The sequence below is a fragment of the Streptomyces sp. NPDC041124 genome (assembly GCF_055592385.1).
The window spans coordinates 106,850-220,719 of record NZ_JBVIYR010000009.1 but is presented as its reverse complement, the minus strand read 5'-3'; the positions used below and the strand labels follow the sequence as shown (position 1 = coordinate 220,719).

Genomic DNA, 113,870 nt, shown 5'->3' with positions numbered 1-113,870 from the left:
GCCGACCTCCTCGCCGTCCTTCGTGACGACGTCGAGGTCGATCAGCTGGTGGTCGTAGTACTCGTCGTCGCCCTCGGGCCGCTCGTCGGGGTCCACGTCCGCGATCAGCAGGGTGTTGCGCAGCGCTTCGGCGCCGGTGCGGTCGCGCACGCCCTCGAAGCGCAGCAGGAGGCGGCCGCTGTGCACGCGGCCGGTCTCGATGGTGAGCGGTCCCACGGAGGCCGGATCCGTGGTCAGGACGGCACCGGGGCCGAGCCTCAGCTCCGGTTCGTCGGTGCGGACCTCGACGGTGACCTCGCCCTTGATGCCGTGGGCACGGCCGATGCGAGCGACTACCAGCTGCACTGTGCTTGATCTCCTGTCATACGACTGCGGGCCGGGGACGGCCCAGTGGCCTTCCCCGGCCCGAGCCGGTGCTGCTTCGGCGTCAGCGGACGTGGTCCACGTCGACGAGGTCGACACGGACACCGCGGCCGCCGATGGCGCCCACGACGGTACGCAGAGCGCGCGCGGTGCGGCCGTTGCGGCCGATCACCTTGCCGAGGTCGTCCGGGTGGACCCGGACCTCGAGCACACGCCCGCGACGCAGGTCGCGCGAGGCGACCTGCACATCGTCAGGGTTGTCGACGATGCCCTTCACGAGGTGCTCGAGAGCCTCCTCGAGCATGCTCAGGCCTCGGTCGACGCGGACTCGGCGGCAGCCTCGTCCTTCTTCTCAGCCTTCTTCTTCTGGGTGATCGCCTCACCCTTGCCCTCGTCCTCGCCGCCGATCGCCTCGAACGTCGGACGGGCGGGCTTCTCGGCCTGCTGGAGCAGCGGAGCCGGGGCGGGCTCGCCCTTGAACTTCTGCCAGTCGCCGGTCTTCTTCAGGATGGCGAGCACGGGCTCGGTCGGCTGGGCGCCGACACCGAGCCAGTACGCCACGCGCTCACCGTCGACCTCGATCACCGACGGGTTGTACGTCGGGTGGTACTTGCCGATCTCCTCGATGGCCCGGCCGTCACGGCGGGTACGGGAGTCGGCGACGACGATGCGGTAGTGAGGCGAACGGATCTTGCCCAGACGCTTCAGCTTGATCTTGACTGCCACGGGAGTGAATTCTCCTGATTTTGACGTGGTTGGGCACGGCGGAATCTGCCGCGTGGGGTTGCGGTACCCGAGTGCCCGATGGACGCGTCAGCCGGAGGAGAGAGGGATCCTGTGCGACTGTCGAGTACAGCTAGCCATTGTGCCACACCGCGCGGGGCGCGCCCGACCGCGGGGGGACCGCTCACGGGCAGCCGGAGGCACCCGGCGTCGCGGTGACCTTACGGCGGGTGTGCCGTCGCGCCCGCTCGCGCCGGTGGGGCGGCACGGGCGGGAGCGGTGGCGGGAGGGGGATGGACGCGGCAGCGTACGGGCCGGCCCCGGCATCCACGAGATGCCGGGGCCTCAGCTCGCCGCTGCTACTTCCGGAATCCGGAAGGGCTTTCCGCAGCCGCCGCAGACGATGGGGGCCTGGGCCAGGACCGAGGGGACGACGCGGACGTTGCGGCCGCAGTCGCAGACGGCCTTGACGCGCACCCCGCCCCCGGAGGAGCCGTGCCGTGCGGCCGGGCCGCGGAAGCTGCGGGCGGTGTCTGCCGCGGTCGCCGCGGTGTGCGCCTTCAGGGCACGGTGCAGACGCTCCGTCGTCGGACGGTAGCGGCGCTTCGCCTCGGGGGTGAGCGTGACCAGCGAGAAGCCGCTGCTGGGATGCGGCTCCTCGGGGTGGTCCAGGCCCAGCTCCTCGGCGATCGCGAGGAATCTGCGGTTGTGGTAGCGGCCGGCTCGGGATGTGTCGCGCACGCCGCGTGCGGCGGCGACGCCGTGGACTGCCTCGTGCAGCAGTCGCTCGAAGGAGAGCTCGTGACCGCAGGCGGACGACGACTCCCCGATCAGGGACTCGGGCGCGGCAAGATCGGGCAGCTCGGGGTGGTACCGCTGAATGTCGGCCCACGCCTGCGCCAGTTCTGCGGCGAGAACAGGTGGTGTCTGTGTCGTGCTCACGTAATGAGAACGAGCGCGGGTACCTCAGTGTTCCGATTCCGGGGCATCCCAAATAATTTGCACGTACCCGTCAGTTGCCACTGATGCGTCCTGACGAGGGCGGGTGCGCTGATCTGCGGAGAAGCCTCACAGCTCATCTCAAGCTGGTGCGTAGGCTGACGTACGCCCCAGCGCCTGAAGCGCCTGGTGGACTCCGGTACGCGTGGGGTTCCCGGCCGCGCAAGAGGCGTTTCGGCCGCTCTTCGGGCGGCCCGGCGCCCGGCTCACCCGAGGCGCCACGACCGCGACGTTACCCGGTCCCCCACCCGCACCGCGCACCACCCCCGTCCCGGCGCCCACCGGCCCCGCCGACCTCGGCCGGACCCGGTCTTCCCCGGCGCCTTCGCCGTGGCGGGCCGCACGGCCCCGGATGACCGAAGCGTGAATTCTTGCCACTGGCACGAGCGACTACCAAGCCGCCGCCGCATTCCACTGGACGACACGTCGAGGGCGCAGTTTCCTGGCATACGGGGGGTGCGGGCGCACTGCACGGGGGCCAGGGACGGGCACTGCGGCAACTCTCGGCTGATTGGGGCGCTTACCTATGACACCTACGCTCGTGCGGCAGCACCTGCCCCACGCGGGGGCCGCCCCCCGCGTGGACCGGCGCGCACGCGCGCGTGACTGGTCCGAGATCCAGGAGCGGATGCTCGTACCGCTCTACGAGGCGGTCTACGAGCGGCTGGACGTGGGGCCCGCGACCCGGCTCCTCGGCCTCGGCTGCGGCTCCGGGCTGGCCCTGCTCATGGCGGCCTCGCGCGGCGCCGCGGTCGCGGGCGTCGACACCTGCGACGACCGGCTCGCCCTCGCCCGGGAGCGGCTGCTGCCCGACGGCGCGCACGCGGGGGCGGGCGCGCGCGTGGTGCGCGGCTCACCGGCGGACGCCGCCCGCGCGGACGCCCCCGCGTACACCGTGGTGACGGCCTTCGAGCCGATCGGCTCTCTGGCGGGGGACGCGGAACGCCTCGGCGGGCTGCTCGCCGAGGCGGTGCCGCTCGCCGTGCGAGGAGCGGCCGTGGTGCTGTCCGGCTGGGGCCCGCCCGAGCGGTGCGCCACGGCCTCCGTGCTCAGGGTGGCCGGCGAACTCGCGGAGCCGCCGCCCGGTACCGGCGGCCGGCGCCCCACCGACCGTGACGACCTGGAGCGGGTCGCCGAGCGGGCGGGACTGCGCCCCGACGGCTCCGGCCGGGTGGCCTGCCCGTTCGGTTACGCGGACGCGGACAGCGCGGTGCGGGGCCTGAAGTCGACCGGACTCTTCGATCCGGCGATCGCCGCCACGGACCGGCAGCAGGTCGACAAGGAGCTGGCCGAGGCCCTGCACCCGTACCAGCGGCCGGACGGGACCGTGTGGATGCCGAACGTGTTCCGCTACCTCGTCGCACGCGTCCCCTGAGACATGCCGCTGGGGCGCCCCTGCGGAGAGGGACGCCCCAGTGGCCCGGACGAGGTCCTCAGCCCATGAACTTCTTGAACTCGTCGGGCAGCTCGAAGTCCTTGCCGGCCTGCTGCGGCAGACCGAAGGGGCTGCCGCCCTCGGCGGCGGCGGCGCGGCGGGCTGCCTCCTCCTGCTCCTGCTGCTTGCGCTTCATCGGGTTGCCGGAGCGCTGCTTGCCCTTGGCCTGCTTCTGCTTCTTCTTCGTCCGGCCCGGACCGCCGCCCATGCCCGGCATCCCGGGCATCCCCGGCATGCCGCCGCCCTGCGCCATGCGGGACATCATCTTCCGCGCCTCGAAGAACCGCTCGACCAGGTTCTTCACCGCGCTGACCTCGACACCGGAGCCCTTGGCGATACGGGCACGGCGCGAGCCGTTGATGATCGTCGGCTCCTGGCGCTCGGCCGGGGTCATCGACTTGATGATCGCGGCGGTGCGGTCGACGTCCCGCTCGTCGAGGTTGTTGATCTGGTCCTTGATCTGCCCCATGCCGGGGAGCATCCCGAGGAGCTTCGAGATGGAACCCATTTTCCTGACCTGCTCCATCTGGGCCAGGAAGTCGTCCAGGGTGAAGTCCTGGCCCTTCTTGGACGCCAGCTTGGAGGCCATCTTCTCGGCCTCTTCCTGACTGAACGTCTTCTCCGCCTGCTCGATCAGGGTGAGCAGGTCACCCATGTCGAGGATGCGGGAGGCCATCCGGTCCGGGTGGAAGGCGTCGAATTCGTCGAGCTTCTCGCCGTTCGAGGCGAACATGATCGGCTTGCCGGTGACCTGCCGGATCGACAGCGCCGCACCACCGCGCGCGTCACCGTCGAGCTTGGAGAGCACCACGCCGTCGAAGCCGACGCCGTCGCGGAAGGCCTCCGCGGTGTTGACCGCGTCCTGACCGATCATCGCGTCGACGACGAACAGGATCTCGTCGGGGCGGACGGCGTCGCGGATGTCCGCGGCCTGCTGCATCAACTCCTGGTCGATGCCCAGGCGGCCGGCGGTGTCCACGATGACGATGTCGTGGACCTTGGTCCTGGCGAACTCGATGGAGTCCTTGGCGACCTTCACCGGGTCGCCCACCCCGTTGCCCGGCTCGGGCGCGTAGACGGCCACACCCGCGCGCCCGGCGACGACGCTCAGCTGGTTCACCGCGTTCGGGCGCTGGAGGTCGGCGGCGACCAGGACCGGGGAGTGCCCCTGGTCCTTGAGCCACTTGCCGAGCTTGCCCGCGAGGGTGGTCTTACCGGCACCCTGCAGACCGGCCAGCATGATCACGGTGGGGGGCTGCTTGGCGAAGCGCAGCCGGCGGGTCTCGCCGCCGAGGATGGTGACCAGTTCGTCATTGACGATCTTGAGCACCTGCTGCGCCGGATTCAGCGCCTTGGAGACCTCGGCACCGAGCGACCGTTCCTTCACGTTCTTGATGAAGGTTCGGACGACGGGCAGGGCCACGTCCGCTTCCAGGAGGGCGATGCGGATCTCACGCGCCGTGGCGTCGATGTCCGCTTCGCTCAGCCGGCCTTTTCCGCGGAGGTTTTTGAAGGTCGCGCTGAGGCGGTCGGAGAGAGTATCGAACACGGCGGCGTCGGTCCTCAGGGTCGGGGGCGGAACTGGGCTGCCCTCCAGGGTATCCGGCCCGGCAAGCAAATCGTCCCTGCCCGCTGCAGAGAGCGGTCAGGGACGAGATCCCCGCGTCGGCGGGGAGCAGAGAATGCCTAGCAGCTTGCAGATGCTGCCCATCGGACCACCCCCGCGTCGGCGGGGAGCACATCAGGTGAACGCATGACCTGGCCAAAAGGTCACGACCGCAACGTCTCCTCCAGCTTCCGGGCCATCGACGCCGCCTCCTCGCCGGGCAGAGGCGAGCCGTCCGGCAGGGTCACGTAGAAGGCGTCGACCGCGTTCGCCCCCAGCGTGCTCGCGTGCGCGCTCCGCACCCGCACCCCCGCGTCCTCCAGTGCCCGCCCGATGCGGAACAGCAGGCCGGGGGCGTCCTGCGCGCGGACCTCGATGACCGTGGCGTGCCGGGAGGCGGCCGGGGCGACCGTCACGCGCGGCGGGGGCGCGACCACACCCCGGCGCCGGGGATAGGCGGCGTCCCGCTCGGCGAGGCGGGCGGCGACGTCGAGGGTGCCGTCCAGGGCGCGTACGAGGTCGGCGCGGAGCCGGGCGGCCTGGGGCAGGGAGCCGTACTCGGCGGCGACCCGCCAGTCCAGCAGCAGGACGGAGCCGTCGACGCCCGCGGGGAGGTCCAGCGCCCGCAGCTCGGCGGTCCGCACGGTCAGCCGGTGCAGGGCGAGCACACCGGCCACCGCGGGGAGCACGCCCGCCTGGTCGGGTACGGCGATGAGCAGCTCCACGCCCAGCGGTTCGGGGTCTCCGGAGGGTTCGGCGGGCGGCTCGGTCTGGGCCCGCAGGGACAGTACGGGCGCGCCCGTGGCGACCGCCTCGAGCGCGAGACGCTCGTGTTCGGCGGTGGGCGCGGCTGCCGCGGGGTCGTCCGGTACGTCGCCGGAGAGCACGGCGGAGACCCGCTTGACCAGGTCGGTGACGAGCGAGGCGCGCCAGGACGACCACGCGGCCGGCCCGGTGGCGAGGGCGTCCGCCTCGGTGAGGGCGTGCAGCAGTTCGAGGGTGCCCGTGGTGCCGACGGCCCCGGCGACCGCCCGCACGGTGGCCGGGTCGTCCAGGTCGCGCCGGGTGGCCGTCTCGACGAGCAGGAGGTGGTGGCGTACGAGGGTGGCGATCACGGTGACGTCGTGGTGGTCGAAGCCGATGCGGGCGGCCACGTCCTCGGCGATGACCTCGCCGGCCACCGAGTGGTCGCCGGGCCAGCCCTTGCCGATGTCGTGCAGCAGCGCCGCGACCAGCAGCAGGTCGGGCCGGTGCACGCGCCGGGTGAACTCGGAGGCGCGTACGGCCGTCTCGATGAGGTGCCGGTCCACGGTCCACAGGTGGACGGCGTTGCGCTGGGGCCGGCAGCGGACCCGCTCCCAGTCCGGGAGCATCCTGGTGACCAGGCCCTCCGCCTCCAGCGCCTCCCAGACCTGCACGGTGGGCCGGCCGGAGCCGAGCAGGGTCACCAGTTGTTCCCGTGCCTCCGCCGGCCAGGGCGTGGGCAGGGGGCGGGCGCCGGTGGCCATGCGCCGTACGGCGTGCAGGGAGAGCGGCAGTCCGGCCTGGGCGGCGGCGGCCGCCGCGCGCAGGGGGAGCACGGGGTCGCGTTCGGGGCGCGCGGTGCGGGCGAGGACCACCTCGCCGTCCTGTTCCACGACGCCCTCGGCGAGCGGGGAGCGGTCGGTTGCCGGTTTCCCGCCCAGCATGGCGCGCAGCCGTGGCCGTACCGAGCGCGAGCGCAGCACGCGTCCCACTTCTCGCCAGGTGACGTCGGTGGCGTAGGCGATGACCCGCGCGGCCTCGTAGACCTGCCGCAGCAGCGCGTCCGCGTCGAGCATGCCGAGTTCGGCCGCGACCTGGTCCTGCTCCTGGAGGGCGAGGCGGTCGGTGGCGCGGCCGGTGGTCAGGTGCAGGGCGTCCCGTACGTCGAGGAGCCGGCGGCGGGCTTCCGCGAGGCCCTCGCGCGGGGCGTCGGCGAGCCAGGAGGCGGCCACCGCGCGCAGGGCGGTGACGTCACGGAGTCCGCCGCGGGCCTCCTTGAGGTCGGGTTCGAGGAGGTATTGCAGTTCGCCCATGCGTTCGGCGCGTTCCTCGCCCATCTCCCGCAGGGCGGGCAGGCGTTTCGGTGCCTGGTTGCGCCAGTCGGCGAGTACGGAGGTGCGCAGGGCCGTGGTGAGGCCGAGGTCACCGGCGATGTGCCGGGCGTCCAGCAGTCCGAGCTGCACCTTGAGGTCCTCGGCCGCGGTCCTGCGGGCCTCGGCGGGGGTGCGGACGGAGTGGTCGAGGTCGAGGCCCAGGTCCCATACGGGGTACCAGAGGCGGTCGGCGAGCGCGGCGACCGCTTCCGGGGCGCCGCCGTCGTGCAGCAGGAGCAGGTCGAGGTCGCTGCGTGGGGAGAGTTCCGCGCGCCCGTACCCGCCCACGGCGATGAGGGACACACCGCGCGGGGCCCCGTTGCCCGCGGCGAAGAGCCCGCCGAGCCAGGTGTCCGTGAGGTCCGCGAGGGCGGCACGGCGCGGCGGCCCGGACCGCGCCTCCTCGGTGAGGAGGCGCAGCCGGGCCGCCGCGTAGCCGCTGGGTCCCGAGTCGTCCGCCTCGTTGAGCATGTCCTTACCCGTCACCCGGCGACTCCTGTTCCGCTCGTGCGTTGTCAGAGCGCGTCCGGCCCGCGCTCACCGGTGCGTACCCGTACGGCCGTCTCGACCGGGACCGACCAGACCTTGCCGTCACCGATCTTGCCGGTGCGGGCGGCCTTGACCACGACGTCGATCAGCTGTTCGGCGTCGTCGTCCTCGACCAGCACCTCGATGCGGATCTTGGGCACCAGGTCGACGGTGTACTCGGCACCGCGGTAGACCTCGGTGTGGCCGCGCTGGCGGCCGTAGCCGCTGGCCTCGGTGACGGTCAGACCGTGTACGCCGAAGGCCTGCAGGGCCTCCTTGATCTCGTCGAGCCGGTGCGGCTTGACGACGGCGGTGATGAGCTTCATGCGTCCACCTTCTTGCTCTCGGCCGGGGCGGCGGGGGCGGGGGCGGCGGTGCGGGCCGCGCCGCCGCCGGCGCCGCTGAAGTCGTATGCGGTCTCGGCGTGCTCGGCCTGGTCGATGCCGGCCACCTCGTCGTCCTCGGAGACTCGCATGCCGATGGTCTTGTCGAGGAGGAGGGCGAGGAGCGCGGAGACGGCCAGGGAGTAGGCGAGGACACCGGCGACACCGGCGCACTGCTTCCAGAACTGGTCCAGGCCGCCGCCGTAGAAGAGGCCCGCGACGTCGGACTGGCCCTGGCCGGTGGCGAAGAAGCCGACGAGGAGGGAGCCGAGGATGCCGCCGACGAGGTGGACGCCGACCACGTCGAGGGAGTCGTCGTAGCCGAACTTGTACTTCAGTCCGACGGCCATGGCGCACAGCACGCCGGCGATCACGCCGATCGCGATCGCGCCGAGCGGGGAGACGGCGCCGCCCGCCGGGGTGATGGCAACCAGACCGGAGACCGCGCCGGAGGCGGCGCCCAGCGTGGTGAACGCGCCGTGCCGGATCTTCTCGTAGGCGAGCCAGCCGAGGACCGCGGCGCCGGTGGCGACCTGGGTGTTGACGAACATCAGCGCGCCGACGCCGTCGTCGTTGCCGAGCCAGGAGCCGGCGTTGAAGCCGAACCAGCCGAACCACAGCAGGGCCGCGCCGAGCATGACCAGCGGGAGGCTGTGCGGGCGCATCGGGTCCTTCTTGAAGCCGATGCGCTTGCCGATGACGAGGATCACGCCGAGCGCCGCGGCACCGGCGTTGATGTGCACGGCCGTGCCGCCGGCGAAGTCGATCACGCCGAGCTCGAAGGCCCAGCCGCCGGAGCCCCAGACCCAGTGGGCGACCGGGAAGTACACGACGGTGACCCACAGGGCGACGAACAGGGCCCAGGCCGTGAACTTCACGCGGTCCGCGAGGGCGCCGCTGATCAGCGCGGGCGTGAGGACGGCGAACATCAGCTGGAAGACCAGGAAGACGAAGACCGGGATGGTGTAGCCGTCCCAGAGTTCGGTCAGGCCGATGTCGCTCAGGCCGACCCAGTCGGAGTTCCATCCGATGAGGTGCCCGGAGTCGGTGCCGAACGCCATGGAGAAGCCGTACAGCACCCACAGGACGCTGACGATGCCGAGGCTGATGAAGCTCATCATCAGCATGTTGAGGGTGCTCTTGACGCGGACCATGCCTCCGTAGAAGAAGGCCAGGCCGGGAGTCATGAGCATCACCAGGGCGGAACAGATGAGCATGAACCCTGTGTTGGCGGCGGACAGCGTGGGCGCGTCTGCGGCCAGGGTGATGGCTGGTGCCATCGGCGTCTCCTCGTCGTTGGTACGGCCCCGTGCGGGCGAAGCCTTGAGCGGATTGAGGGGTGGGCCGGTTATGCGCCATGAGATTCGCGCAGCACCGTTTCGGTGGACGCCCCTCGCTGTTTCGCCGCCGTGACGAAGGCACCCGACGTGTTACGGGTCGATGAACTGCCGGATCCGGGCAGCGCTGATCGTTATCGTGGCGCAACCTTCGGTGTCCGGCGGTGAGCCGTGGCCGGGGAGAGGGAAATGCCGACCGCGGCCGGCCTCCGAAATGACTGGCATGGGGGAGCCGAGTCGGGCAGTTCGGGAGGGCCGGCCGCGGCCGGGGTCGGTGTTTCCTCGGGTGTCAGACCGCCTCGGCGTTCTCGGGCAGCTCGATCGCGAGCCGCTCGGTGAGTTCGACGACGTCGGCGAGGTCCCCGAAGTCGCGTACGGCGGTGTCGACGGTCTTTCGGATACGAGTGTTGACGCGCTCGGAGCGGACCTTCTTGGCCGCCTTGATGGCCTCGGTGGCGAGAATCGCGCTCTGCTCGGGCTCGCGCTGGAGCAGGTGGACCGTGGCCATGCCGATCAGGTTGAGGGCGTAGGAGCGCTGGTGTTCGCCGCCCTCCTGGCCGAAGAGTTCCACGGCGCGCTTCATCAGCGGTTCGGCGAGCGAGGCGTAGGTGGGGCTGCGGCCGGCGACGTAGGCCAGGTCGCGGTAGGAGTGGGCGTTCTCGGCGTAGAGCTCCGCCTCGGAGAAGAAGCGGATCCAGTCCGGGTCGGGCTCGTCCCACTCGTCGGCCTCGGCGAAGGTGTCCTCGGCCATCCGCACGGCCCGCTTGCAGCGGCCGGGCTGGCCCATGTTGGCGTAGGCGCGGGCCTCCATCGCATACAGCATCGACTGGGTGCGGGGACTGGCGCAGTCGCGACTGCCGTACTGGGCGAGGTGGATCAGTTCCAGGGCGTCCTCGGGGCGGCCGAGGTGGATCATCTGACGGCTCATGCTGGACAGCACGTAGGAGCCGAGCGGCCGGTCGCCTGCCTCCTTGGCCGCGTGCAGGGCGAGGACGAAGTACTTCTGCGCGGTGGGCTGGAGCCCGACGTCGTACGACATCCAGCCGGCCAGTTCGGCGAGTTCGGCGGCGACCTTGAACAGGCGTCGGTTGGCGGCCTCGGGCTGGGGCTCCTGGAGCAGGTCGGTGACCTCGTGCAGCTGTCCCACGACCGCCTTGCGGCGCAGGCCGCCGCCGCACTGGGCGTCCCACTGCCGGAACATCACGGTGGTGGTCTCCAGCAGGTCCAGCTCCGGCTTGGAGAGCCGGCCGCGGGCACGGGCGGCGGAGGGGGTCTGGTCGGGCTCGGTCCGGGGCAGCGGAGTGGGCTGGTTGGGGACGAGCCAGCGCTGCATGGGCTCGATGAGGGACGGGCCCGCGGAGACGGCGAGCGAGCTCCCGAGGAAGCCGCGCCGCGCCAGCATCAGGTCGCTGCGCGAGAACTCGCTGAGCAGGGCCACGGTCTGCGGGCCCGTCCAGGGCAGGTCGACGCCGGTCGCCGAGGGCGCGGGGCGGGTGGTGCGCAGGCCCAGGTCCTCGACGGAGACGACGACACCGAAGCGTTCGGAGAACAGTTCGGACAGGATTCTGGGGATCGGCTCCCGCGGGTTCTCGCCGTCGAGCCAGCGGCGCACCCGCGAGGTGTCGGTGGAGATGTGGTTGGCGCCCAACTGGCGTGCCCTGCGGTTGACTTGGCGGGCCAGCTCGCCCTTGGACCAGCCGCTGCGGACGAACCACGAGGCGAGAAGCTCGTTCGCGCGTTTCTCCGGACTCGCCGCGCTCGTCCCGCCACCGCCATTGCCGCTCACTGGAACGCCCCCATCCCTGAAGACCACTTGTCGCCGAATGCGCCAAGCCCTATCAGAATGCCGGTCACTGGGGCCGCCCGTCCGGCGGTTTGTCACCCCTCGAACGGGAAGCCGAGTTGCCTCCGGCATACCCGCGAGTGCATGTGCCCCAAGAAGCCGTGCACACAACGTAACCCTACGATCACCCGTCTCACCATGGCGGAACCGCAATCGCCACCATTCGCCACCCCTTCGAATGAACTCACCGTCGCCGGCGCACGATTCACTTGACACGGGACAGCCACGAGTGAGTGCAGCGGAGCTCGCGGGGGCGCGCAGCACCCGACGCACCACCCTCGACACCCCGAGGCGCCGCTTGGCCGGCGCGGCGCGCGGGAAGTCGGAAACGGAGAGTCACGGTGTGCGTCCGCTGCGTAACCGTCATACGTCGGACCCGTTGGAGGGGGCATGGGCTTCACGATCGGTATCGGCCGGGGCATTCGCGACATCCGGTCCGGCTCCCGTCGCCGGAGCCGCTCGTCGGACGGCACCGTCGTGGCGGAGTACACGGGGCTGTGGGGCTGGGACGTGGTGCCGGGCGTCCGGGCCGCCGCCGCGGGCGCGTGCTCCTGCGGACGGGCCGGCTGCCGGGCACCGGGCGCGCACCCGCTCGGTCACGCGCCCGTGATCCGCGCCGGAGCTCCGCTGGACGAGGTGACGGCCCTCTGGTCGGAGTTTCCCGGAGCCTCGCTGATGCTGCCCGTGGGGCGGGCGTTCGACGTGATCGAGGTGGCCGGGCCCGTCGGGCGCCACGCGCTGGCCCGGCTGGAGCGCATGGGCCTGCCGGTCGGCCCGGTCGCCGCCACCCCGGACGACCGCGCCCAGTTCTTCGTGGCCCCCGGCGCCGCCGCCGCACTGCCCGAGCTGCTCTACCGCATGGGCTGGGACGACCCGGCCGCCCTGGACCTGCGCGGCCTCGGCGCCGGTACGCACATCACGGCCCCGCCCTCCGACCGGGGTGGCCTCGGCCCGGTGCGCTGGCTGCGCTCCCCCGCCCTGGACTCGGCCTCCCGGCCGCCGGAGGCGCGTCTGCTGCTGGGCACGCTGGCGTACGTGTCCCACCGATCGGGTCTGTAGGTCACATCTGACACGGCGAAGCGCCCGCCCCCGATCGGTTCGGGGCGGGCGCTTCCTCGCGTGTGCCGGCTCCGCCGGCTGCCGGTCCTCCTGGGGTGTCACTCCCCGATGAGGGCGTCCACGAAGGCCTCGGGCTCGAAGGGTGCGAGGTCGTCCGCGCCCTCGCCGAGGCCGATCAGCTTGACCGGCACGCCCAGCTCGCGCTGGACGGCGATCACGATGCCGCCCTTGGCCGTGCCGTCGAGCTTGGTGAGCACGATGCCCGTGATGTCGACGACCTCGGCGAAGACCCGGGCCTGGACCAGACCGTTCTGCCCGGTGGTGGCGTCGAGGACGAGCAGCACCTCGTCCAGCGGGGCCTGCTTCTCCACGACCCGCTTGACCTTGCCGAGCTCGTCCATGAGGCCGGTCTTGGTGTGCAGCCGGCCGGCGGTGTCGATCAGCACCGCGTCGGCGGCCATCTCCTTGCCCTCCTTGACCGCGTCGAACGCGACGGAGGCGGGGTCACCGCCCTCCGGCCCGCGCACGGTGTGGGCGCCGACCCGCTCGCCCCAGGTCTGGAGCTGGTCGGCGGCGGCGGCACGGAAGGTGTCGGCTGCACCGAGCACGACGGTGTTGCCGTCGGCGACCAGGACGCGGGCGAGCTTGCCGGTGGTGGTGGTCTTGCCGGTGCCGTTGACGCCGACGACCATCACGACGCCGGGGCCGCCGGCCGCGTTCTCGGTGTGCACGGTGCGGTCCATCGTGGGACCGACCAGCGTGATCAGCTCCTCGCGGAGCAGTCCACGCAGTTCCCCGGGGGTACGGGTGCCGAGCACCTTCACCCGCTCGCGGAGCCGGTCGACCAGCTCCTGGGTGGGCTGCACACCGACGTCGGCGGTGAGCAGGGTGTCCTCGACCTCCTCCCAGGTGTCCTCGTCCAGGTGCTCGCGGGACAGCAGGGTGAGCAGGCCCTGGCCGAGGGCGTTCTGCGAACGGGAGAGACGGGCGCGCAGCCGGACCAGACGGCCGGCGGTGGGCTCCGGGATCTCGATCTCGGGAGCCTCGGCGGCGGGCGGTTCCTCGATGACGACGGGACCGGCGCCCGCCGGAAGATCAACCTCCTCGATGGTGCGCCGCGGTCCCTCCCGCGGCGTCTCGGCCTCTTCGCCGACGTGCGGCTCGGCCGGAGGGGCGGTGATGTCGGGCGCGGCGGGCGGCGGCGGGGGCAGCGGCTTCTTGCGCCGACTGCCGACGATGAGCCCGCCGAGCGCGCCGAGCACGACCACGGCGATGACTACAGCAAGGATGACGATGTCCATAACGCGTCCAGTATCGGCCATGGGTACCCCGGTCGTGCCGATGCCGACGCGTGCCGGACCGCACGTGCCGCGCGGCGCGGGTGCGGCGCCGCCGCGGCCCGGCCGGCGGGGCGCGGGCAGACCGCCGCCCCGGTCCGCAGGGTGCCGGACCGGGGCGGTGGGCGGGGTGGTGCGGGGAGAGGGGCGGCGGGGACTCGAGCCCTTCTCCCCGGTCCTGGCGGGGCCGTCAGCCCATCTCCTCCAGCGCCTTGCCCTTGGTCTCCTTCACGAACTTCAGCACGAAGGGGATGGAGAGCGCGGCGAAGACCGTGTAGATCACGTAGGTGACGGAGAGGTTCCAGTCGGCCAGCGAGGGGAAGCTCGCGGTGATGGCCCAGTTGGCGATCCACTGCGCGGCGGCCGCGACACCGAGCGCGGCGGCGCGGATGCGGTTGGGGAACATCTCGCCGAGCATGACCCAGACGACCACGCCCCACGACAGGGCGAAGAAGAGGACGAAGACGTGCGCGGCGACCAGGGCGACCCAGCCCTGGGTGGCGGGCAGCTGTCCGTCGACGAGGTCGTAGGAGAAGGCCCAGGCCTCCAGGGCGAGGCCGATCACCATGCCGACGGAGCCGATGATGGCGAGGGGCCTGCGGCCGATGCGGTCGACGAAGATCATCGCGATGACGGTGCCGACGATGTTGATGATCGACGTCGTGAAGGAGTAGAAGAACGAGGCCGTGGGGTCGACGCCGACCGACTGCCACAGCGTGGCCGAGTAGTAGAAGGCGACGTTGATGCCGACGAACTGCTGGAAGACGGACAGGCCGATGCCGATCCAGACGATCGGCTTGAAGAAGAAGCTGCCGCCGAGCAGGTCCTTGAAGCTGGACTTCTCGTCGCGCTGCATCGCCGACTCGATCTCGGTGACGCGGGCGTCCAGGTCGATGTCCTTGCCCTCGACCTCCTCGAGGATCTGCCGGGCGCGCTCGTGCTTGCCGACGGAGATCAGGTAGCGCGGGGACTCGGGGATGGCGAAGGAGAGCAGGCCGTAGAGGACGGCGGGGATCACCATGACGCCGAGCATGACCTGCCAGGCCTCCAGGCCCATCAGCTCACCGCGCTGGTCGCCGTCGGCGGCGTTCAGGATGCCCCAGTTGACCAGCTGGGACACGGCGATGCCGATGACGATCGCGGCCTGCTGGAAGGAGCCGAGCCGGCCGCGGTAGGCGGGCGGGGCGACCTCGGCGATGTAGGCCGGGCCGATGACGGAGGCCATGCCGATGGCGAAGCCGCCGACGACGCGCCAGAAGGCGAGGTCGTACAGGGAGAAGGGCAGCGCGGAGCCGATGGCGCTGACGGTGAAGAGCACCGCGGCGATCTGCATGCACCGGATGCGGCCGATGCGGTCGGCTATGCGGCCGGCGGTCGCGGCGCCGATGGCGCAGCCGATCAGGGCGACGGCGATGACCTGCGCGAGTGCGGCGGAGCCGATGTCGTAGCGGTCGCGGATGGCCTCGACGGCGCCGTTGATCACGGAGCTGTCGTAGCCGAAGAGGAAGCCGCCCATGGCGGCCGCGGCCGCGATGAAGATGACGTGCCCGAGATGTTCGGGGTGAGCCGTCCTGGCTCCTGACTGCTGTGCCTGCGATGTGCTGGTCACGTGTACTCCTCGGGCCACCGGCAACGTCGCCGGATGGGGGTCAGCCCTTCGAGGTCCAGCGGAAGGTACCTGAAGGTAAAAACGACATGGCAGAGACTATGTCTTCACTTCTTGAAGTCAATAGGCGGTCTGCTGTGAGTTTTAAGACGTGCTGAGGTGATGGGTGTTCAGAAATTGAAGACTTGGTGACGCTCTAGCGCAGACGCTGGCTGATGACCTTCGACACGCCGTCGCCCTGCATGGAGACGCCGTAGAGCGCGTCGGCGACCTCCATGGTGCGCTTCTGGTGCGTGATCACGATCAGCTGCGAGGCCTCCTGCAGCTCCTGCATGATCCGGATCAGCCGCTGGAGGTTGGTGTCGTCGAGGGCGGCCTCGACCTCGTCCATGACGTAGAACGGGCTGGGCCGCGCCTTGAAGATCGACACGAGCATCGCCACGGCGGTCAGTGACCGCTCACCGCCCGAGAGCAGTGACAGCCGCTTGACCTTCTTGCCCGGCGGACGCGCCTCGACGTCCACGCCCGTGGTGAGCATGTTGTCGGGGTCGGTCAGCAGCAGACGGCCCTCGCCGCCGGGGAACAGACGGGAGAAGACGCCCTCGAACTCCCGTGCGGTGTCCCGGTAGGCCTCGGTGAAGACCTGCTCGACCCGCTCGTCGACCTCCTTGACGACCTGGAGCAGATCCGCGCGGGTCTTCTTCAGGTCCTCCAGCTGCTCGCTGAGGAACTGGTGGCGTTCCTCCAGCGCCGCGAACTCCTCCAGGGCGAGCGGGTTGACCTTGCCGAGCTGCTGGTAGGCGCGCTCGGCGGCTTTCAGTCGCTTCTCCTGCTCGGCCCGCACGAAGGGGCGGGGCCTGTTGCGCGGGTGCTCCGGGTCCTCCGGCAGCTGCTCGCCCTCGGCGGGGGGCGAGGGCGGCACGAGCTGGTCCGGGCCGTACTCCGCCACCAGCCCCGCCGGCTCGACACCCAGTTCCTCCAGCGCCTTGGTCTCCAACTGCTCCATGCGCAGCCGCTTCTCGGCTCCTAGTACCTCGCCGCGGTGAACTGAATCCGTCAACTTGTCGAGTTCCGCCTTGAGATCGCGCCCCTGGGTGCGGGCGCGGGCCAGTTCCTCCTCGCGGCGGGCCTTCGCCGCCTCGGCGGCGGTGCGCTCGCCCTCGGCGCGGGCGAGGGACACCTCGACGTGGGCGAGGAGCTGGCGGGCGCCCGAGGCGACGGCGCCGGCGACGGCCTCCTCGTGGCGCAGCCGGGCCCGGCGCTGTGCGGCACGCGCGCGTGCGTCGCGCTCCGCGCGGGCGGCACGGTCCAGGGAGTCGGCCCGCCCGGCCAGCCCCTTGACCCGCTCCTCGTGCGTACGGGCCTGGAGGCGGGCCTCCATCTCGGTCTGGCGGGCGTTGGCGCCGTCGGCGGCGAGCCGGTCGCGTACGGAGGTGTCGGGTTCCTCCTCGTACGGCAGCTCCTCGGCGACCTCGAGCCGTTCGGCGAGTTCCTCGACGTCGGCGAGAGCCTTGTCGAGGGCCTCCTGGGCCCGGGCGGCGGCGGCACCGGCGCGTTCGGCCTCACCGGCGGCGCCGCGCGCCTGTCCGGCGAGCCGGCCGAGCTGCTGGGCGACGGAGGACTTCTCCCGGTCGGCGGCCCGGCGCCGCTCGCCGAGCTCCTCGACGAGGGCCGAGCGGTCCCGGCGCCGCCCGGCCGCCGCTTCCTGCGCCTCGGCCAGCTCCTCGCACCGCACGGCCAGCTCCTCCAGCTCGGCGGCGGCCTCGTCGACGGAGGCCTGCACCTCCAGCAGGCTGGGGGCGCCCGCGGAACCGCCGTGGGCGAAGTGGGCGCCGAGGAGGTCGCCCTCGGCGGTGACGGCGGTGAGGTCGGGGCGGGCATGGACGAGTTCCTCGGCGTCCTCGAGGGTCGCCACGACGACGACGCCCTTCAGGAGCCGCCGGACGGCCGGCATGAGGTCGGCGGGTCCGTCGACGAGCCGCTCGGCCGGTTGAGCGGTGGTGGGTTCGTCGTGGCCGGGCGCGTGGTTCTCCGTGTCCTGTGGGGACATGGTCCGCTCGTCGGTGCCGGGTGCCGAGACCAGCAGGGCCGCCCGGCCGGCGTCCTGTTTGCGCAGGAGGCGGATGGCGTCGGCCGCGGCGGACGGTGAGGTCACCGCGAGGGCGTCCGCCGCCGCGCCGAAGGCCGCCGCGAGGGGGACCTCGTGGCCGGGTGTCACCGTGAGTCGTTCCGCCGCGGGGCCCAGCAGTCCCGTGAGGCGGTCCCGGGCGTCCAGCAGGGCGCCGGTGCCGTCCTTGCGGCGCAGGCCGAGGGCGAGTGCCTCGTGGCGGGCCTGGGTCGCGGCGCGCTTGCGTTCCGCCGCGGTGAGGGCCTCGCGGGCGGCGGTGAGGGCGCTCTCCGCCTCGGCGAGGCCGCGTCTGGCGTCCTCGTGCCGTTCGGCGAGTTCCGCGTCGCCCGCGTCGAGGCCGTCGACCTCGGCCCGGAGCGCCTCGTACTCCTCCTGCGCGGCGACGGCCCGCTGCTGGGCCTCGTCCCGCGCTGCGGCCAGCCGCTCGATCTCGGCCTGGGCCGCGCCGGCCCGCGAACGGGCCGCGCCCACCTGTCCCCTGAGCCGGGCGAGGCCTTCACGCCGGTCGGCGATGGCCCGCGCGGCGTCCTTCAGGCGCCTCTCCTCCTGGGCGAGTTCGCGTTCCAGTTCGGCGCGGTGGGCGACCGTGTCCTCGAGTGCGCGTTCGGCCGCCTCCAGGGCTGCCTCCAGTTCGGCCTCCTGCTCGCGGATGCGGGCCGCCTCGCGCTCCATGTCCTCGGGGTCGCGTCCGCGCCGCTCCTCGACCGGTGCGGAGGTCGCGCTCTTCACGCGCGCGTCGGCCAGCGAGATCGTGCCGCGTACCCGCTCGGCGAGCTGGGAGAGCTCGTACCAGGTCTGCTGGGCGTTCTGCAGGCGCGGGCTGAGCCGGCGCACCTCGTCCTCCAGGAGGGCCTCGCGCTGCAGGGCCTTGCGCAGCTCGGTCTCGGCCGCCTCCTTGCGTTGCTTGAGGGCGGCCTCGTCGGCGATCTCCGCCCGCAGCGCCTCGCGCAGCGTCACGAGGTCGTCGGCGAGCAGGCGCAGCCGCGCGTCGCGCAGGTCGGCCTGGATGACGGCGGCGCGCCGTGCGACGGCGGCCTGACGGCCCAGGGGCTTGAGCTGGCGGCGGAGCTCGTCGGTCAGGTCCTGCACGCGTGCGAGATTGGCCTGCATCGCGTCCAGCTTCCGCAGCGCCTTCTCCTTGCGCTTGCGGTGCTTGAGGACGCCGGCCGCCTCCTCGATGAAGGCGCGGCGGCCCATCGGGTCGGCGTGCAGGACGGAGTCGAGCCGGCCCTGGCCGACGATGACGTGCATCTCACGGCCGATGCCGGAGTCGGAGAGCAGTTCCTGGATGTCGAGGAGCCGGCAGGTGTCGCCGTTGATCTGGTACTCGCTGCCGCCGTTGCGGAACATGATCCGCGTGATGGTGACCTCGGCGTACTCGATGGGGAGGGCGCCGTCGGAGTTGTCGATGGTCAGCGACACCTCGGCACGGCCCAGAGGCGGGCGGCCGGTGGTGCCGGCGAAGATGACGTCCTCCATCTTGCCGCCGCGCAGCGACTTGGCGCCCTGCTCGCCCATGACCCAGCTGAGCGCGTCCACGACGTTGGACTTGCCCGAGCCGTTCGGCCCGACGACGCAGGTGATGCCCGGCTCGAACCGGAGCGTGGTCGCGGAGGCGAACGACTTGAAGCCGCGGAGGGTCAGGGCCTTCAGGTGCACGCCGCCGGACTCTACCCGCCGGGCAGGTCTCACTCCATGAACGTGCGGTTTCGCGGGTGAACGCGGAGGGCAGACCAGACGTTGAAGAGGGTGAAAGGATGCGCGGGACAAGGAGCGCCGCGCGCGGGGTGTGCGGGGCGCCGGGTGAGGACGCGGAGACGGGAAAGAAAGAAGGGACGCCGAGGCGTCCCTTGCCATTCTGACTGCTTGGCGGTCGTCACGGGCAGGCCCGACCGCTACTGGTGCTGTTCTCGTTGAGCGATGCAGTGATCAGGTGAGCGCAGGCTCCGCCTGGTGTGCGTCAACGCTCTCCATGATCCTGTCGTGAGAAGCGGCAGCCGTCAGCGCCTCGTTTTCCGCCTGGATCCGTCCGAGCTCGGATTCCAGGTCCTGGACGCGCTGCTGGAGCCGTCGCATCTCGGCGAGGAGTCGCGGGTCGGAGCCGCCGACGTAACCGAGAAGCGCCTTTGCCATGATGGATGGTCCTCCACAATGAGTGACCGACCGATGCGGTGTGGGTCGTGAGGGATTCGCACCCGCGATGCCTGGCATGCCTGGAGTCGTGCTCATCGTGCTGCCGTTCAGCCATGCCAAACAGCTAAGGTGCGCGGGGCTTTCAGCGTCTCACCAAAAAGTTTGAGGGTCAACACGATCACGCCCCGTATGGGCGGACAACCGGGTGCGTACGGCCGGGATGCGGCGGCGTCGCGACTCTCACGGTTCCTCGGGACGTGGCGATCATCTTGGCGGTCCGCGCTCGCCCTGGCAAGCCGTTCTCCGCAATCACCAGGACGTTTCCCTCGGCGGCCGTCCGTCACCGGGGCCGGCCGGGCCCCGGGGGCCCGTCTCCGGCGGTCCGGATCAGCGGACGGCGAAGCCGTCGTAGCCGCCGCGGGGTGTGTCCCAGATCTCGGTGACTCCGTCCACGTGTCCGGGCGTGTCGCCGGCCTGGAGCCACTCCAGCAGCCCTTCGCAGCCTTCACGGGAACCCTCGGCCACGACCTGGACCCTGCCGTCGCCCAGATTGAGAGCAAAACCACTCAGGCCGCCGATCTCCAGGGCCTTGGCCCGGGTGAACCAGCGGAAACCCACACCCTGGACACGTCCCCGCACCCAGGCGACCAGTCGCACATCCTCGCTCATGGCTGCAACCTAACCGGACAAAGTCACACCGGGCACTCCGCCCCCTGGCGCCATGCGGTACCGTCCCCACCCATGAATCTCATATGAAACTCACTCGTTGGTGTGAGTTTTGTGATCATCGAGTTTCGGGCTGGTCGCGAAGACGAGTCGACCGCCGGACGAGGAGGGCCAGGACATGGGACGCCACCGACGCTCCGCCGCCGGCCGCGCCGCCACGGGCCGCGCCACCGGGGTCACCCACCACGACGACCTCCACGACGCGGGCCCGGACTCCCTGACCGACCGGGCCGGCGGCCCGCCCACGATGGGCACGGCGCCGTACCTGAACCCGGAGGCCTACGCCGAGACGTACGCGAGGAGTGAGGCGTACCTCTACGCGACGGACGACGGCGGCGCGTACTCCACCGCCGCCGACTTCACCCGCGGCGGTTTCCCGGGCAGCAGCTTCTCCGCGGGCCAGGATCTGCCCGGTCACGCTGTCGCCGGTGACGGCTTCCGGGACGAGGCCTTCACCGCGGGCGACACCTACGCCGCCCCCGTCGACCGCGGGGTCCGCGACTCCTATGCCTCCCCCCGCGACTCCTTTCCCTCCCCTCGCGGCGTCATGGCCGACGAGCCCGGCCGGCCCGTGAGCGGGAGCCGGCGCCGCAAGAAGAAGGCCGCCGCACCGGTCCGCACCGGCCTGCTCGGCGTTTCCGCCGCGATGGCCATCGGCACGATCGCCGTGGCCACGGGCGCGGTGCCCGGGCTGGAGAACTACAAACTCGGCGGCGACGCCTCCCCCGGCGAGGAAGTGCAGGCCGGGGACGTGGCGACCAGCCTGCCCACCGAGCAGGGCGGCACGTCCGGCAGCGTGGAGTCCCCCGGCCGGGACGCGGGCACCCCCGCCGGCCGTGACGCCGACCGCGCCGCCTCGCCCCAGCCGTCCGTCACGCCCTCCGCACCCGCCGCACCGACGGGCACTGCGGAAGAGGAGGAGAAGCCGCAGGAGGAGCGGAAGCCCACGGCCACCCCGGAGAAGACGGCGGAGAAGGAACCGACCCGCAAGGCCACGCCGGAGCCGGGGAAGAAGACGAACACCCGGGCCCCCTCGTCCGCGGAGACCGCAGCGGGAGCCGAGGTCCTCCGCCTGGTCAACGTGGAGCGCGCCAAGGCCGGCTGCAGCCCCGTCACCGCCTCCGGCGCGCTGACCGATCTGGCCACGGCGTTCAGCGACGACATGGCGCGGCGCGCCTTCTTCGACCACACGGACCCCGACGGCGACACCCCGTGGGACAGGGCCAAGGCCGCCGGCGTCAGCGGCCTCGGCGGCGAGAACATCGCCCGGGGCCAAGCCGACGCGGAGGCCGTGATGCAGGCGTGGATGGACAGCCCCGGCCACAAGGCGAACATACTCAACTGCGACTTCAAGACCCTGGGCGTGGGCGTCCACCTGGGCCCGGGCGGCCCTTGGTGGACGCAGAACTTCGGCTACTGAGACAACCGCGGGTCAGAGTCCCGACCCCGTCTCCCCGGTCCCACTCGACGGCATCCGGTGCGTTACGTCCGCGGGGTGAGGCCGGGGTCAGGGCGGCCCGGGTCTTCACTCAGAGGCTTGACGCCCTCCCCCACCGGCGGTGACGCCCGGCCTCATCCCCAGCCTGGCGGCAGCAGGTTCCAGGAGCCCCGCTCCAGCCACTCGCCGAAGCTCACGGGGCGGGCGTCACCGGTGTGGTCGAGGGACAGCGGGACGATCAGATCGCAGGTGGCCCGTCCGTCCCACCACAGGGTGCCTGCCAGAGGCCCTGTGATCACCAGCAACGTCGCGAAGCCACAACCGTGCTCCTGCGCCACCACGGACCCGGCCGTCTTCTGATCCTCGAACTCCTCGCACTCGGTGTCCCAGGCCGACACGGCCTCGGCGAACGCTTCTTCGTTCGGGTGGTCCTCAGCGAGCGGCTCGCGCCGGCCGAGCTCTTCGTCGGCTTCCGCGTAGGAGTCGGGGTGCGGGAAGGGAACGGGCAACAGGTCGCGCCGAAACGGGTCGTTACCCGCCCACCACCAGCCGCTTTCCGTCCTCTCGAGCTGGGAGACGGCCCCGCCGGCGCTCACCTGCACCAAGTAGCGGCGGTACTCGGGAGGGAAAGCCACTCCGAGCTGGGCTTCGGCTTCGGCCACCTCTGCCTCGGACAGGGGCGGTGGCACAGCGAGGTTCATGAGACCCGAGGCTAGGCGAACACGGCGGCGGAGCCAGTGGGTGATGCGCGCTCCACGTGGTCCCGGGATCTCGTCATGGCGGTCGCCCACGCTCGTGCCGCACGGGACAGGCGCTAACTCATAGTTAGCGCAATCCTTTCGACGGGCGCTGTGGTGACGTAGCCTGGTGGGTATGACGACCACGGAGCCGCGTACGGAGGAGCAGGAGCTCGCCTTCGACGTGTTCGCCAGGGCGTGTCCTTCGCGCGGCACGCTGGAGCATGTGACCGGGCGGTGGGGCGGGCTGACGCTGGGCGCGCTGTACGAGGGCTCGCTGCGGTTCAACGAGCTGCGCCGGCGGGTCGACGGCGTGAGCGAGAAGATGCTGTCCCAGACGTTGCAGGCGCTGGAGCGCGACGGGCTGGTGCACCGTGAGGCCCAGCCCACCAACCCGCCCCGCGTGGACTACGAACTGACCCCGCTGGGCCGCGGGGTGGCGGAGCGTCTGCTGTCCCTGATCCGGTACGTCGAGGACAGCATGGACACCGTGCTGCGGGCCCGCGAGCGCTACGACGAGACGCGCGGCGCCCGCTGACACCTCGGGCAGAAGTAGCTGGACCGGTTCATCCAGGCCCGCCGGCGCATCGGTGTGCCGCAGCGGCGGCAGGGCAGCCCCTCGCGGCCGTAGGCGTCCAGGGAACGGTCGAAGTAGCCGGACTCGCCGTTGACGTTGACGTAGAGGCTGTCGAAGCTGGTGCCGCCCGCGGTGAGGGCCGCGTTCATGACGTCCCGGACGTGCCCCAGGAGGAGCAGGGTGCGCGGGCGGGTGAAGCCGGCCGTCGGGCGTTCGTAGTGGATACGGGCGCGCCACAGCGCCTCGTCGGCGTAGATGTTGCCGACGCCGCTGATCAGGGACTGGTCGAGCAGGGCCCGTTTGATGGTGGTCCGCTTGCGGCGCAGGGCGCGGTGGAAGGCCTCGTCGTCGAACAGCGGGTCGAGGGGGTCACGGGCGATGTGGGCGATGACGTCGGGCAGGCCGTCGGGGGTGTTGTCGTGCAGCGACAGGCCGCCGAAGGTGCGCTGGTCGACGAACCGGAGTTCGGTGTCGAGTGCGTCGGTGAAGCGGACGCGGATGCGCAGGTGCTTCTCGTCCGGGGCCGTGTGCGGCTGGACCAGGAGCTGGCCGCTCATCCCGAGGTGGGCCAGCACCGACTGCCCGGTGTCCTCCAGCGGCAGCCACAGGTACTTGCCGCGCCGGCTGGGGACGCCGATGCGGTGGCCCCCCAGCCGGTCGGCGAAGTCGTCGGCGCCGGCGAGGTGGCGGCGTACCGCCCGCGGGTGCAGCACCTGGGCGTCGGCGACGGTCCGGTGGGCGACCCACCGCTCGAGTCCGCGCCGCACCACCTCGACCTCGGGCAGCTCGGGCATGGTCTCCCTCCAGGAACCGGTGTGCCGGGGCGGGCCCAGCACCGAGCGCCCGCCCCGGGTCGGGGGCGGGCGCTCGGGACGAACTGTTCGTCAGGCGGAGGCCGACGGGGCGTCGGCGCCCGTGCCGGAGGCTTCGGCTTCGGCGGTCCGGACGACCTCCTCGGCCTCGGCCGCCGCTTTGGCGCGCTCGTCCGCCGCGGCCCGGATGGACCGCCACGCGGACTCGGCGGCCTGCTGCTCCGCCTCCTTCTTGCTGCGGCCGGTGCCGGTGCCGTACGAGACGCCTCCGACGCGGGCGGCAGCAGTGAAGGTCTTCTCGTGGTCCGGGCCGGTCTCCGTGACCAGGTACTCGGGGACACCGAGTCCTTCGGTCGCGGTGAGCTCCTGGAGACTGGTCTTCCAGTCCAGGCCGGCACCGAGGTTCGATGACTTCTCGATCAGGGGGTCGAACAGGCGGTGCACCAGCTCCGCCGCCGCGTCCAGGCCCTGGTCGAGATAGACGGCGCCGATCACCGCTTCGAGGGTGTCGGCGAGGATGGATGCCTTGTCCCGGCCTCCCGTGCCCTCTTCACCGCGGCCGAGCCGGATGAAGGAGCCCAGTTCCAGCCCGCGGCCCACTTCCGCCAGCGCACGCGAGTTGACCACCGCGGCCCGCAGTTTGGCCAGCTGGCCTTCGGGCAGATCGGGGTGGGTGCGGTACAGCGTGTCCGTGACGACGAGGCCGAGCACGGAGTCCCCGAGGAACTCCAGCCGCTCGTTCGTCGGCAGGCCGCCGTTCTCGTACGCGTAGGAACGGTGGGTCAGCGCACGCACCAGAAGGGCGGACTCGAGCTGATAGCCGAGCCGCCCTTCCAGAAGCGTGTGGGACGAGGCCTGGTTGTCCGCAGAGTTTTTCTTCGGCGTGGACACAGTGCCTCTCACCAGCCGCTCAGACCTCGAGGACCTGGCGCTTGTTGTAAGTGCCGCAAGACGGGCACGCGATGTGCTGCTGCTTGGGCTCGTGGCAGCGCTCGCACGCAACCAGGGTGGGGACCGCAGCCTTCCACTGCGACCGGCGGTGGCGCGTGTTGCTGCGCGACATCTTCCGCTTCGGAACAGCCACGGCTACTTCTCCTGCTTCTCGTCGACGCCCGGTTCGGCGCCGCTCATCTCGTCCTTCTCGCCGTCCGACATGGTGCCGGCGAGTCCCTGCAAAGCCGCCCAACGGATGTCGACGGCATCATGGTGGTGGTCCGGGTCGTCAGCGAGCCGTGCTCCGCATTCGGAACACAGACCCGGGCAGTCTTCCTGGCACACCGGCTGCATCGGCAGTGCGAGCACCACCGCATCGCGCAGCACCGGCTCGAGGTCGAACAGGCCGTCCTCGAGGAGGAGCCTGTCCTCGTCGTCCTCGGCGTCGTCGCCCGGTTCCGCGATCACACGGCCCCGGTCGTCGGCGTCAGGGTACGAGAACAGCTCCTGGAAGTCCGCTTGGAGCTGCTGCTCCAGCGGCTCCAGACACCTTACGCACTCCCCCTCGGCCTTCGCACGGGCGGTGCCTGTGACGAGCACACCTTCCATGACCGACTCGAGCCGGAGTTCGAGCTCCACCGGGGCGCCTTCCGGCACTCCGATGACCCCTGCGATGCCGAGGTCCTGGGGAGCGTCGACCGTGCGGGTCAGGCGCTGCAGCGCACCAGGCCGCCGTCCCAGCTCGTGCGTGTCGAACACGAGGGGGTTGCGGTGGTCGAGGCGGGCGTTCAGAGCCATTCCTGCTTTCGGTCTTTCGAGCTCAGGGGATCGCTGCCGTACGGACTTCCCGGGCAGCACGGTTCGCGGACGTATACGCAGGCAAGCGCAAGCGCACACGCGACCGAAGAGCCAGGATACTGGACCTTTCGCTCTCGGCCCAATCCGCCCCTACAGGCCCCGCTCGCGCTCGTAGGCGCGCAGCTGCTCCGGCGTGATCATGCTGGTGTCGAAGAGGCTGGTCTCGTCCAGGGCGTACCCCTGCCGGGCCTGCTGGGCGGCCTGGTCGGGGTCGTACCCCTGCGCCTGGTCGGGGTCGTACCCCTGCGCGTCGTAGCCCTGGTAGGCGGCGTAAGGGTCGGCCTGCTGGGCGGGGGCGCCTGTCTCCGGGGCGTAGCCGGAGGAGTACGGGTCCTGCCCGCCGGCGTACTGCTGCTGGTAGCCCGCGTAGGGGTCCGGCTGCTGCTGGATGGGGGCACCTCCCGCCGGAGCGTAGCCGGAGGTGGGGGAGTAGGCGGGCTCCGGCTGAACGTACGGCGGCTGCTGCGGCTGCGGCGGCAGCTGCGGTTCGCGCTGCTGGGACGGCCGGGGCGGCGCGCCCCGGTCGGTGACCGACGCGAGGTCCGCGAGGTAGTCGGCGTCGCTGGAGTGCTGGACGGACGTGAGGTCGTCGGCGAGGGCGCCGAGGTCGTCGGAGGCGATCCGGCCGTGCAGCTTCTGGCGGCCCTTGCCGACCGCGTCCAGGGTCTTGGCGAGGACCGCCTCGAAGGCGCCGAGCTTGACGTCGACGTACTCGTCGGCGGTCCGGCGCAGGGTCTCGGGGTCGTGGCTGCGCTCGGGGGCGTCCTCGTCCTCGTAGCCCTGCTCGTCGAGGCCCGGGCCGGTGCCGAGCAGCTTCTCGCGGCCGCGGCCGACGGAGCCGAGGGTCTTGGTGAGGACGACCTCGAAGTTGGCGAGCTTGGAGTCGACGTAGTCGTCGGCCTCCGCGCGGATCTCCTCGGCCTCCTTGCGGGCCTCGGAGAGGATCCGGTCGGCCTCGGACTGGGAGCGGCGGGCGACCTCGGTGTCGGAGATCAGGGAGCCCCGCTGGGCGTGGGCGCTCTCGATGATGCGCTCGGCCTCCTGGCGGGCCTGCTCGACCATCTGCTCGCGGCCGCCGATCAACTCCTGCGCCTGGGCGAGGGAGTCGGGCAGCGCCGCGCGCACCTCGTCGAGCATCGAGAGCAGTTCGGCCCGGTTGACCACGCACGAGGCCGACATGGGCATCGACCGGGCGCCGGAGACCGCGGCGACGATCTCGTCCAGTTTCTTCTGCACGTCCACCTGTGCTCGCCACTCTCTACAGCTGTGTTGGAGACGGACGGGACGACTGTACGGCCCTGGGGCGCCCGGTGGACACCGGCCGTCCCAAGGCCCACGGCCCGCGCGCCGGGTCAGTCCTTGCGCAGGCGTTCGGTGAGGGCGGTGAGGACCTCCGGCGGCACCAGGTGGGCGACGTCGCCGCCCCAGGCCGCGACCTCCTTGACGAGCGAGGAGGACAGGAAGCTGTAGGTGGGATTGGTGGGGACGAAGAGGGTCTCCACGCCCGAGAGGCCGTTGTTCATCTGGGCCATCTGCAGTTCGTAGTCGAAGTCGCTGACCGCGCGCAGGCCCTTGACGATGGCGGGGATCTCACGCTGCTTGCAGAAGTCGACCAGGAGGCCGTGGAAGGCCTCGACCCGGACGTTGCCGTACTCGGCGGTGACCCGGCGGATCAGGTCGATCCGCTCGTCGATCTCGAACAGGCCTTTCTTGGACTGGTTGATCATCACCGCGACGTAGACCTCGTCGTAGAGCCGGGAGGCCCGGGCGATGATGTCGAGGTGTCCGTTGGTGATCGGGTCGAACGACCCGGGGCATACGGCGCGGCGCACTGTTGATCCCTCGCTCTCCGGTCCGGTCATCGTGCGTCTTCGCACGTAGAGGCGGCGCGACCGTACCAAAACGTTCCCTCGCCGTAGCGACGGGCCCGGACCGCCTCGAAACCGGGCGGCCAGGCGAATTCGCCGCCTCTGGTGCTGCGCTCCACGGTGACGAGGGCGTCGCCGGTGAGCCAGCCTCCCGAGCGGAGTGTGAGCAGGATCTCGCGAAGATCGCCGTCGGAGACGGCGTAGGGCGGGTCGAGGAAGACGAGGTCGTACGGCTCCTGCGGGGGTGCCGTGCGGATGATCTGTTCCGCTTTGCCGGATCTGACCTCGGCACCGGGGAGCCGGAGCGTCTTCACGTTCTCCCGGACCGTGCGGACGGCACGGGCGTCGGCCTCGACCAGCAGGACGTGTCCGGCGCCCCGGGACAGGGCCTCCAGGCCGACGGCGCCGGAACCGGCGTACAGGTCGAGGACGCGTTCACCGTCCAGCGGGCCGCCGAGCAGCGACTGCCAGGTGGAGAAGAGGCCTTCGCGCGCCCGGTCGGAGGTCGGGCGGGTCCCCTGTCCCGGCGGGACGGCCAGGCGGCGTCCGCCGGCCGTGCCGGCGATCACGCGAGTCATGTCCTCGGTCCTTGTCGGTGTGTGCTGGTCGGTGGCCGTTCCCAGTCTGTCAGCCCTTCTCCAGGTACTGCTCCCGTTCCTCGTCCAGCAGCGCGTCCAGGGCGGTGCGCAGGGCGGGCAGGCGGGTCAGCTCCGGGTCGGCGGCGACGACCCGGGTGGCCTCCTCGCGGGCCTCGGCGATGATCTCCTCGTCGTCGATCACGGCGAGCATGCGCAGGCTGGAGCGGGTGCCGGACTGGGCCTGGCCCAGCACGTCGCCCTCGCGGCGCTGTTCCAGGTCGATGCGGGAGAGCTCGAAGCCGTCGAGGGTGGAGGCGACGGCGTTCAGCCGCTGCCGGGCGGCGCTCGCCTCGGGCATCTCGGTGACCAGCAGGCACAGGCCGGGCGCGGAGCCCCGGCCGACGCGGCCGCGCAGCTGGTGGAGCTGGGAGACGCCGAAGCGGTCGGCGTCCATGATCACCATCGCGGTGGCGTTCGGCACGTTGACCCCGACCTCGATGACGGTCGTCGCGACCAGGACGTCGGCGTCGCCCGCGGCGAAGCGGCGCATGACGGCGTCCTTGTCGTCGGGCTGCATGCGTCCGTGCAGGACCTCGACACGGAGCCCGCGCAGGGGTCCCCGCGCCAGCTGCTCCGCGATGTCCAGGACGGCGAGCGGGGGCCGCTTCTCGGCCTCGTCCTCGGCGGACTTCCTCCCTCCGGACTTCTTCGGGTCGTCCGCCTCGTCGCCGATGCGCGGACAGACCACGTACGCCTGGTGGCCCTTGGCCACCTCCTCGCGCACCCGCTCCCAGGCGCGGGCGAGGAAGTGGGGCTTGTCGGCGGCCGGGACGACATGGCTGGCGATCGGTGAACGCCCGGCGGGGAGCTGGTCGAGGACGGAGGTCTCCAGATCGCCGAAGACCGTCATGGCGACCGTGCGTGGAATGGGCGTGGCGGTCATCACGAGCAGGTGCGGCGGCTGCTTGCCCTTGCCGCGCAGGGCGTCGCGCTGTTCCACGCCGAAGCGGTGCTGCTCGTCCACCACGACCAGGCCCAGGTCGTGGAACTGGACCTTGTCCTCGATCAGCGCGTGGGTGCCGATGACGATGCCGGCCTCGCCGGTGGCCAGGTCGAGCAGGGCGTGGCGCCGGGCCGCGGCTCCCATGGACCCCGTGAGCAGCACCACCTTGGTGGCGTCCGCCGCGCCGCCGAGCATCCCTCCTTCGGCCAGATCGCCCATCATCTCGGTGATGGACCGGTGGTGCTGCTGGGCGAGCACCTCGGTGGGCGCGAGCATCGCCGCCTGCCCGCCCGCGTCGACGACGGCGAGCATGGCGCGCAGGGCGACCATGGTCTTCCCGGATCCCACTTCGCCCTGGAGCAGGCGGTGCATGGGGTGTTCGGTGGCGAGGCCGGTGAAGATCTCCGCGGAGACCTTCCGCTGGCCCTCGGTGAGGGTGAAGGGGAGGCGGTCGTCGAAGGCGGCGAGGAGGCCGTCGGGCTTCGGGCGGCGGGCCACGGCGGGCAGTTGCGCGTCGGCGTGGCGGCGGCGGGCGAGGGCGACCTGGAGGACGAAGGCCTCGTCCCACTTGAGGCGGGCGCGGGCGTCCTCGATGTCCGCCTTGGTGTGCGGGCGGTGGATCTTCAGCAGGGCCTCGGGGAGCGGGACCAGCGCGCGGCCGTCACGCAGCGACTCCGGGAGTGGGTCGACGGCCTCCTGGGCGCTGGGCAGGACCGTCTGGAGCGCCTTGCCGATCTTCCAGGACTCCAGCTTGGCGGTGGCCGGGTAGATGGGGATCAGGGAACCGGCCCAGGTCTCGACCGTCTCCTCACTGTCACCGCGGAGCAGTTCGTAGGCCGGGTGGGCGAGTTGGAGGCGGCGGTTGAAGACCGACACCTTTCCGGCGAACATCGCGCGGGTGCCCGGCAGGAGTTCCTTGTGCGGTTTGTGGACTCCGGCGCCGAAGAAGACCAGTTGCAGCCGGCCGCTGCCGTCCGTGATCGTCACCTCCAGGCGCTGGCCCTTGCCGCGGGGGGCCTTGGCGGAGGCGAAGGTGTGCAGCCGGGCGTCGGCGACCTGGGCGACCACGGTGACGTGCTCGTCCATGGGGAGGTCGGCGAGGTGGGTGAGCTGGCCGCGCTCCTCGTACCGGCGGGGGTAGTGGTGGAGAAGGTCGCCGACGGTGTGCAGGCCGAGGTGCTCGGCCATCACCTTGGCGGTGGCGGGGCCGAGCACCTTCTTCAGTGGTTCTTCCAGTGCGGGCACGAGATCCATTGGACACCACGGCACTGACATCGCGGGGACCGCGGACACCGTTTCGGGTCGGGTGCCCGCCGTCGCGCCGACGTTCAGGGCGGACGTCACCGGCGGGGGCGGTGCGTGCTCCCCCGCGCGGCCCGCCGTGCTCCGCGGCGCCCGTCCGGGCCGGGGTTCATTCGACGCCGATGAGCAGGACGGCGCCCTGCCTGCCGCCGTGATAGGTCACCGTGTCGACGGCGAGGTAGCCCTCGCGGACCCGGGACTCCAGGTGGGCGGCGACGGAGTCGGGGGCGTCGTCGCCGAGGACGAGGGTGACCAGTTCTCCGCCGGCCGCGAGCATGCGGTCGAGGACGGCCTCGGCGATGGCGGTGACGTCCTGGCCCATGACGGCGACGTCACCGTCGACCAGCCCGAGGACGTCGCCCGCCTGGCAGATGCCCGCCATGGTCCAGGACTCGTGCTCGGCGACGGTGACCTCCGCGTAGCGGGTCGCGCCGGCCGCCGACGTCATCGACACCACGTCCTCGTCGAAGCGGCGCTCCGGCTCGTGCACCGCGAGCGCCGCGATGCCCTGGACCGCGGAGCGGGTCGGGATCAGGGCCACCCTGATGCCCTCGGCCCTGACCTGCTCGGCCGCCGCGGCCGCGGTGTGGCGCAGGTCCGCGTCGTTGGGCAGCAGCACCACCTCGCGCGCGTGCGCCCGCCGTACGGCCTGGACGAGTTCGCCACTCGCGGGCGGCTCCCCGGGGCGGGCGAGCACGGTGGTCGCGCCCGCCTCGGCGTACAGCCCCGCCAGGCCCTCCCCGGGCACCACGGCGACGACCGCCCGCTGGGCGCGCTCCCCCCGGGCCCGCTCGGCCCCCGTCGTGTGGACGTCCCCGGCGCCGAAGTGGGTGATCCGGATCCGGTACGGCCGCCCGGCCTCGACCCCGGCCTCCACGGCGGCGCCCGCGTCGTCCACGTGGACGTGGACGTTCCACAGCCCGTCCCCGCCGACCACGACGAGCGAGTCGCCCAGTCCGTCGAGCCGCTCCCGCAGGCGCGCGACGGCGTCGTCGTCGGCCTCCAGCAGGTAGATCACCTCGAAGGCGGGTCCCTCGGCCTCCGGCGCCACGGCGCCGTCCGCGCATGCGACGGCGCCGTCGTGAACCGTCGCGCGGGCGTGCGGGGCACGCGGTGCGGCGTGCGGGTCACGCGGTGTCTCGCCGGTGAACGTCGCCACGAGTGCCGCGAGCACCGCCACCAGCCCCCTGCCGCCGGCGTCCACCACCCCCGCGCGGCGCAGGACGGGCAGCCGGTCCGGTGTCTCGGCGAGGGCGGCGAGGGCGGCCTCGTGGGCCGCGCGGGCCACCGCCCCGCAGTCGCCCTCCGCCGCCGCGGCGGCCTCGGCGGCGGCCGCGGCCACGGTGAGCACGGTGCCCTCGACGGGGTGGGCCACCGCCAGACGCGCCGAGTCGGCCGCCTGCCGCAGGGCCCGGCGCAGCCCCCGGCCGTCGGCGTGCCCGAGAGCCTCGTCACCGGCCAGCACCTGGGCCATGCCGCGCAGCAGCTGCGCCAGGATCGTGCCGGAGTTCCCGCGGGCGCCGATCAGCGCCCCGTGCGCCATCGCGCGGAGCGCGTCGGCCAGGGCCGGCCCCGGCCCTCCGGCTCCGCCCGCGCCGCCGGCCTCGTGGCCCTCGAACACCGCCTCCACCGCGGCGGCCGCGGATTCGACGGTGAGATAGAGGTTGGTTCCGGTGTCGCCGTCCGCCACGGGATAGACGTTGATCGCGTCGATCTCCTCCCGGGCCCGTCCCAGCGCGTCGAGCGCGAGACCGCACCAGGTGCGCACCGCGAGAGCATCGAAGAATGTCTGCGGCACCTGCGCCACCTGCGCCTCCCTGAGCTGCCGGCCGTGGCAGGCAGCGTAGTGCGTGGGGCCCCGCCGGCCGGAAGCGGGCCGCGGGCGGGGCCCTGAGCTGCCGTGGTAGTTTCGTTCTACGGGTGCAGCCGTTGTATGCTGCTCCGGTTGCCCGATCTGATCGGGCCTCTCCCCCTGGCAACGCCACTCAGATCCACAGGGCTCCTGGAGTCCTCGATCTCGATCCCGGCATGCCGGGATCAACCGTAAGTGCATCTGAAGTCTTTGGAGTGACCCGTGGCTGCCAACTGCGACGTCTGCGGCAAGGGGCCGGGCTTCGGCAACAACATCTCGCACTCGCACCGCCGTACGTCCCGCCGCTGGAACCCGAACATCCAGCGTGTGCGTACCGTGGTCGGCGGGACGCCGAAGCGCGTGAACGCCTGCACCTCGTGCATCAAGGCCGGCAAGGTCTCGCGCTGACGCTTTCGCTGAGCGCGCGGCCGTAGTCGGTTTCGCCGCAACAGCCGGTCCACCTCCGGGTGGACCGGCTTCTTGCTGTGCCGGTGTCGGACCGGACCGGCAGTAGGGTCTCCCATCGGCAGAGCCGGCCCGCCGATACCGGTCGGCCGGGGGACGAACCGATCCGGGGGAACCATGACGGCAGCGGGCGCACCACCCATCGTCTTCGTGCACGGGACGCGGTTCAGCGCGGGCCAGTGGAGCCCTCAGCTCGCCGCACTGCACGAGGAATTCCCGGTGGCCGCCGTCGATCTGCCGGGGCACGGCGCCCGCTCCGCCGAGCCCTGGAGCCTGGCCGCCGCGACGGAGGTCATCGCTTCCGCGGTGGACTCGCTCCGGTGCGGACCGGCACTGGTCGTCGGACACTCGCTCGGCGGGTACGCCTCACTGGAGTTCGCCCGGCGCCGCCCCGAGCGGTTGCGGGGGCTGGTCCTCGCGGGGGCCAGTGCCTCGACCCGCGGCCCGCGGGCCACGCCGTACCGGTGGGTCGCCGGGCTCGTCCCCCGCCTGCCCGCGGACCGGCTGGCCCGGTGGAACGACCGGTTGCTGCGCCGTCTCTATCCACCCGAGGTGGTGGAGGCGACCATCCGCGCCGGCTACGCCTTCCACACCCTGCCGGCCGCGTGGGGCGAGGTGCTGGGCCGTTTCGACGCGGGAGCGATGCGCCGCGTGGCGGCCCCCGTGCTTCTCCTGAACGGCGAGAAGGACGCCGTCTTCCGGTCCGGTGAGAGGGACTTCGCCCGCGCACACCCGCACGCCCGCGTGGAACTGATCCCGCGGGCGGGACACCTCGCGAACTTCGACGACCCGGACGCCTTCACGGATGCCGTCCGCCGCTTCGCCCGGCAGTTGCCCGAGCACGGCTGACCGCGCCGCGCCGGGCCCGGACCAACCGGAGCGCACGGCACGAACCGCGGCGGCGACGCCTCAGCTCCCCGGATGTCCCGGGCGCAGGTCCCAGGCGTGGTGCACCGGGCCTATGCCGGCACCCAGGGCGAAGCCGGACGCTACCGCACCCGTGACGTACCGCTTGGCCGTCGCCACCGCCTCCGGGACCGGGCGGCCCTTCGCCAGCTCCGAGGCGATCGCCGACGCCAGGGTGCAGCCGGTGCCGTGCGTGTGGCGGTTGTCGTGCCGGGGGGCGCGCAGCCAGTGCTCCCGGGTGCCGTCGGTCAGGAGGTCGACGGCCTCGGCCGAGTCCGGCGCGAGATGCCCTCCCTTGATCACCACCCAGCGCGGCCCGAACTCCAGCACCGCCCGCGCCGCCACCCGCAGATCCTGCTCGGCGGCGACCCGTACGCCCGTGAGCTGCGCCACCTCGTCCAGGTTGGGTGTGGCCACCGTCGCCACCGGGAGCAGCCTGGTCCGTACGGAGTCCAGCGCGGAGGAGGCGAGCAGCGGGTCCCCGTGCTTGGAGACCCCCACCGGGTCGATCACCGCGGGCGCGTCGGTGGCGGCGATCAAGTCGGCGACCGTCTCGACGAGTTCGGCGGAGGACAGCATGCCGGTTTTCACCGCCTGTACGCCGATGTCGTCGACGACGCTGCGGTACTGGGCCCGCACCGCCTCCACCGGCAGTTCCCAGGCGCCCTGCACGCCCAGGGAGTTCTGCGCGGTCACCGCGGTGAGCACGCTCATGCCGTGCACACCGAGCGCGAGCATCGTCTTCAGGTCGGCCTGGATGCCGGCGCCGCCGCCGGAGTCGGAGCCGGCGACGGTGAGGACCCTGGGCGGCGCGCTCATGACTCGATGTCCCCGAAGTGGTCCCAGCCGCCCTGGCTGGTCCAGGGCGCCCCGTCGACCGTCACCTGGGGCAGCGCCGAGGGGTGGAGCACCTCGCCGATGACCTTCCAGCGGGCGGGCAGTTTCACGTCCGGCGGGAAGGTCGCCACGATCGCGTGGTCCTCTCCCCCGGTCAGCACCCACTGCATCGGGTCGACGCCGACGGCCTGGCCGATGTCGTTCATCTGCGAGGGGATGTCGACGGCCCCGGAGCGGATGTCGATGCGCACCTTGCTGGCCTCGGCGATGTGCCCGAGGTCGGCGATCAGCCCGTCGCTCACGTCGCACATGGCGGTGGCGCCGAGCCCGGCGGCGGCCGGTCCCGCGTGGTAGGGCGGCTCGGGGCGCCGGTGCGCCTCGACGAAGGCGCGCGGCGAGCGGAAACCGCGCGAGAGCACCGCGTGTCCGGCCGCGGACCAGCCCAGCCAGCCGGTCACCGCGACGAGGTCGCCGGGCTGCGCTCCGCCCCGGGTGACGGGCTCCTGGTTGCGCAGGTCGCCGAGCGCGGTGATCGACACCATGATCGTGTCCCCGCGTACGACATCGCCGCCGACGACCGCGGCTCCGGCCACCTGGCACTCGTCGCGCAGGCCGTCCATCAGCTCGCTGGGCCAGGTGACCGGCAGTTCCGCGGGGACGACGAGGCCGAGCAGCAGCGCGGTCGGCACGGCACCCATGGCGGCGATGTCGGCCAGGTTCTGCGCGGCGGCCTTGCGGCCGACGTCGTAGGCCGTGGACCAGTCGCGCCGGAAGTGCCGCCCCTCCAGCAGGATGTCGGTGCTGGCGACGACCCTGCGGTCGGGTGCGGAGACCACCGCGGCGTCGTCGCCGGGTCCGACCCGGACCGCCGGGGTGGTGGTGAGACGGGAGGTGAGCTCCCTGATGAGCCCGAACTCGCCGAGCTCACCAACAGTGCCCTTCATTACCCTTGCGCCCCTTCTGTCCCTGTGCGTGCCCGGTCGCGAGTCCCCGGGGGCCTCGCTACGGTCGGTGTGACCGTCAACTTCTGTCGTGCCTGCCTCCCGGCGCGCAAGGCCCGGTTCCCGCAGGTCTCCCCGCGGCGAGCGGCGACGCGATACCGTGGCGTTCCTTTTCCCCACATGATCCTCGTGGCCGCCCTGGAGGTTCCGTGGTACAGGCGTACATCCTGATCCAGACGGAGGTCGGCAAAGCGTCGACCGTCGCCGATCTGATCGGCAAGATCCCTGGAGTCATCCAGGCCGAGGACGTGACCGGACCGTACGACGTGATCGTGCGCGCCCAGGCCGACACCGTCGACGACCTCGGCCGCATGGTGGTTGCCAAAGTCCAGCAAGTGGACGGCATCACGCGCACCCTGACCTGCCCGGTCGTCCATCTGTAGCCCCCGTCTACCCTGGGCCGGTGAACTCCTTCCGTCACCGGCGCACCGTACCGTCCGCCCTGTCCGCACTCGTGGTGCTGATCACCGCCGTGGGCTGCTCCTCGGCGGACGACGGCGCGTCCGCGGCGGTTCCCAGCCCGGACGCGAAGGTCACCGAGCTGTGTCAGAACCTGGACGAGGTCCTGCCGGCGAAGGTGGACGGTGAGAGTCGCGACGATCCCGAACCCGCGTCCGAACTGACCGCGGGATGGGGCGGCGTGGCGATCATACTGCGGTGCGGGGTGGAACGGCCCCCGAAGATGGCCGACCCCGCGGTGGCCAACGGCAGCGACGGCGACGCGGTGCCGGGCGGGGTCGACGGCGTGGACTGGCTCATGGAGAAGCGGGACGACGGTACGTACCGCTTCACCACCGCCAACCGCGAGGCGTACGTCGAGGTCCGGGTGACCGACGGACGGGACAGCACGGGCGTGCTGATCGATCTCGCCCCGAGCGTCAAGGAGGCGATCCCCGAGGGGATCGCCTCCTGAGGCGTGCCGGGGGCCGCTCGGCGCTGCCCGGTGGCGCGGGGCCGCTCAGCGCAGCCCGGTCGACCGGCGCAGCGCGGCCCGCACGAGCCGGTCCACCAGTTCGGGGTAACTCACGCCGGTGGCCTGCCACATCTGCGGGTACATCGAGATCGGCGTGAAACCGGGCATGGTGTTGATCTCGTTGATCACGAACTCGCCGTCCTCGGTGAGGAAGAAGTCCGCGCGGACCAGCCCCTCGCAGGACGCCGCGTCGAACGCCTCGACGGCGAGCCGGCGCACCTCGGCCGTCTCCTCGTCGGTGAGCGGCGCGGGCACGATGCCGGGCGTGGAGTCGATGTACTTGGCCTCGAAGTCGTAGTACGCGTGCGCGTCGGGCGGCGGGATCTCGGCGGGCACCGAGGCGCGCGGACCGTCCTCGAACTCCAGCACCCCGCACTCGATCTCGCGGCCCCGCAGCGCCGCCTCCACCAGGATCTTCGGGTCGTGGCGCTGGGCCTCGGCGATCGCCTCGTCCAGGCCGGAGAGGTCGTCGACCTTGGTGATGCCGATGGACGAACCCGCGCGGGCGGGCTTCACGAACAGCGGCCAGCCGTGCTCCCCGGCGAAGCCGATGATCTTCTTGCGGGCGGCGGACTCGTCCTGCTCCCACTCCCGCGGCCGGATCACCAGGTACGGGCCGACCTTGAGCCCGAACGAGGTGAACACCCGCTTCATGTACTCCTTGTCCTGGCCGACGGCCGAGGCGAGCACGCCCGAGCCGACGTAGGGGACGCCGGAGAGCTCCAGGAGACCCTGCAGGGTGCCGTCCTCGCCGTAGGGGCCGTGCAGCACCGGGAAGACGACGTCGACCTGACCGAGGGCCTTGGGCACCGAGCCCGGCTCGCTGTAGACGACCTCGCGGTCGGCGGGGTCGACGGGGAGCACCACGGCGCCGTCCGTCGAGTCGGCGAGCTGGTCCACGCTGGGCGTCCGGCGGTCGGTGATCGCCATGCGTTCCGGCTCGTCCGCGGTGAGCGCCCAGCGGCCGTCCTGGGTGATGCCGATCGGCAGGACGTCGTACCTGGTCCGGTCGATGGCCTTGAGGACGGCGCCGGCGGTGACCACGGAGATCCCGTGTTCGGAGCTGCGCCCGCCGAACACGACGGCCACACGCGGCTTGCGGGACGGCTGCGGCTCGGGGCTCTGGGGGAGGTTCTCGGTGCTCATATCGCGTTGAGAGTACCCGCTGGCAGAGCCGGGAGTCAGCGCCCGCAACGCCGCGCGTGAGCCGGACGGCGGGGGCTGTCGCTCAGCGTCGTTCGGGCTTCGCGCTGCGCGACATGAGCTCCTTGAGGGCGACCACCGGGGGCTTGCCCTCGTGCACGATGGAGACGACCGTCTCGGTGAGCGGCATGTCGACGCCGTGCCGCCGGGCCAGATCCAGCACCGACTCACAGGACTTGACGCCCTCGGCGGTCTGCTTGGTGACCGCGATGGTCTCCTGCAGCGTGAGCCCCTTGCCGAGGTTGGTGCCGAAGGTGTGGTTGCGGGACAGCGGCGAGGAGCAGGTGGCGACCAGGTCGCCCAGGCCCGCGAGTCCCGAGAAGGTCAGCGGGTCGGCGCCGAGGGCGACACCGAGCCGGGTGGTCTCGGCGAGCCCGCGCGTGATCAGCGATCCCTTGGTGTTGTCGCCGAGTCCCATGCCGTCCGCGATGCCGACGGCCAGCCCGATCACGTTCTTCACCGCGCCGCCCAGCTCGCAGCCGATGACGTCGGTGTTGGTGTACGGCCGGAAGTACGGGGTGTGGCAGGCGGTCTGGAGCCGCCGGGCGACGTCCCCGTCGGTGCAGGCGACCACGGAGGCGGCCGGCATGCGGGCGGCGATCTCGCGGGCCAGGTTGGGGCCGGTGACCACGGCGATGCGCTCGCGGCCGACCTTGGCGACGTCGTCGATCACCTCGCTCATCCGCATCGCGGAGCCGAGTTCGATGCCCTTCATCAGGGACACCAGGACCGTGCGGGGCGCGAGCAGGCCGGCCCACTCGGCGAGGTTGCCGCGCAGCGTCTGCGAGGGGATCGCGAGGACGGTGAAGTCGGCGCCGCGCGCCGCCTCGGCGGCGTCCGCGGTGGCCCGCAGGTTCTCCGGGAGTTCGACACCCGGCAGGTAGTCGGGGTTGGTGCGGGTGGAGTTGACCGCTTCGGCGAGCTCGGGGCGCCTCCCCCACAGCACGACGTCGCATCCCGCGTCGGCGAGGACCATGCCGAAGGCCGTCCCCCATGATCCGGTGCCGAAGACGGCCGCCTTGACCGGCTTGCTCACGTACCCAGCCCTTCCTCCCGCGCGGGGGCCCTGCCGCCGCGCGTCCGCTCCTGCCGCGTCTGCCTGTGTGTCCTGCGGCGCTGTTCGATCCGCTCGCTGCGCGGGTCGTAGGGCGTCCCGGGTGCCTTCTCGCCGCGGATCCGCTCGAGCTGGACGGTGACCGCCGCCATGATGACCTCGGTCGCCTCCTTGAGCAGCTCGGGGGTCATCTCCCGGTCGTAGAAGCGGTCGAGGTCCACCGGTGGCCCGGCCAGCACCCTGCTGGTCTTGCGCGGCAGCAGGCTGGGCTTCCTGGCGTACGGCGGCAGCAGTTCGTTGGCGCCCCACTGGGCGACCGGGATCACGGGGCACTTGGTCTGCAGCGCGACGCGCGCGGCACCGGTCTTGCCCGTCATGGGCCAGCCGTCCGGGTCGCGGGTGAGGGTGCCCTCGGGGTAGAAGGCGACGCATTCGCCTCGCTCCACGGCGTCGATCGCGGCGCGGAAGGCGCTGAGCGCGTCCGAGCTCTCGCGGTAGACGGGGATCTGCCCGGTGCCGCGCATCGCGGCGCCGATGAATCCCTTGTTGAAAAGGCCGCTCTTCGCCAGGAATCGCGGAACACGTCCGGTGTTGTACTGAAAGTGCGCGTAGGCGAAGGGGTCGATGTGCGAATTGTGGTTGACCGCGGTGATAAATCCACCCTCGGCCGGAATGTTCTCCATTCCACGCCAGTCCCGCTTGAGCAGAACCACCAGCGGCGGTTTGCAGAGAACCGCGGCGAAGCGGTACCAGAAGCCGATTCTGCGGCGCGGCACGAGTACACCTTCCTCTTCCGAATGACAGGCCCAGGACCGGTCCGGAGGCCAGGCGGGCCGCACAAGTGTCGCCCCGGCCCGCCGGTCTGTCGAGAACACCGTACGCCCCGACCCTCTTACCTCCCGGGGTGCCGGGTGAGAATGACGGCGACAAGAGAGGGACGTAACACTCGTGCAGTGGACCTTGGTGGTACCCCTGAAGCCGCTGGACCGGGCCAAGAGCAGGCTCTCGGACACCGCGGACGACGGCCTGCGCCCCGGGCTCGCGCTCGCCTTCGCCCAGGACACGGTGGCGGCGGCGCTGGACTGCCCGGCGGTGCGGGACGTGGTGGTCGTCACGAACGACGCCCTGGCCTCCCGCGAGCTGGCGGCGCTGGGGGCCGGGATCGTCGCCGACGAGCCGCGCGACGGTCTGAACGCGGCGCTGGCGCACGCCGCGGCGGTGGTGGTCTCCGCCCGGCGCACGGCCTGCGTGGCGGCCCTCAACGCCGATCTGCCGGCTCTCCGTCCGCCGGAGCTGGCCCGCGTCCTGGACGCGGCGGCCGCATTCCCGCGCGCTTTTCTCGCCGATGCGGCCGCGCTCGGCACGACGTTGCTGGCCGCGGGCCGGGGGCGGGAACTGCGCCCGTCCTTCGGTCCGGCCTCCCGGGCCCGGCACCGGGCGTCCGGGGCGGTGGAACTCTCCCCCGGCCCGGTGGATTCCGTACGGCAGGACGTGGACACCGGGGACGATCTGCGGGCGGCGCTGGCACTGGGTGTGGGCCCCCGCACGGCCGCGGTCGCCGCGCGTCTGCTGACCACCGAGCAGTAGGCTGCCGCCATGCAGGCCACCGCGTACACCTACGACCCCGACAGCCGCAGCGGTCAGGTGCTCCTGGACGACGGCACCCCGGTCCCCTTCGACGCCCCGGCGTTCGACGCGGGAGGTCTGCGGCTGCTGCGTCCCGGGCAGCGGGTGCGGGTCGAGACCCAGGGTGAGGGCGAGGCCCGGCGGATCACGCTGGTGACGCTCCAGACGTTCTGACGCCGGCCGCGGCCGGTCCCGGACACACCGCGGGCCGGACTCCTTCAAGGAGTCCGGCCCGGCGCGTGAGAGCCGCTCGCCCGACGTGTCCGAAGGGGCGGGAGAGACCGCTACTTCTTGCGTGCGGTGGTCTTCTTGGCCGTGGTCTTGCGCGCGGTCGACTTCTTGGCGGGGGCCTTGGTGGCCGTCGCCTTCTTCGCGGGGGCCTTCTTGGCGGTCGTCTTCTTCGCGGCGGCCGTCTTCGCGGTCGCGGCGGTCTTGGCGGGCGCCTTCTTGGCCGTGGTCTTGGCGGGGGCCTTCTTCGCGGTGGTGGTCTTCTTGGCGGCCGTCTTCTTCGCTCCGGCGGCCTTCTTGGCGGTGGTCTTCTTCGCCGCGGCCTTCTTCACGGTCGCCGAAGCGCCGCCGGTCAGGCTGCCCTTGGGCGCCTTCTTGACCGAGACCTCGCCACCCCGCGGCAGCTTCTTCGAACCGCTGACCAGGTCCTTGAATCCCTGGCCCGCGCGGAAGCGCGGGACGGAGGTCTTCTTGACACGAACCCGCTCGCCCGTCTGAGGGTTACGGGCGTAGCGTGCCGGGCGGTCGACCTTCTCGAACGAACCGAAGCCGGTGACCGAGACCCGCTCCCCCGCGACGACCGCGCGGACGATGGCGTCCAGTACGTGGTCGACGGCGTCGGCGGCCTGCTGGCGGCCCCCCACCTTGTCGGCAATCGCTTCTACGAGCTGCGCCTTGTTCACGTCTTCCCCTTCGGAGACATCGCCAGAACGAAAGTGTTCAAGCTTTTTCGCACGTTAGGCAGATATATACCGCAAATCAAACACGAAACGGGCTAATCACCCTTGTGCCGCAACGGACTCGGCTGTCTCGACTGGTTCAGCGTTCCTCTTCGGGGAATCGACCCGCGTCGAGGTCCGCGGTGAACCGTTCCAGACGCCTTGCCGCACCGGCGAGATCGTGCTTGGCCGCGGCCGTAATGGCCAGCAGCTTCCGGGCCAGCGCCATCCGTACGCCCTCCGGGACTTGCAGTGCGCGCACCCTTGCATGCGCTTCTTTGAGCTGGACCGCGACCGCCGTATAGAGCTGGAGTTGGCCGTCGTGTCCCATGCACAGATTGTGCCATCTGGGGCGAGTTGTCGCCTGCCCAGGGGGCAACTGCCGCCTCGGACGGCCGTCCGCGCATACCCCGGGATCACGCACACGTGACACGTGTACCCCGGCAACCTCCTTCATAACGTGGCAAGTTGAACGCTCTCAAGCGGACGCGCGGGGCCGAACGGGTGCAGACACGGCCGTACCCCCGATCGGGCAGATCGGGGGTACGGGTGGGGTGAAGCGGTGGCCGAAAGTCGACCTGCGGGGAGGACTTCGGCCGGGGCGCGGGTCAGGCCGTGAGCGTCCTCGGCTTGAACGACGGGCGCTTCGCCTCGTACGCGGCGATGTCCGCCTCGTTCTGCAGCGTGATGGAGATGTCGTCGAGTCCGTTCAGCAGCCGCCAGCGGGCGTTCTCGTCGAGCTCGAAGGAGGCGGTGACGCCCTCGGCGCGCACTTCGCGGGCCTCGAGGTCGACGGTGATCAGTGCGGTGGGGTCGGCCTCGGTGAGCTCCCACAGCGCGTCCACGGTCTTCTGGTCCAGGACCACCGTGAGCAGTCCGTTCTTCAGCGAGTTGCCGCGGAAGATGTCGGCGAAGCGGGAGGAGATCACGGTTTTGAAGCCGTAGTTCTGCAGTGCCCAGACGGCGTGCTCGCGGGAGGAGCCGGTGCCGAAGTCGGGGCCGGCCACCAGCACGCTGGCGCCCTCGCGCTCGGGGCGGTTGAGCACGAACTCCGGGTCCTTGCGCCAGGCCTCGAACAGCCCGTCCTCGAACCCGTCCCGGGTCACCTTCTTGAGCCAGTGGGCGGGGATGATCTGGTCGGTGTCGACGTTGCCGCGGCGCAGCGGGACGGCCCGGCCGGTGTGGGTGGTGAATGCTTCCATGACTGATCAGACTCCAGCGGGCGTACGGGCGTCGGCGTCGGCGAGGTCGGCCGGGGAGGCCAGGTGGCCGAGGACCGCGGTGGCGGCGGCGACCTGCGGGGACACCAGGTGGGTGCGGCCGCCCTTGCCCTGCCGGCCCTCGAAGTTGCGGTTGGAGGTGGAGGCGGAGCGCTCACCGGGGGCGAGCTGGTCGGGGTTCATGCCCAGGCACATCGAGCAGCCCGCGTGCCGCCACTCGGCGCCCGCCTCCTTGAAGACCACGTCCAGGCCCTCGGACACAGCCTGCAGACCCACCCGCGCGGAGCCCGGCACGACCAGCATCCGTACGCCGTCGGCGACTTTGCGGCCCCTGACGATCTCCGCGACGGCGCGCAGGTCCTCGATGCGGCCGTTGGTGCAGGAACCCACGAAGACGGTGTCCACGTTGATCGAGCGCAGCTCCTGGCCGGCTTCCAACCCCATGTACTCCAGGGCCTTTTCGGCGGCGAGCCGCTCCGAGGCGTCTTCGTACGAAGCGGGGTCGGGGACGGACGCCGAGAGCGGGGCGCCCTGGCCCGGGTTGGTGCCCCAGGTGACGAACGGCGACAGTTCGGAGGCCTCGATGACGACCTCGGCGTCGAACTCGGCGTCGTCGTCGGACCTGAGCGTCTTCCAGTAGGCGACGGCCGCGTCCCAGTCCTCGCCCTTCGGGGCGTGCGGGCGGCCCTCGAGGTAGGCGAACGTGGTCTCGTCGGGGGCGATCATGCCCGCACGGGCGCCGGCCTCGATCGACATGTTGCAGATGGTCATCCGGGCTTCCATCGAGAGCTTCTCGACGGCCTCGCCGCGGTACTCCAGGACGTAGCCCTGGCCGCCGCCGGTGCCGATCTTCGCGATGATCGCCAGGATCAGGTCCTTGGCGGTGACGCCGTCGGGCAGTTCGCCGTTGACCGTGATCGCCATGGTCTTGGGACGGGCCATCGGCAGCGTCTGGGTGGCCAGGACGTGCTCGACCTGGGAGGTGCCGATACCGAAGGCGAGTCCGCCGAAGGCGCCGTGCGTGGAGGTGTGCGAGTCACCGCAGACGACGGTCATGCCGGGCTGGGTCAGACCGAGCTGCGGGCCGACGACGTGGACGACGCCCTGCTCGACGTCACCCAGCGGGTGCAGCCGGACACCGAACTCCGCGCAGTTCTTGCGCAGCGTCTCCAGCTGGACCCGGGAGACCGGGTCGGCGATCGGCTTGTCGATGTCCAGGGTCGGGGTGTTGTGGTCCTCGGTGGCGATGGTGAGGTCGAGGCGGCGCACCGGGCGGCCGTTCTTGCGGAGGCCGTCGAAGGCCTGCGGGCTGGTCACCTCGTGCAGCAGGTGCAGATCGATGAAGAGGAGGTCGGGCTCGCCCTCGGCGCGCCGGACGACGTGGTCGTCCCAGACCTTCTCCGCGAGTGTCCTACCCATCGCTTTCCCTCCGGCCGGCACGTGGTGCGCCGGCCCAACTAGATCGGTGAGGAGACGGCGCCCGCACCCCTGATACCGGGCGTCCGCCGCCAGGCCCGGTGGTCCACGGGCCGCGTTGCTTCCGTGCTTCCAGAGTGGCGGGTTCCACGGAAAATTGAACTTGCGTTTCACAGAGTGAGACGCAAGTATCGTTGCATGGACAACAGTAGCGGCGTCGGCGTTCTGGACAAGGCGGCCCTCGTCCTGAGCGCTCTGGAGTCCGGCCCGGCCACCCTCGCGGGGTTGGTCGGGGCGACCGGACTGGCACGACCCACGGCCCACCGCCTGGCCGTGGCGCTGGAACACCACCGCCTGGTGGCGCGCGACATGCAGGGCCGGTTCATCCTCGGCCCGCGCCTGGCCGAACTGGCCGCGGCGGCGGGCGAGGACCGGCTGCTCGCCACGGCGGGCCCGGTGCTCACCCACCTCCGCGACGTGACCGGCGAGAGCGCGCAGCTCTACCGCCGCCAGGGGGACATGCGCATCTGCGTCGCCGCCGCGGAGCGCCTCTCGGGCCTGAGGGACACGGTGCCGGTCGGTTCCACGCTCACCATGAAGGCCGGTTCCTCGGCGCAGATCCTGATGGCCTGGGAGGAGCCCGAGCGCCTCCACCGCGGACTGCAGGGCGCCCGTTTCACGGCGACGGCCCTGTCGGGCGTACGACGCCGGGGCTGGGCGCAGTCGATCGGTGAGCGCGAGCCGGGTGTGGCGTCGGTCTCGGCGCCGGTGCGCGGGCCGTCGAACCGTGTGGTGGCCGCCGTTTCGGTCTCCGGCCCCATCGAGCGGCTGACCCGCCACCCGGGCCGTATGCACGCCCAGGCCGTCATCGACGCCGCCGGCCGCCTCTCCGAGGCGCTGCGCCGCTCCTGACCGTCCCCCGTCCCCCCGGGAACGGGTCCGCCTCAACGCCGCGGCGGGCCCTGCCCCGGCTTCACCCGCCGTCGTCGACGGCGCCGCCTCTCGTGTCTCCCCTGCGTCCCCCCGCGACGATCAAGTACTACCTGCGGGAAGGGATGTTGCCGCCCGGCCGCCGGGTCAACGCGACCACGGCGTCGGCGCGCCGGTGCGGCATCGAGTGAGCGGGAGCGCGCGAAGGCCCTCCACCGAGGTGGAGGGCCTTCGTCGTGCGTACCCCCGACCGGATTCGAACCGGCGCTACCGCCTTGAGAGGGCGGCGTGCTAGGCCGCTACACAACGGGGGCGTGGATCATGCGTTTCCGCAGATCCTGCTGGTCTACCTGGACTCGAACCAAGACTAACTGAACCAGAATCAGTCGTGCTGCCAATTACACCATAGACCAATGATGGTTTAGACCAGTCAGTACCCCCGACCGGATTCGAACCGGCGCTACCGCCTTGAGAGGGCGGCGTGCTAGGCCGCTACACAACGGGGGCCCTGGCGATCCTGCTTCGAGGACAGCGGGAGCTACCCTGACTGTCCTCGCGGGAAGGATCTGTACCCCCGACCGGATTCGAACCGGCGCTACCGCCTTGAGAGGGCGGCGTGCTAGGCCGCTACACAACGGGGGCTTGCGGATGCGATCCGCGGGTGCAGATGAGCTCTGCGAGCTGGCCTACCTGGACTCGAACCAAGACTAACTGAACCAGAATCAGTCGTGCTGCCAATTACACCATAGGCCACTGGAACGCAAGCCCCTGGAGGCCCTTCGTTCTAGTTCTGCGCTTGAGGGTTCCGGCCTTCCGGCCCGCTCCCCGCGGCGCAGGAAGAACATTACCCGAAGGTCGACGGGGCTCCAAAACGAGTATCGGCGCGCAGCAACGACGGCAGTTCGGCGAGGGAGGCGATACGGCGCGGCCCCTCGGGCGGTTCGAGGGTCGCGTACGCCCCGCCGCGGTCGATCCACACCGACAGCAGCCCGGCGTCGGCCGCTCCCCGGCCGTCGATCTCCGGGTGGTCCCCGACGTACGCCACCTGGGCCGGAACCAGCCTCAGCGCCTCACAGGCGGCGAGGAACGCGCCGGCCTCGGGCTTGGACACGCCCAGCTCGGCGGCGCACAGGATGGTCTCGAAGCGGTCGTGCACGCCGAGCAGGCGCAGCTTGCGGTCCTGGACGTGGAGGCTGGAGTTGGAGAGCACCGCGTGGCGGTGGGTGGCGGCGAGCGCGTCGAGCACGGGCAGCACGTCCGGGAAGAGGCTCCAGGCGGACTCGTAGTGCGTGACGTACCGGCGGAACCAGTCGTCCGCCTCGGTGTCGGTCATCTCACGTCCCAGGAAGGCCCGGGTCCGGTCGCGCCGCTGCGTCTCGAAGTCCACCTCGCCGGCGGCGAACCGCGCCCACTGATGTTCGGTGACCTCCCGCCAGTACCGCAGCGCCTCCTCGGCGGAGGAGTACCCGGCGAGCAGCCCCTCGGCGGCCAGGTGCGCCCGTATCCCCTCGCGGTCGGCGGTGGTGTAGTCGAAGAGTGTGTCGTCGACGTCCCAGACGACGGCTCGGATCGCCATGCCACCGACGGTACCCCGTGCGTCGGCCCGGGGCCCGGGGTCGTCCCCCGGCGGTGCGCGGGAGACGGCGAAGAGGGCGCCCGGAGAGTTCCGGGCGCCCTCTTCACCGACGTCGGCTAGGCGGCGAGCCTCGCCAGGGCCGCGTCGATCCTGGCCAGGGTCTTCTCCTTGCCCAGGACCTCCAGGGACTCGAAGAGCGGCAGGCCGACCGTGCGGCCGGTCACGGCGACGCGGACCGGGGCCTGGGCCTTGCCGAGCTTGAGGCCGTGGGCCTCGCCGGCCGCCAGGACGGCGTCCTTGAGGGACTCCGGGGACGTCCAGTCGGCCGCGTCCAGCTTCTCGCGGGCCGCGCGGAGCAGGGCGTCGCTGCCCTCCTTCATGGCCTTGTTCCAGGACGCCTCGTCGAAGACCGGCTCCGCGAGGAACAGGAAGTCGACGTTGTCCGTGATCTCGGAGAGGACCTTCAGGCGGGTCTGCGCGTGCGGGGCGATCGCCTCCCACTTGGCCTCGTCGAAAGCCTCCGGGGCCCAGGGCGCGAACGGGGCCTTGAGCCAGGGGGCGCAGCGCTCGGTGAAGTCCTTCACGTCGAGCATGCGGATGTGGTCGCCGTTGATCGCCTCGCACTTCTTCAGGTCGAAGCGGGCCGGGTTCGGCTGCACGTCGGCGACGTCGAAGGCGGCCACCATCTCGTCGATGGTGAACACGTCCTGGTCGGCGGAGAGGGACCAGCCGAGCAGGGACAGGTAGTTGAGCAGGCCCTCGGGGAGGAAGCCGCGCTCGCGGTAGAGGTTGAGCGAGGACTGCGGGTCACGCTTGGAGAGCTTCTTGTTGCCCTCGCCCATGACGTACGGCAGGTGGCCGAAGGCGGGGATCTCCTTGGCCACGCCCAGCTCGATCAGCGCCTTGTACAGGGCGATCTGGCGAGGGGTGGAGGAGAGCAGGTCCTCGCCGCGCAGGACGTGGGTGATCTCCATCAGGGCGTCGTCGACCGGGTTGACCAGCGTGTAGAGCGGGGCGCCGTTGGCACGGACGATGCCGTAGTCCGGGACGTTCTCCGGGAGGTAGGTGATCTCACCGCGGACCAGGTCGGTGAAGGTGAGGGCCTCGTCGGGCATCCGGAAGCGGACGATCGGCTCACGGCCCTGCGCCGTGTACTCCTCGGCCTGGGCGTCGGTGAGCTCGCGGCAGTGGCCGTCGTAGCCGGAGGGCTTGCCGGCGGCGCGGGCGGCCTCGCGGCGGCTGTCCAGCTCCTCCTGGGAGCAGTAGCAGCGGTAGGCGTGGCCGGCGTCGAGGAGCTTGCGGGCGACGTCCTTGTAGAGGTCCATGCGCTGCGACTGGCGGTACGGCGCGTGCGGGCCGCCGACCTCGGGGCCCTCGTCCCAGTCGAACCCGAGCCAGCGCATCGAGTCGAGCAGCTGGGTGTAGGACTCCTCGGAGTCGCGGGCCGCGTCGGTGTCCTCGATGCGGAAGACCAGGGTGCCGCCGTGGTGCTTGGCGAACGCCCAGTTGAACAGGGCGGTGCGGACCAGGCCCACGTGGGGGTTACCGGTGGGCGAGGGACAGAAACGGACGCGTACGGGGGAGCCGGGTGCGCTAGCCACGCTTGACAACCTTGTTGGTGAGAGTGCCGATGCCTTCGATGGTGACGGCGACCTCGTCGCCGTCGTGGAGGGGGCCGACCCCAGCCGGGGTGCCCGTGAGGACGACGTCGCCCGGGAGCAGCGTCATGGCCTCGGAGATGTTGACGATCAGGTCCTCGATGGAGTGGATCATCTCGCTGGTGCGGCCGAGCTGCCGCTGGGCGCCGTTGACCGTGAGCTGGACGGTCAGGTCGTTCGCGGCGGTGACGTCCAGTCCCGTCTCCACCCAGGGGCCGAGCGGGCAGGAGGTGTCGAAGCCCTTGGCGCGGGCCCACTGCTTCTCGCGCTTCTGGACGTCGCGCGCGGTGATGTCGTTGGCGCAGGTGTAGCCGAAGATCACGTCCTTGACGCGCTCGCGCGGCACCTCACGGCACATCCGCCCGATGACCACGGCCAGCTCGGCCTCGTGGTGCACCTCCTGGGAGAAGGACGGGTAGCGGATCTCGTCGCCGGGTCCGATCACCGAGGTGGAGGGCTTGAAGAAGGCGAAGGGCGCCTCGGGCACCTCGTTGCCCATCTCCTTGGCGTGATCGGCGTAGTTGCGGCCGAAGGCGACCACCTTGTTGGGGAGCACCGGGGGCAGCAGCCTGACCTTGCTCAGCGGGACCTTGGTGCCGGAGAGCTCGAAGTCCGCGAACGGGATGCCCTTGATGATGTCCAGGACGAGTTCGTCCTGCTTCTCGCCCTCGACAGCGCCGAAGGCGACGTTCCCGTCGATGGAGAATCTGGCGATGCGCACGGGATGCTTGTCCCCTTGACCGGTCGGCTGGAGTCTGACGCTCCAGGCTAACGCGGTGGGGCTCCGGCCTCACGCATGACGAGGGGCGCCCCACCAGTGGTGGGGCGCCCCTCGTCATCGCGTCGGATGCCTTGAGCGTTTCGCGGCCGGCGCGCGTATGGATCCGTGTCAGTTCGCGGCGGCCGCCGCGACCGGGATCTCCATGAGGACGGTGCGCCTGGGGTTGGCAGTCTGGGCCGGGAGTTCGACGGGGTGCTCCAGCTGGAGAGGCGTCTGCAGATCGTCGGCGCCGTCGAGGTGGGCCAGCGTCGTGCGCCGAGGGTTGGCGATCTTGTGGAACATCGTCGTCGTCTTCACTGTTTACTTGACCCTGTCCTGTTCTCGGGCGTCCGGCGGGGTCGGCTGACCCCCGTGCGGACGCGGGTTGTCGGTTCTGCCATCCCTGTAAAGCGTCAGGCTAAACATGCAATTCCCTGCCGACCGGGTCGAGAAGTCACGTTCCGCGTGTGAGTTTGCTCACGGAGTGTAGGACAAACCTCACAATCCGGACTCGCCTCTCGGTCGCCGGAATCGGACATTCGCTCCCTGAAGGCACCATTCCGCTCCTGATCATGGCGACTGGGACACTCGACCCGACCGCGCGGTTCGTCCACCTGCGCCCGTTATCGGCGAGATCACTTTCTACCCCTGGTGACCCGCCCCTCACGCGGCGTCACGTAACCCACCCGTAAGCCCTCGGGCCTTGTTGGAGATCCTGCACTGTGCTGGAATTCCACGGACCGCCGCAGGGATCGAGCCGGCGCACAGGGGGCGCACAGACGCGCCGAGTGGCGGCCGAGAAGGGGGAGCCAGCGCCGGTCACTCACGACCACCACGGGGGCGTATTCAGGGCGCCCCTATGACGCCGACACCGTGCCTCGCCGTTCACGCGGAGGGGTGCCTGGTTCAGAGGTTGCGACGCTAGTGCAGGGACGTTTCAAGAGGGATGGCAGCGCTTCGGCGGAGCCGGAGCCGCAGGGCGGGACTGGCCCCAAGGCCGTCAGCTCCTCGCCCCAGCACGCCCAGAACCAGGGCCCGACCATGCCCGGGACCAACGGCGGCCGCCCCGGTGTCTCCGGGCCGACGGCACCGCCGGCTCCGGCACCGGCCGCCCCCAAGACCTCGACCGGCCCCGGGCCGCGAATAGCGCTGCGCAACTGGCGCATCTCGACCCGTCTGGTGTCGCTGCTCGCCCTTCCGGTGGTCGCCGCCACCTCGCTGGGCGCCCTGCGTATCCAGCAGTCGATGGACGACATCCAGCAGCTCGACAACATGAAGCTGCTGACGGACATGACCCAGCAGGCCACCGAACTGGCCGCCGCGCTCCAGGAGGAGCGCGACCAGTCGGCCGGCCCGCTCGCGCACGGCGGCAAGGGCACGGACTTCGCGGTCAAGGGCCACCGTGAGAAGACCGACCGGGCACGGAACAACTTCCTGGACAGCTCGGAAGCGATCGACGCCGCGAGCAAGGACGGCAACCTCAAGGGCGTCCGGGACAACCTGGTGCAGCTCGCCGGTGAGCTCGGCCAGCTGGAGAAGATCCGCAACACCGCCTTCCAGACGGAGAAGAACTCGACCCAGACCGTCGAGGGCTACCACCGCCTGATCGAGAACCTGATCGAACTCTCGCAGGACATGGCGGAGGCGACCAGCAACCCCGACATGATCCAGCGCACGCGTGCCCTGGCGTCCTTCTCCTCCGCCAAGGAGTACGCGTCGATCCAGCGCGCGGTCCTCGCCGCGGCACTGCCCGCCAGCAACACCAGCAAGGGCGACCTCTCGGAGAACGACCGGCTCTACGCCGACTCGGCGCTGCAGAGCCAGAAGTCCGAGCTGCAGAGCTTCAAGAGCATCTACGGCGAGGCCGCCGCGGCCGAGCTGCTGCTGCCGATCCAAGAGGGCAACACCACGATCAAGGCCACCGACGAGTACGCCGGCCGTGCGCTCGCCTCGGAGTTCGGTCTCGCCTCGGTCGGCGCGCGGTCCTACCGCGACTGGCTGGACGACAGCTCCACCAAGATCCAGCAGATGAAGAACATCGAGCACTCGCTGCTCGAGGAGATGGAACAGAAGGCCCGTGAGCTGCGCAGCGCCACCGAGCGCGACGCGATCATCTCCGGTGTCCTGATCCTCCTCGTGCTCGGTGTGTCGCTGGTCGGCGCCTTCGTCGTGGCGCGCTCCATGATCCGCTCGCTGCGCCGGCTGGAGGAGACCGCGACCAAGGTCGCCCAGGAGCGCCTGCCCGACCTGGTCAAGCAGCTCTCCGAGACCGACCCTCAGGACGTCGACACGTCCGTGGAATCCGTCGGCGTGCACTCCCGGGACGAGATCGGCCGGGTGGCCGCGGCCTTCGACGACGTGCACCGCGAGGCGGTCCGCCTCGCCGCCGAGCAGGCCCTGCTGCGGGGCAACGTCAACGCGATGTTCACCAACCTCTCGCGCCGCTCCCAGGGTCTGATCCAGCGCCAGCTGTCGCTGATCTCCGAACTGGAGTCCCGCGAGGCGGACCCGGACCAGCTGTCCTCGCTGTTCAAGCTCGACCACCTCGCCACCCGCATGCGCCGTAACGGTGAGAACCTCCTCGTCCTCGCGGGTGAGGAGCCCGGCCGCCGCTGGACCCGCCCGGTCCCGCTGGTCGACGTGCTGCGTGCCGCCGCCTCCGAGGTGGAGCAGTACGAGCGCATCGAGCTGTCCTCCGTGCCGACCACCGAAGTGGCCGGCCGGGTCGTCAACGACCTCGTGCACCTGCTCGCCGAGCTGCTGGAGAACGCGACCTCGTTCTCCTCCCCGCAGACCAAGGTCAAGGTCACCGGTCACGCGCTGCCCGACGGCCGGGTGCTGATCGAGATCCACGACACCGGTATCGGTCTGTCGCCGGAGGACCTGGCGGCGATCAACGAGCGGCTCGCCTCGCCGCCCACCGTGGACGTCTCCGTCTCCCGCCGCATGGGTCTGTTCGTGGTCGGCCGGCTGTCCCAGCGTCACGGCATCCGCATCCAGCTCCGCCCGTCCGACTCCGGTGGTACGACCGCGCTGGTCATGCTGCCCGTCGACGTCGCCCAGGGCGGCAAGAAGCCCCAGGGCAAGCCCGGCCAGCCGGGCGCCGGCGGCGGTGGCCCCGCCGCCGCGCAGGCGGCCGCCGGTGCCGCGGCCGCACGGCGTGCCGCCGGTGCGGGCCAGTCCCCCTCCGGTGCCCTCGGCGCCGGGGCGCCCGGTGGCCGGCTCGGTGCCGGCCAGGGCCCGCGGGCCGCACTGCCCGGACGGGACGGCACGGGCCGGCCCGACGGAGCGCGGGGGCCGCAGGGCCAGCCGGGCAACTCCACGCCGTCGCTGTTCGACCGGGGCGCTCCCGGCGGGGCTCCGCAGGGCCGTCCCGCTCCGGCGGGCTTCGGCGGCCAGGCGCCCGGCGCCCCGCAGGGCATGCAGGCCGCCGGCGGACAGCAGGAGCAGGACGCCTTCGGTGGCGGACGGGGTCAGGTGCCGCCGCAGCGCGGCACCGGCAACGCCGAGCGGGGCCGTCGCCCGCAGCTCCCGCCGCGCGGTGGCGCGCGCCCCGAGCTGCCCGGCGGCGACCCGCAGCAGCCGCGGCCCAGCTGGAGCGACGAGAACGCCCAGCCGCCGGTGCCGCGCGCCTCGCTGGACGCCCCCCGCGGTCACGAGGAGCCGGACGTCTCCCACACCTCGGCCATGCCGCGGTTCGACGACCGGCAGGGCCCGGGCGCGACGGCGGAGATCCCCAGGTTCGACGAGCGCCAGAACACCGGTGCTCCCGCCTACGGTTCCGACCCGCAGAACACGGGCCAGTACCCGCAGCCCGGTGCGAACGGCCAGAACACCGGCCAGTACGCCCAGCCGGGTACGAACGGCGGTCAGAACTCCGGCCAGTACGCCCAGCCCGACGCCAACGGTGCGCACCACACCGGCCAGTTCGTCCGCGGTGACATCTTCGGTGCCCCGCAGGGCGGGCAGGACCCCTCCTCGACGGGCCAGTTCCCCGTCCCGCAGGGCTACGACAACGGCTCCACCGGCCAGTACTCCCTCCCGGAGCGCCCGGCCGCGGACCCGGCGGTCACCGGACAGTTCGAGCGTCCGCAGGCCGACGGCACGCACGGCGGCGGCCTCGGAGCCCCGCTCCCCCCGGCCCCGCAGCAGCGGCCGCCGGCCCGCCAGGAGCCCGCGCAGCGGCCCGACGGCGGGCGCGGACCGTCCGACGCCTGGGCGCTGCCGCCGGCGACCGGCCCGGGTGACGGCCGTACCCCGCTGTACGACACGCTCGAGACGAACTGGTTCCGCCAGAGCGGCGGGGCGCAGGAGCAGGGCAACGGTCAGGCTCCGGCGCCCCAGCAGCCGCAGCAGCAGCAGTCCCAGCCCCAGCAGCCGCAGGGCCCCACCGGCCCGCAGCGGTCCACCTCCGCTGCCTGGCCCAGCTCGCCCAACGACGAGCTGGTCCGGCAGGCCGAACGCGTCCGGCAGCCGGCCGCGGGCGGCGTCACCACCTCCGGCCTGCCGCGCCGGGTGCCCAAGGCGAATCTCGTCCCGGGCACGGCTCAGCAGCAATCGCACCAGAGCGGTCCCCAGGTCTCGCGCGCCCCAGATGACGTGCGCGGCCGGCTGACCAATCTCCGTCGGGGTATCGCACAGGGTCGTCAGGCCGGTACCACCCAGACCGGCAGCTTCCCGAACCCCACTCACCAGCAGGAGCGTTAGTTGAGCCCGATGAGCCAGGCGGCACAGAACCTCAACTGGTTGATCACCAACTTCGTGGACAACACCCCCGGGGTGTCCCACACCGTCGTCGTGTCCGCCGACGGTCTCCTCCTGGCGCTCTCCGAGGGCTTCCCGCGCGACCGCGCGGACCAGCTCGCGGCCGTCGCTTCGGGACTGACCTCCCTGACGGCCGGCGCCTCCCGGATCTTCGAAGGCGGCAGCGTCGCCCAGACGGTGGTCGAGATGGAGCGAGGGTTCCTCTTCCTCATGTCCGTCTCCGACGGCTCGTCCCTGGCCGTTCTCGCGCACCCCGAGTGCGACATCGGCCTCGTCGGCTACGAGATGGCGCTCCTGGTCGACCGCGCCGGCGCGGTCCTCACCCCGGACCTGCGCGCCGAACTACAGGGAAGTCTGCTCCACTGATCGGCCCCGGCACCACCCGTCTCACCAAATCACCGTCCGGCCGCCACATTCCCCCCACCGGCCCCGTCAGACGGCTTGACCGACCGACTTGCTGTCCCGCCCGGAGGATTCATGACCCCGCCCACCGCCTCTCATGATCCGTACGCGGAGCCGTACGAGGACGAGGGCGACCAGCCACTGGTCCGTCCCTATGCGATGACCGGTGGCCGGACCAGGCCGCGCTATCAGCTGGCCATCGAGGCACTGATCAGTACGACGGCCGACCCGGCAGCGCTCATGGGGCTCCTCCCGGAGCACCAGCGCATCTGCCACCTGTGCCGTGAGGTGAAGTCGGTCGCCGAGGTCTCGGCACTGCTCAACATGCCCCTGGGTGTCGCCCGGATCCTGGTGGCCGACCTGGCGGAGGCGGGCCTCGTCGCCGTGCACCAGCCGGGCGGCGACGAGACGACCGGCGCCCCGGACGTGACACTGCTCGAAAGGGTGCTCAGTGGACTTCGCAAGCTCTAGCGGCGGGACGGTCTCCGAAAGCCGTTCCACCACATCCGCCAAGATCGTGGTGGCGGGCGGCTTCGGCGTGGGCAAGACCACGTTCGTCGGCGCCGTCTCGGAGATCAACCCGCTGCGTACCGAGGCCGTGATGACCTCCGCCAGCGCGGGCATCGACGACCTCACCCACACCGGAGGCAAGACCACCACCACGGTGGCCATGGACTTCGGCCGTATCACCCTGGACCAGGACCTGATCCTGTACCTCTTCGGTACGCCCGGTCAGGACCGCTTCTGGTTCATGTGGGACGACCTGGTGCGCGGCGCCATCGGCGCGATCGTGCTGTGCGACACCCGGCGGCTGGCGGACTGCTTCCCCGCGGTGGACTACTTCGAGAACAGCGGGCTGCCGTTCGTGGTCGCCCTCAACGGCTTCGACGGCCAGCAGCCGTACACGCCCGACGAGGTGCGGGAGGCGCTGCAGATCGGACCCGACGCCCCGATCATCACGACGGACGCCCGGCACCGCGCGGATGCCAAGGGTGCGCTGATCACGCTGGTCGAGCACGCGCTCATGGCACGTCTCAGGTAGGCCCGGGACAACAGCGGCATACTGCGGTTGTCGTAGATGTACTGATGCCGGCTGTGTCCTTTGACACGGCCGGCCTCGGTGTTCATAACGTTTCGGCAGAGGAATCGGGGGAGGTCGACACGCGACGCGTTCGCGCGGTATCGCTGTGCGCACGAGCGGCTCGTCTTTTGCCGGAGGTCGCTCCGTATGACCGTTTTATCTGGGACTTACATCACTGGCTTTCTCCGCCCTCCCATGTTTGGAAGAGCGCTGGTCGTCATGCTGGAATGCCTGAACTGCCCATTAGTCAAAGACGTACTCCCCAGTAGTCGATGACATACCGGGCTCTGAGACATTGCGGCACGACGAAGGTGCCGACCGCCGGAAGGTTGTTGGTCGAGTGAGGCGAAGCAAGAACAGTCCCGAGCCGACGGCCCGGGGCAACTTCACGCCGCCGTCGCGCACAGCGGCGCCCGCGCCAGGTCCCGAACCCACGGCCGCGCCCACCCCGAGCGGAGGCCGCCTGACCCCGCGCAACTGGCGGGTGGCCACGAGACTGAACGCGATCCTCCTCATACCCGTGCTGGTCGGCCTGGTCATGGGCGGCGTCCAGGTGAAGAGCTCGATAGACACCTGGAACGAGGCCGAGGACGCCGAGAACACCGCCCGGCTGGTGCAGGCCTCCCTCGTCTACGCCAACGCCCTCTACAACGAACGCGACGTCACCGCGGTACCGCTGCTCCAGGGCAAGGGCCAGGACGACCCGGACGTCGTCAAGGCGCGCGCCGCCACCGACAAGGCCGCCGACGCCTTCGACGAGGCCGCCGAGAGCATGCCGTCCAAGCCCGGACTGGAGCGCCGCCTGCGGCTGTTCAAGGAGGGCGAGCCGAAGCTGACCGACCTGCGTGCCGCCGCGTACACCTCCAAGCTCAAGGGCGTGCAGACGGAAGAGGGCTACGTCGAGGTCGCCCACCCGCTGATGGAGTTCGCCAACGAACTCGGCCTCGGCACCGGCAACATCACCAGCTACGGACGTACGGTCTACGCGATCTCCCTGACCAAGGCCGCCCTGTCGCTGGAGCGCGCCATCGGCATGCACCTGCTGGTGAAGCCGGGCCCGACCGAGAGCCAGCTCGCCAGCCAGCGCGTCGCCCTGTCGTCGTACGCCTACCTCGAGGGCATCGCCATCGAGGAGTACAAGGGCGGTGGCACGGAGGCCGACGCGGCCAAGCTGGAGCAGACCTCGCAGCGGATCCAGGCCGAGGGTGCCGCCATGGCCAGGGAGTCCGCGCAGCAGGACCCCGACTACGTCCCGCCGCCCGCCAAGCCGGAGACGATGATCTCCGAGCTCGGCCGTCTGTCCTCCACGGACCCCTCCGCCCGCGCCGAGCTCGCCGAGAAGGGCATCACCCCCGCCAACTGGTGGGCGGTGAACACCCTCAAGTTCGACGGCTACCGCGAGATCGAGTCGGACCTCGCCGACGCCGCGGTGAACGAGGCCTCCCAGATCGCCGACGACGCCCAGCGCGACGCCTTCATCACCGGTGCGGCCGTCGTGGTCGCCCTGCTCGCCGCGTTCATCCTGGCCGGCATGGTGGCCCGCCAGATGAGCCGCTCCATGCGCCAGCTGCGCAACGCCGCCTTCGGCATCGCCGAGCAGCGTCTGCCGATGCTGGTCGACCAGCTCTCCCGGACCGACCCGGGCCGGGTCGACACCAAGGTCGCGCCGATCCCGATCTCCTCCACCGACGAGATCGGCGAGGTCGCCCGCGCCTTCGACCAGGTCCACCGCGAGGCCGTCCGGCTCGCCTCCGAGCAGGCGCTGCTGCGGGGCAACATCAACGCGATCTTCACCAACCTGTCGCGGCGCAACCAGTCGCTGATCGAGGGCCAGCTGACCCTGATCACCGACCTGGAGAACAACGAGGCCGACCCGGACCAGCTGGAGAACCTCTTCCGCCTGGACCACCTGGCCACCCGTATGCGCCGCAACGGCGAGAACCTGCTGGTCCTCGCCGGCGAGGAGCCCGGCCGCCGCTGGGACCAGCCGGTCCCGCTGGTCGACGTGCTGCGCGCCGCCTCCTCCGAGGTGGAGCAGTACGAGCGCATCGAGCTGTCCGGTGTTCCCGAGGCCGAGATCCACGGCCGTGCGGTGACCGACCTCGTGCACCTGCTCGCCGAGCTGCTGGAGAACGCCACGACGTTCTCCTCCCCCCAGACCAAGGTCCGCGTCACCGCGACCCGTCTCCCCGACGGCCGCGTGATGATCGAGATCCACGACAAGGGCATCGGTCTCACCGCCGAGGACTTCGCGGACATCAACCACAAGCTGGCCAACCCGCCGACCGTGGACGCCGCGATCTCGCAGCGCATGGGCCTGTTCGTGGTCGGCCGGCTGTCCGACCGGCACGGCATCCGGGTCCAGCTGCGCCCCTCGGGCGAGCAGGCCGGCACCACCTCGCTGGTCATGCTGCCGGACGCCATCACCCACGGTGGCGGTGGCGAGCAGCAGCCGGCCCACGACGAGTTCACGGTCTCGCAGATCATCCCTGAGCAGCACTTCCAGGGTGAGAACTTCAACCAGCAACAGCAGCAGCCGATGCGCACCGCCGCGGAGCTGGGCTTCGACGACAGCCGTTACGCGGAGGTCCCCGACGACATCCGGGACCTGGACCCCGTCGGCCGCTCGCTGATGCGCGAGGAGCGCCGGGCGGCCCTGGAGTCCCAGTCGCAGCCCGAGCTGACCGCGTCGAACGCCCAGGAGGCCCCCGAGGGGGCCGGCTACCGGGACGAGTTCGCCGGCCCGCAGGGCTATGACGACACCCAGGGCTACGACGGTGACGGCCAGGGCGGCTACGCCCAGAACCAGGGCTTCGACGGTTTCCAGGAACCGCAGCGCGGCGCCGGCTACGGCCAGTACGACAACGGGCAGCAGACGGCGTACGGCGATCAGCAGCAGCAGTCGTACGGCGAGGGCTACTACCCGCAGAACGGCCACCTGCCGCAGAACGACGGCTTCCCGTCCAACGGCGGTTACCAGGACGCCTCCTACGCGGAGCCGGCCCGGGGCGACCACACGGCCGCGGGTGCTCCCGCCTCCGACGGCTTCCCCTCCTTCACGGACCGGCGCCAGGAGGACGACTGGCCGCAGGCGGACGGCTACCACAACGGTCACCCGGCCCAGTACCCTGCTCAGACCCCGGACGCGGAACCCGCGCAGGCCGCTGACGCAACGGAGCAGGACAGCGTAGGCTTCGACCGTCCGGGACCGGCTGCCTCCGGGAACCAGAACCTGACCGACGCCGGGCTTCCCCGCCGCGGATCCACCGCGAGCGGTGCGAACGGCACGGGCGGCGCCCAGCGCGTGAACCAGGAGCCGCCGGCCTCCGCCGCGGAGGGCAACGGCGACAACGACTGGCGTTCGGCGAACGACGAGCGCTGGCAGCAGGCGTCGGCTCTCCGGAAGCCGAAGGCGGGCGGAGTGACATCCTCCGGTCTGCCGCGGCGGGTTCCCAAGGCCAACCTGGTCGAAGGAGCCGCCGAAACCACCCCTCAGGGAGGCCCCCAGGTCTCCCGCGCCCCGGAAGACGTCCGGGGCAGGCTGAGCAACCTGCGTCGCGGTGTCCAACGGGGCCGCAGCGCGGGCAGTGAAACGAACGGCCAGGGCCTCGGTCCTGACAGCACCTACAACCAGGAGCGTTAGTGTGAGCCCGATGAGCCAGGCGGCACAGAACCTGAACTGGTTGATCACCAACTTCGTGGACAACACCCCGGGGGTGTCCCACACGGTGGTGGTCTCCGCCGACGGACTCCTTCTGGCGATGTCCGAAGGCTTTCCCCGCGACCGCGCCGACCAGCTCGCGGCCGTCGCCTCCGGTCTGACGTCTCTGACGGCAGGCGCCTCCCGGATCTTCGAGGGCGGCAGCGTGAACCAGACGGTTGTGGAGATGGAGCGGGGATTCCTGTTCATCATGTCCATCTCCGACGGTTCCTCGCTCGCGGTTCTCGCACATCCGGAGGCGGACATCGGCCTCGTTGGGTACGAGATGGCCCTTCTGGTCGACCGTGCCGGTACGGTCCTCACACCGGACCTTCGTGCGGAACTCCAAGGGAGCCTGCTCAACTAACGGACGAACGGTGCGGTTTGGCGTCCCGGGGCCGTAAGGTTTCGGGACGCGGCTCCACAGTGATGGATGCCAGGCACAGTCGGAGGAGGAGAAAGTGGCAACACCCCCAGGCGGTTCGTCGTCGGGCAACTGGTCGTACGGTCCCGCACAGGGCCAGAACGACGGTGCCCAGAGCGGGTACGGCTACCCTTCCGCCCCGAACCACCGGCAGCCGTACGCGCCGCAGGGCCCCGGCCCTTCGCCGTACGACCAGCCGCAGGCGCCACGCATCCAGCCCGTGCAGCCGCAGCGTCGCACCCAGGAGCCGTCGCCCGCCGGGTCGACGAACAATCCCCTGGTGCGCCCGTACGCGATGACGGGCGGACGCACCAGGCCGCGGTACCAGCTCGCCATCGAGGCGCTGGTGCACACCACCGCGCAGCCGCACCAGATGCAGGGCCAACTGCCCGAGCATCAGCGGATCTGCAACCTCTGCCAGGAGATCAAGTCGGTGGCCGAGATCTCGGCCCTGCTGACGATTCCCCTCGGCGTGGCCAGGATCCTCGTCGCCGACTTGGCGGAGGCGGGACTGGTCGCCATCCATCAGCCCGGCGGCGACGAGAGCGCCGGCGGCCAGCCAGACGTGACACTGCTCGAAAGGGTGCTCAGTGGACTTCGCAAGCTCTAGCGGCGGTCCTTCCCGCTCCACCACCTCGGCGAAGATCGTGGTGGCGGGTGGCTTCGGCGTGGGCAAGACCACGTTCGTCGGGGCCGTTTCGGAGATCAACCCGCTGCGCACGGAGGCCGTCATGACGTCTGCTTCGGCAGGCATCGACGACCTCACCCACACCGGGGACAAGACGACGACGACGGTCGCCATGGACTTCGGCCGTATCACCCTGGACCAGGACCTGATCCTGTACCTGTTCGGTACGCCCGGTCAGGACCGCTTCTGGTTCATGTGGGACGACCTGGTGCGCGGCGCCATCGGCGCGATCGTGCTGGTGGACACGCGTCGTCTCGCCGACTGCTTCCCCGCGGTCGACTACTTCGAGAACTCCGGGCTGCCGTTCGTGATCGCCCTCAACGGCTTCGACGGGCAGCAGCCGTACAACCCGGACGAGGTCCGGGAGGCACTGCAGATCGGGCCGGACACGCCGATCATCACGACGGACGCGCGGCATCGTGCCGACGCGAAGTCGGCGCTGATCACTCTCGTGGAGCATGCGCTGATGGCCCGCCTCCGCTGACGGCCACCGCCGCCCGCGGGCCGTCGTGCCGCAGGGCGATGGGGTACCCCGAGACACGCAACGCCCCCGCGGCCATCCGGCTGCCGGGGGCCGTCGCATGCCGGGCGCGGGCACGCGGCGGCCGGTCGCGCGGTTCCCCGCACCCCTGACGGGGTCGGTCAGCTGTTCTGCGTGTTCCCTGGTACGGCACGAGGCCCCTCCTGTTCGGTGGAGGGGCCTCGTCGTGCTCGTGGGAAAAGGTCAGCGCCAGCTGTGGGGGGCTCGGAAGCCGTTCTCGCGTTCCAGGCGGCGCCAGCCGGCCCGGGCGCGGCCCCGGTGCGCCGGAGCGGCCGTCGGCGTGGCGGCCCGCGCCAGCAGGATCGCCGTGAGCGCGGCGACCTCCTCCGGCTCCGCGTGGCCCTTCTCGACACGGATGTCAGGTGTGCTCATGGGCGTGCGTCTCCTTACTGGGGCGGGTTGCCGTGCTTGCGGGACGGCAGGTCGGCGTGCTTGGACTGCAGCATCGCCAGCGAACGGATCAGCACCTCACGCGTCTCGGCGGGGTCGATGACGTCGTCGACCAGACCCCGTTCGGCCGCGTAGTAGGGGTGCATGAGCTCGGACTTGTACTCCTTGACCATGCGGGCCCGCATCGCGTCCGGGTCCTCGGCCTCGGCGATCTGCCGGCGGAAGATGACGTTGGCCGCGCCCTCCGCGCCCATCACCGCGATCTCGTTCGTCGGCCAGGCGTAGGTGAGGTCGGCGCCGATGGACTGGGAGTCCATGACGATGTACGCGCCGCCGTACGCCTTGCGCAGGATGAGGGAGATCCGCGGCACGGTGGCGTTGCAGTAGGCGTAGAGCAGCTTCGCGCCGTGCCGGATGATGCCGCCGTGCTCCTGGTCGACGCCCGGGAGGAAGCCGGGGACGTCCAGGAAGGTGAGGATCGGGATGTTGAAGGCGTCGCACATCTGGACGAAGCGGGCGGCCTTCTCGGACGCCTCGATGTCCAGCACACCCGCCAGCGACTGCGGCTGGTTGGCGACGATGCCGACGACCTGGCCGTCCATCCGGGCCATCGCGCAGATGATGTTCCGCGCCCAGCGCTCGTGGACCTCCAGGTACTCGCCGTCGTCGACGATCTCCTCGATGACCTTGGCCATGTCGTACGGCCGGTTGCCGTCGGCCGGCACCAGGTCCAGCAGGACCTCGCTGCGGCGGTCGGCCGCGTCGGAGCTCTCCGCCCGCGGCGGGTTCTCCCGGTTGTTCTGCGGGAGCAGCGACAACAGGTAGCGCACCTCGTGGATGCACGTCTCCTCGTCGTCGTAGGCGAAGTGGCAGACGCCGGAGGTCTCGGCGTGAACGTCCGCGCCACCGAGGCCGTTCTGGGTGATCTCCTCTCCGGTGACCGCCTTGACCACGTCCGGGCCGGTGATGAACATCTGCGAGGTGTCACGGACCATGAACACGAAGTCGGTGAGGGCGGGGCTGTAGGCCGCGCCGCCCGCGCACGGGCCGAGCATCACGCTGATCTGCGGGATGACACCGGAGGCCCTGGTGTTGCGCTGGAAGATGCCGCCGTACCCGGCGAGCGCGGAGACGCCCTCCTGGATGCGGGCGCCGGCGCCGTCGTTCAGCGAGACCAGGGGCGCGCCCGCCGCGATGGCCATGTCCATGATTTTGTGGATCTTGGTGGCGTGGGCCTCGCCCAGCGCACCGCCGAAGATCCGGAAGTCGTGCGCGTAGACGAAGACCGTACGGCCCTCGACCGTGCCCCAGCCGGTGATCACACCGTCCGAGTACGGCTTCTTCTCCTCCAGACCGAAACCCGTGGCCCGGTGCCGGCGCAGCTGCTCGACCTCGCGGAAGGACCCGGGGTCCAGCAGCAGTTCGATGCGCTCCCGCGCGGTCAGCTTGCCCTTGGCGTGCTGCGCCCGGGTCGCCTTCTCGCTCGGGCCGGCCAGTGCCTGGGCACGGATCTCGTGCAGTTCGGCCACGCGTCCGCGCGCGTCGGTCGGCTCACCCGGCGCCTCATCCAAAACGGTCATGTAGTGACCTTACGAAGCACACCGGCGAATGCGAGCCGTCGACTCCTCACAGTCTCCGGCGCGTTTTCCTGGTACCACTGAACAGAACCATGGCGACACGCAGGCGTTCCGACTGCTCAGAGGGCCTCATGCTTGTAGGGGTCACACAAAGACGTCCTCTGAGAGCCACCTCACATTCCCGGGTGGCGCATGCCTCCCCCCGGGTGACGCGCAAGCGCGGCCGGGGGCGGTCGGGCCAGTACTGCCATGGAGTCCGGGGTCTTCGGCACCGTCCGCACCGGGTGGTCCCGGACGGTCTCCCCCGGTTCGCCCGTTCGGGTCGGCCCGCTCACGCAGAGCGTAGCGGGCGTAGGTGATGCCGGCGCCGCGGCGGCGCACCGCGGCCGCGAGGCAGAATCACAAGGCGGGTGTCGAGGGTGGGCCAGAGGCCCTTGAGGTGCCGGCCGACCACCGCGTACTCGCCGTCGGCGGTGGCGCCGACCCGGCCCGTCGCGTTCCGGCGCGCCCCGCTCTGTTCCGGCGCGCCCGCCCGCCGCCGGCCCGGTCGGGCCGGCGGCGGGTGGAGACGGTATGCCGGGCAGGGGGTAGGAGGCGACGGTGGGACAGGACCGGTCGGCGTGCTGGTCGCCGAGACCGCGCGCCCACCAGGAGCCCCTCCCCGCGCCGGGGTGGGAACGCGAGGACCCTGCCCGGGGCCACGGGTCAGCCGAAGCGGTTGAGGAGTCTGCGGTAGAGGTGCGGGGTGAGGGCGCGGACGCGTCCCGGGAGGGTGAGCCAGGGGGGCACGTAGGTGTCGTCGCGGGCGCGGGAGACGGCGTCCCACACGGCGGCCGCGACCCTGCCGGGTGAGGTGGGGCGGGGGCGGGCGCGGTGGTACGGCCTGCCGCGGCGGGCGAAGAAGCCCGTCTCGACCGGACCGGGCACGACGAGGGTCACCCCGACGCCCGTGCCGCGCAGTTCCTGCCGCAGCGCCTCGGCGAACGCGGCCAGTCCCGCCTTGGCGGCGGAGTACACCGCTTCCTCCCGTACGCCGACAACGCCGGCCACGGAGCCGACGAGCACCACCCGGCCCCGGCCGGCCGCCACCATCGCGGGCAGCACCTCCCGCACGAGGTGCAGCGTGGCGTTGAGGTCGAGGAAGAGCACCCGGTCGATGTCGGTGTGCGGCATGGTCAGGAACGGGCCGGCCCAGCCGATGCCCGCCCCGGCGACCAGCACGTCGATGCGTCCGGTCGCCCGCAGCGCCGCCTCCGCGAGCAGCCTCGCCCCCTCCGGGGCGGCGAGGTCGGCGGGCAGGAGGACGGCGGAGGTGCCGGACGCCGTCTCCTCCAGCCGGCGCCGGTCGCGTCCGCTGAGCAGCAGCTGCCAGCCGCCGGCGGCGAAGCGCCGCGCGGTGGCCGCGCCGATGCCGGAGGAGGCGCCGGTGACGAGGACGACGCGCCGGTCGGTGCGCGGGGGCGGCCCGTGGCCGCGTGCCGCCGCGCGGGCGGAGGCCGCGGCCGGGGCGGCACCGCGATCCGGGTCCGCCGGGGGGTCGTAGGTGGAACCGGATCCGGTGGTGGTCACGAGTCGGTCTCCCAGGAGCAGTCGCTGCGGTCCTCATCCAGGACACCCCCGGTACGGCGCGGCGCGCCAGCGCTGGAGCCCGCCGCGGGACGCCCGGCGGGTGCGGGCCGTACCGCGGCCGGGGGCGTGGTGCCCGGCCCTCCCGGCCCGTGGACACCGCGCCGCGGGATCACTCCTGCGGGCGCGGGGTGCGGCCATCCGGGCGTACGCGGGGCCCGGTGTACGGTCCGCCGGGTTACGAAGGGAACACCTTCCGTTTCCGGTCCCTCCGGCCCCCCCGTGACGAGGTCACCCATGCGTCTGCTGCTCGTCCATCCCAGCGCCCTGATGTACTCCGAGATCTTCCTCAGGCTGGAACCCCTGGGTCTGGAGCGGGTGGCGGGCGCCGCCCGGGACGCGGGTCACGAGGTCCGGGTCGTCGACCTCCAGGTGCTCGGCGTGCGGCGGCTGCGCGAGGAGGTGCGGTCCTTCCGGCCGGAGGCGCTCGGCATCTCCCTGAACTACCTGGCGAACATCCCCGAGGCGATCGCGCTGGCCAAGCGGGTGAAGCAGGAGCTGCCGGACTGCTTCGTCTTCCTCGGCGGGCACAGCGTCTCCTTCGTCGCCGAGGAGGTCCTCGACCAGGCGGCGGGCGCCGTCGACGCGGTCGTCCGCGGAGAGGGCGAGCCGGCCATGGCACCCCTGCTGGAGGCGGTGCGCGACGGCGGGGTGGAGGGCGTGCCGGGTGTGGTCACGACGTCCGGACGCGGTCCGGCGCCGCTGATGCTGCACAGCATCGACGGGCCGCTCCCGGCGCGGGACCTGATGCGCAACCGGCGTCGCTACTTCATCGGGGAACTCGATCCGTGCGCCTCGATCGAGTTCACCCGCGGCTGTCCCTGGGACTGCTCGTTCTGCTCGGCGTGGACGTTCTACGGCCGCAGCTACCGCAAGGCCTCTCCGGAGGCGGCGGCGGAGGACCTGGCGAGGATCCGCGAGCCGAACGTGTTCATCGTGGACGACGTGGCCTTCATCCGGCCCGAGCACGGGAACGCCATCGCGGCCGAGGTGGAGCGGCGCCGCATCCGCAAGCGGTACTACCTGGAGACCCGCTCCGACGTCCTGCTGCGCCACCCCGAGGTGTTCGAGCGGTGGGCGCGGCTGGGGCTGCGCTACATGTTCCTCGGCATGGAGGCGATCGACGCCGAGGGGCTCGACCTGTACCGCAAGCGGGTCAGCCCCGACGAGAACCTGAAGGCGCTGGAGACCGCCCGCCGGCTGGGTATCCAGGTCGCGATCAATCTGATCGTGGACCCGGCGTGGGACGAGGAGCGCTTCCGGGTGGTGCGTGAGTTCGCGCTGGCCGTTCCGGAGATCGTGCACTTCACGGTGATGACGCCGTACCCGGGGACGGAGATCTGGCACACCGAGTCGCGCCGGCTCACCACCCGGGACTACCGCCTCTTCGACATCCAGCACGCGGTGGTGCCCACCACGCTGCCGCTGGCCCGGTTCTACGAGGAGCTGGTGCGCACCCAGGCGGTCATCAACCGCAAGCACCTGGGGGTGCGCACGGCGTTCGGCGCGGCGCGGGTGCTCGCCCGGAATCTGGCGCACGGGCAGACGAACTTCGCCCGGATGCTGTGGAAGTTCAACCAGGTGTACAACCCGCGCAGGCAGCTCGCCGACCACGCCCGTCCGGTGCGTCACGAGCTGCCGCTCCCGCAGCGTCTCGACGTCGGCGACCGGCGCATGCTGTACGTGCACACGCGGGACGGCGGACGGGGCGCGCCGGCCCGCTCACCGCGGCGGTAGCCGGGCAGGCGTGTGCCGGTGGTGCGGTCGGGAACCCGGCCGTCGAGCGCGAACGGCGCCGCCTCTGCCCGGGTTGCCGGGCCCTTCACGGCCAGGTCCGCGCTGTTCAGGGGTTCATTCGCGCCACGTTCCCGAAAGATGTTGAACTTTGAAGGGAATGAGTCTACGGTGGGTCGTGTTCAGTTAGTTGAACATTCAACGTGATCTCCCAGGAGGAACACCATGGGCATCTTCAGCCGCAAGCACGACGAGACCGCCGCCGCCACCACCCCCGCCGAGGTGAACCCGGACCTGGCCGCGGTGACCGGTGAGTACGAGATCGACCCGGCGCACACCACGATCGGTTTCGTCGCCCGCCACGCGATGGTCACCAACGTCAAGGGCGGCTTCCAGGACTTCACCGGCACGCTGCACCTCGACGGCACGGACCCGTCCAGGTCCACGGCCACCATCGACGTCGTGATGGACAGCATCGACACGGGCAACGCCGACCGTGACGGCCACCTGAAGAGCTCCGACTTCTTCAAGACCGACGAGTTCCCGACGATGACCTTCCGCACCACCAAGGCGGAGGCCCTCGGCGGCGACGACTACCGCATCACCGGTGACCTGACCGTCCTCGGCACCACCAAGCCGCTCACCATCGACCTGGAGTTCAACGGCGCCGCGACCGACCCCTTCGGCAACCAGCGCGTCGGCTTCGAGGGCACGGCGGAGATCCTGCGCTCCGAGTGGGGCCTGACCTGGAACGCGGCGCTGGAGACGGGTGGCGTCCTGGTCTCCGACAAGATCAAGCTGAACTTCGACATCTCGGCGATCCGCAAGGCCTGACGCCGGCCCCGGCGCCCCGCGGGGCGCCACCCCTGAGCGCGCCCGCCCAGCCCCGTACGGGGAGGGCGGGCGCTCGGCGTTCCAGCGGCCCCGGCCCTTCGACGGCGCCCCTATGCGGGCGGCCTTGGTGCATCATGACGGGCATGACCGTCACCGGCGCCACACACCCGCAGCACGACCGGATCGCCGTCGTGGAGTACGAGAACCTGCCGGGCCACCCCGGCCCCTGGGCCGCGCTGTGCGCTTGACTGCGTGAGCGGGGCGTCGACTGGATGCCGTTCACGCCGGCCGAGCTGGGCTTCGACCACGCCTGCGGCCGGGACGGGGACGGCCGGTGGCACGGGTGGATCACCGTGACGGTGGACGCCGGAGCACTGCGGCGGCTGGGACTGGACCCCGCCAGGACCGGCACCGCCCCGGGCGGCGGCCCGCCGCCACCGGCGTGGTGGCACGCCGCCGGTGAGCGTTATGCGAGGGAGCGCGGATGGCCCCGGCAGGACCGGTGACCCGCGCCTCGCGTCCGGGCTCGCGGAGGAACCGTCCGGGACCGGCCGTTCAGAAGCCGCCGCCCCCGAAGTCCCCGCCGCCCCCGAAGTCCCCGCCGCCGAAGCCGCCCCCGCCGAAGTCACCGCCGAAGTCGCCCCCGTCGAAGTCGGCGCCGGAGACGTCACCGCCGCCGAAGTCGCCGTAACCGGCGCCGTAGTCGGCCGCGTAGCCGGGGCCGGCCATCATGCCGCCGAGCATGGTGCCGACGAGCAGGCCGGGCAGCAGGCCGCCGCCGAAGTAGCCGCCGGCCCAGGGGCCGTACGCGGGGCCGGCCTCCCAGTACGGACGGCGGCCGTACTCGGTGTCGACCTCGCGGACCGCGGGGTCGGCGCCGTCGGCGAGCCGGGCCCGGTCGGCCGCGCACACCGGGACCTGGCGCTCGGCGCCGCCCGGGGGCGTCCAGGTGGCGTCGGCGACGGAGGGGCCGTGCCGCGGGTCGAAGAAGCAGGGCGGGCGGCGCTCGGGCAGCGGACGCCCGTCGCGGCGGGCGTCGAGCCGGGCCAGGGCGTAGCGGCCGTCCTCCACCGCCTGGGTGACGGCCCGCACGTCCTCCGGTTTCCGGGCCGCGGCCATGTACGACTTGGACTGCTCGTAGGCGTCCAGCGCGTGTGCGTAGTCCGCGCGCATGGCGTCGTCCGCGCCGGGCTCGCCCGGGTGGAAGTCGAGCCGGTCGAGCTCCTCGCCGAAGGCGGTGATGTCCTCGTCGACCACGACCCGCAGCTTCTCCAGCGCGGCCCGCTGCTCCTCCTCGTGCCGGCGCCGGTTGCGGCGGGTCACCGCGTACACGCCCGCGCCGCCGGCCGCCAGCACCGCGCCGACGGTGATCAGCCCGCCGACGGGGACCTCACCGGACCCGTCGGTCCAGGAGCCCGGCGCGCCGCCGCCGGTGTTGCGCAGGGCGCTGTCGACGAAGTCGTTCAGCTGGGCCTTGGCGTCCCCGGCGCCCTGCACGGACGTGACGAGGTTGCGCACGCCCTGCCGGCTCAGCACGCTGCTGTCGGCGCGTGCGTCGAACTCGCCGCCGAGCCGGACGCCGTACAGACCGGTCACGCCGGTCTCGGTGCGCAGGTTCCCGAAGAGGTTCTGGGTCGGGTAGTCCGCGGGGAGGACCGCGATGAAGATCGGTTTGTCGGCGTCCTCGATCTTGTCGGCGAGCGCCTCGGCGTCGGACTGCGCGAGGATGTCCCGGGCCTCGGGATCGACGTAGACGGGACTCTCACGGAGCTTCTCGGCGACCACCGAGATGTCCGTGGCCGCCTGCGCGCCCGGCGCCCCGGCCATCAGGACCGCCAGAGCGGCGGCCACCGGCACGATCAGCAGGCGTACGAGAGTACGCGTCAGCGCGACCTTCATACCTACAAAGTAACCCGAACGGCTCAAAACAGACATGCGGACCGGCAGGGATTCCGGGGGCGTATCCCTGCCGGGGCCGGACGGGCGGTGGCTACGCGGCCGGTTCCACGCCCGCTCGCAGCAAGCCGTACGTGTACGCGTCCTCCAGCGCCTGCCAGGACGCGGCGATGACGTTGTCCGCGACCCCCACCGTCGACCACTCGTCCGCTCCGTCGGAGGTGGAGATCAGGACCCGGGTCGTGGACTGGGTGCCGTGCTTGCCCTCGAGGATGCGGACCTTGTAGTCGACCAGCTCGAACTCGGCCAGCTGGGGGTAGATCCGTTCCAGGGCGACCCGCAGGGCGCGGTCCAGCGCGTTGACCGGGCCGTTGCCCTCCGCGGTGGCGACGATCCGCTCGCTCTTGGCCCACAGCTTGACGGTGGCCTCGTTGGCGTGGCTGCCGTCGGGGCGGTCCTCGACGATCGCGCGCCAGGACTCGACGTCGAAGTACTTCAGCGGCCCGCCCTCGGCCTCCGCCCTGAGCAGCAGTTCGAAGGAGGCGTCGGCGGCCTCGTACGTGTAGCCCTTGAGCTCGCGCTCCTTGACCCGCTCCACGACCCGGCCGACCAGTTCGCGGTCGCCGCCGAGGTCGATGCCGAGCTCCTTGCCCTTGAGCTCGATGGAGGCGCGGCCGGCCATGTCGGAGACCAGCATCCGCATGGTGTTGCCGACCTGCTCGGGGTCGATGTGCTGGTACAGGTCCGGATCGACCTTGATCGCGGAGGCGTGCAAGCCCGCCTTGTGCGCGAAGGCGGAGACCCCGACGTACGGCTGGTGGGTGGAGGGGGTGAGGTTGACGACCTCGGCGATGGCGTGCGAGATCCGGGTCATCTCGCGCAGGCGGCCGTCCGGGAGGACCTTCTTGCCGTACTTCAGCTCCAGGGCCGCGACCACGGGGAACAGGTTGGCGTTGCCGACCCGCTCGCCGTAGCCGTTGGCGGTGCACTGGACGTGGGTGGCACCCGCGTCGACGGCCGCCAGGGTGTTGGCGACCGCGCAGCCGGTGTCGTCCTGGGCGTGGATGCCGAGCCGGGCACCGGTGTCGGCGAGCACGGTGGCGACCACGGCCTGGATCTGGGCGGGGAGCATGCCGCCGTTGGTGTCGCACAGGACGACGACGTCGGCTCCGGCCTCGGAGGCGGCGCGGACGACCGACGTGGCGTACTCGGGGTTGGCGCGGTAGCCGTCGAAGAAGTGCTCGCAGTCGACGAAGACGCGGCGGCCCTGGGCCGTGAGGTGGGCGACCGTGTCGCGGACCATCGCCAGGTTCTCGTCGAGGGTGGTGCGCAGGGCGAGCTCGACATGGCGGTCGTGGGACTTGGCGACCAGCGTGATCACCTCGGCGCCGGAGTCGAGCAGCGCCTTGACCTGGAGGTCCTGGTCCGCGGTGGTACCGGCGCGGCGGGTGGCACCGAAGGCGACCAGCGTCGCGTGCCGGAACTCGATCTCCTTGCGGGCGCGGGCGAAGAACTCGGTGTCCCGGGGGTTCGCACCGGGCCAGCCGCCCTCGATGAATCCCACGCCGAACTCGTCCAGGTGCCGTGCGATGGCCAGCTTGTCGGCGACGGTGAGGTTGATGCCCTCACGCTGGGCGCCGTCACGCAGGGTGGTGTCGAAGACGTGGAACGAGTCGTCGGGCTCACTGGTTGCGGTCATGGTCTGAAGGCTCCTGATATTGATCTCGGTCTACCGGAATGACCGGTTCCACCGTTCTCCCATGGTCCCTCACGCTCGTCCCCCGGCTGTGGTGGGGCCAGGAAACAGAAAAACCCCTCGCGGGTGCGAGAGGTCTGCGCGCGGGTCGAGGACGACGGTGTCCGCCCGTACGGTGTGGTACGTGGCGGTCACTGCGGACCGGCGCGCCTGCTGCCAATAATCGTGGCGAACGAGAGCACGGGGGAAGTGTGGCACAGAGCGTCCCCGTGCTCACGATCCGTCTCAGGATGCGGGCGGTGGGTGGCCGGGCGCGGACGGCGGACGCAGCCGTCCGCGGGGTGGGTACCGGTGGGAACCCGGTCACCCGGTGGGCGGGCGCTCACGGGGACACGACCCGCCAGCGCCCGGCCGACACCTACGCCAGCTTGTGCATCCAGCCGTGCTTGTCCTCGGCCGTGCCCCGCTGGATGTCGAGCAGCGCCTGCCGCAGGCGGACGGTGACCTCGCCCGGCTCACCCCCGCTCTGCTGCCACTGGGCGCCGACCCGCTTGACCGTGCCCACCGGGGTGATGACGGCGGCCGTGCCGCAGGCGAAGACCTCGGTGAGGCTGCCGTTCTCGGAGTCGCGCTGCCACTGCTCGACGGAGACCCGCTCCTCGACGGCCTCGTAGCCGAGGTCGCGGGCGACGGCGAGGAGGGAGTCACGGGTGACGCCCTCCAGGATGGAGCCGGTGAGGGTGGGGGTGACGATTCTGTCGCCGTACACGAAGTAGAGGTTCATGCCGCCCAGTTCCTCGACCCACGTGTGCTCCACGGCGTCGAGGTAGCAGACCTGGTCGCAGCCCTTGGCGGCCGCCTCGGCCTGGGCGAGCAGGGAGGCGGCGTAGTTGCCGCCGGTCTTGGCGTCGCCCATGCCGCCGGGGACGGCGCGGACGCGGTCCTCGGAGACCCAGATGGAGACCGGCTTCACGCCGCCCGGGAAGTAGGCGCCGGCCGGGGAGGCGATGACCAGGAACAGGTACTCGTTGGCGGGCTTCACACCCAGCCCGACCTCGGTCGCGATCATGAACGGGCGCAGGTAGAGGGACTCCTCGCCGCCGTGCTCCGGCACCCACGCCTTGTCCTGGGCGACCAGGGCGTCGCACGCCTCGATGAAGGTCTCGACCGGCAGCTCCGGCATGGCCAGGCGCCGGGCGGAGCGCTGGAAGCGTTCGGCGTTCTTCTCGGGGCGGAACGTGGCGACGGAGCCGTCGGGCCGGCGGTACGCCTTGAGTCCCTCGAAGATCTCCTGCGCGTAGTGCAGGACGGTGGTCGCCGGGTCGAGGGAGATCGGGGCGTACGGGACGAGCTGGCCGTCGTGCCAGCCGCGGCCCTCGGTCCACTTGATCGTCACCATGTGGTCGGTGAAGTGGCGGCCGAAACCGGGGGCGGCCAGGATCGCCTCGCGCTCCGCGTCGGAGAGCGGGTGGGCCGAGGGCTTGAGCTCGATCGTGGGCGTCGTCATGAGTGGGTGTCCTTCACCGGTTGTAGTGACGGGCCGCGCACACGTCCCCGCACTGGCCGGTGGCCAATGCCGGGACGTCCGAGCATTCCCTCATTCCGCGGCTCCGCGTTCGATTATCGCCCGTGGGCGACGGCGGACGAAACGAGGTGTTTGCGGCCCGGTGGTCGATGGTGGCACCCGGCGGTGGACAGGGGGAAGCCGCCGGGCGCGGATGCGACCCGGCGGCTTCGAGTGGTGTCGAGGAGGCGCGCCGGGTCAGCCGGCTACTCGCGCGGCGAGGGCGTCGCCGATCTCCGAGGTGGTGCGGGCGGGCAGATCACCGCGCTCCGCGAGGTCGGCGGAGACGGCGGCCTCGATGCGGGCGGCCTCGGCGTCGTGGCCGAGGTGGCGCAAGAGGAGGGCGACGGACAGGACCGTGGCGCTGGGGTCGGCCTTGCCCTGGCCGGCGATGTCCGGGGCCGAGCCGTGCACGGGCTCGAACATGGACGGGAACGTGCCGGAGGGGTTGATGTTCCCGCTGGCGGCGACGCCGATGCCGCCGGAGACGGCCGCGGCGAGGTCGGTGATGATGTCACCGAAGAGGTTGTCGGTGACGATGACGTCGAACCGGGCCGGGTCGGTGACCAGGTAGATCGTCGCGGCGTCGACGTGGATGTAGTCGGTGGTGACCTCGGGGTACTCCCCGGCCACCTTGTTGAAGACGTTCGTCCACAGGTGGCCGGCGAAGGTCAGCACGTTGTTCTTGTGGACCAGGGTGAGCTTCTTGCGCGGACGGGCATGGGCGCGGGCGAAGGCGTCGCGGACCACGCGCTCGACACCGAAGGCCGTGTTGACCGAGACCTCGGTGGCGACCTCGTGCTCGGTGCCCTTGCGGATGGTGCCGCCGTTGCCGGTGTAGGGGCCCTCGGTGCCCTCGCGGACCACGACGAAGTCGATCTCCGGCTGGCCGGCGAGCGGGGTGGCCACACCGGGCAGGAGTTTGCTCGGCCGCAGGTTGACGTGGTGGTCGAAGGCGAAGCGGAGCTTGAGCAGGAAGCCGCGCTCGAGGACGCCGGAGGGGACCGACGGGTCGCCGATGGCGCCGAGCAGGATGGCGTCGTGCCGCTTCAGCTCGTCGAGGTCGGCGTCGGTGAGGGTCTCACCGGTGGCGTGGTAGCGCTTGGCGCCGAAGTCGTAGTCCTTGGTCTCCAGCTTCACATCCTGCGGAAGGACGGCGGAGAGGACCTTCAGGCCTTCGGCCACGACCTCCTGGCCGATGCCGTCACCGGGGATCACTGCGAGATTGATGCTGCGAGACATGCGGGCACCCTACTCCTCGTCCCACGGGATGACATGGGGCGTCCGGCATACGGACGCCCGGGCGGGTCAGTGGCCGGTCGAGCCACCGTTGTCCCTGCGGTCGAGGGCGCGCTGGAGGGCGGCTGCGGCGTTCTTGCGGTCGGACTCGCTCGCGCGGGAGGTGTGACGGACGCGGCGGCGCAGGGTCGTCTCGGCCATGGGTGATCGACTCCTTCGGGACGTGCGGGCGGGAGCGCGCGGAGGGCTGCGGGACGCCGGAAGGGGCGGGGAGTCCGGGACCGCAGGGGGTGACCTGCACGAGGGTCCGGCTCACGACCGCCATTCGCTGGATCGAGCGAGACGTTCGGCTCCTACAAAAGTAGGGGCGTACAGGGCGTCTGTCTGCACAATTACTTGGGCTTCCTACTATCTGAGACGGTGGACTGCGTCACACCGGCCTGACCTGGGCTTTTCGCCGGACGGGCTCAGAGGACGTCGCCGTCGCGCCAGTCGAAGACCAGTTCCCCGGTGAGGTCGGCGGGCACCGGCCACACATAGGTGGACCCCTCCTCGTCCGGCAGCCGGACGACCCCGTCAGGACCGAGCGCGCCGATCCGCCCCTCCCAGGCCCGCCAGCCGCGGGCCGCGTAGAGCGCAGCGCCGTCGTCGCTCGCGGACAGCGCGCCGAGGTCGTAGGCACGGGTGACAACGCCTTCCAGGGCGGCCATCACCGCGCCACCGAACCCCTGTCGCCGTACGTCGTGGCGGACGGCGACCCCCTCGACGTATCCGGTGCGCAGCCAGCGCCTCCCGAACCGCACCCGCCGCATCACGACCGCGCCGTGGGCGGCGAGCCCCCGCCCGTCCCGGACCAGGGCGTGGACGCCGCCCAGGGTGTGGTCCCAGTCCTCGTCGCCGAAGTCGCCGTCGAACGCCTCGTACAGCAGGGAGCGCACGGCGAGCAGTTCGAGGGGGGCGAGTTCCCAGGTGTGGGCGGTGCGGACGTCCGCGGCGGTGGTCATCCGGCCAGTATCGCGGCGGCCGGAGCCGCGGGAACACGAACGGGCCAGGTCGGGGGGTGACCTGGCCCGTTCGCGATCGGGGTGGGCGTCAGCCCATGTGCGGGTACGTGTAGTCGGTCGGCGGGACCAGGGTCTCCTTGATGGCGCGGGTCAGGGTCCAGCGCATCAGGTTCTGCGGCGCACCGGCCTTGTCGTTGGTGCCGGAGGCACGGCCGCCGCCGAAGGGCTGCTGGCCGACGACGGCGCCCGTCGACTTGTCGTTGATGTAGAAGTTGCCGGCCGCGTAGCGCAGCTTGTCCATCGTGTACGCCGCCGCGGCGCGGTCGTTCGCGATGACGGAGCCGGTCAGCGCGTAGTCCGACACCGACTCCATCTGGGTCAGCATCTCGTCGTACTTCTCGTCCTCGTAGACGTGCACGGCGAGGATCGGGCCGAAGTACTCGGTGCGGAACACCTCGTTCTCCGGGTCGTCGCACTCGATCACCGTCGGGCGGACGAACCAGCCGACCGAGTCGTCGTAGGAGCCGCCCGCGACGATCGTGCAGGACGGGTCCTCCTGCGCGCGGTCGATCGCGGCCTTGTTCTTGGCGAAGGACCGCTCGTCGATGACGGCGCCCATGAAGTGGGACAGGTCGGTGACGTCACCCATCGCGATGCCGTCCACCTCGGCCGCGAACTCCTCCTTGAAGCCGGAGTTCCAGATCGACGCCGGGACGTAGGCGCGGGAGGTGGCGCTGCACTTCTGGCCCTGGTACTCGAAGGCGCCGCGGGTCAGCGCGGTCTTCAGGACGGCGCGGTCGGCGCTCGGGTGGGCGACGAGGAAGTCCTTGCCGCCGGTCTCGCCGACGAGCCGCGGGTAGGTGCGGTACTTCTCGATGTTGTTGCCGACCGTCTTCCACAGGTGCTGGAAGGTCCTGGTCGAGCCGGTGAAGTGGATGCCGGCCAGGTCCCGGTGCTCCAGGGCCACCTCGGAGACGGCGAGACCGTCGCCGGTGACGAGGTTGATGACGCCCTTGGGCAGACCGGCCTCCTCCAGGAGCCGCATCAGCAGCACGGCGGCGTGGGTCTGGGTGGGGGACGGCTTCCAGACCACCACGTTGCCCATCAGCGCGGGCGCGGTGGGCAGGTTGGCCGCGATGGCACTGAAGTTGAACGGGGTGATCGCGTAGACGAAGCCCTCCAGCGGGCGGTGGTCCATGCGGTTCCACACGCCCGGGGAGTTGGCCGGGGGCTGCTCGGCGAGGATGCCGCGCGCGTAGTGCACGTTGAAGCGCCAGAAGTCGACCAGCTCACAGGGGCTGTCGATCTCGGCCTGCTGGGCGGTCTTGGACTGGCCGAGCATGGTGGAGGCGGCGATGGTCTCGCGCCAGGGGCCGGCCAGCAGCTCGGCCGCGCGCAGGATGATCGCGGCGCGGTCGTCGAAGGACGTGGCACGCCAGGCGGGAGCGGCGGCCAGGGCCGCGTCGATGGCGTCCTGGGCGTCCTGCCGGGTGGCGTTGGCGTAGGTGCCCAGGCGGGCCTTGTGGTTGTGCGGCTGCACGACGTCGAAGCGCTCGCCGCCGCCCATGCGCTTCTCGCCGCCGATGGTGCAGGGCAGGTCGACCGGGTTGTCGGCCAGCTCCTTGAGCTTGGCCTCCAGCCGGGAACGCTCGGGCGTACCGGGGGCGTAGCCGTGCACCGGCTCGTTGACGGGGGTGGGGACCTGGGTCACAGCGTCCATGGGTTCCAGAACTCCTTGTCTGAGCGGTGTGGTGTCAGCCCTTGGGGGTGATCGGATGGCGGGCGGAGAACCGGAGGTCGCCCGGCCGCTCCGCGGGACGGCGCGTGTTCGCGTCAGTCATGACTGATCATGCTCCGCAGGAAGAAGCCCAGGTTGGCGGGCTTCTCGGCGAGACGGCGCATGAAGTAGCCGTACCAGTCGGTGCCGTAGGCGGTGTAGACGCGCATACGGTGACCCTCGGCGGCCAGCCGCATGTGTTCCTCGCCGCGGATGCCGTAGAGCATCTGGAACTCGTACTCGTCGGGCTTTCGTCCGGCGGTGCGGGCCAGTTCCTGGGCGATGGAGATCAGACGCGGGTCGTGCGACCCGATCATCGGGTAACCGTCGCCCTCCATCAGCGTCCGCAGGATCCGCACGTACGCCTTGTCGATCTCGTGCTTGTGCTGGTGGGCGACCTCCGCGGGCTCCTTGTAGGCGCCCTTCACCAACCGTACGCGACTGCCGGCGGCGGCGAGGCGGCGCGCGTCCTCCGCGGTGCGGAAGAGGTAGGCCTGGATGACGCAGCCCGTCTGCGGGAAGTCCTTCCGCAGCTCCTCGTGGATGGCGAACATCGAGTCGAGGGTGGTGTGGTCCTCGGCGTCGAGGGTGACCGTGGTGCCGATCTCCGCGGCGGCCTCGACGACCGGGCGGACGTTGGCGAGCGCCAGCTCGTGGCCGCCGGGGAGCGCCTGGCCGAACATCGACAGTTTCACCGACATCTCGGCGCGGGTGCCGAGCTCCAGCGGCCGAAGCCGGCCGATCAGCTCCAGGTACGCGTCGCGCGCGGCGGCGGCCTGCTCGGGGGTGGTGATGTCCTCGCCGACGACGTCCATGGTGAGTTCGAGGCCGTTGCCGGTGAGCTCCCGGACGATGGGCAGGATCTCGTCGACGGTCTCGCCCGGGATGAACCGGTCCACGACCTGTTTGGTCACCGGGGCCGCCGAGATCAGGCGTCGCATCCGGTCGCTGCGCGACGCGGCGAGAATCACGGGACCCAGCACGGGGCACCTCCACAAGCTGCGAGAGGCCGTCACCCGACTTTTCGGGTACGACACGGAGAACCACCGTGAAACCTACGGATGCCCCCGATCGTCGGCCATCGACAGCTGTCACGCATCCGTGCCGCGGATCTCAGACAGATGTATGAAGATCTCGGGGTCGTGCGGCAGAATGCCCGGGTGACGTCGGAACACAGGGACGACTACCAGGAACTGGTGGACGAGATCTCGGAGCTGCTGGGCGCTCCGGCGACCCTGGAGAACCGCGACTTCGAACTGATCGCGTTCGGGGCGTACGACAGCGAGGGCGACCTCGACCCGTCCGTGCTGGACCCGGTGCGCACCCGCTCGATCCTGACCCGCCGTTCGACGGCCGCCGTGCGTGCCTGGTTCGAGGGTTTCGGCATCACGCGCGCGACCGGTCCGGTGCGCATCCCGCGCACCCCGGAGGCGGGCGTGCACCGCGGACGCGTCTGCCTCCCGGTACGCCACCGCGGTGTCGTGCTCGGCTACGTCTGGCTGCTCGACTACGATCCGGGACCCTCCGCGCAGCAGCTGGACGCGGCCATGCGGGTGACGGCTCGGATCGGCGCGCTGCTCGCGGACGAGGCGCAGCACGGCGCCGACCTCACGCGCGAGCTGCGGGCGGTGCTGACGGCGGAGCGGGACTGGCAGCGGGAGATGGCAGTGGCCGAGCTGCGCACCGCCCTCGGCCGCCGCGCCGACGGCCCGCACACGGTGGTCTGTGTCGCCCCCTGGCCCTCCGCCGGCCCCGAGGACGCCCCGTCGGTGCGTACGGTGCCGGGGGCGACGGCACTGTGCACCCTGCCGTGGAGCGGCGGGGGGACGGCCTCCCACGCCCTCGGTGCCGCGGGCGAGTGCCTGGCCCTGGCCCTGCTGCTGCGGCTGCGTTCGCCCGACGTACCCGCCCCGGCGACGACGGCCGCCGCACGGCTGCTGGAGCGGGCGCGGTACGGCGGCCCGGGCGGTGGCCCGCCGGTGGCCGCCGGGATCGCGGCACCCCGCGCGGGCCTCACCGACCTGGGCAGGGCCTGGGAGGAGGCCTCGGCGTCGGCGCGGGCGGCCCTGGCCGAACCCGGGCTCGGACCGGTGGCCCAGTGGGCGTCGATCGGCCCCTTCCGCCTGCTGACCGCGCTGCCCCCGGGGGCCGCCCACGATCCCGCCGTCGGCCCGCTGCTCTCCCCCGCGCAGACGGAACTGGCCCGCACCGCCGAGGTCTACCTCGACTGTGCGGGCCAGGCCGGCCGGACGGCCGCCGAACTGGGCATCCACCGGCAGACCCTCTACTACCGCCTGTCCCGGATCGAGAAGCTCACGGGCCTGGACCTGGACGACGGCGAGGACCGTCTGCTGCTGCACATGGCGCTCAAGGCGGCACGCCTGTGACCGCTGCGTACGGCAGCCCCGGTCAGGTGCGGTAGGCGTAGTACGCGGCGTTCGGGTACGAGGCGATGATGCTCTCGACCGACCGGCGGTGGGTGTTGGTGGAGTGGTAGCTCAGGTACGGCACGCCCCGCGCGCTGCGGTACGTGACGATCATCGTGTGGTCCTTGGACCCGTCCCGGTCGAAGTCCACCTGCAGCACGTCGCCGATGTCCAGCTGGTACACGTTGGCGAGGCTGGTGGCGCGCGCGGAGTTCAGCGCGAACCACGACCACTCGTTGACCCCGATGAACGAGTGCGACTGGATGTCGGCGTTGCCGAACCACCGGGTGTAGTCGTACACGTAGCCGGGCACGTGCTTCCAGCCGCCCGCCTTCAGGGCCTGGCTGACGAAGTTCGTGCAGTCACCGCCGGCGCCCTGCCCGTCGAAGCTCGGGTAGTCCGGGTTGTAGTCCCGCCAGTGCTTCTCCGCGTAGGCCGCCATCGCCTTGTAGTCGTACGCACCGCCCGTGAGGTCCTTGGGGGCGGCCGGCGCGGGCCGGGTGATGGCCGCCCGCGGGGACGACGGCGTGGTGGTGGCGGCGGTGGGCGCGGCGGCGGGAGCGGAGGCGACGGGCGCGGGATCGACCGTCGGCTGCGCCGGCTGGTTGACCGCGAGCTGGTCGTCGTCGGCCTCGCGGATGCCGGTCAGACGCCAGTTGCCGCGCCGGTCGGCCTGGAAGGTCAGCTGGTGGTCCGCCTGGAACCCGGTCGTCCTCGGTTCGTCGCCGCGGACCTTCCGGTACGTCAGCGTCGTGGTCTCGGTGACGGTGACGACGGCCTTGCGGCCGCTGACACGGGTGCGGTTCAGCGTGACCGTGGTGTCGGCCGCGCTGTACCTCTCGCCGTGCTTCGCGAGCCGCTGCCTGCGGTCGGCGAGCCGGTCCAGGGCCTGGTCCTCGGTGCGGGCCGCCCCGGAGGACAGTGCGACCCTGCCCGAGAAGCCGTCGGTCATCGGCTTCTTCCTGCCGGGCCTGTCGACCAGCGCGTCGGTGCGGTCGGTGAAGACCGCTTCGGCCAGTCGCTGGAACGTCGCCTTGGTGCGCGCGTCCACCTCCCGCTCGGTGGTGGTGGACGCGCCCGCACTCCAGTTGGGCAGCAGCGCCGCTCCCGCGACGGCCGAGGCGGCGGCCGCCGTGAGTATGGTCGCGCGACGCCGCGTACGGCGCAGCCTTCTTGACTTCACTGAAGCTCCCCTCTTCCCGGCGGAAGGTGCCGGGGTAAGCGGAGTTTCGCACGCCGCATGTGACCGTTGTGAAGAGGGTGGGGCCCCCGGCCACAAGGGAGTTACCGGACTGTCACTTCACGACCGTGGACCAGTTCGGGGACTGCGCCGGGTCCAGGGCGCGCAGCCGCTGCAGCGTGGCCGGGTCCTGGGCGTCCATCCAGTCGGCGAGCTCCCTGAACGACACGCACTCGACGTCCTTCTTGGGGCACACGGTCTTGATGACCTCTTCGACGGCCTTCATGTAGATCCCGCCGTTCCACTCCTCGAAGTGGTTGCCGATGAACAGCGGGGCCCGGCTGCCGAAGTAGACGCGGTTGAAGCCCGCCATGTAGGTGTCGATCGTCTCCTGCTGCCACCGCGGGTACTGGGACGGGTCTCCGTCGGTCTCCCCGTCGGACTGGTTGTAGAGGAAGTTGAAGTCCATGGACAGTCCCTGGTACTTGCCGCCCTCGTAGGGGAGCATCTGGAGCGGGAAGTCCCAGATGCCATCCTTCTTCACCGGCCAGATCTGGAAGTCACCGGCGGAGCTGGCGTCGTAGCGCCAGCCGTACCCCTCGGCCGCCTTCAGCAGGTTGGCCTGACCTTCCAGGCAGGGGGCACGGCCGCCGATGACCTCCTTCTCGATGTCGAAGGGCAGCGGCTCGATGTCGGTGAAGCCGGTGTTGGTCTTCCACTTCTTCACGAAGCCGTAGAACTGGTCGATCTCGCTCTTCCACTCCGCCACACTCCAGTCGCCGCCGCCCTTGGGGCCGCAGAAGTGGCCGTTGAAGTGGGTGCCTATCTCGTGCCCTTCCTTCCAGGCACCGGACAGCTGCTCCAGGGTGGTGCGGATGTGCTCGTCGGTGGGAAGGCTGATCGCCGCGCTGCCGGTGGGGTGCTGCGGCGGGTCGTACAGGTCCTTCTTGCTCTTCGGCAGCAGGTAGATGCCCGTGAGGAAGAAGGTCATACGAGCGTCGTACTTCCTGGCCGTCTCCCGGAAGTGGGCGAAGAGCCCGTCGTCGCCCTGGAGCGCGCCGTCCCAGGAGAAGACGACGAACTGCGGCGGTTTCTGACCGGGCTTGAGCCGCTCCACCGTGAACTTCTTCTTCTGGGGGCCCGTGTAGGACGTCGATCCGTCACCGATCACCTTGACCTTGCCGTCCCACTCCGGCTCCTCGGTCGCCCGCGCCGCGGACCGCTGCCCTCTGTCGCCCTTGCCGGACGCCGTCGGGACAGTGGTGTCGTCTCCGGAGAGCGCCAGGTAGCCGATGACGAGGGAGGCGACCACGAGGGCCGCCGTCAGGGTGAGGAGGTGTCGGCGGGTGGGACGGCGAGGGGCTCGGGCCTTGCGGCGGCGACCCGACGGCTGCTTCATCTGCGGCTCGACCTCTTGGGGCAGGGGACGGGGGGCTGGTGCGATGGCTGGTGCGGTGCGGCTTCCGGGCGCACCGGTGACTCAGCCGCCTGGTCGCTGAGCACTCGACCAGATGCCGTACGGGACGCCGGCGGCCGGTGTGCCGCCCAGGCCCTCCAGGGGCAGGGGTTCGAGGCTCTCGCTCAGATCGATGCGGTAGACGACCACCGCGGTGGTCGTCTTCTCCAGGCTGCCGACGTACCAGGCGGCGGTGTCGTCCTCGGTGGTGCCCACCTTGCCGGCGGCCCCGGCCGGAGCGTCCCCGTGGGCGGTGCGGTAGGCGTCGGTCAGGGCGGCCTGGACCTCGCGCGCGGTGGCGGCGCTCACCGCACGGCGGACGGCCGGCCGGGGGAGGTGCACCCGGTGGCCTCCCCGGGTGATCTTCCGTACCGAGTACGGCTCGGTGTGCACTCCCCCGGCGACGAACGTGGCGTGCCCGCTGGCCATGCGGATGGCGCTGGGTGTCGCGCTGCCCGTGGCCAGGGCGGGCACCTGGGCACCGATGCTGGAGGGAAGCAGCCCCGCGGCCTCGGCGGTGGCCCGCACCTTGTCCAGCCCGGTGTCCATGCCCAGTTGCATGAACGGGGTGTTGACGGACAGGGCCAGCGCCCGGCGCAGGGAGATCCGGCCGTGGGACTTGCCGCCGTCGTTGCGCGCGGCGACCTTCCGGCCGCTGCGGTCCCAGTAGGGGCCCTCGGGCGTGGTGACGGGGACCTTGTCGTCACCGTTGTAGATGCTCTCGCCGGTCACCGGCGTGCGCTCGCCGTCGCGGGTCTTGCGCACCCCGTGCTCCAGACCCGCGGCGTACACGAACGGCTGGAACGCCGAGCCCGCCGGGACGGTGCTCGCGTTGGACTCGTTGTAGCCCTGTTTGCGGTGGTCGGGGCCACCGTGGACGGCGAGGATCCGGCCGTCGGCGGCGACGGAGGCGGCACCGTAGTGGGCGGCCGCGGCTGCCTTCGGATGGTCCTTGCGGCCCTTCTCGCGAGCCGCCGCGACGGCCTTGGTGAGGCGGTCCTCACGCTGCTTGTCGAACGTCGTGTAGATCTGGTAGCCGCCGAGGTCGAAGTCCCTGTCGGAGAGCTTCGCGGTCTTCTTGACGTACTGGGAGGCGAGTTCCACCAGGTAGTCGCTCTGCTCACCGGTGGCGTACAGCGGGTTGCTCTTCAGCGGCTCGGGGAACGTCCGGAACCCGTCGCGCTCCTCGGCGGACAGCCTGCCGATCGTCACCATCCGGTCGAGGGTCCACGACCACCGCTCCACCGCCCGCTCGCGGTTGGCCGCGCTGAGCGTGGGGTCGTACAGGCCGGCTCCCTTGAGCAGGGAGGCGAGGAAGGCGCCCTCGCTGGCGTCCAGTTCCTGCACCTCCTTGCCGTAGTAGGCCTGCGCGGCGCGCTGGATGCCGTAGGTGCCGCGGCCGTACCAGCTGGTGTTCAGGTACCCCTCGAGGATCTCGTCCTTGCTCATCTCGTTGTCGAGCTTGAGCGCGATCATCGCCTCGTCGAATTTGCGTCCGAGCGTCCGGTCCTGGTTGAGGTAGACGTTCTTGACGTACTGCTGGGTGATGGTGGAGCCGCCCTCGGTGTCGCCCTGGCCGAAGGTGCGCAGGAGGGCGCGCGAGATGCCCTTCATGGAGATGCCGGGGTCGCTGTAGAAGCTGTCGTTCTCCGCGGCGAGCACCGCCCAGCGGACGTCCTCGGGGATCTCGTCCAGCGGCATCGCCTGCCGCTGCACCCAGCCGGTACGGGCCATCGGAGTGCCGTCGGCCCAGAAGTACACGTTGTCCTGCTGGGTGGCGTGGGTGTTGAGGTCGTCCGGGATGTCGGTGGTGGCGTAGGCGACCACCAGGAACAGGGTGCTCAGGGTGAAGGAGGCGAGGAAGCCCCCGAGCGTCTGCCGCCACGAGGGGATCCAGCGGCGCCACCCCGCGCGCCCCGGCCGGGGATAGTGCGGGCGCAGCCGGCGGGCGTGGGGACCGAGCAGGGCGGCGACGGGACCGAGGATGGGCTCCAGCCGGGCGGCGACGGGACGGAGGGCGCGCTCCAGCCGGGCGCGGAGCACCGGGGCGGTGCGGGAAGCGGGGCGGCGGGCGGCACGGCGCGAGGGCCGGGCTTCCCCCGTGCCCCGCTCGGGTATGCCGCCCTCGGGTATGCCGCCCTCGGGCACGCGCAGTTGCATGGTCTCGTCGGCCGCCGCGGCCGTGGCCGCCCGCACCTGCTCGACCCCGAGCTGCATGGTGGCGTCGGGCGCGGCGGGCTCCGCCTCACCGTCCCCATCGCCCTTGGCCAGCTGAGCGGCTCGGGCAGCCGCGGAAGCCCGCAGCTCCTCGACCCCCAGTTGCATGGTGGCGTCGGGAGAGGGGGGCAGCCTCTCGCTGTCCCCCTCGTCCCCGTCCCCCTGTCCGACCCGGGTCATGCCCGTGCCCCCCTCCGCACTTCGTGCGGTCGCCGGGGCGACCGCACGAACATACGAGAGCCGAAGTCCCCGACCGAGTCACCGGCCACGGATCCGCTCTCCCCCGTCTCTACGACAACACAATGCACACAGACTATTAACTGTCTGACCATATAAGTTCGAGAGGGCTCGCAGGGGGGTTGTCAGGGAGGCCCTCATCACCTGACCGGTCCGGGAGAGCGTGCTCCCGCTGCTGGTCTCCATGGACGTGTCCGTGCTCTGCTTCGCGGTCCCCGAGATCAGCGCGGACCTGGAGCCGAGCGGTACACCACTGCTGTGGATCTTCGACGGCCAAGGCGCGGCGATCGCCGGCGCGCTGGTGTTCGCCGGTGCGGCGGTGCTCTCCTCGGTGACGCTGCGCCTGGCGCGGGGGGCGGCACGGAGAACGCCGGACGGGCTGACCGCCGCAGCCCGTCCGGCGTGTGAGGACGAGTCCGTCCGGGATGGACGGGAGTCCGGGGGCCGGGGCGCCCCCGGAGACGTCAGACCAGGTTCACCGACCGGGCGGAGGTCGCCCCGATCTCCGCCGCCAGTTCGCCCAGCACCCCGGTGGTCACCGTGTCGTCGACCGTCAGCACGGCCAGCGCCTCGCCGCCGACCGTCGCCCGGGCCACCTGCATGCCGGCGATGTTGATGCCCGCCTCGCCGAGGATGCGGCCCACGGTGCCGACGACACCCGGACGGTCCTCGTAGCGCAGGACGACCATGTGGTCGGCGAGCGCCAGATCGACGTCGTACTCGCCGACCGCGACGATCTTCTGGACGTGCTTGGGACCGGCCAGCGTGCCGGAGACCGAGATCTCCTCGCCGTCGGAGAGGGTGCCGCGCACGGTGACGACGTTGCGGTGCTCGGCCGACTCGGAACTGGTGGTCAGCCGCACCTCGACACCGCGCTCCTGCGCGAACAGCGGGGCGTTGACGTACGACACCGTCTCGTCGACGACGTCCTCGAAGACACCCTTGAGCGCCGACAGCTCCAGCACCTTCACATCGTGCTGGGTGATCTCGCCGTACACCTCGACGTCGAGGCGGACCGCGACCTCACCGGCGAGCGCGGTGAAGATCCGGCCGAGGCGCTCGGCGAGCGGCAGACCCGGCTTGACGTCCTCGGCGATGACCCCGCCCTGCACGTTCACCGCGTCGGGGACCAGCTCACCGGCGAGCGCGAGGCGCACCGAGCGGGCGACGGCGATACCGGCCTTCTCCTGCGCCTCGTCGGTGGAGGCGCCGAGGTGCGGGGTGCAGACGACCTGGTCGAACTCGAACAGCGGGGAGTCGGTGCACGGCTCCTTCGCGTACACGTCGAGGCCGGCGCCGGCGACGCGGCCCTCCTTGAGCGCCGAGTACAGCGCCTCCTCGTCGACGATGCCGCCGCGGGCGGCGTTGATCACGCGCACGCTCGGCTTGACCTTGCGCAGGGCCTCGTCGCCGATCAGACCGAGCGTCTCGGGGGTCTTCGGCAGATGGACGGTGATGAAGTCGGAGACCTCGAGCAGCTCGTCCAGCGACAGCACCTTGACGCCCATCTGCGCGGCCCGCGCGGGCTGTACGTAGGGGTCGTAGGCGACGACCTTCATGCCGAAGGCGGACATGCGCTGCGCCACGAGGGCACCGATGCGGCCGAGGCCCACGACACCGAGGGTCTTCTCCGCGAGCTCGACACCCGTGTACTTGCTGCGCTTCCACTCGCCGTTCTTCAGGGCGGCGTTGGCCTGCGGGATGTTGCGGGCGGTGGCGACGATCAGACCGCAGGCCAGCTCGGCGGCGGTCACGATGTTCGAGGTGGGGGCGTTGACGACCATCACACCGGCCTTGGTGGCGGCGGAGACGTCGACGTTGTCGAGGCCGACGCCGGCACGGGCGACGACCTTGAGCCTGTTCGCGGCGGCGATCGCCTCGGCGTCGACCTTGGTGGCCGAGCGGACCAGGATCGCGTCCACATCGGCGATGGCCGGGAGCAGCTCGGCGCGGTCCGCGCCGTTGCAGTGGCGGATCTCGAAGTCCGGTCCGAGTGCGTCGACGGTGGCGGGCGACAGCTCTTCAGCGATGAGTACGACGGGTTTCGAGCTCACGTGAGTCCTCACAAGTCCAATGCGGACGGCCGTCCCGACGGCCGCAGGCGGTGAAGAAGTGCTAGCCGCGTGGAAGACGCACGACGCTGTGGGCCTGACGCGTTTGTTGTACAGCAGTCTAGTGGCGCGTGGCGGATCGTCCTGCGCCTCCGCGGAATGATCACCCGGAAGTGGCCGCACGGGCCGGCCGACCTGGGTCGGCCCCCTTCGGCGGGATCCCCCGGAGGCCCCGCGACGGCTCCCGGCACGCGCCGGCAGCCGTCGCGGGGTGCGGGGCTCACGCCTCTTCGTCGACCCAGCTCATGAGCTTGCGCAGCTCCTTGCCGGTGGTCTCCAGCAGGTGCTCGGAGTCCTGCTTCTTGTACTCGTTGTACTTCTTCAGACCGCCGTGGTACTCGTCCATCCACTGCTGCGCGAAGGTGCCGTCCTGGATCTCGGCGAGGACCTTCTTCATCTCGGCCTTGGTGGCGTCCGTGATGATCCGCGGGCCGGTGACGTAGTCGCCCCACTCGGCGGTCTCGGAGATCGACCAGCGCATCTTCTCCAGGCCGCCCTCGTACATGAGGTCCACGATCAGCTTCAGCTCGTGCAGGCACTCGAAGTAGGCGATCTCCGGCTGGTAACCGGCCTCGGTCAGGGTCTCGAAGCCCGCCTTGACCAGCGCCGCGGTGCCACCGCACAGGACGGCCTGCTCACCGAACAGGTCGGTCTCGGTCTCCTCGGTGAAGGTGGTCTTGATGACGCCGGCGCGGGTGCCGCCGATGCCCTTGGCGTACGACAGGGCCAGCGCGAAGGCGTTGCCGGAGGCGTCCTGCTCGACGGCCGCGATGCAGGGGACACCGCGCCCCTCCTCGTACTGGCGGCGCACCAGGTGGCCCGGGCCCTTGGGGGCGACCATGCAGACGTCCACGCCGGCCGGGGGCTTGATGAAGCCGTAGCGGATGTTCAGGCCGTGGCCGAAGAACAGGGCGTCGCCGTCCTTGAGGTTGTCCTTGATGTGCTCCTCGTAGACCTGGGCCTGGATCGGGTCCGGGACGAGGATCATGATGACGTCGGCCTCGGCGGCGGCCTCGGACGGGGTCACCACGCGCAGGCCCTGCTCCTCGGCCTTGGCCTTGGACTTCGAGCCCTCGTGCAGACCGACGCGCACGTCGACGCCGGAGTCGCGCAGCGACAGGGCGTGGGCGTGGCCCTGGCTGCCGTAACCGATGACCGCGACCTTGCGGCCCTGGATGATGGACAGGTCGGCGTCGGCGTCGTAGAACAGCTCGGCCACTTTGGGTTCTCTCCTTGAGTGCAGGTGTTGCGTCCCACCGTATGACGGCGGGGGGAGGGGAAGTTCCGGAGTCTCGGAATACGGGCGGCCGGTGTCGCGCCGGCCACCCGTTCCGCTGTCCTACGCCGACCGGTCCAGGGCGCGCAGCGACCGGTCCGTGATCGAACGGGCACCGCGTCCGATGGCGATCGTGCCGGACTGGACGAGTTCCTTGATGCCGAACGGCTCCAGCATCTTGAGCATGGCGGACAGCTTGTCGCTGCTGCCGGTGGCCTCGATGGTCACCGCCTCCGGGGAGACGTCCACGGTCTTGGCGCGGAACAGCTGGACGATCTCGACGATCTGGGAGCGCGTCTCGTTGTCGGCGCGCACCTTCACCAGGACGAGTTCGCGCTGGACGGCCTGCCCGGGCTCCAGCTCGACGATCTTCAGCACGTTGACGAGCTTGTTGAGCTGCTTGGTCACCTGCTCCAGCGGGAACTCCTCCACGCTCACCACGATGGTGATGCGGGAGATGTCCGGGTGCTCGGTGACCCCCACGGCGAGGGAGTCGATGTTGAAGCCGCGGCGGGAGAACAGCGCGGCGATCCGGGCCAGGATGCCGGGGGTGTTCTCCACCAGGACGGAGAGCGTGTGCTTGGACATGGTGTGCTTCCTTTACGGCTCTCAGTCGTCTTCGTTGTCGCCGAAGTCGGGGCGGACGTCACGGGCGGCCATGATCTCGTCGTTGGAGGTGCCGGCGGCGACCATCGGCCACACCATCGCGTCCTCGTGGACGATGAAGTCCACGACGACCGGGCGGTCGTTGATCGAGTTGGCCTCCTCGATGACCTTGTCGAGGTCGGCGGGGTCCTCGCAGCGGATCGCGTGGCAGCCCATGGCCTCGGACAGCTTCACGAAGTCGGGCACGCGGGTGCCCGCGCTCTTCTCGGCGGCGTCCGCGCCGGGGCCGGAGTGCAGCACCGTGTTCGAGTACCGCTGGTTGTAGAAGAGGGTCTGCCACTGGCGGACCATCCCGAGGGCGCCGTTGTTGATGATGGCGACCTTGATCGGGATGTTGTTCAGGGCACAGGTGGTGAGTTCCTGGTTGGTCATCTGGAAGCAGCCGTCGCCGTCGATCGCCCAGACGGCGCGGTCGGGCACGCCGGCTTTGGCACCCATGGCGGCCGGGACCGCGTAACCCATGGTTCCGGCGCCGCCGGAGTTCAGCCAGGTGGCGGGCTTGTCGTACTGGATGAAGTGCGCGGCCCACATCTGGTGCTGGCCGACGCCCGCCGCGAAGACGGTGCCCTCCGGGGCCAGCTGTCCGATGCGCTCGATGACCTGCTGCGGGGAGAGCGAGCCGTCCCCGGGCTGGTCGTAGCCGAGCGGATAGGTCTCGCGCCAGCGGTTGAGGTCCTTCCACCAGGCGGTGTAGTCGCCGCGGTTGCCCTCGGCATGCTCCCGCTGGACGGCCTGGACGATGTCGGCGAGGACCTCGCGGGCGTCACCGACGATCGGCACGTCGGCGGCGCGGTTCTTGCCGATCTCCGCCGGGTCGATGTCGGCGTGGACGATCTTGGCGTAGGGGGCGAAGCTGTCCAGCTTGCCGGTGACGCGGTCGTCGAAGCGGGCTCCGAGGGCGACGATCAGGTCGGCCTTCTGCAGCGCGGTGACGGCGGTGACCGAACCGTGCATGCCCGGCATTCCCACGTGCAGCTCGTGGCTGTCGGGGAACGCGCCGAGTCCCATCAGGGTGGTGGTGACGGGAGCCCCGGTGAGTTCCGCGAGGACCTTCAGCTCGGCGGTGGCACGGGCCTTCATGACGCCGCCGCCGACGTAGAGGACCGGCCGCTTCGCGGCGGTGATGAGCTTGGCGGCCTCGCGGATCTGCTTGGCGTGCGGCTTGGTGACGGGCCGGTAGCCGGGCAGGTCCATGGTGGGCGGCCAGGAGAAGGTGGTCTTCGCCTGGAGGGCGTCCTTGGCGATGTCGACGAGCACCGGGCCGGGGCGGCCGGTGGAGGCGATGTGGAACGCCTGCGCGATCGTCCGCGGGATGTCCTCGGCCTTGGTGACCAGGAAGTTGTGCTTGGTGATCGGCATGGTGATGCCGACGATGTCCGCCTCCTGGAAGGCGTCCGTGCCGATCGCCTTGGAGGCGACCTGGCCGGTGATCGCGACCATCGGCACCGAGTCCATGTGCGCGTCGGCGATCGGGGTGACCAGGTTGGTGGCGCCGGGGCCGGAGGTCGCCATGCAGACGCCCACCCTGCCGGTGGCCTGCGCGTAACCGGTGGCCGCGTGGCCGGCGCCCTGCTCGTGGCGGACCAGGACGTGGCGCACCCGGGTGGAGTCCATCAGCGGGTCGTAGGCGGGGAGGATCGCACCGCCGGGAATGCCGAATACCGTGTCGGCGCCGACCTCCTCGAGCGAGCGAATGAGGGACTGCGCACCCGTGACGTGCTCGACGGGGGCGGACTGTCCTCCGGATCGGGGCCGGGGCTGCGGGTGATGGGCCCCGGTGGCCTGCTCGGTCATCGGCATTCTCTTCTCGATGCTGAGGGTTTGTGCGAAGTTCGTGCGGGTTGCGCCTGCTGCTCGGCGGGTGCCTGTGCAACAAAAAACCCCTCGTGCCATAAGGCAAGCGAGGGGAAGCGCGCCGGGTGGTGGTCGCTGAGCGATCGATGCTCAGCGTCAGCCGACGCGCTGTCCAAGTACGAGAATTCGGGTGCGCATGGCTCTGACCCTCCCCCCGGCGCACACCCACTGTCAAGTGGGTGGGACGGGCGTCTCATCATGTGAGCGCAGCGCCGTACCGCCCGGGAGCACGGCGCTCACTCCCACGGAGTAGACCCCCGGTCCCCCGCCCGCGAGGACGGGTTCGGCCGGTGCGCGGGGGACCGGGCAGTGCCCGGCGGTCAGCGCTCTGCGCAGCCGGTACTCGTCCAGCGGTCCCGAGAAGGCGGCGCCCTGCCCGTGCGTGCAGCCCATGGCGCGCAGGGCAGCGGCCTGCTCGGGCTGGTCCACCCCCACGGCCACGGAGTGCATCCCGAGGTCGGCGGCGATCCGCACCAGCCCACTGGTGATCTTGTGCAGTCGCGCGGACTCGGCCACGCCGTCGATCAGAGCGCGGTCGAGTTTGAGCGCGTCGACGGGGAGCCTCCTGAGGGCGGTGATCGCCGCGGGGCCGCCGCCGAAGCCGTCGAGCGCGACCCGGACGCCGAGCCGCTTGAGCACGATCAGCCGGCGCTCCAGTTCGTCGAGCGGCACCCGGGGGTCGGTGTCGGCGAGCTCGACGATCAGGGAGCCGGACGGCAGCCCGTGCCGGGTGAGCAGGGCCTCGATGGAACCCAGCGGCAGGGACCGGTCCAGCAGCCGGCGGGCGCTCAGCCGGACGGCCACGGGTACGGGCAGGCCGGTGGCGTGCCGTTCCGCGGCCTGCTCCACGGCCTCCTCCAGCACCCACCGGCCCAGCTCGGCGGTCTTCTCGCTGTCCTCGGCGACCCGCAGGAACTCGGCGGGGGTGAAGAGCACCCCCTGGGAGGAGCGCCACCGCGCCTGCGCGCAGACCGAGGTGATCCGGCCGTCCGCCAGGCACACCACCGGCTGGTGCAGCAGGGCGAACTCCCCGTGGTGCAGTGCCGCGCGCAGCCGGGTGGCCAGCTCGGCCCTGCGGACGACGTCCTGCTGCATGTGCGGCCCGTACAGCTCCACCCGGCCCTTGCCGCCCGCCTTCGCCCGGTACATGGCGAGGTCGGCGTTGCGCAGCAGTTCGCCCGCGCTGATGCCCGGTTCGGCGAAGGCCACGCCGATGGAGGCGTTGACCCGGACATCGTTGCCGTCGATGAGGTAGGGCTGGGACAGGGCCACCCTGAGCCGGTCGGCGAGCTCCACCATGTGCCGCTCCCGGGCGTCCCGGTCGCGGACGCCGTCCCCGGCGATCAGGGCGGCGAACTCGTCGCCCCCCAGCCGGGAGGCGGTGTCGCCCTTGCGGACCGCGTCCTGGAGTCTGCGCGCGGCCTGGACGAGCAGTTCGTCCCCGGCCTGGTGCCCGATGGTGTCGTTGACCCCCTTGAAACCGTCGAGGTCGATGAAGAGCACGGCCGTGCCCCGCACGGCGGCCCCGCGGTCGGAGGCGCGGCGGCCGGACAGCGCCTGCTGGACGCGCCGGGTGAAGAGCGCGCGGTTGGGCAGGTCGGTGAGCGGGTCGTGCTCCGCGTTGTGCTGGAGCTGGGCCTGGAGGCGTACCCTCTCGGTCACGTCGCGGCTGTTGAAGATCAGGCCGCCGTGGTGCCGGTTGACGGTCGACTCGACGTTCAGCCAGCCTCCCCCGCTCTCGGCTCCTGCCCCGCTCCGGCCTTCGCCCGGGCGGGGGGACCCCCAGGAGCGGGAGGTGCCCCCACCGCCGGAGCGGAAGCGGCACTCGATGCGGGTCGTGGGCTCCTCGACCGGGTCCGCGGCGAGGAAGCGGCGCACCTCGTGGACGACGCGGCCGAGGTCCTCCGGGTGGATGAGACCGGCCAGTTCCGTCCCCACCAGGTCCTCCGCCGGGCGGCCGTACACACCGGCGGCCGCCGGGGAGACGTAGCGGAGGATGCCACTGGGGGCGGCGATCATGATGACGTCGCTGGACCCCTGCACCAGGGAGCGGAAGTGGTTCTCCTGCCGCGCCAGTTCCTGGGTGAGCGTGATGTTGTCGAGGAGCATGATGCCCTGGCGCACCACCAGCGCCAGCACCACGGTGCCCCCGGTGATCAGCACGACGCGGTCGACGCTGCGGCCGTTGAGGACGTTGTAGAGGATCCCCAGGGTGCACACGGCAGCGGCGAGGTACGGCGTGAGCGCGGCGAGGGAACCGGCGGTGGGCCGGGAGAGCGGATGACGGCCGGGCTCGCCGCCAGGAGCGGGCAAGGGATGGTCGGGTCCGCCGCGCCGCCCCGGATGGTGTTGGCGGACCACGCGTGTGTACCCCTCACGCTCGGGCCGGCCGCCGCGCGGCGCGGTCCAGGGGGCGTACGCCAGGAGCAGCGAGCCGGCGAACCAGCCCGCGTCGAGGAGTTGCCCGGAGCGGTAACCGGCGTGCAGCAGCGGGGAGGTGAACAAGGCGTCGCACATGACGGTCAGTGCCAAAGCGCCGATCGCGGTGTTGACGGCGGACCGGTTCACCGCCGAACGCCGGAAGTGCAGGGCGAGCACCATGCTGACCAGGGCGATGTCGAGCAGCGGGTACGCCAGTGACAGCGCGGTGTGCGCGACGCCCGGCCCTTCGGCCTGGGCGGCCTGGGCGAGGGCGAGGCTCCACGCGAGGGTGAGCAGGGATCCGCCGATCAGCCAGGCGTCGAGGGCGAGACAGACCCACCCGGCCTTGGTCACGGGCCGTTTGGCGAGCACCAGCAGTCCCACGATGGCGGGCGGCGCGAAGCACAGGAAGAACAGGTCGGCGTAGCTGGGGCTGGGCACGGGGAGGCCCAGCACGACCTCGTACCACCCCCAGACCAGGTTGCCCAGGGAGGCCATCGCCGAGGAGAGGCCGAACAGCAGCCAGGCGGGCCGGAACCGGGTGTGAGGGCTGCGGGCGTAGACGAAGCAGGAGACGGCCGCGGCAGCGGCGGCGGCGCTCAGCCCGAAGTCGCCCATGATCAGCGCGAGTCGCTCCGAGCCCCAGCCGAACGCGGCACCGACGGCGTAGGCCGCGCAGACGAGGGCCAGCACCAGTTGCGCGGCCGGGCCGGGCCGGCGGGCGGCGGACGGGGCGGCGGTCAGTGCCGCCCGCGCGGCGGGCGGCGGGCGCAGCGCCCCGTCGAGGGTCGGGGTGGGGGTGGGCGCGCTCACCGGGTGCTCCAGGTCCGCGCCGCTCCCGGATCCCTCGGCCCTCGGTGCGCCCGCGGGGCGTGGCCCCCTCGGGCGGCGCGCCGGGGGTGTGGTGGACCGGGGTTGTCGGTCCGGTCGTCGTGCCGGGTGTGATGGCCGCCGTGATGACCGCGGCCGCGCGCGTCCGCGCGCCAGTGTCGCAGTCGACGGCTCCGCCGCGTCGGATCGCTCGTCCACAGGCCGTGCATCGTCCGTCGCCCCCCTTGCAGTCTCCGTGTCCGTCCCCCGCGCCGTAGGTCAGCGGCGCAGCCCCTGTCGGGACGATACACCAGTCCCGTCACTCAGGGACATAGGTTCTCTACTCTCCGTAACGATCACCGGATGTACGAGTACCCACCGCGCCCGGGAGAACGCGGACGGTACTCGAAGCGGACTACAGCTCTTCCGCTCCCGTCACCAGGACCACGTTGCCGGGCTCCTCCTGGTTCACGTACCGGCGCAACTGATCCCGCAGCAGCCGTTCGGCGCGCGGCAGAAAGGCGGACGTGGGTCCGCCGACGTGCGGGGTGACGAGCACCCCCGGAGCCCGCCACAAGGGATGATCCGAGGGGAGCGGTTCCGGATCCGTGACGTCGAGGGCCGCGGTGAGGCGTCCGCTCTTCAGCTCGGTCAGCAGCGCCTCGGTGTCGACGACGCCTCCGCGGGCCACGTTCACGAGCAGGGCGCCGTCCTTCATGCGGGCCAGGAATCCGGCGTCCACGAGGTGCCGGGTGGTCTCCGTCAGCGGGGTGGACAGGACGACGACGTCCGCCTCCGGCAGCAGGGAGGGCAGTTCGGTGAGCGGGTGCACCGGCCCGCGCTCCGTCGTGCGGGCGGAGCGCGCGACGCGCGCCACCCGCGCGAGTTCGAACGGAACGAGCCGGTCCTCGATGGCCGCGCCGATCGACCCGTACCCCACGATGAGCACGGTCCTGTCGGCGAGCGCGGGCCGGAACCCGCCGTGCCACTCCCCCTTGTCCTGGGCCCGCACGAAGCCGGGGATGCCCCGCAGCGAAGCCAGGATCAGCGCGAGGGCCAGCTCCGCGGTGCTGGCCTCGTGCACTCCGCGCGCGTTGCACAGCCGCACACCCGGGGGCAGGTCCTTCAGTCCCGGTTCGACGTGGTCGATGCCGGCCGACAGGGTCTGCACGACGCGCACGGAACGCATCAGCGGCAGCGGCCGCACGCCCACTCCGGCGGGCCTCATGTACGGCACGACGTAGAAGCCGCAGTCGGCCGGGTCGGCGGGGAACTCCCCGGCGCCGTCCCAGAAGCGGTAGCGCGGGCCCTCGGGGAGGCCGTCGATCTCGTCCGGCGGGATCGGGAGCCATACGTCAGCAGCAGTCATGGTCGGGAGGCTAGTTCAGGAGCGGCTCGCGGCAGAGGTTAGGTTGGGGGACCGGAGAGGGAGGGTCACGAGCAGGTGGAGCGCAGGACTATCGGCGCGGCGGCGCTCGCGGTGGGGGCGGTAGGACTCGGGTGCATGCCGATGAGCTGGGCGTACAGCTCGTCCCGGCAGCGCGGCGAGGAGTCGCTCAGGGCGGTGCACCGGGCGCTGGATTCGGGCTCGACCCTCCTCGACACCGCCGACATGTACGGTCCCTTCACCAACGAGCTGCTGCTCGGGCGGGTGTTGAAGGAGCGGCGCCGTGACGCCTTCGTGTCGACGAAGGTCGGTCTGCTGGTGGGCGACCAGCACATCGTGGCCAACGGCCGCCCCGGGTACGTGAGAAGGGCCTGCGACGCGTCGCTGCGCCGGCTGCAGACCGACGTCATCGACCTCTACCAGTTGCACCGCGCCGACCCGGAGGTCCCGGTGGAGGAGACCTGGGGTGCGATGGCCGAGCTCGTACAGGCGGGCAAGGTCAGGGCGTTGGGGCTGTGCGCGGTCGGGGCGCGTTCCTCCCGGCGGGCGGGGGCGCGGCTGCACGACGCGACGGTGCGGCAGCTGGAGCGGGTGCAGCAGGTCTTCCCGGTGAGCGCGGTGGAGGCGGAACTGTCCGTGTGGTCGCCGGAGGCGCTGGAGACACTGCTGCCCTGGTGCCGGTCGCGGGGGGTCGGTTTCCTCGCCGCGATGCCGCTGGGCAACGGCTTCCTGACCGGGACGCTGACGCCGGGCGTGGGGTTCGAGGCGGACGACCTGCGCGCCCGGCACCCCCGCTTCACGGCCGAGATGATGGCCGCGAACCAGCCGATCGTGGCCGGGCTGCGCCGCGTCGCCCGGCGCCACGGCGCACACGTCACCCCGGCGCAGGTGGCCCTGGCCTGGGTACTGGGCCGGGGCGAGCAGGTCGTCCCGGTCCCGGGCGCCAAGCGGGAACGGTGGGTCACCGAGAACGCGGCGGCTGCGGACCTGCGCCTCACGGAGGAGGACCTCACGGAGATCGCGCGGCTGCCGGCGGCCCAGGGGTCGTGGGACTGATCCGGGTCCGTCGGGCCGCACCGGGAGCCTCGGACCCGGTCCGGGCCGGCGACCGGCACGCGGGCCGCCGCCGCGGGGAGAGGGGGCGTGGGTGGTGCCGGCGGCGTGCGGTCCCGTGGTTCGGGACCGGGCGATCGGGAACCTGGGAGGCGGGAGCGGTGTATGACTGGGAGAACCCGCCGCGTCGAAGGGACACCATCGTGCGACATCGAGCCGCGTCGGCCGTGCTGGCCGCCGCCGCACTCCTGCTGACGGCCGGCTGCTCCTCCGGCGACGGAGGGACAGCGGGGGGAGACGGCAGCGCCTCCCCCGGTGACACGACGGCGCGCTCGTCGGCCCCGGAGCGGAGCGGGGAGGAGACCCCGCCCGCGAAGGGTTCGGTGGAGGTGCTCCGCACGGTCGCCACGGGCCTGAAGAGCCCCTGGGGTCTGGCGCCCCTCCCGGGCGGCGACCTCCTGGTGTCCTCCCGGGACGAGGCGACGATCACCCGGATCGACGGCAGGACCGGGCAGCAGACCGAGCTGGGCGAGGTGCAGGGAGTGTCGCCGTCCGGCGAGGGAGGTCTCCTGGGTATCGCCCTCTCCCCCGAGTACGCCTCGGACCACATGATCTACGCCTACTTCACCTCTGCCTCCGACAACCGCGTCGTCCGCCTCATACACGACGAGAAGAAGCCGGCCGGAGAGCAACTGGGCGCACCGGACACGGTGTTCCGGGGCATTCCCAAGGGCGGGGTGCACAACGGCGGCCGGATCGCCTTCGGCCCGGACAAGATGCTGTACGTGGGCACGGGCGAGAGCGGTGACACCGGCCTGTCCCAGGACAAGGAGTCCCTCGGCGGCAAGATCCTGCGGCTGACCCCGGACGGCGAGCCGGCCCCGGGCAACCCGTTCCCCGACTCCGCGGTGTACACCTACGGGCACCGTAATGTGCAGGGTCTGGCCTGGGACGGCAAGCAGCGGCTGTTCGCCTCGGAGTTCGGCCAGAACACCTGGGACGAGCTGAACGCGATCAAGCCGGGCGACAACTACGGCTGGCCGGAGGCGGAGGGCGAGTCCGGCGGCGAGTTCCACGATCCGGTCGATCAGTGGAGCCCTGAGGACGCCTCCCCCAGCGGCATCGCCTACGCCGAGGGTTCGGTCTGGATGGCGGGCCTGCGCGGCGAGCGCCTGTGGCGCATCCCCCTCAAGGGCACGGAGACCTCGGCGGACCCGCAGTCCTTCCTGGAGGGCGAGTACGGCCGGCTGCGCACGGTGGTCGCGGCGGGCGGTGACAAGGTGTGGCTGGTCACCAGCAACACCGACGGCAGGCGCGACCCGGACAAGGGCGACGACCGCATCCTGGAACTCCGGGTGAGCTAGCGGGCGTTCACTCGCCCTCCGGGGCCTCTTCCTCCTGCGGGGGCGCCGGCGGCCGGACCGTGACCCTTCCGGAGGTGAGGTCGATCGGCCCCCGGCCGGGGTCGGTGTCGCCGATGTCCTCCCGGGTCAGTTCCAGGCGGTTCTGCTCCTCACGGGTGTGCCCCCGGCCCGGGGCGAAGAGGTCCTCGAAGGCGTGGAACATCGCTCCCCTTCCCGGGGCCGAGTGCGTCGCACGGCCGTCATCCCGCCGCCACCGGTTCGCCGGTCCCCGCTGGGAACAGGCCGAGCCGGTGGGCCACCGCCGCCGCCTCGCCCCGGCCGGAGACGCCCATCTTGGCGAGGATGTTGGAGACGTGGACGCTGGCCGTCTTCGGGGAGATGAACAGTTCCTCGGCGATACGGCGGTTGGTGTGGCCGGCCGCCACCAGGCGCAGGACGTCACGCTCCCGGCTGGTGAGACCGAGGGCCTCCACCGGATCGACGGGGCCCCGGTCCGCCTCCCGGACGGCGGGCACCAGTGCGAGACGCGCGCGTTGCGCCAGCAGGGTGGCGGAGCGGGCCAGCGGCGCGGCGCCGAGGTGGTCGGCGACGGCGTCGACCAGCCGCAGCAGTTCCGTGGCGCGGGCGCGCTCGTCGTCGCCCGCACCGGAGGCGAGCAGCGCCTCGGCCAGCCGGTACCGCACGCGTGCCAGGTCGTAGGGCCGCCCCAGCGGCTCCACCGCCTCGACGACCGCGGACCACTCGTCCGGTGCGAACCGTCCCTCGGCGCGCAGCAGCTCGGCGCGCAGCCACAGGTCGTAGGCGTGCCACACGGGCACACCGGTCGTCAGGGACTTGGCGGCCCGGCGGATCCGCTGGAGGATCTCCGGCCTGCCGGGCTCGGTCGCCGGCTGCCCGTGGGCGTGCGCCTCCGCGGTCGTGGCGGCGAGCAGGATCGGCCAGCCGTAGCGCTGTGTGCCGGGCGGGAGTCCGGTGTCGAGGACGTCGAGCAGCTCGGCGCGGGCGTCCGGGAGGCGTCCCTCGGCGGCCGCCACACCGATGGCGACCGCCTTCATGGGGAGGGCGTACTGCGGCATCGGGTCGTGGGTGCCGAAGAAGGTGCGGGCGTCGGCGAGACGGCGGGCCGCCCCGGCCACGTCCCCCCGGTCGTACGCGAGGCACGCCAGGCGCATCGAACCGCCGGTGCGGGGCTTGGCGCTCTGTTCGAGGCGCTGCGCGTTGGCCGCTGCCTGCGCCGCCTCCTCCCAGCGGCCGAGGGAGTGCAGGGACTCGGCGAGGTTGCCCCACACCCAGCCCTCGGAGTCCAGCAGTCCGAGTCTGCGGGTGATGTGGATGCCCTCGCGGAGGAGCCGGGTGGCCTCCTCCGAGCGGCCGACGCCCTCGAGGACGGACGGGAGGTTCACATGGGCGCGCGCGACCACCATGTCCACGCCCAGTTCGGTCGCCCGGTCCTTGACCTCGTACATCTCGGCGAGCCCGGTCTCGATGTCACCGGCGTCGACCATGAGGCCACCGAGGGTGAGCCGGGCGTTGAGTTCGATGTCGTGCGCGCCGACCATGCGCGCGTACTCGACGGCGCTCTCGGCGGCTGCCATGGCCTCCGGTCCTGGCTCGTGCAGCATCGCCCAGCCGGCAGCGGAGGCGAGGACCTCGGCGTGCACCTCGGACGGGGGCAGTCCGCGCACCAGGTCCTGTGCGGTGGCCAGTTCGGCCCAGCCGTCGCCGCGGGCGAGGGCCTGGGTGAGCCGGGAGCGCTGCTCCCAGAACCAGGCGGCGCGCAGGGGGTCGGGCTCCTCGTCGAGGAGGCGCAGCGCCCTCTTGGTGATCTTCAGCGAGCGTTCGCGTTCCCCGCAGAGGCGGCCGGCGACGGCGGCTTCGGCCATCAGGTCGAGGTAGCGCAGCGGCGTGGTCTGCGGGTCGCAGCCGCACGGGGGGTAGACCTCGGCGTAGTCGAGGGGGCGCAGGGTGGCCCGTACGGTGTCGGGGACGGCGTCCCACAGCTCCATGGCCCGCTCCAGCAGGCGCAGTTGTTCGGAGTAGGCGTGGCGTCTGCGGGCCTCGACGGAGGCGTCGAGGACGGCGGGCAGTGCCTTGGCGGCATCGTGGGCGTGGTACCAGTAGCTGGCCAGGCGGGTCACCCGCTCGTCGGCGGGGACCAGGGTGGGGTCGGCCTCCAGGGCCTCGGCGTAACGGCGGTTGAGGCGGGAGCGTTCGCCGGGCAGCAGGTCGTCGCTGACGGCCTCGCGGACCAGCGAGTGGCGGAAGCGGTAGCCGTCACGCTCGGGTGCCGGGGAGAGGATGCCGGCGTTGACGCCGGCCCGCAGGGCCTCGATGAGGTCGTCCTCGGTGAGCCGGGCGACGGCGGCCAGCAGTCGGTCCTCGACGGTGGAGCCGCCCTCGGCGACGATCCGGGCGACCGACTGGGCGGTTTCCGGCAGGCTCTCGACGCGGACCAGGAGCAGGTCGCGCAGGGAGTCGGTGAGGCCGGCGCAGCACCCCTCGTCGGCGGAGACGGCGAGTTCCTCGACGAAGAAGGCGTTGCCGTCGGAGCGGGCGAAGATGTCGTCGACGCGCTGGGGATCGGGTTCGCGGTCGATGATGCCGGCGATCTGCCGGTGCACCTCCTCGCGGTTGAAGCGGCCGAGTTCGACGCGCCGCACCGTGCGGAGCCGGTCGAGTTCGGCGAGGAGGGGGCGCAGGGGGTGGCGGCGGTGGATGTCGTCGGAGCGGTAGGTGGCGAGGACGAGGAGACGGCCGGTGCGCAGCGTGCGGAACAGATAGGTGAGCAGGTGGCGGGTGGAGGCGTCGGCCCAGTGCAGGTCCTCCAGGGCGAGGACGACGGTGTGGTCGGTGGCGACGCGTTCCAGCAGGCGGGCGGTGAGTTCGAAGAGGCGGGCCACGCCCTGTTCGTCGCGGCGGGGCTCGCGGACGGCGGGGCCGAGTTCGGGCAGCAGCCGGGCGAGTTCGTCCTCCTGCCCCGAGGAGGCGGCGGCGAGTTGTTCCGGCAGTTCGCGGCGCAGGTGGCGCAGGGCGGTGGAGAAGGGGGCGAAGGGCAGTCCGTCGGCGCCGATCTCGACGCAGCCGCCGAGCGCGACGATCGCGCCCCGGCGGCGGGCGGCGGCGGCGAACTCCTCGAGGAGGCGGCTCTTGCCGACGCCGGCCTCGCCGCCGAGCAGCAGCGCCTGCGGCTCCCCGGCGCCGGCGCGGGCGAGCGCGTCGTTCAGCGTGCCGAACTCGCTGACGCGGCCTACGAACACGGGACTGACGGACTTGGTCTCCACGCCACCGAGCATCGCACGCGCCTCCGATCGCGGAGCACTGTTTTTCGCCTCTGGAGGCGGTGCCCCGGCTCCGCCCGGTGCGGGGTGGGGGACGGCGGCCGACCCCCGTGCGGCCGCCGTCCGCGGGTCAGGCGGCCCGGGCGAACCGGCGCCGGCGGTGGCTATGGCTCTCGGCCTCGGCGGTGCGTGCGGCGGCTTCACGGCGGGCGGCGCGGCGGAGGCGGCTGACCTCCATGGCCAGGCGTTCGTGCTCGGCCCGGCGGACGAGCTCGTCGTGGCGCAGCTGGTGGAGTGCGTACTCGAACATGGTGGCCTCCTGGCGGATCCGGTGTCGGTATCGCTGTCCGCGATGCCTCCACCTTCGTCCGTGAGGCGGGCCCGTCACATCGGGAAGGTTCCGTATCTGTGGCGTGCGCGGTGCCTTAAGAAGCCACTGAGCAGGACGTCCGGCGCTCTTAGGGCCCCTTAGGCCCCCTCGGCCCCGGGACGCGACGAGGGGCCCCCGGCCGCCCGGAAACCCCCCGTGACCTGCGCTTGGCTCATCAGCCGGTGGCGGGCAGCCCCAGCAGTACGCCGGTGTACTTGAGGACCGCCAGCAGCAGTCCGATGACCCCGAGCGTGACACCCGCCCAGGCGACCGACTTGATCCAGGGCGCCTGGACGGTCCGCCGGGGCGCCCCGAAGGCGGGCCTGGCGAGCACGACCACGCCGACGATCAGCGCGGTCAGCGCGAAGAGGCCGCCCCACACCGCGCTGGTGTTCCAGGCGTCGCCGTACATCTCCTTGACCTGGGTGGCGACGCCGGCGTCCGCCGCGGCCTCCAGCTGGCCCACGAGGGTCTCGCGCGCGGCGGCGACGGTGCCCAGCCAGCTGCCGGTGAGCGAGACCAGGCCCAGTGCCGCCGAGACGAGGGCGGCGGCGCCCTGCCCGACACCGGACGGGCTCCCGCCCGCCCCGGGTACGGCCCGCTCCGCTTCCGTTTCCTCCCCCGTCCCCTGGTCCGTGACGTCGTCGGCCTCGGTGGCGTCCGCCGCCGTCTCGTCGCGCCCGGTGCCCGTTCCGGTTCCGGTTTCGGTTTCGTCCGCTGTGCTGGTTCCCATGTTCCGCACCGTACGGACGCTCTCTGAGAGTCCGCTTAATGAGCGTGGTGCGGGTGACCGCGGCGTGCCCGCCACTCCGGGGCCAGGACGGACCACACCTCCAGGTCGTGGCGGACCCCGTGGTGGAGATGGGCCTCGCGGCGGACCCCGTCACGGGTCATCCCGAGCCGGCGGGCCACCGCGACGCTCGGCGCGTTGCCGGTGGCGGCGACCCATTCGACCCGGTGGATCCCGCGCTGCTCGACCGCCCAGTCGATGAGCACCCGCATGGCACGGGTGACCAGCCCGCGCCCGGTGGCGGCGGGCTCCAGCCAGCAGCCGACCTCGCAGCTGCCGTTCGCGGCGTCGAAGTTCAGGGTGAGCACGCCGCCCACGAGCGTGCCGTCCAGCCAAAGCCCGTGCAGGGAGGCCGTGTCGGCGGCCCGCCAGTCGGCGTACCGCTGGAGCGCCTCCCGCGCGCCGGCCACGTCCGTGGCCTTGGCGCCGAAGGGGACGTACCGGTTGATGAAGTCCCGGCCCCGGTCCAGGTGGGCGAGGAACTCCTCCGCGTGCCACGGCTCCAGCGGACGCAGTTCGGCTCCGTCGTCACCCAGTCGTATCGCGTACATCTCGCTGTCGCTCCTCCTCGGCCAGCACGCACGCCACCTCGGCGTCCGTGGCGGCGGCCAGCCTCTCATGGGCGGCACGGGCCTCGGGCGGCTCGATGCTGATCCTCGGCAGGACGCGGTCCAGCCGGCGCGGCAGCCACCAGTTGGCACCGCCGAGGAGGTGCATCAGCGCGGGGACGAGCAGGGTGCGCAGGACGAAGGCGTCGAGGGCGACGGCCACGGCCAGCGCGATGCCGAACATGGCGATCACGCGGTCGCCGGTGAGGACGAAGGCGAGGAACACCGAAATCATGATCACTGCGGCGGAGTTGATCACCCGGCTGGTCTCGGCGAGGCCGACGCGGACGGCGCGCCGGTTGTCGCCGGTCTCCAGCCATTCCTCGTGCATCCGGCTCACCAGGAAGACCTGGTAGTCCATGGAGAGCCCGAAGAGGACGGAGACCATGATCACCGGCAGGAAGGGTTCGATCGGTCCTCCGGAGCCGAGGCCCAGCATCTCGCTGCCCCAGCCCCACTGGAAGATCGCGACGATGACGCCGAAGGTGGCGGCGACGGCGGCCACGTTCATCGCGGCGGCCTTCAGCGGGATGGCGAGCGAGCGGAAGCCCAGCAGGAGCAGCAGACAGCCCAGGCCGATGACGACGCCGACGAAGAGCGGCAGCTTGGAGACGATGACGTCGGCGAAGTCGTCGTACCCGGCCGTCACACCGCCGACGTGCACATCGAGCGAGGTGCCCGACTCCGCCCGGGGCAGCACGTCGGAACGCAGCCGGTCGACGAGGTCGCTGGTCTGCTCGGACTGCGGGGAGGAGTCCGGTACGACGGTGAGGTAGGCGGTGTCGCCGCCCCGGCCGTAGGTCGCCGGTGACACGGACGCGACCCCGTCGGTGTCGCGCAGGGTGGTGCCGAGGTTGTCCAGGGCGAGCCGGTCCCCGGCGTCATCGATCTCGGCGACGAGGGTGAGGGGGCCGTTCACCCCGGGGCCGAAACCGTCGGCAAGGAGGTCGTAGGCCTGGCGGGTGGTGGACGTCGTGGGGTCGTTGCCCTGGTCGGAGGTGCCCAGGTGGAGCGAGAAGGTGGGCAGCGTGAGGACGGCCATGACGACGACGGCGACCGCGCCGAGCAGCTTCGGGTGGCGCTCCACGAACGCCGACCAGCGGGCCGCGAAACCGGTCGGCACTTCCGGCTCGGGCCCGTGCTCGGCCAGCCGGCGCCGCTCCCGGCGGCTGAGCGCGCGCATGCCGATGAACGACAGCAGGGCGGGCAGCAGGGTGATGGAGGCGGCGACGGTGAGCACCACGGTGAGCGCGGCGGCTATGGCGACGCCGTTGAGGAAGTTCAGCCGCAGGATCAGCATGCCCAGCAGGGCTATGCAGACGGTCGCACCCGCGAAGACGACCGCCCGTCCGGTGGTGGCCACGGCGTTGCCTGCGGCCTCGGTGACGGTGAGGCCGCGCTTGAGTCCGCGCCGGTGCCGGGTGACGATGAACAGGGCGTAGTCGATGCCCACGCCGAGCCCGATCAGCATGCCGAGCATCGGCGCGAAGTCGGCGACGGTCATGACGTGACCGAGCAGCACGATCCCCGCGTAGGCGGTGCCCACACTGACCAGGGCGGTGGCGATGGGCAGCAGCGCCGCGGCGGGCGAACCGAAGGCGAGGAGGAGGACGACGGTGGCGACCAGCACGCCGACGATCTCGGCGGTGTGCCCGCCGGTGGCCTCGCTGAGCTCGACGGTGCCGCCGCTCAGCTCGACCTGCAGCCCGTCGGCCTCGGCGGCCTTGGCCGTCTCCACCACGGCAGCGGCCTGGCCCGCGTCGATGTCCTCGGCCTGGTCGTCGAAGGTGACCGTGGCGTAGGCGGTGCGGCCGTCCTGGCTGACGCGTCCGGCGCCCTCGTCGTCGTAGGGGCCGCTCACGGCGGCCACGCCGGGCAGCCGCTCGATGCGGTCCAGGGTGCGGGTCATGCTCTGCTCGACGCCGGTGTCCCGCACACTGCCGGACGATGTGTGCCAGACCACGTTGTCGCTGTCGCCGCCGAGGCCGGGGAAGCCCTCGTGCAGCAGTTCGGCGGCCCGCCCGGACTCGGTGCCCGGCACCTGGTAGTCGTTGGAGTAGGCGGAGCCGGAGGCGAAGGCTCCTGCGGCGACCCCGCCGAGGGCGAGGAGCCACAGCAGGACGGGTATCAGACGGCGTTGGACACACCAGCGTGCGAGGGCTGCCACGAATGTGCTCCCGGAGTGACTCGGGGTGGATCTTTGACCGGGAACAGTCGTGCGATGACGCAACAGCCCGCAAAGAACGCATGAGCAATGACTGCCACTGTCGCAGGCGAAAGAGATCGTTTGTCGCTTTCGTGCACTAACTCACATTTCGGAACCGGTCAGTCGAACCGGTCGCCGGACGGGGTCCACCGGGCGCGCCGCGCACCGCCACTGTCGACGTCCCCCGGGCGAGGATCCGCCGGGCAGGGTCCGCGGGGCGAGGGTCCACGGGCAGGTCGGAATCGGTTCGTCCGCTCATGCCGCGGGGGCGTAGTGCGACGGGCGGGAAAGTCGGATGCGGATGCCGCCCGCCGCCTGTTAGCGTCCGTCGGTCCGACATTCCGCGGCAGCCCGCCGCCGGCCGAAGCAGGTGCTTGGATGCTTGTCCGCCCGCTCTCCGACGCGACCTGTTCCCCCTTCACGGCCTCAAGGAGCCCGTTCACCGATGTCGGACATCACCACGGAGCACACCGCCCCTCCCGGCGACCTCGCTAGCCGCCTCGCCCTCCCCCGGTACCCCCGAAGCGCCACGTACGACATCCGCTGGACCGTCGACAACGCGATGGGCCCGCACGCACTGTGGCTGCTGGAGTGGCTCGCCCCGGCCCTCGGCCCGGACACCCTGCGCCCCGGCGCGCGGGTGCTCGACCTGGGCTGCGGACGCGCCATGACGTCGGTCTTCCTCGCCAAGGAGTACGACGTCCAGGTCACCGCGGCCGATCTGTGGATCCGGCCGGAGGAGAACCAGCGCCGGATCGCCGAGGCGGGGGTGGCCGACCGGGTGCTGCCGGTGCACGCCGAGGCGCACGACCTGCCCTTCGGGGAGGAGAGCTTCGACGCGATCGTCTCGATCGACGCCTACCAGTACTTCGGTACCGACGATCTCTACCTGCCGACGCTGACCCGGCTGCTGAAGCCCGGCGGGCGGATCGGCGTGGTCGTCCCGGCGATCGGCGAGGAGATCGCCGGCAGTGAACCGCCGGAGCACCTGGCTCCCTTCTGGGAGCCGGCCTTCTGGTGCTTCCACTCCCCCGCCTGGTGGAGCCGCCACTGGACCCGCAGCGGGGCCGTGGAGGTCGAGACGGCCGACTGGCTGCGGGACGGCTGGCAGGAGTGGCTGCTGTGGTGCGACGCCGTGGCCGAGATGAGCACGGAGGAGTTCCACGTGCGGATGTGCCGGGAGAACGCGGACCTGCTGCGCGCGGACCGGGGCCGCACCCTGGGCTTCGCCCGCGTGGTGGGCCGCCGTACCTGACCGCGCACCGTCACTGATCCCATGACAGAGGGGACGCACCCGGCCGGATGCGTCCCCTCTCCCGTGCTGCCGGGGCCTCAGCCCTCGACGTCCAGCTTCTGAAGGATCAGCTCCTTCACGCGGGCCGCGTCGGCCTGCCCGCGCGTGGCCTTCATGACGGCGCCGACCAGCGCGCCGGCCGCGGCGACCTTGCCGCCGCGGATCTTGTCCGCGATGGCCGGGTTGCCGGCGATGGCCTCCTCCACGGCCGTGGTGAGCGCGCCCTCGTCGGACACGACCTTCAGACCGCGCTTGTCGACGACCTCGTCCGGCGTGCCCTCGCCCGCGAGGACACCCTCGATGACCTGGCGGGCCAGCTTGTCGTTGAGGTCCCCGGCGTTCACCAGCTCGGTGACCCGGGCGACCTGCGCCGGGGTGATCGCCAGTTCGTCGAGGGCCGTGCCGGACTCGTTCGCGGCGCGGGCCAGCTCACCCATCCACCACTTGCGGGCGGAGGCGGCGTCGGCACCGGCGTCGATCGTGGCGACGATGGAGTCCAGCGCACCGGCGTTGAGGATCGCCTGCATGTCGGTGCCGGAGATCCCCCACTCCTCGCGGAGCCGGTTGCGGCGCACCAGCGGCAGCTCGGGCAGCCCCGCCCGCAGCTTCTCGACCCACTCGCGCGAGGGCGCCACCGGAACCAGGTCGGGCTCGGGGAAGTACCGGTAGTCCTCGGCCTCCTCCTTGACGCGGCCCGAGGTCGTGGACCCCGTGTCCTCGTGGAAGTGCCGGGTCTCCTGGATGATCGTCCCGCCGTCGTTCAGCACGGCGGCGTGCCGCTGGATCTCGAAACGGGCGGCACGCTCCACGGACCGGAGCGAGTTGACGTTCTTCGTCTCCGAGCGCGTGCCGAACTTCTCCCGGCCGTGCGGGCGCAGCGACAGGTTCACGTCGCAGCGCATCTGGCCCATCTCCATGCGGGCCTCGGAGACGCCGAGCGCCCGGATGAGCTCGCGCAGCTCACGGACGTACGCCCGCGCGACCTCGGGGGCACGCTCGCCGGCACCGGTGATCGGCTTGGTGACGATCTCGATGAGCGGGATGCCCGCGCGGTTGTAGTCGAGCAGCGAGTGGGACGCGCCGTGGATGCGCCCGGTGGCACCGCCCACGTGCGTGGACTTCCCGGTGTCCTCCTCCATGTGGGCGCGCTCGATCTCCACGCGGAAGGTCTCGCCGTCCTCCAGCTGTACGTCGAGGTAGCCGTCGAAGGCGATCGGCTCGTCGTACTGGGAGGTCTGGAAGTTCTTCGGCATGTCCGGATAGAAGTAGTTCTTCCGGGCGAAGCGGCACCATTCGGCGATCTCGCAGTTCAGCGCGAGGCCGATCTTGATCGCGGACTCGACGCCGATCGCGTTGACGACCGGGAGGGCGCCGGGCAGGCCGAGGCAGACGGGGCAGGTCTGCGCGTTGGCGTCGGCACCCAGCTCGGTCGAGCAGCCGCAGAACATCTTGGTCTTGGTGCCGAGTTCGACATGGACCTCGAGGCCCATGACGGGGTCGTACGACGCGAGAGCGTCCTCGTACGACACCAGGTCGGTCGTGGTGGTCACGGTGAAACTTCCCTCTCAGCCCAGCAGGACGTCGTCGTCGCCCAGCCGCTTCAGCTCGCGGTAGAGGATGGCGAGGCCGGTGACGATGGCGGCGGCGGACACGGTGGCGTCGATCAGGACCAGGGTGTCCTTCTCGGCGCGGGCCGTCCTCAGCCGCTTGGCCACGCCGAGCGCGCCGAACGCCGTGGCGGCCATGGACAGGTACGTGCCGGACTTGGACTTCTTGAAGCCCTTGGCCTTGGTCAGTGCACTCACAGCGACGGAGCCTCCTCGAGCAGCGGGTGGCCCCACTTTTGCACGAAGGCGGCCTCGACGGCCGCACCCACCTTGTAGAGGCGGTCGTCCTTCATGACCGGGGCGATGATCTGGAGCCCGACCGGCAGGCCGTCCTCCGGCGCGAGGCCGCAGGGCAGCGACATGGCGGCGTTGCCCGCCAGGTTGGTCGGGATGGTGCACAGGTCGGCGAGGTACATCGCCATCGGGTCGTCGGCACGCTCGCCGATCGGGAAGGCGGTGGTGGGGGTCGTCGGGGAGACGATCACGTCGACCTGCTCGAACGCCGTGTCGAAGTCCTGCTTGATCAGCGTACGGACCTTCTGGGCGCTGCCGTAGTACGCGTCGTAGTAGCCGGAGCTGAGCGCGTAGGTGCCGAGCATGATGCGGCGCTTGACCTCGTCGCCGAAGCCTGCCTCGCGGGTCAGCGAGGTGACCTCCTCGGCGGAGTGCGAGCCGTCGTCGCCGGTCCGCAGGCCGTAGCGCAGGCCGTCGAAGCGGGCGAGGTTGGAGGAGCACTCGGAGGGCGCGATCAGGTAGTAGGCCGACAGCGCGAGGTCGAAGGACGGGCAGTCCAGTTCGACGATCTCGGCACCGAGTTCCTTCAGCAGTTCGACGGACTCGTCGAACCGCTGGATGACACCGGCCTGGTAGCCCTCGCCGCGGAACTGCTTGACGACGCCGACGCGCATGCCCTCGACGCTGCCGTTGCGGGCGGCCTCGACGACCGCGGGGACCGGCGCGTCGATGGAGGTGGAGTCCATCGGGTCGTGCCCGGCGATCACCTCGTGCAGCAGGGCCGCGTCCAGGACCGTGCGGGCGCAGGGTCCGCCCTGGTCGAGGGAGCTGGAGAAGGCGACCATGCCGTACCGGGAGACGGCGCCGTACGTCGGCTTCACGCCGACGGTGCCGGTGACGGCGGCGGGCTCGCGGATGGAACCGCCGGTGTCGGTGCCGATGGCGAGCGGCGCCTGGAAGGAGGCGAGCGCCGCGGACGAACCGCCGCCGGAGCCGCCCGGGATCCTGGTGAGGTCCCACGGGTTGCCGGTCGGCCCGTACGCGCTGTTCTCGGTGCTGGACCCCATGGCGAACTCGTCCATGTTGGTCTTGCCGAGGATGACCACGTCGGCGGCCTTGAGCCGCTTGGTGAGCGTCGCGTCGTACGGCGGGATCCAGCCCTCGAGGATCTTGGAACCGACCGTGGTCGGGATGCCCTCGGTGGTGAAGATGTCCTTGAGCGCGAGGGGGACGCCGGCCAGCGGGCCGAGCTTCTCGCCGCGCGCCCGCTTCTCGTCGACGGCCCGCGCCTGCGCCAGGGCGCCCTCACGGTCGACGTGCAGGAAGGCGTGCACCTTCTCGTCGACGGCCTCGATGCGGGCCAGGTGCGCCTCGGTGACCTCGACGGCGGTGAGCTCGCCGGAGGCGATCTTCGCGGCGGTCTCGGCGGCGGTGAGCCTGATGATGTGATCGCTCATGGCGGGTTACTCCTCCCCCAGGATCTGCGGCACCTTGAAACGCTGCTGCTCCTGGGCCGGGGCGCCGGAGAGCGCCTGCTCGGGGGTGAGCGAGGGACGGACCTCGTCCGGCCGCATGACGTTCGTCAGCGGGAGCGGGTGCGAGGTCGGCGGTACGTCTTGGTCGGCGACCTCGCTGACGCGGGCGACCGCGCCGATGATGTCGTCGAGCTGGCCTGCGAAGTGGTCGAGCTCTTCGGGCTTCAGCTCCAGACGCGCCAGCCGGGCGAGGTGGGCGACCTCCTCGCGCGTAATGCCAGGCATGCAGCGATCCTCTGGGTGAGTGTGTGTGGTTTGGGGCCAATCCTATGGGGCGGGGCGCCGTGGCCGGTAAACGGTTTGCCCGGGACCCGCTCCCGGTGTCGCGCGGCGTGGACGGCGCCGTCCGCGAAGTGACCGCCGTCACCGTGCCGCAGCCCCGACGTCACCGTGCCGCGGCCTCGCGGGCTCCGCGCTCCTGCCCCGCGGGCTCCGCGCGTCGCCTCGTGACGGCGAGAGTCCGTTCAGACCGCGAAGAGCAGTCCCGCGGCGATCAGGACGACGGCCGCGGTGGCGAAGTGGATGCCGAAGGCCACGGCCCTCGTCCCCCCGTGGCGCAGCACGAGGAGGGTGTCGCCGAGCGGCACGAGGGCCACGCAGAGCATGAACCACGCCTCGGCGCGGGCTCCGGCGAAGACCAGCAGCGCCAGGCCGACCACGCCGAACGCTCCGTCCCTGAGGCCCTTGACCGACAGATAGGCGCCCGCGTCGCCGCGCGGATCGGCCGGGACGCCGTAGCCGGCGGCGGCGGGGGCGGGCCGGAACAGGAAGCTGTACCCGAGGAACAGGCAGAACAGGTTGAGCACGACGGCCAGGGTGTACGCGAGGACGGTCACGACTCCTCCTTGCTAGCAGCGCTAGGGACGAGAGTGACGCTAGCAGAGCGTCGACAGAATGCCTAGCGTTGCTAGAATCGAGGGATGACGATCCAGACGCGCCGGGAGCGCGAACGAGCGGAGCGGGAGCGGCTGATCGTGACGGCCGCGCGGGAACTGGCCGAGGCGGAGGGCTGGGACGCGGTCACCACCCGCCGTCTGGCCGCGGAGATCGAGTACAGCCAGCCGGTCCTGTACAGCCACTTCAGGGGCAAGGACGCGATCATGGCGGCGGTCGCGGTACGGGGCTTCGAGGAACTCGCCGCCGCACTGCGGACGGCGGCAGCGGCGGCCGGGGACGCGCGCGCGAGGGTGGCGGCCGTCGGGAAGGCGTACACCGACTTCGCTCGCCGGCGGCCCGCGCTCTACGACGCGATGTTCACGCACCGGGTGGACCTGGCGTTCGCCACCCCCGAGGCTCCCGCCGCCCTTCAGGAGGGGTTCGGCGAACTGCTCAGGGCCGTCGAGCCGTTCGCGGCCGAGGGCGACGACGCCGGGCTGCTCACCGAGACGTACTGGGCGGGGCTGCACGGGCTGGTGACGCTGATGCGCAGCGGCCGGCTGCCCGAGGAAGCCCACGGACGCCGACTCGCCCTCCTGACCGCCCACTTCGCACCCCACCCCGACGCGGACTGAGCGGAGCGGCCCGAGGGCCGCCGGGCGGCGGCGTCGTCCGGCGGGCCGTCGCCCCTGGACGCCGCCTCAGGCCGACGCCCGCCGGCGGGCGCCCCATACCGGACGGGCTGTGGCCCGGCCGCCCGGCGGAGCGGACGGTGTCACTCGTCGGTGGCCGCGGCCGGCAGTGCGGCGGCGGTGCGCACCCAGCCCCGGGAGCCACGGGCCAGCAGCCAGGCCGTCGTCTCCTCGGGCGGCATCGCCGCGGCGACCAGCCAGCCCTGCACCGCGTCGCAGCGCAGGTCCCGCAGCCGCTCCCAGGTCTCGTCGTCCTCGACGCCCTCCGCCACGACGAGCAGCCCCAGCGAGTGGGCGAGATCGATCGTGCACCGCACGATCTCCGCGTCCTCGGTGTCGACGGCCAGCCGCGCCACGAACGAACGGTCGATCTTCAGCTCGCTCACCGGCAGCCGCCGCAGGTGCACCAGCGAGGAGTACCCGGTCCCGAAGTCGTCCAGGGACATCTTCACGCCGTGCCCGGTCAGCGCGTTGAGGGTGTCCGCCGCGCGCTGCGGGTCCTCCAGCAGCACGTGCTCGGTGATCTCCAGCTGGAGCGCTCCCGCCGGCACCCCGTGCCGGGCCAGCCGCGCCGCGACGGAACCGGCGAAGCCGGGGGTGTGGACGTCGCGCGGCGAGACGTTGACGGCCACCGGGACGAACAGGCCCTGGGCGCGCCACTCGGCGACCTGCCCGAGCGCGGTCTCCAGTACGTACTCGGTGAGGTGCGGCATCAGCCCGGACGACTCGGCGATCGCTATGAACTCGTCCGGCGGCACCTTGCCCCGCTCCGGATGCACCCACCGCACCAGGGCCTCCAGCCCGGACACCTGTCCGTCGAAGCGCACCTTGGGCTGGTAGTGCAGCTCCACCTCGCGGGCGTCCAGCGCCCGGCGCAGATCACCCAGCAGCCCCAGCCGGTCGGGGGTGTTGGAGTCGCGCTTGGACTCGTACGCCTCCACGCCCGTGCGGTCCCGCTTGGCCTGGTACATCGCCACGTCCGCCCGCCGCAGCAGCCCTTCCGCGTCGACCGCGTGGTCCGGGAACACGGCGACTCCCGCACTCGCCTCCAGGACGAGGGTGAGCCCGTCGAGGTCGAGGGGGGAGCTGAGGGCGGAGACGAGCCCGCGGGCGACGCGGGTGGCGGACGTCGTGGAGTCGGCGACGGGCAGTAAGACGGCGAACTCGTCACCGCCGAGCCGCGCGGCCTCCGCCCCGCGCGGCAGCGCTGCTCTCAGCCGGTCGGCGATCTGCAACAGCAGCCGGTCACCGGCGAGATGCCCGAGCGTGTCGTTGACCGACCGGAACCGGTCCAGGTCGATCAGCATGAGCGCGGAGCGCACGCCGATCCGCTCCGCGTCGTCCAGCGCGGTCCAGATGCGTTCCAGCAGCCACTGACGGTTGGGCAGCCCGGTGAGCGGATCGCGCAGCTGCTCCTCGGCCCGCGCACGGGCGATCCACAGGGTGGAGTCGAGGGCGATCAACGGGATGGAGAACAGCGGCAGCAGCACGGGCTTGGCATCGGCCACGACACACACCAGGGGCGCTATGCCGAGCAGGGCCACCGCGACCAGCCCCTGCCGGACCAGGGCGCTGCGCGCCACGGTCGGCAGCCCCGAGCGGGAGGTGTGCAGATACCACAACAGCCCCCGGGTGACCGCGAGGTAGACCGCGGCGAGCAGCACCACGCCGGGTGCGGTGTAGGGCGTCCAGGTGTCGGGCGTGGACGGCGACTCGACGGACGGCACCGAGCCGAACGCTGCCAGCACCAGCGCGCCCGCGCCGATGCCGAGCAGGTCCACCGAGCCGTGCAGCACCCCCTGCCGCCAGCGGCCCCGCCGGGCGACCCCGACCAGTACGACGACGGTGAGGCTGACCAGTACGGCCGCGATCCAGCCGTACAGCATGAGCACGGCGAGGGTGAGGGCGGCGCCGGAGCCGGTGCCGCCCCACCAGCGGGAGCGGCCCAGCATCACGAGGTGCCCGACGATGATCCCGGTGAGCACGGCCAGGGACCAGCCGACGGTGCCGGACGGGAAGAGCGCGTGTCCGGCGGTGAAGGCGCGCAGGAAGCCGGCGCCGAGCACGAAGCCGGCCGCCGCGACGACCGCGGTGGGCAACGCGGGCCAGGACGGGTGCCGTTCGGTGTCCGTCTCGGACAGTGACGCCGACAGTGACGTGGACAGCCGGGGGCCGTGCCCGGCGGCCTGCGGTCCGGCGCCGCGCCCGCCCGCGGAGCTCTCGCCGGCGCGCACCCGCGCGCCCGGCGGCCCCGCGGGCCGCCCGCCCCCACGGCCGCGCCGCCACGCGACCGCCCTGCGGCGCAGGCGCAGCCGTGAGCCCGTAGCGGCGCTCTCGGTCGGTTCCATTCCGTCCCTCTCACAGCCGGCGGTGCCCACGCCACGCGGCCCGATGCCCGACAGCCCTCAGCGGCTCCGCGGTGGAAAGTCCTTCCCCCGGCCCTTCGCGGGTGCGGGGTCTGCCCCGACCGCGACGGGGCACGGCAGGCGCACATCTCAACAGTAGGCCGCGGACGGCTTCCACGGGCCCCGGTCGCCGACGGTTGCCCGAATGCGCCCCAGCCACCCGTATGCATCTGGTATGCGCAGATCGGGTGGCCTTCAACCGCTATTCCTCGGCCGAAAGGGCGACGTCGGCCGCGGCCATCGGCCCCTGCTCGAGAAGGACGGCGAAGCCCTCTTCGTTCAGAACCGGCACCTTGAGCTGCATCGCCTTGTCATATTTTGACCCGGGATTGTCGCCCACCACGACGAACGACGTCTTCTTGGACACGGAACCGGTCACCTTCGCGCCCTGATTCTGCAGCGCCTCTTTCGCGCCATCCCGGGTGAACTCCTCCAGGGTTCCGGTCACGACGACGGTGAGTCCTTGCAGCGGACGCGGCCCCTCGTCCTCGCCTGCCCCCTCGTCCTCCATGCGGACGCCGGCCGCCTTCCACTTGCGGATGATCTCCCGGTGCCAGTCCTGCGCGAACCACTGCTTGAGGGAGGCGGCGATGGTCGGGCCGACCCCCTCGGTGCCCGCCAGCTCCTCCTCGGTGGCCTGTTCGATGCGGTCGATGGAGCGGAACTCACGGGCCAGCGCCTCCGCCGCGACCGGCCCGACATGACGGATCGACAGACTGGTCAGCACGCGGGCCAGCGGACGCTCCTTGGCCGCCGCGATGTTCGCCAGCATCGCGATCGCGTTCTTCCTGGGCTCGCCCTCCTGGTTGGCGAAGACGGTGGCGATCTTCTCCTCGCCCGTCTTCGGGTCCCGCTTGGGCAGCCCGCTGTCCTGGTCGAGGACGTACGCCTTGATGGGCAGCAGCTGCTCGACGGTGAGGTCGAAGAGGTCGCTCTCGTCCTTCAGCGGCGGGTCCTCCGGCTCCAGCGGCCTGGTCAGCGCCGCCGCGGCGACATAGCCGAAGTGCTCGATGTCCAGCGCCTTGCGCCCGGCCAGGTAGAACAGCCGCTCCCGCAACTGAGCCGGGCAGGAACGGGCGTTGGGGCAGCGCAGGTCGATGTCGCCCTCCTTCATCGGCCTGAGCGGCGTGCCGCACTCCGGGCACTCGGCGGGCATCACGAACTCCCGCTCGCTGCCGTCGCGCTTGTCGACGACCGGACCGAGGATCTCGGGGATGACGTCACCTGCCTTGCGGAGCACCACCGTGTCACCGATGAGCACACCCTTGGCCTTGACCACGTCCTGGTTGTGCAGCGTGGCGAACTCGACCTCGGACCCGGCGACCGTGACCGGCTCGACCTGCGCGTAGGGGGTGACCCTGCCCGTACGGCCCACGCCCACGCGGATGTCCACCAGCTTGGTGTTGACCTCCTCGGGCGCGTACTTGTAGGCGATGGCCCAGCGCGGGGCGCGCGAGGTGGTGCCGAGGCGGCCCTGGAGCGGGATCTCGTCGAGCTTGACGACGACGCCGTCGATCTCGTGGGCCACGGAGTGGCGGTTCTCGCCGTAGTGGGCGATGAACTCCCGTACGCCGGCGAGGTCGTCGACGACCCTGTTGTGCTCGGAGGTGGGCAGGCCCCAGGTCTTGAGCAGGTCGTATCCCTGGGAGAGGCGGGTCATGCCCTTGTAGCCCTCCAGGACGCCGATGCCGTGGACCACCATGTGCAGCGGGCGGGTGGCGGTGATC

At 71.6% G+C, this 113,870-nt stretch carries 97 protein-coding genes and 5 tRNA genes (2 of these 102 running past the window's edge); 27 read left to right on the top strand and 75 right to left on the bottom strand.

Annotated features, from left to right (window positions below):
- The 4 genes from rimM to ACZ6A9_RS24640 form a co-directional block, all read right to left on the bottom strand.
- On the bottom strand, positions 1 to 345 hold the 5' portion of the coding sequence (gene rimM, locus ACZ6A9_RS24655) for a ribosome maturation factor RimM (protein ID WP_468989027.1). Its footprint begins 207 nt before the window's first position; only the first 345 of its 552 coding nucleotides appear in the window; the start codon lies at positions 343 to 345; the stop codon falls past the left edge of the window.
- Between the two features lie 82 nt (positions 346 to 427).
- A complete protein-coding gene (locus ACZ6A9_RS24650; RefSeq protein WP_005479813.1) occupies positions 428 to 667 on the bottom strand; it encodes an RNA-binding protein in 240 nt (79 codons plus the stop codon).
- A gap of 2 nt (positions 668 to 669) precedes the next feature.
- Complete coding sequence (gene rpsP, locus ACZ6A9_RS24645) at positions 670 to 1,089, bottom strand: 30S ribosomal protein S16 (RefSeq protein WP_468989025.1); 420 nt, start codon at positions 1,087 to 1,089, stop codon at positions 670 to 672.
- Between the two features lie 342 nt (positions 1,090 to 1,431).
- Positions 1,432 to 2,028 (bottom strand): hypothetical protein, encoded by a 597-nt coding sequence (locus tag ACZ6A9_RS24640; RefSeq protein WP_468989022.1) that lies wholly within the window; start codon positions 2,026 to 2,028, stop codon positions 1,432 to 1,434.
- 583 nt (positions 2,029 to 2,611) lie between these two features.
- Between ACZ6A9_RS24640 and ACZ6A9_RS24635 the strand changes: the two genes are divergently transcribed.
- On the top strand, positions 2,612 to 3,460 hold the full coding sequence (locus ACZ6A9_RS24635; protein WP_468989019.1) for a methyltransferase domain-containing protein: 849 nt from the start codon (positions 2,612 to 2,614) through the stop codon (positions 3,458 to 3,460).
- A gap of 58 nt (positions 3,461 to 3,518) precedes the next feature.
- On the opposite strand, the gene ffh is transcribed toward ACZ6A9_RS24635, so the two are convergent.
- The 5 genes from ffh to nsdA all read right to left on the bottom strand — a co-directional run bounded on the left by ffh (position 3,519) and on the right by nsdA (position 11,277).
- Positions 3,519 to 5,069, bottom strand: a complete 1,551-nt coding sequence (gene ffh / locus ACZ6A9_RS24630) for a signal recognition particle protein (RefSeq protein ID WP_468989016.1) — start codon at positions 5,067 to 5,069, stop codon at positions 3,519 to 3,521.
- 221 nt (positions 5,070 to 5,290) lie between these two features.
- Positions 5,291 to 7,714 (bottom strand): [protein-PII] uridylyltransferase, encoded by a 2,424-nt coding sequence (locus ACZ6A9_RS24625; protein ID WP_468989310.1) that lies wholly within the window; start codon positions 7,712 to 7,714, stop codon positions 5,291 to 5,293.
- 44 nt (positions 7,715 to 7,758) lie between these two features.
- A complete protein-coding gene (locus tag ACZ6A9_RS24620) occupies positions 7,759 to 8,097 on the bottom strand; it encodes a P-II family nitrogen regulator (protein ID WP_004924863.1) in 339 nt (112 codons plus the stop codon).
- Entirely contained in the window at positions 8,094 to 9,434 is a 1,341-nt protein-coding gene (locus tag ACZ6A9_RS24615; protein WP_468989013.1) for an ammonium transporter, read from the bottom strand. Before ACZ6A9_RS24615 ends, ACZ6A9_RS24620 begins: the two co-directional genes overlap by 4 nt.
- A 346-nt stretch (positions 9,435 to 9,780) precedes the next feature.
- Positions 9,781 to 11,277, bottom strand: a complete 1,497-nt coding sequence (gene nsdA / locus ACZ6A9_RS24610; RefSeq protein WP_468989011.1) for a transcriptional repressor NsdA — start codon at positions 11,275 to 11,277, stop codon at positions 9,781 to 9,783.
- Positions 11,278 to 11,724: 447 nt separating this feature from the next.
- Between nsdA and ACZ6A9_RS24605 the strand changes: the two genes are divergently transcribed.
- Positions 11,725 to 12,393, top strand: a complete 669-nt coding sequence (locus ACZ6A9_RS24605; protein WP_468989009.1) for a bifunctional DNA primase/polymerase — start codon at positions 11,725 to 11,727, stop codon at positions 12,391 to 12,393.
- A 98-nt stretch (positions 12,394 to 12,491) separates the two neighbouring features.
- On the opposite strand, the gene ftsY is transcribed toward ACZ6A9_RS24605, so the two are convergent.
- The 5 genes from ftsY to ACZ6A9_RS24580 form a co-directional block, all read right to left on the bottom strand.
- Entirely contained in the window at positions 12,492 to 13,694 is a 1,203-nt protein-coding gene (gene ftsY, locus ACZ6A9_RS24600) for a signal recognition particle-docking protein FtsY (RefSeq protein ID WP_468989006.1), read from the bottom strand.
- A gap of 226 nt (positions 13,695 to 13,920) precedes the next feature.
- Entirely contained in the window at positions 13,921 to 15,339 is a 1,419-nt protein-coding gene (locus ACZ6A9_RS24595) for a sugar porter family MFS transporter (RefSeq protein WP_468989004.1), read from the bottom strand.
- Positions 15,340 to 15,532: 193 nt separating this feature from the next.
- Positions 15,533 to 19,123 carry a chromosome segregation protein SMC gene (gene smc, locus ACZ6A9_RS24590; protein ID WP_468989001.1) on the bottom strand — a complete coding sequence of 1,197 codons (3,591 nt, stop codon included), beginning with the start codon at positions 19,121 to 19,123 and terminating at the stop codon, positions 15,533 to 15,535.
- Positions 19,124 to 19,393: 270 nt separating this feature from the next.
- Positions 19,394 to 19,597: a hypothetical protein gene (locus tag ACZ6A9_RS24585; protein WP_030852030.1), complete on the bottom strand. Its 204-nt coding sequence runs from the start codon at positions 19,595 to 19,597 to the stop codon at positions 19,394 to 19,396.
- Positions 19,598 to 19,984: 387 nt separating this feature from the next.
- Positions 19,985 to 20,266 (bottom strand): acylphosphatase, encoded by a 282-nt coding sequence (locus tag ACZ6A9_RS24580; RefSeq protein ID WP_468988999.1) that lies wholly within the window; start codon positions 20,264 to 20,266, stop codon positions 19,985 to 19,987.
- A 175-nt stretch (positions 20,267 to 20,441) separates the two neighbouring features.
- Between ACZ6A9_RS24580 and ACZ6A9_RS24575 the strand changes: the two genes are divergently transcribed.
- Complete coding sequence (locus tag ACZ6A9_RS24575) at positions 20,442 to 21,743, top strand: CAP domain-containing protein (protein ID WP_468988996.1); 1,302 nt, start codon at positions 20,442 to 20,444, stop codon at positions 21,741 to 21,743.
- A 152-nt stretch (positions 21,744 to 21,895) separates the two neighbouring features.
- Here ACZ6A9_RS24575 and ACZ6A9_RS24570 read toward each other — a convergent pair whose 3' ends face one another.
- Positions 21,896 to 22,462, bottom strand: a complete 567-nt coding sequence (locus tag ACZ6A9_RS24570) for an SMI1/KNR4 family protein (protein ID WP_468988994.1) — start codon at positions 22,460 to 22,462, stop codon at positions 21,896 to 21,898.
- Between the two features lie 172 nt (positions 22,463 to 22,634).
- Between ACZ6A9_RS24570 and ACZ6A9_RS24565 the strand changes: the two genes are divergently transcribed.
- Entirely contained in the window at positions 22,635 to 23,036 is a 402-nt protein-coding gene (locus ACZ6A9_RS24565; protein ID WP_468988991.1) for a winged helix-turn-helix transcriptional regulator, read from the top strand.
- Here ACZ6A9_RS24565 and mutM read toward each other — a convergent pair.
- From mutM to ACZ6A9_RS24520, 9 genes are all read right to left on the bottom strand, one after another.
- The gene (gene mutM, locus ACZ6A9_RS24560; protein ID WP_468988989.1) at positions 23,009 to 23,869 is read right to left on the bottom strand and encodes a bifunctional DNA-formamidopyrimidine glycosylase/DNA-(apurinic or apyrimidinic site) lyase; all 861 of its coding nucleotides are present in this window, start codon (positions 23,867 to 23,869) and stop codon (positions 23,009 to 23,011) included. The two genes, ACZ6A9_RS24565 and mutM, sit on opposite strands and share 28 nt — an antisense overlap.
- A 90-nt stretch (positions 23,870 to 23,959) precedes the next feature.
- The gene (gene rnc, locus ACZ6A9_RS24555; RefSeq protein ID WP_468988986.1) at positions 23,960 to 24,778 is read right to left on the bottom strand and encodes a ribonuclease III; all 819 of its coding nucleotides are present in this window, start codon (positions 24,776 to 24,778) and stop codon (positions 23,960 to 23,962) included.
- A 19-nt stretch (positions 24,779 to 24,797) separates the two neighbouring features.
- A complete protein-coding gene (gene rpmF / locus ACZ6A9_RS24550) occupies positions 24,798 to 24,971 on the bottom strand; it encodes a 50S ribosomal protein L32 (protein WP_003951102.1) in 174 nt (57 codons plus the stop codon).
- A gap of 2 nt (positions 24,972 to 24,973) precedes the next feature.
- A complete protein-coding gene (locus ACZ6A9_RS24545; RefSeq protein ID WP_468988983.1) occupies positions 24,974 to 25,618 on the bottom strand; it encodes a YceD family protein in 645 nt (214 codons plus the stop codon).
- A gap of 150 nt (positions 25,619 to 25,768) precedes the next feature.
- Complete coding sequence (locus ACZ6A9_RS24540; protein ID WP_468988979.1) at positions 25,769 to 26,920, bottom strand: ATP synthase F0 subunit B; 1,152 nt, start codon at positions 26,918 to 26,920, stop codon at positions 25,769 to 25,771.
- Between the two features lie 110 nt (positions 26,921 to 27,030).
- Complete coding sequence (gene coaD / locus ACZ6A9_RS24535; RefSeq protein WP_468988976.1) at positions 27,031 to 27,510, bottom strand: pantetheine-phosphate adenylyltransferase; 480 nt, start codon at positions 27,508 to 27,510, stop codon at positions 27,031 to 27,033.
- A 26-nt stretch (positions 27,511 to 27,536) separates the two neighbouring features.
- Entirely contained in the window at positions 27,537 to 28,124 is a 588-nt protein-coding gene (gene rsmD / locus ACZ6A9_RS24530; protein ID WP_468988973.1) for a 16S rRNA (guanine(966)-N(2))-methyltransferase RsmD, read from the bottom strand.
- Positions 28,125 to 28,173: 49 nt separating this feature from the next.
- Positions 28,174 to 30,381, bottom strand: coding sequence for an ATP-dependent DNA helicase RecG (gene recG / locus ACZ6A9_RS24525; protein ID WP_468988970.1), 2,208 nt, complete (start codon positions 30,379 to 30,381; stop codon positions 28,174 to 28,176).
- A gap of 157 nt (positions 30,382 to 30,538) precedes the next feature.
- Complete coding sequence (locus tag ACZ6A9_RS24520; protein ID WP_468988968.1) at positions 30,539 to 32,236, bottom strand: DAK2 domain-containing protein; 1,698 nt, start codon at positions 32,234 to 32,236, stop codon at positions 30,539 to 30,541.
- A 267-nt stretch (positions 32,237 to 32,503) separates the two neighbouring features.
- Between ACZ6A9_RS24520 and rpmB the strand changes: the two genes are divergently transcribed.
- A complete protein-coding gene (rpmB, locus tag ACZ6A9_RS24515) occupies positions 32,504 to 32,689 on the top strand; it encodes a 50S ribosomal protein L28 (protein ID WP_003993230.1) in 186 nt (61 codons plus the stop codon).
- Positions 32,690 to 32,863: 174 nt separating this feature from the next.
- A complete protein-coding gene (locus tag ACZ6A9_RS24510; RefSeq protein ID WP_468988965.1) occupies positions 32,864 to 33,595 on the top strand; it encodes an alpha/beta fold hydrolase in 732 nt (243 codons plus the stop codon).
- 60 nt (positions 33,596 to 33,655) lie between these two features.
- Here ACZ6A9_RS24510 and thiD read toward each other — a convergent pair whose 3' ends face one another.
- The gene (gene thiD, locus ACZ6A9_RS24505) at positions 33,656 to 34,471 is read right to left on the bottom strand and encodes a bifunctional hydroxymethylpyrimidine kinase/phosphomethylpyrimidine kinase (protein ID WP_468988963.1); all 816 of its coding nucleotides are present in this window, start codon (positions 34,469 to 34,471) and stop codon (positions 33,656 to 33,658) included.
- Positions 34,468 to 35,433 (bottom strand): thiamine-phosphate kinase, encoded by a 966-nt coding sequence (locus ACZ6A9_RS24500; RefSeq protein WP_228967276.1) that lies wholly within the window; start codon positions 35,431 to 35,433, stop codon positions 34,468 to 34,470. Before ACZ6A9_RS24500 ends, thiD begins: the two co-directional genes overlap by 4 nt.
- Positions 35,434 to 35,639: 206 nt before the next feature.
- On the opposite strand from ACZ6A9_RS24500, the gene ACZ6A9_RS24495 reads away from it, so the two are divergent.
- The gene (locus ACZ6A9_RS24495; protein ID WP_052579718.1) at positions 35,640 to 35,873 is read left to right on the top strand and encodes an Lrp/AsnC family transcriptional regulator; all 234 of its coding nucleotides are present in this window, start codon (positions 35,640 to 35,642) and stop codon (positions 35,871 to 35,873) included.
- Between the two features lie 20 nt (positions 35,874 to 35,893).
- Positions 35,894 to 36,403, top strand: a complete 510-nt coding sequence (locus ACZ6A9_RS24490; protein WP_468988959.1) for a DUF3515 domain-containing protein — start codon at positions 35,894 to 35,896, stop codon at positions 36,401 to 36,403.
- 45 nt (positions 36,404 to 36,448) lie between these two features.
- Here ACZ6A9_RS24490 and ACZ6A9_RS24485 read toward each other — a convergent pair whose 3' ends face one another.
- The 3 genes from ACZ6A9_RS24485 to ACZ6A9_RS24475 form a co-directional block, all read right to left on the bottom strand.
- Positions 36,449 to 37,609, bottom strand: coding sequence for a D-alanine--D-alanine ligase family protein (locus ACZ6A9_RS24485; RefSeq protein WP_468988957.1), 1,161 nt, complete (start codon positions 37,607 to 37,609; stop codon positions 36,449 to 36,451).
- Between the two features lie 82 nt (positions 37,610 to 37,691).
- Entirely contained in the window at positions 37,692 to 38,702 is a 1,011-nt protein-coding gene (locus tag ACZ6A9_RS24480) for an NAD(P)H-dependent glycerol-3-phosphate dehydrogenase (protein ID WP_190098036.1), read from the bottom strand.
- Positions 38,699 to 39,496, bottom strand: a complete 798-nt coding sequence (locus ACZ6A9_RS24475) for a lysophospholipid acyltransferase family protein (protein WP_468988954.1) — start codon at positions 39,494 to 39,496, stop codon at positions 38,699 to 38,701. Before ACZ6A9_RS24475 ends, ACZ6A9_RS24480 begins: the two co-directional genes overlap by 4 nt.
- 172 nt (positions 39,497 to 39,668) lie before the next feature.
- On the opposite strand from ACZ6A9_RS24475, the gene cofC reads away from it, so the two are divergent.
- Positions 39,669 to 40,307, top strand: a complete 639-nt coding sequence (gene cofC / locus ACZ6A9_RS24470) for a 2-phospho-L-lactate guanylyltransferase (RefSeq protein WP_468988951.1) — start codon at positions 39,669 to 39,671, stop codon at positions 40,305 to 40,307.
- 9 nt (positions 40,308 to 40,316) lie between these two features.
- The gene (locus tag ACZ6A9_RS24465; RefSeq protein ID WP_468988948.1) at positions 40,317 to 40,520 is read left to right on the top strand and encodes a hypothetical protein; all 204 of its coding nucleotides are present in this window, start codon (positions 40,317 to 40,319) and stop codon (positions 40,518 to 40,520) included.
- Between the two features lie 110 nt (positions 40,521 to 40,630).
- Here ACZ6A9_RS24465 and ACZ6A9_RS24460 read toward each other — a convergent pair whose 3' ends face one another.
- The 4 genes from ACZ6A9_RS24460 to leuC all read right to left on the bottom strand — a co-directional run bounded on the left by ACZ6A9_RS24460 (position 40,631) and on the right by leuC (position 43,932).
- Entirely contained in the window at positions 40,631 to 41,257 is a 627-nt protein-coding gene (locus tag ACZ6A9_RS24460; RefSeq protein WP_468988946.1) for an HU family DNA-binding protein, read from the bottom strand.
- A 136-nt stretch (positions 41,258 to 41,393) separates the two neighbouring features.
- Positions 41,394 to 41,624, bottom strand: a complete 231-nt coding sequence (locus tag ACZ6A9_RS24455) for an SCO5555 family protein (protein ID WP_468988943.1) — start codon at positions 41,622 to 41,624, stop codon at positions 41,394 to 41,396.
- 277 nt (positions 41,625 to 41,901) lie between these two features.
- Positions 41,902 to 42,495 (bottom strand): 3-isopropylmalate dehydratase small subunit, encoded by a 594-nt coding sequence (leuD, locus tag ACZ6A9_RS24450; RefSeq protein WP_468988941.1) that lies wholly within the window; start codon positions 42,493 to 42,495, stop codon positions 41,902 to 41,904.
- Between the two features lie 6 nt (positions 42,496 to 42,501).
- A complete protein-coding gene (gene leuC, locus ACZ6A9_RS24445; protein ID WP_468988938.1) occupies positions 42,502 to 43,932 on the bottom strand; it encodes a 3-isopropylmalate dehydratase large subunit in 1,431 nt (476 codons plus the stop codon).
- A gap of 195 nt (positions 43,933 to 44,127) precedes the next feature.
- Between leuC and ndgR the strand changes: the two genes are divergently transcribed.
- Complete coding sequence (gene ndgR / locus ACZ6A9_RS24440) at positions 44,128 to 44,841, top strand: IclR family transcriptional regulator NdgR (RefSeq protein WP_189559557.1); 714 nt, start codon at positions 44,128 to 44,130, stop codon at positions 44,839 to 44,841.
- A gap of 259 nt (positions 44,842 to 45,100) precedes the next feature.
- Here the strand turns inward: ndgR and ACZ6A9_RS24435 are convergent.
- From ACZ6A9_RS24435 to ACZ6A9_RS24395, 9 genes are all read right to left on the bottom strand, one after another.
- Positions 45,101 to 45,173: transfer RNA gene (locus tag ACZ6A9_RS24435), tRNA-Glu, on the bottom strand.
- A 27-nt stretch (positions 45,174 to 45,200) separates the two neighbouring features.
- A tRNA-Gln gene (locus ACZ6A9_RS24430) sits at positions 45,201 to 45,272 on the bottom strand.
- 21 nt (positions 45,273 to 45,293) lie between these two features.
- A tRNA-Glu gene (locus tag ACZ6A9_RS24425) sits at positions 45,294 to 45,366 on the bottom strand.
- 62 nt (positions 45,367 to 45,428) lie between these two features.
- Positions 45,429 to 45,501: transfer RNA gene (locus ACZ6A9_RS24420), tRNA-Glu, on the bottom strand.
- Positions 45,502 to 45,540: 39 nt separating this feature from the next.
- Positions 45,541 to 45,612, bottom strand: a tRNA-Gln gene (locus tag ACZ6A9_RS24415).
- A 91-nt stretch (positions 45,613 to 45,703) separates the two neighbouring features.
- A complete protein-coding gene (locus ACZ6A9_RS24410; RefSeq protein ID WP_468988936.1) occupies positions 45,704 to 46,435 on the bottom strand; it encodes an HAD family hydrolase in 732 nt (243 codons plus the stop codon).
- A 116-nt stretch (positions 46,436 to 46,551) separates the two neighbouring features.
- Entirely contained in the window at positions 46,552 to 48,036 is a 1,485-nt protein-coding gene (gene gltX / locus ACZ6A9_RS24405; RefSeq protein WP_468988931.1) for a glutamate--tRNA ligase, read from the bottom strand.
- Entirely contained in the window at positions 48,029 to 48,814 is a 786-nt protein-coding gene (locus ACZ6A9_RS24400) for a fumarylacetoacetate hydrolase family protein (protein ID WP_228967264.1), read from the bottom strand. Before ACZ6A9_RS24400 ends, gltX begins: the two co-directional genes overlap by 8 nt.
- Positions 48,815 to 48,982: 168 nt before the next feature.
- Positions 48,983 to 49,171 (bottom strand): hypothetical protein, encoded by a 189-nt coding sequence (locus ACZ6A9_RS24395; protein ID WP_228967263.1) that lies wholly within the window; start codon positions 49,169 to 49,171, stop codon positions 48,983 to 48,985.
- Between the two features lie 606 nt (positions 49,172 to 49,777).
- On the opposite strand from ACZ6A9_RS24395, the gene ACZ6A9_RS24390 reads away from it, so the two are divergent.
- From ACZ6A9_RS24390 to ACZ6A9_RS24355, 8 genes are all read left to right on the top strand, one after another.
- Entirely contained in the window at positions 49,778 to 53,560 is a 3,783-nt protein-coding gene (locus ACZ6A9_RS24390) for a sensor histidine kinase (protein ID WP_468988926.1), read from the top strand.
- A gap of 9 nt (positions 53,561 to 53,569) precedes the next feature.
- Positions 53,570 to 53,983 (top strand): roadblock/LC7 domain-containing protein, encoded by a 414-nt coding sequence (locus tag ACZ6A9_RS24385; protein WP_030216565.1) that lies wholly within the window; start codon positions 53,570 to 53,572, stop codon positions 53,981 to 53,983.
- A 111-nt stretch (positions 53,984 to 54,094) separates the two neighbouring features.
- On the top strand, positions 54,095 to 54,490 hold the full coding sequence (locus ACZ6A9_RS24380; protein ID WP_004924977.1) for a DUF742 domain-containing protein: 396 nt from the start codon (positions 54,095 to 54,097) through the stop codon (positions 54,488 to 54,490).
- Positions 54,471 to 55,061, top strand: coding sequence for a GTP-binding protein (locus ACZ6A9_RS24375; RefSeq protein ID WP_468988924.1), 591 nt, complete (start codon positions 54,471 to 54,473; stop codon positions 55,059 to 55,061). Before ACZ6A9_RS24380 ends, ACZ6A9_RS24375 begins: the two co-directional genes overlap by 20 nt.
- A gap of 379 nt (positions 55,062 to 55,440) precedes the next feature.
- On the top strand, positions 55,441 to 58,743 hold the full coding sequence (locus ACZ6A9_RS24370) for a nitrate- and nitrite sensing domain-containing protein (RefSeq protein ID WP_468988921.1): 3,303 nt from the start codon (positions 55,441 to 55,443) through the stop codon (positions 58,741 to 58,743).
- A gap of 10 nt (positions 58,744 to 58,753) precedes the next feature.
- Positions 58,754 to 59,167 (top strand): roadblock/LC7 domain-containing protein, encoded by a 414-nt coding sequence (locus ACZ6A9_RS24365; protein WP_033321188.1) that lies wholly within the window; start codon positions 58,754 to 58,756, stop codon positions 59,165 to 59,167.
- Between the two features lie 94 nt (positions 59,168 to 59,261).
- Complete coding sequence (locus ACZ6A9_RS24360; protein ID WP_468988918.1) at positions 59,262 to 59,834, top strand: DUF742 domain-containing protein; 573 nt, start codon at positions 59,262 to 59,264, stop codon at positions 59,832 to 59,834.
- Positions 59,815 to 60,396 (top strand): GTP-binding protein, encoded by a 582-nt coding sequence (locus ACZ6A9_RS24355; protein ID WP_009314218.1) that lies wholly within the window; start codon positions 59,815 to 59,817, stop codon positions 60,394 to 60,396. The genes ACZ6A9_RS24360 and ACZ6A9_RS24355 overlap by 20 nt, the downstream gene beginning before the upstream one ends.
- 240 nt (positions 60,397 to 60,636) lie before the next feature.
- Here the strand turns inward: ACZ6A9_RS24355 and ACZ6A9_RS24350 are convergent, their stop codons facing one another.
- The 3 genes from ACZ6A9_RS24350 to ACZ6A9_RS24340 form a co-directional block, all read right to left on the bottom strand.
- The gene (locus ACZ6A9_RS24350; RefSeq protein ID WP_468988915.1) at positions 60,637 to 60,825 is read right to left on the bottom strand and encodes an acyl-CoA carboxylase subunit epsilon; all 189 of its coding nucleotides are present in this window, start codon (positions 60,823 to 60,825) and stop codon (positions 60,637 to 60,639) included.
- 14 nt (positions 60,826 to 60,839) lie between these two features.
- The gene (locus tag ACZ6A9_RS24345; protein WP_228967257.1) at positions 60,840 to 62,423 is read right to left on the bottom strand and encodes an acyl-CoA carboxylase subunit beta; all 1,584 of its coding nucleotides are present in this window, start codon (positions 62,421 to 62,423) and stop codon (positions 60,840 to 60,842) included.
- Between the two features lie 702 nt (positions 62,424 to 63,125).
- Positions 63,126 to 63,989 carry an SDR family NAD(P)-dependent oxidoreductase gene (locus tag ACZ6A9_RS24340; RefSeq protein ID WP_468988912.1) on the bottom strand — a complete coding sequence of 288 codons (864 nt, stop codon included), beginning with the start codon at positions 63,987 to 63,989 and terminating at the stop codon, positions 63,126 to 63,128.
- Positions 63,990 to 64,283: 294 nt separating this feature from the next.
- Here ACZ6A9_RS24340 and hpnR point away from each other — a divergent pair, with 294 nt between their 5' ends.
- The 3 genes from hpnR to ACZ6A9_RS24325 all read left to right on the top strand — a co-directional run bounded on the left by hpnR (position 64,284) and on the right by ACZ6A9_RS24325 (position 67,120).
- Positions 64,284 to 65,783: a hopanoid C-3 methylase HpnR gene (hpnR, locus tag ACZ6A9_RS24335; RefSeq protein WP_468988909.1), complete on the top strand. Its 1,500-nt coding sequence runs from the start codon at positions 64,284 to 64,286 to the stop codon at positions 65,781 to 65,783.
- Positions 65,784 to 66,005: 222 nt separating this feature from the next.
- Positions 66,006 to 66,614 carry a YceI family protein gene (locus tag ACZ6A9_RS24330; protein ID WP_468988907.1) on the top strand — a complete coding sequence of 203 codons (609 nt, stop codon included), beginning with the start codon at positions 66,006 to 66,008 and terminating at the stop codon, positions 66,612 to 66,614.
- 272 nt (positions 66,615 to 66,886) lie between these two features.
- Positions 66,887 to 67,120 (top strand): hypothetical protein, encoded by a 234-nt coding sequence (locus ACZ6A9_RS24325; RefSeq protein WP_468988904.1) that lies wholly within the window; start codon positions 66,887 to 66,889, stop codon positions 67,118 to 67,120.
- A 49-nt stretch (positions 67,121 to 67,169) separates the two neighbouring features.
- Here ACZ6A9_RS24325 and ACZ6A9_RS24320 read toward each other — a convergent pair whose 3' ends face one another.
- The 8 genes from ACZ6A9_RS24320 to ACZ6A9_RS24285 form a co-directional block, all read right to left on the bottom strand.
- Complete coding sequence (locus tag ACZ6A9_RS24320; protein ID WP_468988902.1) at positions 67,170 to 68,513, bottom strand: hypothetical protein; 1,344 nt, start codon at positions 68,511 to 68,513, stop codon at positions 67,170 to 67,172.
- Positions 68,514 to 68,604: 91 nt separating this feature from the next.
- The gene (cimA, locus tag ACZ6A9_RS24315) at positions 68,605 to 70,209 is read right to left on the bottom strand and encodes a citramalate synthase (protein WP_468988901.1); all 1,605 of its coding nucleotides are present in this window, start codon (positions 70,207 to 70,209) and stop codon (positions 68,605 to 68,607) included.
- Between the two features lie 415 nt (positions 70,210 to 70,624).
- Positions 70,625 to 71,713, bottom strand: coding sequence for a branched-chain amino acid aminotransferase (locus tag ACZ6A9_RS24310; RefSeq protein ID WP_468988899.1), 1,089 nt, complete (start codon positions 71,711 to 71,713; stop codon positions 70,625 to 70,627).
- Between the two features lie 255 nt (positions 71,714 to 71,968).
- Positions 71,969 to 73,012 (bottom strand): 3-isopropylmalate dehydrogenase, encoded by a 1,044-nt coding sequence (locus ACZ6A9_RS24305; RefSeq protein ID WP_468988896.1) that lies wholly within the window; start codon positions 73,010 to 73,012, stop codon positions 71,969 to 71,971.
- A gap of 66 nt (positions 73,013 to 73,078) precedes the next feature.
- The gene (locus tag ACZ6A9_RS24300) at positions 73,079 to 73,210 is read right to left on the bottom strand and encodes a hypothetical protein (RefSeq protein WP_468988894.1); all 132 of its coding nucleotides are present in this window, start codon (positions 73,208 to 73,210) and stop codon (positions 73,079 to 73,081) included.
- Positions 73,211 to 73,476: 266 nt separating this feature from the next.
- Positions 73,477 to 74,013 carry a GNAT family N-acetyltransferase gene (locus ACZ6A9_RS24295; protein ID WP_468988892.1) on the bottom strand — a complete coding sequence of 179 codons (537 nt, stop codon included), beginning with the start codon at positions 74,011 to 74,013 and terminating at the stop codon, positions 73,477 to 73,479.
- Positions 74,014 to 74,101: 88 nt separating this feature from the next.
- The gene (gene pruA / locus ACZ6A9_RS24290; RefSeq protein WP_468988889.1) at positions 74,102 to 75,733 is read right to left on the bottom strand and encodes an L-glutamate gamma-semialdehyde dehydrogenase; all 1,632 of its coding nucleotides are present in this window, start codon (positions 75,731 to 75,733) and stop codon (positions 74,102 to 74,104) included.
- A 113-nt stretch (positions 75,734 to 75,846) separates the two neighbouring features.
- The gene (locus ACZ6A9_RS24285; protein WP_468988887.1) at positions 75,847 to 76,773 is read right to left on the bottom strand and encodes a proline dehydrogenase family protein; all 927 of its coding nucleotides are present in this window, start codon (positions 76,771 to 76,773) and stop codon (positions 75,847 to 75,849) included.
- 138 nt (positions 76,774 to 76,911) lie between these two features.
- Here ACZ6A9_RS24285 and ACZ6A9_RS24280 point away from each other — a divergent pair, with 138 nt between their 5' ends.
- Entirely contained in the window at positions 76,912 to 78,177 is a 1,266-nt protein-coding gene (locus ACZ6A9_RS24280; protein WP_468988884.1) for a PucR family transcriptional regulator, read from the top strand.
- Positions 78,178 to 78,199: 22 nt separating this feature from the next.
- Here ACZ6A9_RS24280 and ACZ6A9_RS24275 read toward each other — a convergent pair whose 3' ends face one another.
- The 9 genes from ACZ6A9_RS24275 to ACZ6A9_RS24235 form a co-directional block, all read right to left on the bottom strand.
- Entirely contained in the window at positions 78,200 to 79,399 is a 1,200-nt protein-coding gene (locus ACZ6A9_RS24275) for an amidase domain-containing protein (RefSeq protein WP_468988883.1), read from the bottom strand.
- A 112-nt stretch (positions 79,400 to 79,511) separates the two neighbouring features.
- A complete protein-coding gene (locus ACZ6A9_RS24270; protein WP_468988881.1) occupies positions 79,512 to 80,795 on the bottom strand; it encodes a polysaccharide deacetylase family protein in 1,284 nt (427 codons plus the stop codon).
- A gap of 81 nt (positions 80,796 to 80,876) precedes the next feature.
- A complete protein-coding gene (locus ACZ6A9_RS24265) occupies positions 80,877 to 83,069 on the bottom strand; it encodes a transglycosylase domain-containing protein (protein ID WP_468989306.1) in 2,193 nt (730 codons plus the stop codon).
- 701 nt (positions 83,070 to 83,770) lie between these two features.
- Positions 83,771 to 85,360, bottom strand: a complete 1,590-nt coding sequence (gene serA, locus ACZ6A9_RS24260) for a phosphoglycerate dehydrogenase (RefSeq protein ID WP_468988879.1) — start codon at positions 85,358 to 85,360, stop codon at positions 83,771 to 83,773.
- A 277-nt stretch (positions 85,361 to 85,637) separates the two neighbouring features.
- On the bottom strand, positions 85,638 to 86,636 hold the full coding sequence (gene ilvC, locus ACZ6A9_RS24255) for a ketol-acid reductoisomerase (RefSeq protein ID WP_468988877.1): 999 nt from the start codon (positions 86,634 to 86,636) through the stop codon (positions 85,638 to 85,640).
- Positions 86,637 to 86,756: 120 nt separating this feature from the next.
- Positions 86,757 to 87,281, bottom strand: a complete 525-nt coding sequence (ilvN, locus tag ACZ6A9_RS24250) for an acetolactate synthase small subunit (protein ID WP_030216544.1) — start codon at positions 87,279 to 87,281, stop codon at positions 86,757 to 86,759.
- 21 nt (positions 87,282 to 87,302) lie between these two features.
- Entirely contained in the window at positions 87,303 to 89,153 is a 1,851-nt protein-coding gene (locus ACZ6A9_RS24245) for an acetolactate synthase large subunit (protein ID WP_468988875.1), read from the bottom strand.
- Between the two features lie 231 nt (positions 89,154 to 89,384).
- On the bottom strand, positions 89,385 to 92,447 hold the full coding sequence (locus ACZ6A9_RS24240; protein ID WP_468988873.1) for a putative bifunctional diguanylate cyclase/phosphodiesterase: 3,063 nt from the start codon (positions 92,445 to 92,447) through the stop codon (positions 89,385 to 89,387).
- A 412-nt stretch (positions 92,448 to 92,859) separates the two neighbouring features.
- Positions 92,860 to 93,813: a 2-hydroxyacid dehydrogenase gene (locus tag ACZ6A9_RS24235; protein ID WP_468988871.1), complete on the bottom strand. Its 954-nt coding sequence runs from the start codon at positions 93,811 to 93,813 to the stop codon at positions 92,860 to 92,862.
- Between the two features lie 75 nt (positions 93,814 to 93,888).
- Between ACZ6A9_RS24235 and ACZ6A9_RS24230 the strand changes: the two genes are divergently transcribed.
- Positions 93,889 to 94,887, top strand: a complete 999-nt coding sequence (locus tag ACZ6A9_RS24230) for an aldo/keto reductase (protein WP_468988869.1) — start codon at positions 93,889 to 93,891, stop codon at positions 94,885 to 94,887.
- Between the two features lie 197 nt (positions 94,888 to 95,084).
- Complete coding sequence (locus ACZ6A9_RS24225; protein ID WP_468989303.1) at positions 95,085 to 96,248, top strand: PQQ-dependent sugar dehydrogenase; 1,164 nt, start codon at positions 95,085 to 95,087, stop codon at positions 96,246 to 96,248.
- Positions 96,249 to 96,255: 7 nt separating this feature from the next.
- On the opposite strand, the gene ACZ6A9_RS24220 is transcribed toward ACZ6A9_RS24225, so the two are convergent.
- The 6 genes from ACZ6A9_RS24220 to ACZ6A9_RS24195 form a co-directional block, all read right to left on the bottom strand.
- Positions 96,256 to 96,450, bottom strand: coding sequence for a DUF6191 domain-containing protein (locus tag ACZ6A9_RS24220; RefSeq protein ID WP_468988866.1), 195 nt, complete (start codon positions 96,448 to 96,450; stop codon positions 96,256 to 96,258).
- Positions 96,451 to 96,487: 37 nt separating this feature from the next.
- Positions 96,488 to 99,541, bottom strand: a complete 3,054-nt coding sequence (locus ACZ6A9_RS24215) for a helix-turn-helix transcriptional regulator (protein WP_468988863.1) — start codon at positions 99,539 to 99,541, stop codon at positions 96,488 to 96,490.
- 115 nt (positions 99,542 to 99,656) lie between these two features.
- Complete coding sequence (locus ACZ6A9_RS24210) at positions 99,657 to 99,836, bottom strand: hypothetical protein (RefSeq protein ID WP_228967232.1); 180 nt, start codon at positions 99,834 to 99,836, stop codon at positions 99,657 to 99,659.
- 235 nt (positions 99,837 to 100,071) lie between these two features.
- Positions 100,072 to 100,629, bottom strand: a complete 558-nt coding sequence (locus tag ACZ6A9_RS24205; RefSeq protein ID WP_468988861.1) for a hypothetical protein — start codon at positions 100,627 to 100,629, stop codon at positions 100,072 to 100,074.
- Between the two features lie 35 nt (positions 100,630 to 100,664).
- On the bottom strand, positions 100,665 to 101,237 hold the full coding sequence (locus ACZ6A9_RS24200; protein WP_468988858.1) for a GNAT family N-acetyltransferase: 573 nt from the start codon (positions 101,235 to 101,237) through the stop codon (positions 100,665 to 100,667).
- Positions 101,215 to 103,461, bottom strand: a complete 2,247-nt coding sequence (locus ACZ6A9_RS24195) for an MMPL family transporter (protein WP_468988855.1) — start codon at positions 103,459 to 103,461, stop codon at positions 101,215 to 101,217. The genes ACZ6A9_RS24200 and ACZ6A9_RS24195 overlap by 23 nt, the downstream gene beginning before the upstream one ends.
- Positions 103,462 to 103,945: 484 nt before the next feature.
- Here ACZ6A9_RS24195 and ACZ6A9_RS24190 point away from each other — a divergent pair, with 484 nt between their 5' ends.
- Positions 103,946 to 104,755, top strand: coding sequence for an SAM-dependent methyltransferase (locus tag ACZ6A9_RS24190; protein WP_468988853.1), 810 nt, complete (start codon positions 103,946 to 103,948; stop codon positions 104,753 to 104,755).
- 77 nt (positions 104,756 to 104,832) lie between these two features.
- Here ACZ6A9_RS24190 and gatB read toward each other — a convergent pair whose 3' ends face one another.
- The 5 genes from gatB to ACZ6A9_RS24165 form a co-directional block, all read right to left on the bottom strand.
- A complete protein-coding gene (gene gatB / locus ACZ6A9_RS24185) occupies positions 104,833 to 106,344 on the bottom strand; it encodes an Asp-tRNA(Asn)/Glu-tRNA(Gln) amidotransferase subunit GatB (protein ID WP_468988850.1) in 1,512 nt (503 codons plus the stop codon).
- 15 nt (positions 106,345 to 106,359) lie between these two features.
- Entirely contained in the window at positions 106,360 to 106,599 is a 240-nt protein-coding gene (locus ACZ6A9_RS24180) for a hypothetical protein (protein ID WP_228967225.1), read from the bottom strand.
- Positions 106,596 to 108,092 (bottom strand): Asp-tRNA(Asn)/Glu-tRNA(Gln) amidotransferase subunit GatA, encoded by a 1,497-nt coding sequence (gene gatA, locus ACZ6A9_RS24175; protein ID WP_468988848.1) that lies wholly within the window; start codon positions 108,090 to 108,092, stop codon positions 106,596 to 106,598. Before gatA ends, ACZ6A9_RS24180 begins: the two co-directional genes overlap by 4 nt.
- A gap of 6 nt (positions 108,093 to 108,098) precedes the next feature.
- A complete protein-coding gene (gene gatC, locus ACZ6A9_RS24170) occupies positions 108,099 to 108,395 on the bottom strand; it encodes an Asp-tRNA(Asn)/Glu-tRNA(Gln) amidotransferase subunit GatC (RefSeq protein ID WP_004925108.1) in 297 nt (98 codons plus the stop codon).
- 239 nt (positions 108,396 to 108,634) lie between these two features.
- Entirely contained in the window at positions 108,635 to 109,006 is a 372-nt protein-coding gene (locus ACZ6A9_RS24165) for a DUF4267 domain-containing protein (protein WP_468988846.1), read from the bottom strand.
- Between the two features lie 84 nt (positions 109,007 to 109,090).
- Between ACZ6A9_RS24165 and ACZ6A9_RS24160 the strand changes: the two genes are divergently transcribed.
- On the top strand, positions 109,091 to 109,681 hold the full coding sequence (locus ACZ6A9_RS24160) for a TetR/AcrR family transcriptional regulator (RefSeq protein WP_468988844.1): 591 nt from the start codon (positions 109,091 to 109,093) through the stop codon (positions 109,679 to 109,681).
- Positions 109,682 to 109,821: 140 nt separating this feature from the next.
- Here the strand turns inward: ACZ6A9_RS24160 and ACZ6A9_RS24155 are convergent, their stop codons facing one another.
- Positions 109,822 to 112,086, bottom strand: a complete 2,265-nt coding sequence (locus ACZ6A9_RS24155) for a putative bifunctional diguanylate cyclase/phosphodiesterase (RefSeq protein WP_468988842.1) — start codon at positions 112,084 to 112,086, stop codon at positions 109,822 to 109,824.
- Between the two features lie 259 nt (positions 112,087 to 112,345).
- Positions 112,346 to 113,870: the 3' portion of an NAD-dependent DNA ligase LigA gene (ligA, locus tag ACZ6A9_RS24150; RefSeq protein WP_468988840.1), read on the bottom strand. The gene runs 671 nt beyond the window's last position; only the last 1,525 of its 2,196 coding nucleotides appear in the window; its start codon lies beyond the right edge, outside the window — the gene reads right to left on this strand; the stop codon is at positions 112,346 to 112,348.

Excerpts from the sequence above, each read along its gene's own strand:
- ndgR (WP_189559557.1), top strand. The coding sequence starts at position 44,128 with ATGGACAACAGTAGCGGCGTCGGCGTTCTGGACAAGGCGGCCCTCGTC.
- ACZ6A9_RS24380 (WP_004924977.1), top strand. The coding sequence starts at position 54,095 with ATGACCCCGCCCACCGCCTCTCATGATCCGTACGCGGAGCCGTACGAG.
- cimA (WP_468988901.1), bottom strand. The coding sequence starts at position 70,209 with ATGACCGCAACCAGTGAGCCCGACGACTCGTTCCACGTCTTCGACACC.
- leuC (WP_468988938.1), bottom strand. The coding sequence starts at position 43,932 with ATGGGTAGGACACTCGCGGAGAAGGTCTGGGACGACCACGTCGTCCGG.
- ACZ6A9_RS24295 (WP_468988892.1), bottom strand. The coding sequence starts at position 74,013 with ATGACCACCGCCGCGGACGTCCGCACCGCCCACACCTGGGAACTCGCC.
- ACZ6A9_RS24485 (WP_468988957.1), bottom strand. The coding sequence starts at position 37,609 with ATGAGCACCGAGAACCTCCCCCAGAGCCCCGAGCCGCAGCCGTCCCGC.
- ACZ6A9_RS24625 (WP_468989310.1), bottom strand. The coding sequence starts at position 7,714 with ATGCTCAACGAGGCGGACGACTCGGGACCCAGCGGCTACGCGGCGGCC.
- ACZ6A9_RS24300 (WP_468988894.1), bottom strand. The coding sequence starts at position 73,210 with ATGGCCGAGACGACCCTGCGCCGCCGCGTCCGTCACACCTCCCGCGCG.
- ilvN (WP_030216544.1), bottom strand. The coding sequence starts at position 87,281 with ATGTCCAAGCACACGCTCTCCGTCCTGGTGGAGAACACCCCCGGCATC.
- ACZ6A9_RS24280 (WP_468988884.1), top strand. The coding sequence starts at position 76,912 with ATGTATGAAGATCTCGGGGTCGTGCGGCAGAATGCCCGGGTGACGTCG.
- ACZ6A9_RS24220 (WP_468988866.1), bottom strand. The coding sequence starts at position 96,450 with ATGTTCCACGCCTTCGAGGACCTCTTCGCCCCGGGCCGGGGGCACACC.
- ACZ6A9_RS24310 (WP_468988899.1), bottom strand. The coding sequence starts at position 71,713 with ATGACGACGCCCACGATCGAGCTCAAGCCCTCGGCCCACCCGCTCTCC.
- ACZ6A9_RS24465 (WP_468988948.1), top strand. The coding sequence starts at position 40,317 with ATGCAGGCCACCGCGTACACCTACGACCCCGACAGCCGCAGCGGTCAG.
- ACZ6A9_RS24585 (WP_030852030.1), bottom strand. The coding sequence starts at position 19,597 with ATGGCAAAGGCGCTTCTCGGTTACGTCGGCGGCTCCGACCCGCGACTC.
- ACZ6A9_RS24565 (WP_468988991.1), top strand. The coding sequence starts at position 22,635 with ATGACGACCACGGAGCCGCGTACGGAGGAGCAGGAGCTCGCCTTCGAC.
- ACZ6A9_RS24545 (WP_468988983.1), bottom strand. The coding sequence starts at position 25,618 with ATGGCTCTGAACGCCCGCCTCGACCACCGCAACCCCCTCGTGTTCGAC.
- gatA (WP_468988848.1), bottom strand. The coding sequence starts at position 108,092 with ATGAGCGATCACATCATCAGGCTCACCGCCGCCGAGACCGCCGCGAAG.
- ACZ6A9_RS24570 (WP_468988994.1), bottom strand. The coding sequence starts at position 22,462 with ATGAACCTCGCTGTGCCACCGCCCCTGTCCGAGGCAGAGGTGGCCGAA.
- ACZ6A9_RS24350 (WP_468988915.1), bottom strand. The coding sequence starts at position 60,825 with ATGAGCACACCTGACATCCGTGTCGAGAAGGGCCACGCGGAGCCGGAG.
- ACZ6A9_RS24620 (WP_004924863.1), bottom strand. The coding sequence starts at position 8,097 with ATGAAGCTCATCACCGCCGTCGTCAAGCCGCACCGGCTCGACGAGATC.
- recG (WP_468988970.1), bottom strand. The coding sequence starts at position 30,381 with ATGGATCTCGTGCCCGCACTGGAAGAACCACTGAAGAAGGTGCTCGGC.
- ACZ6A9_RS24215 (WP_468988863.1), bottom strand. The coding sequence starts at position 99,541 with ATGCTCGGTGGCGTGGAGACCAAGTCCGTCAGTCCCGTGTTCGTAGGC.
- ACZ6A9_RS24510 (WP_468988965.1), top strand. The coding sequence starts at position 32,864 with ATGACGGCAGCGGGCGCACCACCCATCGTCTTCGTGCACGGGACGCGG.
- ACZ6A9_RS24635 (WP_468989019.1), top strand. The coding sequence starts at position 2,612 with ATGACACCTACGCTCGTGCGGCAGCACCTGCCCCACGCGGGGGCCGCC.
- ACZ6A9_RS24205 (WP_468988861.1), bottom strand. The coding sequence starts at position 100,629 with ATGGGAACCAGCACAGCGGACGAAACCGAAACCGGAACCGGAACGGGC.
- ACZ6A9_RS24160 (WP_468988844.1), top strand. The coding sequence starts at position 109,091 with ATGACGATCCAGACGCGCCGGGAGCGCGAACGAGCGGAGCGGGAGCGG.
- ftsY (WP_468989006.1), bottom strand. The coding sequence starts at position 13,694 with ATGGACATCGTCATCCTTGCTGTAGTCATCGCCGTGGTCGTGCTCGGC.
- thiD (WP_468988963.1), bottom strand. The coding sequence starts at position 34,471 with ATGAGCGCGCCGCCCAGGGTCCTCACCGTCGCCGGCTCCGACTCCGGC.
- leuD (WP_468988941.1), bottom strand. The coding sequence starts at position 42,495 with ATGGAAGCATTCACCACCCACACCGGCCGGGCCGTCCCGCTGCGCCGC.
- ACZ6A9_RS24575 (WP_468988996.1), top strand. The coding sequence starts at position 20,442 with ATGGGACGCCACCGACGCTCCGCCGCCGGCCGCGCCGCCACGGGCCGC.
- ACZ6A9_RS24190 (WP_468988853.1), top strand. The coding sequence starts at position 103,946 with ATGTCGGACATCACCACGGAGCACACCGCCCCTCCCGGCGACCTCGCT.
- ACZ6A9_RS24345 (WP_228967257.1), bottom strand. The coding sequence starts at position 62,423 with ATGACCGTTTTGGATGAGGCGCCGGGTGAGCCGACCGACGCGCGCGGA.
- ACZ6A9_RS24580 (WP_468988999.1), bottom strand. The coding sequence starts at position 20,266 with ATGAGCGAGGATGTGCGACTGGTCGCCTGGGTGCGGGGACGTGTCCAG.
- ACZ6A9_RS24365 (WP_033321188.1), top strand. The coding sequence starts at position 58,754 with ATGAGCCAGGCGGCACAGAACCTGAACTGGTTGATCACCAACTTCGTG.
- ACZ6A9_RS24235 (WP_468988871.1), bottom strand. The coding sequence starts at position 93,813 with ATGACTGCTGCTGACGTATGGCTCCCGATCCCGCCGGACGAGATCGAC.
- ACZ6A9_RS24650 (WP_005479813.1), bottom strand. The coding sequence starts at position 667 with ATGCTCGAGGAGGCTCTCGAGCACCTCGTGAAGGGCATCGTCGACAAC.
- ACZ6A9_RS24455 (WP_468988943.1), bottom strand. The coding sequence starts at position 41,624 with ATGGGACACGACGGCCAACTCCAGCTCTATACGGCGGTCGCGGTCCAG.
- ACZ6A9_RS24265 (WP_468989306.1), bottom strand. The coding sequence starts at position 83,069 with ATGCAGCTCGGGGTCGAGCAGGTGCGGGCGGCCACGGCCGCGGCGGCC.
- ACZ6A9_RS24320 (WP_468988902.1), bottom strand. The coding sequence starts at position 68,513 with ATGAAGGTCGCGCTGACGCGTACTCTCGTACGCCTGCTGATCGTGCCG.
- pruA (WP_468988889.1), bottom strand. The coding sequence starts at position 75,733 with ATGGACGCTGTGACCCAGGTCCCCACCCCCGTCAACGAGCCGGTGCAC.
- ACZ6A9_RS24325 (WP_468988904.1), top strand. The coding sequence starts at position 66,887 with ATGCCGTTCACGCCGGCCGAGCTGGGCTTCGACCACGCCTGCGGCCGG.
- ACZ6A9_RS24200 (WP_468988858.1), bottom strand. The coding sequence starts at position 101,237 with ATGTACGCGATACGACTGGGTGACGACGGAGCCGAACTGCGTCCGCTG.
- ACZ6A9_RS24330 (WP_468988907.1), top strand. The coding sequence starts at position 66,006 with ATGGGCATCTTCAGCCGCAAGCACGACGAGACCGCCGCCGCCACCACC.
- gatC (WP_004925108.1), bottom strand. The coding sequence starts at position 108,395 with ATGCCTGGCATTACGCGCGAGGAGGTCGCCCACCTCGCCCGGCTGGCG.
- rsmD (WP_468988973.1), bottom strand. The coding sequence starts at position 28,124 with ATGACTCGCGTGATCGCCGGCACGGCCGGCGGACGCCGCCTGGCCGTC.
- ACZ6A9_RS24410 (WP_468988936.1), bottom strand. The coding sequence starts at position 46,435 with ATGGCGATCCGAGCCGTCGTCTGGGACGTCGACGACACACTCTTCGAC.
- hpnR (WP_468988909.1), top strand. The coding sequence starts at position 64,284 with ATGCGTCTGCTGCTCGTCCATCCCAGCGCCCTGATGTACTCCGAGATC.
- ACZ6A9_RS24605 (WP_468989009.1), top strand. The coding sequence starts at position 11,725 with ATGGGCTTCACGATCGGTATCGGCCGGGGCATTCGCGACATCCGGTCC.
- ACZ6A9_RS24210 (WP_228967232.1), bottom strand. The coding sequence starts at position 99,836 with ATGTTCGAGTACGCACTCCACCAGCTGCGCCACGACGAGCTCGTCCGC.
- ACZ6A9_RS24270 (WP_468988881.1), bottom strand. The coding sequence starts at position 80,795 with ATGAAGCAGCCGTCGGGTCGCCGCCGCAAGGCCCGAGCCCCTCGCCGT.
- ACZ6A9_RS24500 (WP_228967276.1), bottom strand. The coding sequence starts at position 35,433 with ATGAAGGGCACTGTTGGTGAGCTCGGCGAGTTCGGGCTCATCAGGGAG.
- ACZ6A9_RS24615 (WP_468989013.1), bottom strand. The coding sequence starts at position 9,434 with ATGGCACCAGCCATCACCCTGGCCGCAGACGCGCCCACGCTGTCCGCC.
- mutM (WP_468988989.1), bottom strand. The coding sequence starts at position 23,869 with ATGCCCGAGCTGCCCGAGGTCGAGGTGGTGCGGCGCGGACTCGAGCGG.
- ACZ6A9_RS24385 (WP_030216565.1), top strand. The coding sequence starts at position 53,570 with ATGAGCCAGGCGGCACAGAACCTCAACTGGTTGATCACCAACTTCGTG.
- ACZ6A9_RS24245 (WP_468988875.1), bottom strand. The coding sequence starts at position 89,153 with ATGACCGAGCAGGCCACCGGGGCCCATCACCCGCAGCCCCGGCCCCGA.
- ACZ6A9_RS24155 (WP_468988842.1), bottom strand. The coding sequence starts at position 112,086 with ATGGAACCGACCGAGAGCGCCGCTACGGGCTCACGGCTGCGCCTGCGC.
- ACZ6A9_RS24305 (WP_468988896.1), bottom strand. The coding sequence starts at position 73,012 with ATGTCTCGCAGCATCAATCTCGCAGTGATCCCCGGTGACGGCATCGGC.